This window comes from Streptomyces sp. NPDC058650, from assembly GCF_042717315.1.
Taxonomy (GTDB): Bacteria; Actinomycetota; Actinomycetes; order Streptomycetales; family Streptomycetaceae; genus Streptomyces.
Window position 1 is genome coordinate 55,500 of the sequence record NZ_JBHXRL010000018.1, and the last position, 114,304, is coordinate 169,803.

A 114,304-nucleotide genomic window follows, 5' to 3' on the forward strand; every position below is an offset into this window, starting at 1 on the left:
CGACGCGGAACAGCTCGAAGGGGTCCTCGGACAGGTCCGTGTAGAGCTGGCCGTCCAGGGCACGGAAGATGAGGTCCTCGATGCCGTCCCCGTCCAGGTCGGAGAGCAGCGGGGAGGTGGCCTCGGCAGCGGCGATGCCGGCGCGGGAACCGTCGTGCTTCGGAAGCGTCAGCTTCGGCGGCGTGAAGGACGGCGCCTTCTTCTCGACCGACGGGCGCGGCGCCGGAGTGTCGGCGGAGGCCGTGCTCGTGAGGAGCATGCCCGCGGAGAGGGCGAGAGCGGTGCAGGCGGTGACGCGGCCGGCACGCTTGGAGCGCAGGAAGAACAAAGAGATCCCCCCAGGGAATCAGAGGTTCGAAGGAACCAAACAGGGGGGCTCGTACAGGCATCGAACGGCGTCAGCGCAGGCCGGTGGCGCGCGGAGACGGCTTCGTTCGAAGGTCGGAACACCCCCCCGGATGTTGAACGCGATTCTACCCACGGGGGCGCCCTACGCCAGAGCTTTACTCAGGGAAACTGCCGGAATCGAACTGTCCGGTTCAGTTCTTGCGGTCGGTTGTTCCGGTCAGTTCTTGCGATGCCCTATCAACCGCGGCTTCTGCTCCAGACCGTCGAGCCCGTGCCACGCCAGGTTCACCAGGTGCGCCGCGACCTCCGCCTTGTCCGGCTTGCGTACGTCCAGCCACCACTGGCCCGTGAGCGCCACGCTGCCCACCAGCGCCTGCGCGTACAGCGGGGCCAGCTTCGGGTCGAAGCCGCGGTTCTTGAACTCCATCCCGAGGATGTCCTCGACCTGCGTGGCGATGTCGCTGATCAGCGAGGCGAACGTGCCCGTCGACTGCGCCACCGGCGAATCCCGCACCAGGATCCGGAAGCCGTCCGTGTAGTTCTCGATGTAGTCGAGCAGCGCGAACGCCGCCTGCTCCAGGAGCTCCCGCGGGTGGCCCGCGGTCAGCGCCCCCGTCACCCCTTCCAGGAGCTGCCGCATCTCCCGGTCGACGACGACCGCGTACAGCCCCTCCTTGCCGCCGAAGTGCTCGTACACCACCGGCTTGGAGACCCCGGCCTTCGCCGCGATCTCCTCCACCGACGTGCCCTCGAAGCCCTTCTCGGCGAACAGCGTGCGGCCGATGTCGAGGAGCTGTTCCCGGCGCTCCGCGCCCGTCATCCTCACCCGGCGGCCACGCGGGGGCTTCCGCTCGCCGCCGTCGCTGCCGGTACTGCCGGTACCACTGGAACTGCCGTCGATCGCCACGTCTTCCATCATGCCGCTTCTGTGGACGGGTTCTGCCGCCGGGCTTCGATGCGCTCCTTCGCCGGCCAGCGCACGTCCGACGCCCACCCCGCCAGCTCGAACCAGCGGATCAGCCGCGCGCTGGAGTCGACCTGGCCGCGCAGCACCCCGTGCCGGGCCGAGGTCGGGTCCGCGTGGTGCAGGTTGTGCCAGGACTCGCCGCAGGACAGCACCGCCAGCCACCACACGTTCCCCGAGCGGTCACGCGACTTGAAGGGACGCTTGCCCACCGCGTGGCAGATCGAGTTGATCGACCAGGTCACGTGGTGCAGCAGCGCCACCCGGACCAGCGAGCCCCAGAAGAACGCGGTGAACGCGCCCCACCACGACATCGTGACCAGACCGCCCACCAACGGCGGAATCGCCAGGGACAGGATCGTCCAGGAGAGGAAGTGGCGGGAGATCGCGCGGAGCGCCGGGTCCTTGATCAGATCGGGCGCGTACTTGTGCTGCGGAGTCCGCTCCTCGTCGAACATCCAGCCGATGTGCGCCCACCACAGGCCCTTCATCAGCGCCGGGACCGTCTCCCCGAAACGCCACGGCGAATGCGGGTCGCCCTCCGCGTCCGAGAACTTGTGGTGCTTGCGGTGGTCCGCCACCCAGCGCACCAGCGGACCCTCCACGGCCAGCGACCCCATGATCGCGAGCGCGATCCGCAGCGGCCGCTTCGCCTTGAAGGAACCGTGCGTGAAGTAACGGTGGAAACCGATCGTGATCCCGTGGCAGCCGATGTAGTACATCGCCACCATCAGACCGACATCCAGCCAGCTCACCCCCCAGCCCCAGGCCAGCGGCACGGCCGCGAGCAGGGCCACGAACGGCACCGTGATGAACAGCGCCAGGGTGATCTGCTCGACCGAACCCTTGGAATCACCGCCCAACGTGGCGGAGGGCAGGGCCGTGGTGCCTTCGGGCGTCTCGGACGCCGAGGTCACCTCGCGGCTTGTGGTCATGGGTGTCCCCTGGGGATGAGGGTGAGGGTGGAAGGTCAACGAGGAAGCGGAAACCTGCGCCGTGGCTACGCCTCCGTAACCTACGGCGTCGTAAGTATGGCAGCGCCGTGACGCGCGGCAAGAGGGCACGAGAGGGGCGTTGCCCACGCCGCCTCGGCGGACACCTATCCTGGGTGCGTCGGACAGCGCGGTCCGCAAGCCTCCAGTACCCCTCCAGACGTGCTCAAACACTGCAAGGAGCCGCACCTGTGAGCAGTGCCGACCAGACCCCCACCGCCAGCGCCGAGCTGCGCGCCGACATCCGCCGACTGGGCGATCTGCTGGGCGAGACCCTCGTCCGGCAGGAGGGCCACGAGCTCCTCGACCTCGTCGAGCGGGTCCGCAGCCTCACCCGCGAGAACGGCGAGGCAGCCGCCGAGCTGCTGCGTGGCGTCGAACTGGAGACCGCCGCCAAGCTGGTGCGCGCCTTCTCCACCTACTTCCACCTGGCGAACGTCACCGAGCAGGTCCACCGCGGTCGCGAGATGCGCGAGAAGCGCGCCGCCGAGGGCGGCCTCCTCGCCCGCACCGCCGACATGCTCAAGGACGGCGACCCCGAGCACGTCCGCGAGACGGTCAAGAACCTCAACGTGCGGCCGGTCTTCACCGCGCACCCCACCGAGGCCGCCCGCCGCTCCGTCCTCAACAAGCTGCGCCGGATCGCCGCCCTCCTGGAGACCCCGGTCATCGAGGCCGACCGGCGCCGCCACGACCTGCGCCTCGCCGAGAACATCGACCTCATCTGGCAGACCGACGAGCTCCGGGTCGTCCGGCCCGAGCCCGCCGACGAGGCCCGCAACGCCATCTACTACCTCGACGAGCTGCACGCCAACGCCGTCGGCGACGTCCTGGAGGACCTCGCCGCCGAGCTGGAGCGCGTCGGCGTCGAGCTGCCCGCCGGTACGCGCCCGCTGACCTTCGGCACCTGGATCGGCGGCGACCGCGACGGCAACCCCAACGTCACCCCGCAGGTGACCTGGGACGTCCTGATCCTCCAGCACGAGCACGGGATCACCGACGCCCTCGAACTCGTCGACTACCTGCGCGGACTCCTCTCCAACTCCATCCGCTACACCGGAGCCACCCAGGAACTCCTGGACTCCCTCCAGCGCGACCTGGAGCTCCTCCCGGAGATCAGCCCCCGCTACAAGCGCCTCAACGCCGAGGAGCCGTACCGGCTCAAGGCCACCTGCATCCGGCAGAAGCTCGTCAACACCCGCGAGCGCCTCGCCTCCGGCACCCCGCACCAGGACGGCCGCGACTACCTCGGCACCGCCGAGCTGATCCACGACCTCACCCTGGTGCAGACGTCGCTGCGCGAGCACCGCGGCGGCCTCTTCGCCGACGGCCGGATGGACCGCACCATCCGCACCCTCTCGGCCTTCGGCCTCCAGCTCGCCACCATGGACGTCCGCGAGCACGCCGACGCGCACCACCACGCCCTCGGCCAGCTCTTCGACCGCCTCGGCGAGGAGTCCTGGCGGTACACGGACATGCCGCGCGACTACCGGCAGAAGCTGCTCGCCAAGGAGCTGCGCTCGCGCCGCCCGCTCGCCCCGACCCCGGCCCCGCTGGACGCCGCCGGCGAGAAGACCCTCGGCGTCTTCCACACCATCAAGCAGGCCTTCGAGCGCTTCGGCCCCGAGGTCATCGAGTCGTACATCATCTCGATGTGCCAGGGCGCCGACGACGTCTTCGCCGCGGCCGTCCTCGCCCGCGAGGCCGGTCTGATCGACCTGCACGCCGGCTGGGCCAAGATCGGCATCGTGCCGCTCCTGGAGACCACCGACGAGCTCAAGGCCGCCGACGTCATCCTCAACGACATGCTGGCCGACCCCTCCTACCGGCGTCTCGTCTCGCTCCGCGGCGACGTCCAGGAGGTCATGCTCGGCTACTCGGACTCCTCCAAGTTCGGCGGCATCACCACCTCCCAGTGGGAGATCCACCGCGCCCAGCGCAGGCTCCGCGACGTCGCCCACCGCTACGGCGTACGGCTCCGCCTCTTCCACGGCCGCGGCGGCACCGTCGGCCGCGGCGGCGGCCCCTCGCACACCGCGATCCTCGCGCAGCCCTGGGGCACCCTGGAGGGCGAGATCAAGGTGACCGAGCAGGGCGAGGTCATCTCCGACAAGTACCTGATCCCGTCCCTCGCGAGGGAGAACCTGGAGCTGACGGTCGCCGCCACCCTCCAGGCCTCCGCCCTCCACACCTCCCCGCGCCAGTCCGACGAGGCCCTCGCCCGCTGGGACGCGGCCATGGACACCGTCTCGGAGGCCGCCCACACCGCGTACCGCAAGCTGGTCGAGGACCCGGACCTGCCCGCGTACTTCTTCGCGGCCACCCCGGTCGACCAGCTCGCTGACCTCCACCTGGGCTCCCGCCCGTCGCGCCGCCCCGACTCGGGTGCCGGTCTCGACGGACTGCGCGCCATCCCGTGGGTCTTCGGCTGGACGCAGTCCCGGCAGATCGTCCCCGGCTGGTTCGGCGTCGGCTCGGGCCTCAAGGCCCTCCGCGAGGCCGGTCTCGACGAGGTCCTCGGCGAGATGTACGGGAGCTGGCACTTCTTCCGCAACTTCCTCGCCAACGTCGAGATGACACTCGCGAAGACCGACCTGCGGATCGCCCGTCACTACGTCGACACCCTCGTCCCCGACGAGCTGAAGCACGTCTTCGAGGCCATCGAGGCCGAGCACGCGCTGACGGTCGCCGAGGTCCTCAAGATCACCGGCGGCGAGACGCTGCTCGACTCCAACCCGGTCCTCCAGCAGACCTTCGCCATCCGCGACGCCTACCTGGACCCGATCTCCTACCTCCAGGTCGCCCTCCTCGCCCGCCAGCGCGCGGCCGCCGAGCGCGGCGAGGACCCGGACCCGCTGCTCGCACGGGCCCTGCTCCTCACGGTGAACGGTGTCGCGGCGGGCCTGCGCAACACCGGCTGACGCCTGCCGTACGCACGACGGTGCCCCCGCCGGAATCCTCGGACTCCGACGGGGGCACCGTCATGACGGGGTACGTCAGTGCTGCTGCGCCTTGCGGCGGCGGCTCACCAGGAACGCGCCGGCACCCGCGAGGGCCACGGCCACGGCGGCGAGGACGCCGACGGGGGCGCTGGAGCCCGTCTCGGCGAGGTCGCCCTCGCCCTTGGTGTCGGTGCCGTCGGTGCCACCGGTACCGGCGGTCTCGCCGGCCGGGGCGGTGGCCGACGGGGACTCGGTGCCACCCGGGGTCTCGCTCGGCGCCGGGGTCTCACCGGGGGCGGTGGTCTCGGTGCCGGGCGTCGAGGTCTCGGTGCCCGGGGTCGTGGTCTCCGTGCCCGGGGTCGTGGTCTCGGTGCCGGGGGTGGTGGTCTCCGTGCCCGGGGTCGTGGTCTCCGTGCCGGGGGTGGTCTCCTCGGGGACCGGACGCGTGGTCTCGGTGACCGGGGTGGCCGGGCAGGTGTGGGAGAGGTTGAACCAGCCCTGCTTGACCGTGCCGTCGACCTCGGCCGAGGCGGCGACGAGCTTGGCGCCCGGCTCGGACACGGCGTAGGCGTGCTTGTCGCTCGGCGGGCCGAAGACCGTGATGGTCTGCTCGCCGCCGGGCTCGAACTCGACCGTCAGCTTGGTGAAGACGGCGGAGTCGCCCTTGCCGCTGCCCGGGAGCACGAAGTGCCAGCCGTCCTTGCCCGCCGGGACGGTCGGGCAGTCGCCCTTCTCGAACTCTCCGGCGGTCAGCGGGAGGTCCTCCACCTGGTGCAGCGGAAGCGGCTTGGGGCCCTCCGACGCGAACGCGGCCGGAGCCAGGACGAGGGAAGCGGTCGCGGCCGCGACGAGCGCGCCGGAGGAAATGAGGGTACGTCGCATGTGCAGTCGTCCGTCTCGAAGATGAGGATGCCGTGGGGGATGGCGGACGCAGACTATCCGTCGCTTTAAGTCGGCCTTAACCCAGAGGCCCATAACGATCGCGCCATGAAGCGGCGAATCCGGTCAGAGCGTCAGAAACGCCGCCACCAGCAGGGCTCCGCCCGCTCCCGCGAGCGACCACGCCGTCCGGGTCATCCGCAGCCCGCCGCCGACCACCGGCGCCGCGAGCAGCAGCGCGCCGCCCAGCGGCAGCCACGCGTGCAGACCGCCGCCCCAGCCCGTCCGTACGCCCTCGTCCGTGCCCGGCTTCACCACCACCGGGATCGTCACGCCCTTCTCCGCCGCGACCGAGGCCTCGATCGTCAGCGTCCGCCGCGTCGACGACGGGTCCTCGGCGGCGTACGTACCACTGCACGTCTCCTCCGTGCAGCCGGTCACCGTCAGCGTCCCGTGCTCTCGGCCCTTGGCGAGCAGGACGTGCTGGGCGGCATCCCACGACGCCCACGCACCCCCGACGACGAGGAGCAGGGCGACCAGGGCCATGGCGGCGTTACGGACGTGCGTCATGACCCGCGATCGTACAGTCGTACGTTCCCGGGGCCAGGAGTCCTACGAGTTGTACGCGGACTGCGCCCGCTCCAGGCCCTCCGCCACCAGGCACTCCACCGAGTCCGCCGCCCGGTCCACGAACCAGTCGAGGTCCTTGCGCTCCGTCGACGAGAAGTCCTTCAGGACGAAGTCCGCGACCTGCATCCGGCCCGGCGGACGCCCGATCCCGCACCGCACCCGGTGGTACTCGGGACCCATCGCCTTCGTCATCGACTTCAGGCCGTTGTGCCCGTTGTCACCGCCGCCGATCTTCAGCCGCAACACCCCGTAGTCGATGTCCAGCTCGTCGTGGATCGCCACGATGTGTGCCGTCGGCACCTTGTAGAAGTCGCGCAACGCCGTCACCGGACCGCCCGACAGGTTCATGTACGACATCGGCTTCGCGAGGATCACCCGCCGGCTCGAAGGCCCGGGGGGACCCATCCGGCCCTCGACGACCTGCGCCTGGGCCTTCTGCGCCCGCTTGAACGAACCGCGGATCCGCTCGGCCAACAGGTCCACGGCCATGAAACCGATGTTGTGGCGGTTGGCCGCGTACTCGGGCCCCGGGTTGCCGAGGCCGACGATCAGCCAGGGGGCGTTGGCGTCGTCCGTCATTGCGTCAGGTCTCCTCGTGAGCGTGGGCGTGGGCGTGGGCGTGAGCGTGCGGGAACAGAGAAACGGGGTGACAGGCCGTACGGCCCGTCACCCCGTCACGTCAGGCAGAGCCTACGGCTCAGGCCTCGGCGCCCGCGGTGGCCTCGCCCTCGGCCGACGGCTCCTCGGCCTGCGCGGACAGGACCTGGAGGACGACGGCGTCGGCGTCCGTCACCAGGACGGAACCCTTCGGGAGGGGGATGTCCTTCGCGAGGACGGAGGCACCGGCCTCCAGGCCCTCCACGGAGACCGTGACGGCCTCGGGAAGGTGGGTGGCCTCGGCCTCGATGGAGAGGGTGCCGAGCACGTGCTCGAGCAGGTTGCCACCGGCGGCGAGCTCGCCCTCGGTGTGGACCGGGATCTCGACGGTGACCTTCTCGCCGCTCCGCACGAGGATCAGGTCGACGTGGACCAGGAAGCCCTTGATGGCGTCACGCTGGACGGCCTTCGGGATCGCCAGCTGGGTCTTGCCGTCGACCTCGAGGGACAGCAGGACGTTCGGCGTACGCAGCGCGAGCGCCAGGTCGTGGGCCGGGAGCGTCACGTGCGCCGACTCCGAGCCGTGGCCGTAGACGACGGCGGGAACCCGGCCGTCGCGGCGGACCGCACGGGCGGCACCCTTGCCGAACTCGGTACGGACGGCAGCGGCGAGCTTGATCTCGGACATGGTGCGCTCCTCGTAGGAAGGTGACGAAAAGAGTGGTCACCCGGCCACGACTGGCGATGGCCTGCTACGAAGAGCGCGTCGATAACGGACCGCCGTGACCCTGTACATCCGTACGGGTACGGCCTCCCTCGCCGAGCAACTACGGCAGTCTACCCGCCGCCACCGGGCCGCCCAAATGGATCAGCCGAGACCCCGCCGACCTGCGCTTCCCCGGACCCCGTCGGCCCGCCGCGCCGCAGGGCACGATCTCAGGGCATGAGGAAGGGCCGCTCCCCCAATAGAGGGAAGCGGCCCTTCCTGGGTACTCCTGGTGACTCAGTGCTCCTCGAAGAGGCTCGTCACGGAGCCGTCCTCGAACACCTCGCGCACGGCGCGCGCGATGGTCGGCGCGATCGACAGGACCGTGATCTTGTCGAGCTCAAGGGCGCCCGGAACCGGCAGCGTGTCCGTGAAGACGAACTCGCTGACCTTGGAGTTCTTCAGACGGTCGGCGGCCGGGCCCGACAGGATGCCGTGCGTGGCCGTCACGATGACGTCCTCGGCCCCGTGCGCGAACAGGGCGTCCGCGGCGGCGCAGATCGTGCCACCGGTGTCGACCATGTCGTCCACCAGGACACAGACGCGGCCCTTCACGTCACCGACGACCTCGTGGACGGTGACCTGGTTGGCGACGTCCTTGTCGCGGCGCTTGTGCACGATCGCCAGCGGGGCGTCGAGGCGGTCGCACCAGCGGTCGGCGACACGCACGCGGCCGGCGTCCGGGGAGACGATCGTCAGCTTGGCGCGGTCGACCTTCGCACCGACGTAGTCCGCGAGGACCGGCAGCGCCGACAGGTGGTCCACCGGGCCGTCGAAGAAGCCCTGGATCTGGTCGGTGTGCAGGTCCACGGTCAGGATGCGGTCCGCACCGGCCGTCTCCAGCAGGTCCGCGACCAGACGGGCCGAGATCGGCTCACGGCCGCGGTGCTTCTTGTCCTGACGGGCGTAGCCGTACGACGGGATGATCACGGTGATGCTGCGGGCCGAGGCCCGCTTCAGCGCATCGACCATGATCAGCTGCTCCATGATCCACTTGTTGATCGGAGCCGTGTGGCTCTGGATCAGGAAGCAGTCCGCGCCGCGGGCCGACTCCTGGAAGCGGACGTAGATCTCACCGTTGGCGAAGTCGAACGCCTTGGTGGGAACGAGACCGACGCCCAGCTGGTGCGCGACCTCCTCGGCCAGCTCGGGGTGGGCGCGGCCGGAGAAGAGCATCAGCTTCTTCTCGCCGGTCGTCTTGATCCCGGTCACAGCACTGTCTCCTCAGACGTGTTCTCTGGCCGCGATCCGCGCCCTGCGAGCGCGTGTGCGAACCAGCCGAATTTGTGTGCACGTATCACGGTACGCCGAGTTCGACGCACCCGTTTCCGGTCAGCTTTCGCTTGTGGAGTCCTCCGACGCGACCTGAGCGGCCTGCGCGGCAGCGCTTCCGGGCCGCTTCCGGGCCACCCAACCCTCGATATTCCGCTGCTGGCCCCGGGCCACGGCCAGTGCACCGGCCGGGACGTCCTTCGTGATGACGGACCCGGCGGCGGTGTAGGCGCCGTCCCCGATGGTGACGGGAGCCACAAACATGTTGTCCGAGCCGGTCTTGCAGTGGGAGCCGACCGTGGTGTGGTGCTTGGCCTCGCCGTCGTAGTTCACGAAGACGCTCGCGGCGCCGATGTTCGTGTACTCGCCGATGGTCGCGTCGCCCACGTACGACAGGTGGGGGACCTTCGTGCCCTCGCCGATCGTCGCGTTCTTCATCTCGACGTACGTGCCGGCCTTGGCCTTCGCGCCGAGGTTCGTGCCCGGACGGAGGTACGCGTACGGCCCCACGGAGGCGCCCTCGCCGACGACGGCGGTGTCGGAGACGGTGTTGTCCACCCGGGCGCCCTTGCCGACCCGCGTGTCCTTGAGCCGGCTGTTCGGGCCGACCACGGCGTCCTCGGCGATGTGCGTGGCGCCGAGCAGCTGCGTACCGGGCAGGATGACGGCGTCGGCCTCGAAGGTCACGGTCACGTCGATGAACACGGAGGCGGGGTCGACGACGGTGACGCCGCCCATCATGGCCCGTTCGAGCAGCCGCTGGTTCAGCAGGGCGCGGGCCTCGGCGAGCTGCACGCGGTTGTTGATCCCGAGGATCTCGCGGTGGTCACCGGCGACCGAGGCGCCGACGCGGTGGCCGGCCTCGCGCAGGATCGACAGCACGTCGGTGAGGTACTCCTCGCCCTGGCTGTTGTCCGTCCTGACCTGACCGAGCGCCTCGGCCAGCAGCTTCCCGTCGAACGCGAAGACGCCGGAGTTGATCTCGCGGATGGCGAGCTGCTCGGCGGAGGAGTCCTTGTGCTCGACGATCGCGGTGACGGCGCCGGCGGCGTCCCGCACGATCCGCCCGTAGCCGGTGGAGTCCGGTACCTCGGCGGTCAGCACGGTCACGGCGTTGCCGTCGGCGGCGTGCGTGCCGGCCAGGGCCTTCAGGGTCTCGCCGGAGAGCAGCGGGGTGTCGCCGCAGACGACCACGACGGTCCCGTCGGGCGCCGTCCCCAGCTCCTCCAGGGCCATGCGCACGGCGTGCCCCGTGCCGTTCTGCTCCTCCTGCACGGCGGTCCGGGTCCCGGCGTAGTGCGCCTCCAGGTGCCCCTTCACCTGTTCACGGGCGTGCCCGACGACCACGACGAGGTGCTCGGGCTCCAGCTCGCGGGCGGCGGACACGACATGCCCGACGAGCGAACGTCCGGCGATCTCGTGCAGGACCTTGGGGGTCTTCGACTTCATGCGGGTGCCCTCACCCGCTGCGAGGACGACGACGGCTGCCAAGGGGGCCCCCCCTGTTCGAGCGAAGCCGAGAACTTGGGGGAGGTTGGCGCTCACGGGAATGCCCTTCGGCTTTGGGTGGTGGACGCACGAAGGATACCGGGGGGCCGGGGTCCGGACATGAGCGCGGGTCCTGACCTTGATGGTCAGGACCCGGGTGAAGAAGCTCCCCCGCCAGGACTCGAACCCGGACATAAGGCACCAAAAGCCTCAGTGCTGCCAATTACACCACAGGGGATAGTGTATGGGGCCAAAACGGACAGACCGTCAGTCGTGTGCCCCGGCGGCATCCACTATGCCGTACCAGGCGCCTTCCACGCGACGGTATAGCTCCGCGCTCCTCATGACGTGGATGACCAGGCATCCCCGCTCGGTGAGGTGCGGCGCGCCCGTAGGGTGGAGGGCATGACCGTGACGGGGGCAGATCGGGACGCTGTGGGCGTTCGTTCGGGGAGTTGGTGGTGGGGGAGACGGCGGAGCGTCGCTCTTGATGTGGGGCTCGCCCTCCTGTCCGCGCTGGAGTGCGGACTTCAGGGGATCGGGTTCGCCGAGAGGGCCGGGCTGCCCGTGCCCGTGGGGGTGCTGTTCGGGCTGATCGTCGGCGCGACGCTGCTCGTGCGGCGGCGGTGGCCCATCGCCGTCGTGCTGGTGTCGATGGCCGTCACGCCCGCCGAGATGGGCTATCTGATGGGGATCGTCGGGCTGTACACGCTCGCCGCCTCCGAGGTGCCGCGTCGGATCACCGCCGTACTGGCCTCGATGTCGACCGTCGCCGTGTTCGTGGTGACGTTCGTTCGGATGCGGCAGGACATCGCCCAGGCCGACGTGGGGCAGCCCGACATCGATCCGAGCGGCTGGTACGTGCCCGTCGTGTCGCTCTTCATGACCCTCGGGCTCAACGCGCCGCCGGTGCTCTTCGGCCTCTACATAGGGGCCCGCCGCCGGCTCATGGAGAGTCTGCGCGAGCGGGCCGACAGCCTGGAGCAGGAGCTGTCGCTCCTCGCGGACCGGGCCGAGCAGCGGGCGCAGTGGGCGCGGCAGGAGGAGCGGACGCGGATCGCCCGGGAGATGCACGACGTGGTCGCGCACCGGGTGTCGCTGATGGTGGTGCACGCGGCCGCGCTCCAGGCGGTGGCCCTGAAGGATCCGCAGAAGGCCGTGCGGAACGCCGCCCTGGTCGGTGACATGGGGCGGCAGGCGTTGACGGAGTTGCGGGAGATGTTGGGGGTTCTGCGGGAGGAGGCCGTGCCCGCCGTTCCGGCCGTGGTGCCGTTGGCCGCCGTGGGGCGTGCCGCTGCCGCCGCCGCGGAGGCCGCCGCGGGCGACGGTCCGCGCCTCGACGTCCTGGAGGCGCTGTGCGAGCAGTCGCGGCTCGCGGGGACGGTCGTGGAGCTCGTGGTGCTGGGGGAGGCGCGCGCGTATCCGCCGGAGGTGGAGCGTACGGCGTACCGGGTGGTGCAGGAGGCGCTGACCAACGTCCACAAGCACGCGGCGGGCGCCGAGGTCGTGGTGCGGCTCGCGCACCGGGAGGCCGAGGTCGCGATGCAGGTGGAGAACGGGCCCTGTCCGTCGGACACGGGGGTCGCCGACGCGCAGCTGCCGAGCGGGGGGAACGGGCTCGTCGGCATGCGGGAGCGGGTCTCGCGGCTCGGTGGCGTGTTCGTGGCGGGTGCGACGGACGCGGGCGGGTTCAAGGTGTCGGCGGTGCTGCCGACGGGGGAGTAGAGGGTCTACTGCCCCGTCGTCGGGACCTGTCGTCGGGATCCGCCGTCGGGACCCGCCGTCAGGACTCCCGTAGTCGGGACCTGTCGTCAGGACTTCCGTCGTCAGGACCCGCCGTCAGACTTCCGTCGTCGGGACCCGTCGTCAGGACTCCCGCCGTCGGGACCCGCCGTCAGGACCCCGTCGTCAGGCGGTTCGGCTGTACGCCGTTGATCAGCGTCGACAGGGCCGCGTCGATGTCCTTGCCGAGGTACCAGTCGCCCGCGTGGTCGAGGCTGTAGACCCGCCCCTCGACGTCCATCGCCAGGACGGCCTGGTGCTCGCCCTCCTCCCCGAGCGGGGCGAGCTCGCTCTCCAGGGCGCGCCCCAGGTCGGCGAGGGTGCGCGCGAGGTGGAGTCCGGCGAGCGGGTCGAAGCGGACGGTCGTGGGCGCTATCTGCCGCCCGTGGCCGGGTGAGGTGATCCGCAGGCCGCCGAATTCGGCCCAGGCCTCGACGGCGGCGGGGAAGACGCTGTGCCGGTGGCCGGCGGGGGAGACGTGGGCGCGCAGGGCGTCGGCCCACTCCTCGGCGAGCTTGATGTCCCAGCGGCCGGGCTGCCAGCCGGCCTCGCGGAGGGCGGCGTCGACGTTGACCGGGAAGCGTGTGGTGCTGAGGTGGTCGGGCATGGGTGTGCGGTCAGCCGTTCTCGACAGGTGTCGTGGGGTCGACGGTGCGGACACCGAAGTGGGCGAGCATTGCCGTACAGGAGCGGCAGGGTGCCGCGTAGCTGCCGTGGAGCGGGTCGCCGTCCTCCCGGATGCGCCGGGCGGTGAGCTTGGCGTGTTTGAGGGACCGGCGGGCCTCGCCGGGGGTGAGGGGCTTGCGCTGGGCGCGCTTGGAGCGGCCGTTCTCGGTGGCGGTGAGGTGCCGGGAGAGCAGGATCGCCTCGGGGCAGCGCCCGGTGAAGCGTTCCCGCTGGTTGCCGGTGAGGGTGTCCAGGAAGTCCTGGACGAGGGCGTGCAGGAGGGGCGGGCGGTCGCCGCGGCCCGCGGTGCACGTGAGGGTCTCGCCGCGTACGGAGAGGGCGGCCCCGACGGTGGGAAGGATGCCGTCGCGGCGGTGACGCAGTAAGGGCGCGCGTGTGGCTTCGGCGCTGCTGCTCCAGTTGAGGCGTGGGTCACCCTGTGTGGGCGTCGTTGCTGTGTGCATGGTGCTCGTCTTCCCCTCCTGCAATCCCCCGAGTTGCGTGCACAGCCTGCCAAATAGGGAGCCATATGGGGAAGCTGGTGGCGCGAACGGTGGGGCCGGTGTGTCGGAATCATGGTGCAACTGTCATGACGTCGTGACACTTGGTCACCGCCGGGCGGGGGCCGTTCGGGCTCTTGTGGCAGCGCATAGGCTGTGCCAGATCAGTCGGTAGCAGCAGTAGCAGCTAGCAGCAGTCAGCGACGCCAGTGCAGGGGGCAACCGCCATGACGACAGGTCGGCTCGGGCAGGACACCGCGCCACCGAACGCGGCCTATGCCGGGCAGGTCGTGCATTTTCCGGACCCGGTCCGCGCCGCCCGTCACCCCAGAGGGGTACGGATCGACGAGCACGGCCACCCGGACTTCTCGCCGTACGCGCGTGCGGCGGCGGAGATCGCCGATCCTCCGGAGGGCTTCGGCGTCGACGAGCTGCGTCTCACGGACTACGTGTCGGCGAACGCGGCGATGGCGGCGACCGGTCATGAGCTGTGGGACACGATCCCGTCGGTGGCGACCCCGCACGGCTGGACCTGGCACCACGTGGCGCGCAGTCGCCGGATGGAACTGGTGCCGGTCGAGGTGAAGGCGCTGCTGCGGCACCACGGTGGGGTGGCGACGGCCGCCGTCGATCACGCGAAGCGCGGCACGCGGCCGCTCCAGGAGACCCGGCCCGCGCACTTCGGCCTGCCGAAGGCGCTCGTGTCGGTGTCGGAGTCGCAGCTCCAGGGCGTCGAGGAGGACCTCGGTTACCGGCTGCCCGGCGCGTACCGCTCGTTCCTGAAGGCGGCGGGCGGGTGCGCGCCGGTGGGCGCGGCGCTCGACGCGGAGCTGGGGGTCCTGGTCGACCAGCCGTTCTTCACGGTGCGGGAGCAGGCGGGGGTCAACGACCTCGTCTACGTCAACAAGTGTCTGCGTGACCATCTGACCAAGGACTATCTGGGCGTCGCCTTCGTCCAGGGCGGTCTGGTCGCGGTGAAGGTGCGGGGCGAGGCGATCGGCTCGGTGTGGTTCTGCGCGTACGACGACGCACGGGACTCCGGGCCGGAGGCGGGCGGCTGGTCGGTGGCCGAGCGGGTGGAGCGGCTGCTGCTGCCCTGCGGCGAGGACTTCGACGTGTTCCTCCAGCGTCTCGCCGGCAATCCGCCGGAGCTGGAGACGGTGGCGAACCTGATGGTGGACGGTGGCTTCGCGCGCGCCGTGCCCGTGGTCCCGGTAGGGGAGTGAGCTGGCTGTGGTGACGTTCGCGCAGGCGCAGGAGCGCGCCGAGGAATGGATCAACGGCGACCTGCCGGCGTACCAGCACCGTGAGGTGCGGGTGCGGGAGTTCGAACTGGGCTTCGTGGTGTGGTCGGAGGACCGTCAGGGCGGCCCGGTCTCGGACGGCGGCCGGCAGCGGCTGGTGATCGCCCGGGACAGCGGCGAGGCCACGCTGTGGCCGGGGCTGCCGGTGGGCGAGGTGATCCGGCGGTACGAGGAGGAGTACGGGTCGCAGGAGGAGGCGGCCGCTCCGGCGGCGCCGCAGGCGGCCCGGATCGATCTGAACCAGACGTCGTTCCTGTTGAGCCCGCCGGAGTGGCTCCAGGACGCGGCGGACCGGATCGGGCTGCCGCAGAGGCCGAACGCGTCGCAGGAGGGCGGGAGCTCGTCCACGCCGGTGGACGACGCGTCGGACGCGAGGTCGGACGTTTCGGTGTCGGTGGCGTCGTCGGCTGGTGTGGGGGCGGATGAGCCGGTGGCTCCGGCCGCGGCTGCTCCGGTGGCTCCGGCTGCTCCTCCCGCGCCTGCTCCCGTACCCAGTCCCGCACCTGCACCCGCGCCCGTATCCACGCCAACACCCACCCCCACCCCCGCCCCGACTCCCGCTCCCGCGGCGAGTCCCTGGGCGGACGCGAACGCGAGTTCCGGTGGTGCGGACGGGGCGGTGCCGTTGCCCGCGACCGTGTTCGCGCCGCCGCTGTCGGGGACGGACGACGAGGACACGCCGCCCCCGTTGGTGGGTGCCGACGCGCCGACCGCCCTGATGAAGGGGGGCAGCGCGCTGCCCCCGACCGCGGTGGCCCCGCGCCTCGACCCGTCGGCGCCGCCGCCGTCGGCTCCGTTGGTGCCTCCTGTCCAGCCCGCGCCTCCCGGTCCTCCGGTACAGGCCGCCGGGCCCGGTATGACGCCGCCTCCGCCGCCGCCCGCGCCCCGGGCGCCGGGTGCCGGGGACATCGCGGACGCCGCGACGAGCAAGGCCGCGCTGCCGCCGAAGAGCGGGCGCGGTCCGGCGGCGCCGCCTCCGCCGCCGGGTGCGCCGGGTGTGCCCGGCGGGTCGAGCGGGGGCGCCCCCGCGTACGTACCGACGCAGCTGGTGTCGCAGCTCGGGCCCGAGGGGCTCCAGCCGCCGCAGCCCGCCCCGCCGGGTCCGCCCGGTGCGCCGGCCCCTCCCGGTCCTCCCGGTCCGCCGACCCCGCCGCAGCCCGTGCACCAGGCGGCGACGATGCTGGCGCACCCGGGTCAGAGTGGTCCGGGCGCGCCTCCGCCGCCCCCGCCGCCGCCGGGTGTGCCCGGTGGTACGCCCGCGGGTGGCGTGGCGCACGCCGCGACGATGCTGGCGCACCCCGGTCCTGGCGGCCCATCGGTGCCGCCGCCTCCGGGGCCGCCGGCTCCGCCGCCGCCGGTGCACGGCGGGCACGCGCCGCCGCCCGGCCCCGGGCCCGTACCGCCCGCGTACGGCTATCCGCAGGCCGCGGGTCAGCCGACGGTCGGCCCCGGCTACCAGGCGGTGCTGCGCTACCGGGCGCCCGACGGTTCCGAGGCGCAGATCATCCGGCGTTCGGCGCCGGGCACCCCGCACCCGGAGTGGCAGATCCTGCACGAGCTGCGGGCGATGAACGTGCCGCCGCAGCAGGTGCTCGAACTGCACACGGAGCTGGAGTCCTGTGAGCTGCCGGGTGGTTACTGCGCGCGGATGATCCGGGAGACGTGGCCGCAGGCGCGGATCACGAGCATCGCCCCGTACGGTCGCGACCACGCGGGCCGTCAGCAGGGCATGCGGCAACTCCTCACCCATCAGGGCGAGTTGCATCAGGTCGCGGACGGTCCGGCGCGTCCGGCGCCGGTGCGGGCGCCGCTGCCGCAGGTGCAGCCGGCGCCGCCGGTCCCGCCGGAGGCGATCGCGCAGGAGCTGGCCGGGGCGTTCGGTCCGGGCATCCTCCGCTTCGACCAGCACGCGGTGTCGCGTCAGGGTGTGCCGGAGATCGTGGCGCGGACGCTGATGTGGGCGGGGCTGCCGGCGGACTTCGGTCCGTTCTTCTGGGCGCAGCCCGCCGTGCCGGTGGTGCCGACGCTCGCGGAGCTGGCGGCGCAGCGGCAGGTGCAGCCGGCGCCGGACGCGAGCTCGTACCTGGTGCTGGGTTCGGACTTCGGGCGGGCGATCTGCGTCCAGTACGGGACCGCGCACATCGTGGCGGTCCCGGTGGAGGCCGGTCCGGGCGGGCAGTCGGTGCCGCCGCAGTTCGTGAACACCGGGCTGCCGGAGTTCACGCGCTCGATGGCGCTGCTCGGCCGCATGTGGCGGCTGCGTTTCGGGCTCAACCCGGAGCAGGCGGGCCGCTGGACGCTCGACTTCCAGGCGCAGTTGGCGATGCTGGATCCGGCGGCGCTGTCGTCGCCGGAGAACTGGTGGTCCGTGCTGCTTGAGCAGATGTGGGACGGCCTCCTTTAGGCCCTTCTGCAGGCTCTTCTGTAGGCACAGTTGGACAGAATGTGACGAAAGGCGCTCGACGTGTATCCACGTTGGGCGTCTTTTGTCCGTTCTGATGGCGCATCCTGGACGTTCGGGCCGTTGGGGTCACAGGGAAGGGGCGTCAGGGATGAATTTCGCTGTCGGACGGGGGCGCGGATACCGCCCCGAGCAGGTCGACCGCCACCTCGCGGCGCTCTCCGAGGAGCGCGACGGGGCGTGGGAGCGGGCGGCGCGGCTCACCGTCCTCGCGAAAGACATGGAGGCGGAGGCGGTACGGCTGCGCGAGGCCGTCGAGGCGCTCGCGCCGCAGCGGTACGAGGCGCTGAGCGACCGGGCCCGGAAGATCCTGGAGATGGCCGAGCAGGAGGACGAGACGCTCGTCCGTGCCGCGGAGGCCGAGGCGCAGTCGCTCGCGGAGGCGGCCGAGGCGGCGGGCCGGGAGGCGGAGGAGTCGGCCCGGGCGTACGCGGAGGGCGTCCGGACGGCGGCCGAGTCGGCGGCCCGCGCGACCCTGACGGCCGCGCGCGAGCGGGCCGAGGAGCTGGCGACGGACGCCGGCCGCGAGGCGGAGGAGAAGCGGTCCGCGGCGCGGGAGGTCTTCGAGGAGACCGAGCACCGGGCGGCGGAGCTCCTCGCGGAGCAGCGGGCCGAGCAGACGGCGCTACGGGACGAGGCCGAGCGTACGGCGGAGGGCAAGGCGGCCGACCTGCACGCGCGCCACGAGGAGCTGGTGGCCCGCGCGGAGGAGCGGCTCGCGGAGGCGCAGCGCGCCCTGGCGGAGACCGAGGAGCAGGCCCGGCACGGCCAGGAGGACGCGGAGGCGCGGGCGGAGGAGATCCTCGCGGAGGCCCGGATGAAGGGGGAGCGGGCCGAGCGCGAGACCGAGCGGGTGCTGCGGGAGCACGACGAGGCGCGGGACGAGATCCACGGGCACATGGAGCACATCCGCAACTCGCTGGCGGCGCTAACGGGGCGGGTGGCATCGCCGGCGGCGGAGACCCCGGAGTCCCCGAAGTCCCCTGAGAGCGAGCAGGGCGAGCAGGGCGCCCCCTAAGGGTCGTGGGCCCGGAGGCTTAGGCCGCGCGGAAGCCTCCGGCACCCGACCCTCAGTCCAGGCAGAACTCGTTGCCCTCCGGGTCGGCCATCGCGATCATTCCCTCGTCCACGCCATCGGCGTCGAGCCGGTACAGCCGCTTCGCGCCCAGTTTCTCCAGCCTGGTGCACTCCTCCTCCAGCACGGCCATCCGCGCGTCCCCGGTCAGGCCGGGTGCCGCGCGCACGTCCAGGTGCAGACGGTTCTTCACCGTCTTGCCCTCCGGGACCTTCTGGAAGTAGATCCGCGGTCCCTTGCCGTCCGGATCCGTGATGGCGGCCCGGAGGTTCGGCTCCTCGGGCGGCGGCGGGAGTCGGTAGCCCAGCGCCTGAGCCCAGAACGTCGCCTGTGCGCCCGGATCGGCACAGTCGTACGTCACCTGGAATTCCTTGGCCATGCTGCCTCCGACTGCTCGAATCCGCTCACGTCCCCGCCCCGGTCACCTCCCGGAACGCGCCGCCATCCTCGCACCGCCCCCGGGCGGGCCGCTCGTCTATTTCGGCTGGCAGGGGCGTCAGTTGACGGACCAGCCTCTTCGCCATGCAGATGAAGCTGAAGGCGGTCACGCTCGACTGCGCCGACCCCCTGGCCCTCGCCGAGTTCTACAGCCGAGCCACGGGGCTCCCGCTCCACGAGGGTTCGGACGGCGACTTCGCGGGTCTCCTCGGCGAGGGCGAGGGCGAGGGCGGTCTGTACGTCGGTTTCCAGCGGATCGACACGTACCGGGCTCCCACCTGGCCCGACGGGATCGTTCCCCAGCAGAGCCACCTCTGCGTCTCGGTTCCGAAGGCACGGCGGGCAGGGGACTCGTAGTCGCACGCGAACACGAGCGGAGTCCGAGCATCCGATAACCTCCCTCCACCCAGGGGAGGGAGAATCTTGAACTACTCACGTGTGCCCGGCCGTCGTCGCCGAGGCCACAGACTCACCGCCGCCGCCATTACCGTCGTCCTCGCCGCCACGGGCGGCACGCTCACCACGCTCCCGACGGCGGTCGCGGCGCCCGTCGCCACGCAGGAGGACCAGCAGACGACCGTGCGGTTCCCGCGTAACGCGGACGTCGTCGGCGCGGGACCGAGCGGCTTCCTGTCGAAGACGCGGGGGACCACGCCCGAGTACCGCTGGACCTGGTACGCGGATGGGTCGTCGGTCGTCATGCCCGGCGCCGCCGCCGTCGGCGGCGGCTCGGACCTCGTCGTCACCGGCGACCGGACCTACCTGACGGGGAGTCGCGTCCTCAAGCTCCACGACATGTCGACGCCCGCGTCGGCGGCGGGCGACCCGGTCGTGGTGGACCTCGACAAGCTCGGCACCGGATACAGCCTCGCCGGGGTCTTCGGTTCCACCCTCGCCGTCCTGGTGCCGACCGGGGAGGGCAGCGTCCAGACGCGCCTCTTCGCCTTCGAGGCCGGCAAGCTGACCGACCGGCCGATCGCCGGGCTGCCCGAGGACTGCGTCCCCAGCATGGAAGGCGGCTACACCGCCGGCGCCGCGGTCTTCGACTGCCGGGAGCGTGCCGACAGGGCGGAGACCAAGGTGGTCGTCGACCTGACCACGGCGACCGCGGGGTTCTCGGAGGCCCAGTACGCCGGGATCGCGTCCCCATGGCAGAACGCGATCTCCGACACGTACGCGGTGTGGCGGGAGTACGACGGGACCGACGAGTGGTTCGGTGTGCACCTGCGCGGCACGTCCGAGCGGCACCTGATCGCGGCGAGCGGTGACTCGTACGACGCGCTCCACCTCGTCGGCAGCTGGACGGTCCAAGGCCAGCGGGTCCACATCGACGGCACCTCCAACCCCAACGGCGCGTCCGAGCGCCAGGCGCGACCTTTTGACGCCGTGTCCGTCGAGACGGGTGAGAAGGTCCGGCTCCTCACCGCCCACTCGTCCGCCGTCCCCGGCCCCGGCGGCACCCTCCTGGTGCGCGGCGGCACCCCCGAGCACGGGGAGGGCCTCTACCGGATCTCGCCGCGCGCCGACGGCGGCAAGCCGGTCGTCGAGCTGGTCGCCTCGACCGGTCAGGCCACCGTCGTCGCCCTCGCCGGTTCCGTCACCCCGAAGACGCTCACCGGCGACCAGGTCGCGCGAGGGGTCGACTTCAGCTGGGACCTGTCCCGGTCGGACAGCCGGGTGGGGCTGACCCTGACCCACGTGCGCACCCGGGAGACGCTGTACTACGGGTGGAGCGTCCCGTACGGCGTCACCGCCGGGACGCCGCGCCGGTTCACCTGGCGCTGGGACGGCAAGGACCTGGAGAGCCCGAACGGGGGGCGTCCCGCCCGCAACGGCGAGTACGCGTGGGAACTCACCGCCCGCCCGGACGAGGGCATCGGCCCCGAGCTGGTCACCACCGGCCGGTTCACCGTGACCCGGCCCGCGGCCCCGCACGACTACGACGACGACGGCACGGCCGACGTCCTCGCCCGGGACACCGACGGTGCGCTGTGGCGCTTCGGCACGCGGCCCACCGCCCCGGGTGGTTCCCTGACGGACACCGGCGGTTCGCGGGTCGGCGGCGGCTGGCAGGCCTACGACCGGATCGAAACCGCCGGGAACATCGCGGGCACGACCGCGCCCGACGTCGTCGCCCGGGACCGCGCCGGTGTCCTCTGGCTCTACCGGGGCACGGGGGACCGGTACGCGCCCCTCTCCGGCCGGACGCGGGTCGGCGGCGGCTGGCAGACGTACGACCGGATCGCGGCCGGCAGCGACGTCACCGGCGACGGCAGGCCCGACCTCCTCGCCACCGACAAGGCCGGTGTGCTGTGGCTCCACCCCGGTACCGGGAACACCACCACCCCCTTCTCCGCCCGCAAGCGGATCGGCGGCGGCTGGGGCGTCTACAACGAGGTCGCCGCCGTCGGGAACCTCGCCGGAGGCCCCGCCGGTGACCTCCTCGCCCGCGACCGCTCCGGCGTCCTCTGGCTGTACCTCGGCAAGGGCGACGGCACCTTCGCCGCCCGCACCCGGATCGGCGGCGGCTGGGGCGGCTTCACCGACCTCGTCGGCGTCGGGGACGCCGACGGCGACGGGCACGCCGACCTCCTGGGCTCGGTCGGCGGAGCCACCTTCTACGCCGGTACGGGGAACTGGAAGGCGCCCCTCAAGCCCGGCGTGAGGACCGATGTCGCGAGCGGGGTGGCGGGCGACATCGTCTTCTAGCGCCGTATCGAGCGACGTTGGCTTGGTCCCGGTGTGACGGGTGGTGCGTGGAGGCGGGATCAGTCCCGTGGTGCGATCTCTTCGAGGTCGTCGATGGTGCCGGACATGATGGCCCGGATGTGTTCGGTGAGGTGTTCCGCGGGCCAGTCCCACCAGGCGAGGGCGAGCAGGCGGGCGATCTCGTCGTCGTTGTAGCGGGTGCGGATGAGTTTGGCCGGGTTGCCGCCGACGATGCCGTAGTCGGGGACGTCGTCCACGACTACGGCGCCGGAAGCGATGACCGCGCCGTGCCCGATGCGTACTCCGGGCATGACCATGGTGTTGTAGCCGAACCAGACGTCGCTGCCGACGACGGTGTCGCCCCTGCCCGGCAGGCCGGCGAGCAGGTCGAAGTGCTCGGCCCAGGATCCGCCCATGATGGGGAAGGGGAAGGTGGAGGGGCCGTCCATGCGGTGGTTGGCGCCGTTCATGATGAACCGCACCCCGGTGCCCAGTGCGCAGAACTTCCCGATGACGAGTATCTCCGGCCCGTAGTGGTAGAGCACGTTGCGGGTCTCGAACGCGGTCGGATCGTCCGGGTCGTCGTAGTAGGAGTACTCCCCGACCTCGATCAGCGGCGAGGTCACCAGCGGCTTCAGCAGGACCACGCGCGGCTGGTCGGGAAACGGGTGAAGGACCGTCGGGTCCGCGGGAAGGTGATTCATGGCAGTCGCTCTCGGTTCGGCATGGGGCGGCGGACGCCCCCCATTCTGCGCATGACGCACGGCTGTTCCGGCGAAGTGCCGTCCATCCGGTCCTTCAGGTGAGGGCGCACTCAGCCCAGACCGTCTTCCCCGGCGCCCGGAGCCTCGGGCACCAGCCCCAGCGGTCGGCGAGCGCGTCGACGAGCAGCAACCCCCGGCCTCCGTCAGCCAGTTCCGGACCGGGGTCGGGGAGCCTTCCGGGCCGGGGCGGTACGCGCTCGGCGCGGGTGTCGGTCACCTCGATCCGCGCGACGGTCGGGGGCCCGTCCGTGACCCGCAGGAGCAGGTGGAAGTCCCGTCCCGGCACATGCCCGTGCCGCACCGCGTTCGCCGCCAGCTCGGCGGCGACCAGCACGACGGTCTCGTGCACCCCGGTCCCGTACGGGACGCCCCACTCGTCCAGGCGGACGGCGACGAGGCGCCGGGCGAGGCGGGCGCCCCGGGCGGTGGACGTGAAGCGTAGGGCGAAGGTTTGGTTGCCCAAGTAAGGGGAGCATCCCGAGAGTTGGGTGGTGTTGGTGGGGCTGAGGTTGTTGCTCGTCATGCCTCCCACGCTCCTCTTGGTGGCGTAGCGTGACCAGTGGTGACGCACCGACGCGATGGCCTTGTACGTGGAGTGTCGGTGCACGTACGAGAGCTGGGGTGCGATGGCGGAAGAAGAGCAGGCGGGCGCGGCGCCGGAGTCAGGACCTGAGGCGGACGCCGGCCAGACGGCGGACAAGTCCGGGCAGGGTGTGGTGGCGGCGTTCGGGCAGAGCCTGAAGACGCTGCGGGTGCGGGCGGGGATGGAGCGGGAGGAGTTCGGCAAGCGACTGGGCTACTCGGCCTCCACCGTCGCCTCGTTCGAGCAGGGCCGGAGGATCCCGCCGCCGCGAGCGATCGACCGGTCGGACGAGGTGCTCGACGCGAGCGGGCTCCTGACGGTGTGGAAGGACCAGCTGGAGAAGGCGCAGTACCCGGCGTACTTCCAGGGCATGGCGCAGCTGGAGAAGCAGGCCATAGAGCTGCTGGTGTACGACACGATGATGGTCAACGGCCTGCTCCAGACCGAGGAGTACATGAGGGCTCTCCTGGCCATGCGGCGCCCGCCGTTGGACCAGGAGACGATCGAGCAGCGAGTGGCGGCCCGATTGGCGCGACAGGACATCTTCGACCGCCGCCCCGCTCCTCTGCTGAGCTTCGTCACGGACGAGTCGGTGCTACGGCACCGGTACGGCGGGAAGGGCGTTCTCCGCGGGCAGTTGGAGCACCTGCTCCTGATCGGCCAGCGGCGGAACGTCGAGCTTCAGGTCATGCCGACCGACTGCGACGACAACGCGGGCGTGAACGGCCCGTTCACGGTCGTCACGCGCAAGGACGGCAAGCAGTTCCTTTACGTCGAGGCGCAAGGCACCAGCTCGTTGGCAACCGACCCGGAGCGGACGGTTCTCGCCGCCGCGCGCTATGGGATCATCCGGTCACAGGCTCTCACCCCGCGAGAGTCGCTTGGGTTCATCGAGAAGTTGCTAGGAGAGCTATGAACAGCACCGAGTCCCTCGACTGGTTCAAGAGCAGCTATAGCGACACCGAGGGCGGCCAGTGCGTCGAGGTCGCGTCCGGCGCGGGAGCCGTGCACGTCCGTGACTCCAAGGACGTGTCCCGGCCGGCCCTCCGGGTCTCGCGCGACGCGTGGGCCGGGTTCGTCGGGCTCGCCTCGGCGGAGTAGTACAGCCGCTGGTTGTACGCGGTCAGCGGTCAGTCGTCGTCCCCCGCCGCCTCCTTCAGGACCGGGAAGCGGCGGGGCGCCAGCGTGAGCAGGGCCAGGAGGGCCAGGGCCGCCGCGCCCGCCGCGCCCAGGTAGACGTAGTCGACCGCCGCGTCGACCGCTCGGCGTAGGTGGTCCATGGTCTCGGCGGTGAGGGACGCGGGCTCGTCCAGCGCGCGGGCCAGGGTGTCCAGGTCGGTGCCGCCGCCCAGGCGGGCCGCCAGGACGCCGTTCGCGACCGCGCCGAAGAGGGCCGCGCCGACGGTCTGGCCGATCTGGCGGCAGAAGAGGACCGAGGCCGTCGTCGTGCCTCTTTCCTCGTACGGGACCGTCGACTGGACGCCGACGATCAGGGGGAGTTGGAAGAGGCCCAGCGTCCCTCCCAGGAGAAACATGAGGAGCGCGGGCTGCCACGGTTCGCCCGGGAACGGCAGGAACGGGAAGGCCAGCAGCAGGAGCAGCGCGCCGGAGATGCCGAGGACGGCCGTGGCGCGGAAGCCGATGCGGTTGTAGACGCGGTTGGAGAGCGCGGCCGTGACGGGCCAGCTCAACGTCCAGGAGGACAGGACGAAGCCGGCGGCTATCGGGCCGAGTCCGAGGACGGACTGCGCGTACGTCGGGAGGAAGACCGTCGGGGCGACCATCAGGAGGCCCAGGGCGCCCAGCGACAGGTTCACGGCGGCTATCGTGCGGCGGCGCCAGACCCAGCCGGGGATGATCGGTTCGGCCGCGCGCCGTTCGATGACGACGGTGAGGGCGCCGAGGGCGGCGGCCCCGCCGAGCAGGCCGAGGGACGGGGCGGAGAGCCAGGGCCAGGCGACGCCGCCCTGGACGAGCGCGGTGATGAGCAGGGCGCCGGTGGCGAAGACGGCGAGTGCGCCGGCCCAGTCGATCCGGGGGCGTTCGCGGGGTGTCGTGCGTTGCGGTTCGATCAGGTGGCGGGTGACCAGCCAGAGCGCGACCAGGCCTACCGGCAGGTTGATCAGGAAGATCCAGCGCCAGTCGGCGTATCCCGCGAGCAGTCCGCCCACCGCCGGACCGGCGACCGAGGACGCGGCCCAGACGGAGGAGAGCCGCGCCTGGATCTTGGGGCGTTCCTTGAGCGGGTACAGGTCGGCGGCGATCGTCTGGACCGTGCCCTGGAGTGCGCCGCCGCCGAGTCCCTGGACGACGCGGAAGGCGATGAGCGAGGCCATGCTCCAGGCGGCGGCGCAGAGCAGGGAGCCGATGAGGAAGAGGACGATCCCGGCGATGAGGACGGGCTTGCGGCCGAAGGTGTCGCTGAGCTTCCCGTACACCGGCAGGGTCACGGTCACGGCGAGCAGGTAGCCGGAGAACAGCCAGGAGAAGACGGCGAGTCCGCCGAGGTCGCCGACGATCTGGGGGACGGCGGTGGAGACGATGGTGCCGTCGATGGCGGCGAGCCCCATGCCGAGCATGAGCGCGGCCACGACGGGGCCTCGGCGTGCGGCCGTGCGGGGGGCGGGGGACGCGGTGGCGGGCGGTGTCCCGGGGCCGCCCGCTCCCGCCGGTGTCGTGGACGGCTCGGTCACCGCGAGATTCCTTTCTTCGTACACCTAAATGTTCGCCGTCAGGGTCTCACCAGGACCACGGGTGGAGGAACCCCTAGGGGGCTCTCCCCCATACGGGCCAGGGGTCGTTCGTTCCGGCGGAGGAGGAGAAAGGCGGTTTTCGGTTCTTAACTTGAACTTACAAACCCACCCACTGCTCCTAGGAGAAGACCGTGACTTCGGCTGTGACCATCCCCAGGCACGGGGGTACTGGAGGGCGTACTACGGCCGTCGCCGCGCGGGCGCGTCAGGTCGTCAAGGCGTACGGCACGGGGGAGACCCGGGTCGTCGCGCTGGACTCCGTCGACGTGGACATCGCCCGCGGTGCCTTCACCGCGATCATGGGGCCCTCCGGCTCCGGCAAGTCGACCCTGATGCACTGCCTCGCCGGGCTCGACACCGTCACCAGCGGCGAGATCTTCCTCGACGAGACCGAGATCACCGGGCTCAAGGACAAGAAGCTCACGCAGCTGCGCCGGGACCGGATCGGCTTCATCTTCCAGGCGTTCAACCTGCTGCCGACCCTGAGCGCCATCGAGAACATCACGCTCCCGATGGACATCGCCGGGCGCAAGCCGGACGCCGAGTGGCTGCGCCGGGTCATCGACACCGTCGGGCTCTCCGACCGCCTCAAGCACCGGCCGAACCAGCTCTCCGGCGGCCAGCAGCAGCGCGTCGCCGTGGCCCGCGCGCTCGCCGCCCGGCCCGAGATCATCTTCGGCGACGAGCCGACCGGAAACCTGGACTCCCGGGCGGGCGCCGAAGTCCTCGGCTTCCTGCGGCAGTCCGTCGACGAGCTGGGGCAGACGATCGTCATGGTCACCCACGACCCGGTCGCCGCCTCCTACGCCGACCGGGTCCTCTACCTCGCCGACGGGCGGATCGTGGACGAGATGGAGCGGCCCACCGCCGACGCCGTCCTCGACCGGATGAAGGACTTCGACGCGCGCGGGCGGACGTCATGACCGTCCTGAAGACCTCCCTGCGCAACTTCCTCGCGCACAAGGGGCGGATGGCGCTCTCCGCCGTCGCCGTGCTCCTCTCCGTCGCCTTCGTCTCGGGCACCCTCGTGTTCACCGACACCATGAACACGACGTTCGACAAGCTCTTCTCGTCGACCGCCTCCGACGTCACCGTCAGCCCGAAGGGCGCGGCGGCGAACGACGAGATCCCGCAGTCCGGCCGGCCCGAGTCCTTCCCCGCCTCGCTCGTCGAGCAGGTCAGGAAGGTGGAGGGCGTCCAGGCCGTCGAGGGCGACGTCATCTCCATGAGCGTCACCGTCGTCGACGCGCAGGACAAGAACGTCGGGCCCACCAGTGGCGCCCCGACCATCGCCACCAACTGGAGTCCCAGTGAGCTCCGTTCGGTGGAGCTCGTCTCCGGCCACGAGCCGCGCGGCCCCACCGACGTCGTCGTCGACGGCGCCACCGCCGAGAAGCACGGCCTGAAGCTCGGCGACGAGCTGCGGACGATCGCCGTCACCGGCGACTTCACCGCGAAGATCTCCGGCATCGTCGACTTCAAGGTCACCAATCCCGGCGCCACCGTCGTCTACTTCGACACCGCCACCTCGCAGCGCGAACTCCTCGGCAAGGAAGGCCTGTTCACCCAGATCCTGGCCGACGCGAAGCCCGGTGTCGGCGACGACGCGCTGAAGAGGAACATCGCCGCGTCGATCGGCGACGACTACAAGCTCCAGACGGCCGCCGAGGCCGCCGACGCGGGCCGCGAGGACGTCGCCGGATTCCTCGACGTCATGAAGTACGCGATGCTCGGCTTCGCCGGGATCGCCTTCCTCGTCGGCATCTTCCTCATCGTCAACACCTTCTCCATGCTGGTCGCCCAGCGCACCCGCGAGATCGGCCTCATGCGGGCCATCGGATCGAGCCGCAAGCAGGTCAACCGCTCCGTCCTCGTCGAGGCGCTGCTCCTCGGCATCGTCGGCTCGGTCGCCGGCGTCGCGGCGGGCGTCGGGCTCGCCGTCGGCCTCATGGAGCTCATGTCCTCCATGGGCATGGAGCTCTCCACCCGCGACCTCACCGTGGCGTGGACGACGCCCGCCGTCGGCCTCGCCCTCGGCATCGTCGTCACCGTCCTCGCCGCCTACGTCCCGGCCCGCCGGGCGGGCAAGGTCTCCCCGATGGCCGCCCTCCGCGACGCCGGCACCCCGGCCGACGGCAGGGCCGGACGGGTCCGGGGCGCCCTCGGCCTCGCCCTGACCGCCGCCGGTGCCGCCGCCCTGTGGGCCGCGACCCGCGCCGACGAAGCCGGTCCCGGCTCCCTCTGGCTCGGCCTCGGCGTCGTCCTCTCCCTCCTCGGCTTCATCGTCATCGGCCCGCTCCTCGCGGGCGGGGTGGTCCGCGCCCTCGGCGTCGTCGTCCTGCGGGTCTTCGGCCCGGTCGGCCGCATGGCCGAGCGCAACGCCCTGCGGAACCCGCGCCGCACCGGCGCCACCGGCGCCGCCCTGATGATCGGCCTCGCGCTCGTCGCCTGCCTCTCGGTGGTCGGCTCCTCGATGGTCGCCTCGGCCACCGACGAGCTGGACCGTTCCGTCGGCGCCGACTTCATCGTCCAGTCCGGCACCGGCCAGCCGATCGTGCCGCAGGCGCAGGCCGCCCTGGAGAAGGTCCCGGGCCTCGACCACGTCACCGAGTACAAGTGGGTCGACGCCAAGGTCACCGACCCGCGCGGCCGGACGGAGACGGCCGGCCTGGCCGCCACCGACCCGACGTACGTGCAGGACCTCCGCCGGGAGATCAGCTCCGGCACGCTCGCCGACGCCTACGGCACGGACGCGATGTCCGTCGGCAGCGACTACGCCACCGAGCACGGTGTGAAGGTCGGCGACGTCCTGACCGTCGCCTTCAAGGGCGGCGAGACGGCGAAGCTCAAGGTCGCGGCGATCACCGTGGACACCGGAACCGTCGACAACGGCGCGATGTACACCAACGTCACCACCGCCGCCCGCTACCTCCCGGCCGACAGGACGCCGCACAGCCTGCTCCTCCTCGCCAGCGCGAAGGACGGCCAGGAGACCCAGGCGTACGAGGCGGTCAAGGAGGCCCTCGCGCCCTACCCGCAGTACAAGGCCAGCAACCAGGCCGACTACAAGGAGGACCTCAAGAGCCAGGTCGGCCAGCTCCTCAACATCGTGTACGGGCTCCTCGCCCTCGCGATCATCGTGGCGATCCTCGGTGTCGTGAACACCCTGGCCCTCTCGGTCGTCGAGCGGACCCGCGAGATCGGCCTCATGCGGGCCATCGGCCTCTCCCGCCGCCAGCTGCGCCGCATGATCCGCCTGGAGTCCGTGGTCATCGCCCTCTTCGGCGCCCTCCTGGGCCTCGGCCTGGGCATGGGCTGGGGCACGGCCGCCCAGAAGCTGCTCGCCCTGGAGGGTCTCGGCGTCCTGGAGATCCCCTGGCCGACCATCCTCACGGTGTTCGTCGGCTCGGCCTTCGTGGGCCTCTTCGCGGCCCTCGTCCCGGCCTTCCGGGCCGGCCGGATGAACGTCCTGAACGCGATCGCGAGCGAGTAGCGGTACGTGCACCTGAGCGGCCCCGGCGGACCCCCGAAAGGGGTGTCCGCCGGGGCCGCCCCGCGTTGCCGCCCGGTGTTTCGGAAGCGACTGTCGTCACCCCGTCGTACGCTGGACACCCCGGCCCGTTCGACGTGTCGGGCTGTTCGCGTTGTCCGCCCCCGCGCCACCGCGCCCCGTACTCCGAACCCGGGATGGAAAGCTCCATGAGCCTGCACGGCCTGCTTGATGTAGTCGTCAAGGACGCGGCCCTCGCCGAGGCGGTGAAGGCCGCCGCCGACGGGAACCGCCCGCACGTCGACCTGGTCGGGCCCGCCGCCGCGCGGCCGTTCGCCGTCGCCGCGCTCGCCCGCGACTCGGGGCGCCCGGTCCTGGCCGTCACGGCGACCGGGCGGGAGGCCGAGGACCTGGCCGCCGCGCTCCGCTCGCTCCTCGACCCGGACACGGTCGCCGAGTACCCCTCCTGGGAGACCCTGCCGCACGAGCGGCTCTCGCCCCGCTCCGACACCGTCGGCCGCCGCCTCGCCGTGCTGCGCCGCCTCGCGCACCCGCGCGACGACGACCCGGCAGCCGGCCCCGTCAGCGTCGTCGTCGCGCCGATCCGCTCCGTGCTCCAGCCGCAGGTCAAGGGCCTCGGCGACCTGGAGCCGGTGGCACTGCGCAGCGGCCAGAGCGCGGACCTGAACGAGATCGTCGAGGGCCTGGCCGCCGCCGCGTACTCCCGGGTCGAGCTCGTCGAGAAGCGCGGCGAGTTCGCCGTGCGCGGCGGCATCCTGGACGTCTTCCCGCCCACCGAGGAGCACCCGCTCCGCATCGAGTTCTGGGGCGACGACGTCGAGGAGATCCGCTACTTCAAGGTGGCGGACCAGCGCTCCCTCGAAGTCGCCGAGCACGGTCTGTGGGCGCCGCCCTGCCGCGAGCTGCTCCTCACCGACTCCGTACGGGAACGGGCCAGGGCGCTCGCCGAGGCCCACCCCGAGCTGGGCGAGCTCCTCAACAAGATCGCGGAGGGCATCGCCGTCGAGGGCATGGAGTCCCTCGCCCCCGTCCTCGTCGACGACATGGAGCTGCTGCTCGACGTGCTGCCGAAGGGCGCCATGGCCGTGGTCTGCGACCCGGAGCGGGTCAGGACCCGGGCCTCGGACCTGGTGGCGACGTCGCAGGAGTTCCTCCAGGCGTCGTGGGCGGCGACCGCCGGCGGCGGCGAGGCCCCGATCGACGTCGGCGCGGCCTCCCTGTGGGGGCTCGCGGACGTCCGGGACCGGGCGCGCGAGCTGGGCATCGCCTGGTGGTCGGTGGCGCCGTTCGCGGCGGACGAGGTCCTTTCGGGGGACACCCTGGTCCTCGGCATGCGCGCCCCGGAGTCGTACCGCGGCGACACCGCCCGGGCGCTCGCCGACACCAAGGGGTGGCTGGCCGACGGCTGGCGGACGGTGTACGTGACGGAGGCCCACGGCCCCGCGACCCGTACGGTCGAGGTCCTCGGCGGCGAGGGCATCGCCGCCCGCCTCGACGCGGACCTCGCGGAGATCTCCCCGTCCGTCGTGCACGTGTCGACCGGCTCCATCGACTACGGCTTCGTCGACCCGGCGCTCAAGCTCGCCGTCCTCACCGAAACCGACCTGTCCGGCCAGAAGGCGGCCGGCAAGGACGGCCAGCGGATGCCGGCCAAGCGCCGCAAGACGATCGACCCGCTGACCCTGGAGGTCGGCGACTACATCGTGCACGAGCAGCACGGCGTCGGCCGGTACGTGGAGATGGTCCAGCGGACCGTGCAGGGCGCGACCCGCGAGTACCTCCTCGTCGAGTACGCCCCCGCCAAGCGCGGCCAGCCCGGCGACCGGCTGTACATCCCGACCGACCAGCTGGAGCAGGTCACCAAGTACGTCGGCGGCGAGGCGCCGACGCTGCACCGGCTCGGCGGCGCGGACTGGACGAAGACGAAGGCGCGCGCGAAGAAGGCCGTCAAGGAGATCGCCGCCGACCTGATCAAGCTGTACTCGGCGCGGATGGCGGCCCCCGGGCACGCCTTCGGCACGGACACCCCGTGGCAGCGCGAGCTGGAGGACGCCTTCCCGTACGCGGAGACACCCGACCAGCTCTCCACGATCGCCGAGGTCAAGGAGGACATGGAGAAGACGGTCCCCATGGACCGGCTGATCTGCGGCGACGTCGGCTACGGCAAGACGGAGATCGCGGTACGGGCCGCCTTCAAGGCGGTCCAGGACGGCAAGCAGGTCGCCGTCCTCGTCCCGACGACGCTGCTCGTGCAGCAGCACTTCGGCACGTTCAGCGAGCGGTACTCGCAGTTCCCGGTGAACGTGCGGGCGCTGTCCCGCTTCCAGACCGACACCGAGGCGAAGGCGACCCTGGAGGGGATGCGGGAGGGCTCGGTCGACGTCGTCATCGGCACCCACCGCCTCTTCGCCGCCGACACGAAGTTCAAGGACCTGGGCCTGGTCATCGTCGACGAGGAACAGCGCTTCGGCGTCGAGCACAAGGAGCAGCTGAAGAAGCTCCGCGCCAACGTCGACGTGCTGACCATGTCGGCCACCCCGATCCCGCGCACCCTGGAGATGGCGGTGACCGGCATCCGCGAGATGTCGACGATCACCACCCCGCCGGAGGAGCGGCACCCGGTCCTCACCTTCGTCGGCCCGTACGAGGAGAAGCAGATCGGCGCGGCCATCCGCCGTGAACTCCTGCGCGAGGGGCAGGTCTTCTACATCCACAACCGCGTCGACTCGATCGACCGGGCGGCGGCGCGGCTCCGCGAGATCGTGCCGGAGGCGCGGATCGCGACCGCCCACGGCCAGATGTCGGAATCGGCCCTGGAACAGGTCGTCGTCGACTTCTGGGAGAACAAGTTCGACGTGCTCGTCTCGACGACGATCGTCGAGTCCGGTATCGACATCTCCAACGCGAACACCCTCATCGTGGAGCGCGGCGACAACTTCGGCCTCTCGCAGCTCCACCAGCTGCGCGGGCGCGTCGGCCGTGGCCGCGAGCGCGGCTACGCCTACTTCCTGTACCCGCCGGAGAAGCCGCTGACGGAGACCGCGCACGAGCGGCTCGCGACGATCGCCCAGCACACCGAGATGGGCGCGGGCATGTACGTGGCGATGAAGGACCTGGAGATCCGCGGCGCGGGCAACCTCCTCGGCGGCGAGCAGTCCGGCCACATCGCGGGCGTCGGCTTCGACCTGTACGTCCGCATGGTCGGCGAGGCGGTCGCGGACTACCGGGCGCAGATGGAGGGCGGCGTGGAGGAGGAGGCGCCGCTGGAGGTCAAGATCGAGCTCCCGGTCGACGCCCACATGCCGCACGACTACGCGCCGGGGGAGCGGCTGCGCCTCCAGGCGTACCGCTCGATCGCCTCCGCGAACTCGGAGGAGGACATCAGGGCCGTACGCGAGGAACTCACCGACCGGTACGGCAAGCTCCCGGAGCCGGTGGAGAACCTGCTCCTGGTGGCGGGCCTGCGGATGCTGGCGCGCGCGTGCGGCGTCGGCGAGATCGTCCTCCAGGGCCCGAACATCCGCTTCGCGCCGGTGGAGTTGAGGGAGTCGCAGGAGCTGCGTTTGAAGCGCCTGTACCCGCGCACGGTCATCAAGCCGGCGGTCCACCAGATCCTGGTGCCGCGCCCGACGTCGGGCAAGATCGGCGGGAAGCCGGTGGTGGGGCGCGAACTGCTGGCGTGGACGGGCGAGTTCCTCACGACGATCCTCGGCTCGTAGGCCCGTGGACGTCCCCGGTCCGGCAGGATGGCCTTCTGCAGGACCGGGGGCGAGGGGGCTGGATGGTACGAGGGTGGCTGCTGGGCGCGGGGGTGCTCGCCCTGGTGGCGGCGGGTGTCCTGTGGGCCCTGGACGGCGAGGACGCGGCCGGCCCGATGGAGCTGTCGGAGCGGACGGACCTGATCGCGATGGTCTGCGCGGTGCTCGGCGGCGTCGCGATTCTCGCCACGTTGTGGCGGCGGCCGGAGGAGGACGGGGCGGCGGCGGTCGCGCGGCTCGCCCGGGCGGTCAGGGCGGTCGGCGAGCCCCAGTGGACCAGCTCCCTGGGTGGTGACCTCAAGGCCATCGACGTCACGTTCGCCTTCCGTCCGTACGGGACCGGGCGTGCGGCCGAGTTGCCGGCCTCGCCCGCCGGGCGGCTGGAGAAGGTGGTCGACGACTACCGGGCTCTGCGGCCGCGGCGCATGGTGATCACGGGGGAGCCGGGGGCGGGGAAGACGATCCTGGCGCGGAAGTTCGTGATGGAGCTGAGCCGGGTGCGTACCGAGGCCGAGCCGGTGCCGGTGCTGATCTCCCTCGCCGACTGGGGCGGCAGCGAGTCCTTCGTCGACTGGCTGACGCGCCATCTCCAGCGTGACTTCGGCCTGCGGGCCGCGTCCGCGCGGGGGCTCGTGGACGCGCGGATGGTGCTTCCCGTCCTGGACGGCCTCGACGAGATGGACGGCGAGGGCGAGGTCGGGCTCGACTCCCGTGCGGGCCGCGCTCTGGAGGCCCTCGCCCGCTACCAGGACGGCATCGAGCCCGGACCCCTCGTCCTGACCTGCCGCACCCGCGAGTACGACTCCCTGGAGGCCGAGGGCGGCCACATCCTGGACGCGGCCCGCCTGGAGATCGACCCGGTGACCGCCGATCAGGCCGTCCGGTACCTGGAGCAGCGTGGGGCGGCCCGCCGGCCGGCGGAGTGGGCGCCGGTCCTCGCGGAACTGCGGGCGCACCCGGGTGCCGTCCTGGCGCGAGCCCTGTCCACACCGTGGCGCCTGACGCTGGCGGCGGTCGCGTACGACAGGGAGGGCGACCCCGCGGAGCTGCTCACGGCGGTGCGGGAACGCGAGGTGGCGGACCGCCTCCTCGCGCGCTTCATCGGGGCCTTGACGTCCCACGCGCCGATCGGGGCGGGTCGCTGTCCGCCGGATCGGACCCATCGCCGACTGGCGGTTCTGGCGGCTGTGATGACGACGGCCCACGGCGCGGACTCGGATCTGGTGCTGGAGCAGTTGGCCGGCCGGCTGCGCCGCGGCCGGGCCAAGGCGCTCCACCTGGCGGTCTGCCTGGTGTGCGCGGTCGCGGCGGGCACCGCCATCGCTCTGACATGGGCAGGGGCCGGAATCGGCTTGGTGATCGTCGTGACGACGAGCACGTTCCTTGCCCTCGCCGCCATGCATGTCGTCGACGGTGCCTCGCGACTGCTGGTCTTCCGCAGGTTCGCCGTGCCCCCGTTCGGCAGCCCGCTGTGGAGGGTGGGGTGGGCGGCGTCCTTGCGTGCGGGCCGGACGTCGAGCCTGATACCCGGCGGAGCCTCGGCGCTGTTCGTGGTCTTCATGGGCGCTCCGGCGGGCTGGGGAGGTGGGGGGGCGCCGCTCATGGCGATCGCGATCTCGGGATTCCTCGGTGTGCTGGCCTCCAACTCCCTCATGGAGAAAATCGAGTTGGCGGCGCTCGGCCCGTCCGCGTGGGCGCGCATGGGCGCTGCCACGGCGGCTGCCACGGCGCTGATGGTGCTGCTCGTGCCGGGCCGGGCCTGGGTGCGACCGGACCTTCCCGGGATCCTCTTCCCGCTGGGCGCCTTCGGGTTGGTGTTCCTGGCGCTGGCGGGCCCTTGGTGCCTCTACGTCTTCGGGCTCGTCACGCACCGCCCCCGGCTCCCGTTCCGGCTCGCCCGCTTCCTCGACTGGTCCGTCTCCGCCGGGCTCATGCGCACCTCCGGTGTCGCCTACCAGTTCCGGCACCGGGAGTTCCAGGAGTGGCTGGTGCGGCACCCCGAGCCGTAGGGGCGGGGCGCCGCACCACGGGGACTACAGCTCGTTCAGGTCCACGGCCTGGGCCATCGCCTCGTAGCCCGCGTCGTTCGGGTGGAGGCCGTCGCCCGAGTCGTACGCCGGGAGGATGCGGTCCGGGTCCGTCGGGTCCGCGACCGCGCGGTCGAAGTCGACGACCGCGTCGTACGCGCCGGACGTGCGGATCCAGTCGTTGACGGCGTCCCGCTTGGCCTCGTTCGCCGGGGTGTCGTAGGAGGAGCCCTCGATCGGGGTGAGGGTCGCTCCGATGATCTTGAGCCCCTTCGCGTGGGCCTCGCGGATCAGGGTGCGGTGGCCCGCGATCAGCTGTGCGGCGGAGACGTCGGGCGTGGGCGCGGCGGGGAAGGTCGCCGTGCTGCCGCCGATGTCGTTGATGCCTTCGAGGACGATCACGGTCCGGACGCCGGGCTCCGCCAGCACGTCCTGCCGGAAGCGCTTGATGCCCTTCTCGCCCGCCCAGGTGGTGTCGTTGACGACCTGGTTGCCGGCTATCCCGTGGTTGACGACGGCGCGCGGACGCCCGGACTCGGCGAGGCGTTCCGCCAGCGCGTCGGGGTAGCGGCCGTCGGTGTCGAGGGTGGAGCCGACGCCGTCGGTGATGGAGTCGCCGAAGGTCACGACGCCGTTGCGGCGGGCGGCGTCACGGCCGCCGGTGACCTCGACGCCGGAGAGGAAGTACCAGGACGCGCTGGTCTCCTGGAAGGCCGCGCCGCTCAGGTCGCCGCGGTGGTCGCCGTCGGCGCGGTAGCTGGTGGCCGAGGAGAAGTGGTGGAAGGTCGCGGGGCCGGTCTTCTCCGCGAGGTAGAGCGTGACGGTAAGGGATTCGAAGGCCTCGACGGGGAGGTTCGCGGTGTCGCTGAGGAGCGTGCCGCCGGCCGGGATCGTCACGGACGCCCGCCCGTCGAAGCGGAGTTGGCGTACGGAGCCGGGGCGTACGGCGCTGCCCTCCGCCGTGCGGGCGACGGTCGCGCCCGTGATCCGCAGGGGTGTGGAGCCGTAACGGTTCGTCAGCTCGATCCGGGCCCGGTTGCCGCCGGTGGTGACCCGGACGACCTGGCGGACGGTGTGGTTGTCGAAGCCCTGCTGCGACCAGTTGGGGGTGAAGGGCGCGGTCGGCGACTGCGGGGACGCGGCCCAGGCGGCGCGCCAGGAGGGGCCGTGGTGGCCGGTGTCGGCGAGCGCGGCGGGGGCCATGCCGAGGGCGGCGGTGGTGAGGAGGGCAATGGCGGCGCGGCGGAGGGTGTTCGTCGTGTGCATGCTTGCGTCAATTAATGGCTGGCGCGGGGTATTCCCGGCCGGCGGGGACTAGTTCCGCTCCTCCGTGGGGAGTTGGCCGGTGAAGAGCAGGCCGGTCAGGGAGCGGAAGTACTCCTCGGGGTCGCGGTCGCCCAGTGCCGCGTCGACGTTCCGTGTCAGGAGCAGGGTCGCGAACCCGTGGGCGAGCGACCAGGCGGCGATGCCCGCCGCGCGGGCGTCGGGGACGTCCGGCAGGCCGGCGACGCCCGCGCGGAGTTCGGTGGAGGCGCGCTCCTTGGCGGCGAGGAGCTCCGGGTCGTCGGTGCGGAGCAGGTCCGGCTGGAACATGATCTGGAAGTGGGCGGGGTGGTCCGTCGCGAAGCGCACGTACCGCACGCCGCGTTCGCGCAGCTCGGGTGTCCCGGCGAGGGCCGCGGCCAGGAGGTCGTACCCCTCGGCGGCGATCGCCGTGAGGAGTCCGGTGCGGTCCTTGAAGTGGTGGGCGGGGGCGGCGTGGGAGACGCCGGCGCGGCGGGCGAGGTCGCGCAGGCTCAGTGCCCCGGGGCCGTCGGCGGCGATCACGTCGAGGGCGGCGGCGAGGACGGACTGCCTCAGGTCGCCGTGGTGGTAGGTCTTCCGGCTCGTCATGGCAGCAGCCTAGCCGGTATCTAGTCATTGACAAGTTCCCCGGACCGGATGCAATCTTGTCAGTGACAAGTCGATGGGTGAGTGAGAGTCGATCACGAGGGAGCACGCCGTGGAATCCGGACGCGTACGTCAGATGTGGCACCTGCTCGAACCCCTGCACGCCCTGCTCTACTACGCCCCCGAGGCCTTCGACGAGGCCGCCGCCCTCGGCTACGACACCGCCGAGCGCTGGCCCTCCTACTTCGCGTGGCGCTCCGCCCCGCTCGGTGCGCCCGGCCCGGCCCGGGTGACCTCGGCGTTCTACAGCTTCAGCCCCGAGATGGTCGCCCGGTACGTCCGGGAGGGCGACGGCCGGGAAGGCGCTGGCCGGGAAGGTGCCAGTCGGGAAGGCGACGGCCGGGAGGGCGACGGCACGGAGGGCGCCGGTCGGGAGGGCGCGAGCCGGGAGGCTCAGGCCCCCGCCGACGTCCTCGCCGCCCGCCTCCGGGCCGTCGACCGCACCTACCGTTCCGTCCTCGGCGAGGACACCGTCAAGAGCCCCGAGCTCGCCGAGGCCGCCGCCCTCGCCCGCCGCGCCGCCGAGGCGGCCGGGACCGAGGGCCGCCCCCTCGCCGCCGCCAACGCCGCCCTGCCCTGGCCCGAGGCCCCGCACCTCGTCCTCTGGCAGGCCGCGACGATCCTGCGCGAGCACCGCGGCGACGGACATCTCGCCGCGCTCCTCGTCGCCGGGCTCGACCCGGTCGAGGCGCTCGCCTCCTTCGCGGCGGTCGGCGCCGCCCCCGAGGCCGTCTTCGAGAGTCGCGGCTGGTCCGCCGCCGCGTGGTCCGCCGCCCGCGCCCGCCTCGCCGCCCGCGGGGTCCTGGGCGCGGACGGGGCCGTCACCGGGGAAGGCCGCGCGCTGCGCGCCCAGGTCGAGCTGCGTACGGACGAACTCGCCGCCGCCCCCTGGGTCGCCCTCGGCCCTGACGACACGAGCCGGCTCGCCGAACTGCTCGGCGGCCCCTGGCTGTCCGCGATCGGCTCCGGCCTGCTCCCCGCCGAGAACACGCTGGGCATCGGCAAGGTGTGAGACCGGAGCCGCGTCACGGGACGCGGATCTCAGAAGAGACCCGGATCTCAGAAGAGGCGCGGCTCTCAGAAGAGCAGCTCTCCCGAGGGGAAGCTCGAACCGGCCTTCACGCGCGGGGCGTAGCCGCCGGTGCCGTTGCCCTTGTAGGAGTAGAGGTCACCCCCGGCCTCGCGGCCGACGAGGTCCGGCTTCCCGTCGCCGTCCAGGTCGCCGGGTGCGACGAGGGCGTCGTAGACGTTCCAGCTGGTGCCGATGGCCTGGCGCGCCGAGAGCGTTCCGTCGCCGTTCCCCCGGTGGAGCCAGAGGCGGCCGGTGTCGTCGATGGCGACGAGGTCGGCGGCCTTCGGGCCGGTGAGGTCCTGGTCGAAGTCGACGGCGACCACGGACCGGTAGGTGGCCCAGGTGCTCCCGTCGCCGCCGGTGTCGGCGATCGGCGTGCGCGGGGCGTAGCCGTGTGCGCCGGTCCCCTTGTGGAGCCAGAGCCCGCCCGTGGTGTCGCGGGTGATCAGGTCGGCGACGGTGTCACCGTCGACGTCGCCGGGGGCGAGGAGCACGTTGTCGTTCCCGAACCCGGTCCCCGCCGCCGTACGGCCGGAGCCGCCGGAGTACGAGCCGTCGGCGGGGGAGGCCTGGTAGTGCCACAGGTCGCCGGCCGCGTCGACGGCGGCGAGGGTCGTTCCCTGGCGGGCGACCAGCTTCATCCCCTTCCAGCCCGTGCCGACCTTGCACGGCATGGCCAGGGCGGCGTCGGCGCCGTCGGCCCGGCCTGCGTAGCGGTACAGCCCGCCGACCGCGTCCCGCCGGAACACGGCGCCGGAGGTGGCGCCGTAGGCGCCGCAGTCCTCCCAGTAGGCCGCGCCGCGGATCGGCAGGTGGTCGGAGATCCACTTGCCGGCGGTCGGGGTCGTCGGCTCGGGAGGCACGTCGCCCACCTCGCCGCGGAAGTACCGGGAGCTGAAGAAGGTGTAGTCGAGCTTCTGCTTCCGCGCCGTGTGCGCCGCGTCGAGCTTGGTCAGCTGTCCGCTGCGGCACCGCGCGACCGGGGCGGCACAGAGGGCGCCGCGCATCCCGAAGCGGTCGGCGTCGGTCTCGTCGGCCTCGGCGAACGTGCCGTGGCCGCCTTCGCCGGCGCCGGCCTCGTAGAAGCGGTCGAGGACGTCTCCCCACGGGGAGGAGTTGAAGTCGCCGCCGAGGACGACGGGGATGCCCGCGTCCTCCCAGGCCTTGGCCTGCGCGGCCAGCTTGTCGGCCTCCCTGGCCATCACCGCGTGCATCGCCTGCTGCTGGGTGGTGGGGTCGGCGGGGAGGGTGGGGAGTCCCCACCACAGGTGCACGGAGCACGCCCAGGTCTGCCGGTACTGCACCCTGGCCTTGACGCAGGGGGCCTTGATGTCCTCCGCGTTCGATCCCGGGACGGTGTTCAGGATCGCGGCCCGCGTGTCCAGGGTGAGGTCGACGCCGTCGACGACGACGCCCCTGACGAACGTGGCCATCCCGTAGCTCGGGGTGGTGGACCCGACCGGGTCCTTGCACAGCGACCCGAGGTTGCCGGCCGGGACGGTCTCGACGTACCGGCCCGTGTATCCCCGGCTGCCGAGGCGGGCGTTCAGGTCGTCGAACTGGTACCTGCAGACCTCGACGAGGAAGAGGTAGTCGGCGTTCCAGACGCCCGCCGCCGTCTCGTCGACGATCGTGTCGTACCGCGCCTCGTTGCCCGCGGCGCTGACGTCACAGCCGCCGGTCCCGCCGCTGCCGCACATGTTGTACGTGTACGTCCTGACCGGCGGCGCGGTCGACGGGCCCACCGTGTCGGCCTGTGCCTGAGGTGCTGTCAGCACCAGCCCCGCGCACATGAGGGCCAGTACGGCCGTCAGTGCCCGGAGCGCTCCGGACCTTCGCATCGGTCCCCCCTGAGGATTCGAATGAGGATGCGTATCGGAAGGACGGAACGCTACCCTCCAGCCGCGGGGGACAAATGGCCCGTATCCGTCGAAGTCCGGGATTCCGAGGCGCCTAGGATTCCAGGGTGCTGACGTATCGAAAGACCCTGACCGCGACCGCGCTCGCCGTCGCCGCCCTGGTGACCACCGCCTGCACGCCGGGCTCCGACACCCCCGCGTCCGACGGCGGCGGCTCGGGCGGCAAGCCCGCCGCGCGCGGGTCCGCCCTCGCCGCCGTGGACGCCCTCACCGTCAAGGGCCGGGCCCCGAAGACCGGTTACGAGCGGGAGAAGTTCGGCCGGGCCTGGGCGGACGTCGACGGCAACGGCTGCGGCACCCGCGACGACATACTCCGGCGCGACCTGAGCGGCGTCCGCCTCGCGGACGGCCGCTGCAAGGTCGCTTCCGGCACCCTCACCGACGACCCGTACACCGGGACCACCGTCGAGTACGTCCGGGGCCGCAGCAAGGTCGACATCGACCACGTCGTGGCGCTCTCCGACGCCTGGCAGAAGGGCGCGGGGACGTGGGACAAGGACACCCGCCGCCGCTTCGCCAACGACCCCCTCAACCTCCTCGCCGTCGACTCGTCGACGAACCGGCGCAAGTCCGACGGCGACGCCGCGACCTGGCTCCCGCCGAACAGGGCGTACCGCTGCACGTACGTGGCCCGGCAGGTCGCCGTGAAGAAGAAGTACGGGGTGTGGGTGACCGGCGCCGAACGGGACGCGATGAAGCGGGTCCTCAAGGGCTGCCCGCAGCAGAAACTTCCGTAGCGGACCGACCCGTCGGGAAAATCGTTTTGGCTTCCCGAAGACGATCTTTATCCTGCCCGCATGGACCTGAACATATCGACCCTTGCCGCCCGTCCCGAGCTGGAAGGGCCGATGTGGAACATGCTCGACCTCTGGCCCGAGTTCATGATGTACGACCCGGTCGGCTGGGCGAACATCGGCCGGATCGTGCGCGAGCTGCCGGAGTACGTCCTCGTCGCCACGAACGACGAGGGCAAGGTCGTCGCCCGCGGCTTCAGCGTCCCCTTCCGGATGGACGTCGACGGCCGCCGCGAGCTGCCGCCCCGGGGCTGGGACGAGGTGCTGCTCTGGGCCTTCTCGGACCTGCGGGCCGGCCGTGAGGCGGACACCGTCAGCGCGATCGAGATCACGGTCGACACGAGCGCGCTGGGCAACGGCGTCTCGCACCGGATGCTCGCCGCCATGCGGGAGAACGTGCAGCGGCTCGGCTTCTCGGAGCTCGTCGCCCCGGTCCGCCCCAACGGCAAGCACCTGGAGCACGAGTCCTCCATCCACGAGTACGCCTTCCGCACCCGCGAGTCCGACGGCCTGCCCGTCGACCCGTGGCTGCGCGTCCACGTCCGCGCGGGCGGCGTCGTCGAGGCGGTGGCCCCGGCGTCGATGACGATCGGCGGCTCCGTCGAGCAGTGGCGCAAGTGGACGGGTCTGCCGTTCGACACGGACGGGCCGGTCGAGGTCGACAAGGCCCTCGTCCCGGTCCACTGCGAGGCCTCGCGCGGGTACGCGGTCTACGTCGAGCCCAACGTGTGGGTCCGCCACACCCTCTGATGACCAGTCGGTGACGACGACGTCGCGTCGTGGCGGTGTCTCCGAGGGGCATGAACGGGAGAAGGGGCCCCGTGGGGCCCCCGGTCCTGGTGGTGCGTGATGCGCCTGGTGCGTGGTGCGTGGTGCGTGGTGCGTGGTGCGTGGTGCGTGCTGACCGCCCGGGTCAGCCGAGCTTCAGCTCCCACTGCGACGGGTTGTAGTCGAAGCCGGGGTTGACCTCGACGGTCAGGGTCTTGGCGTCCTTCGGGGCGTCGAAGGCGACGGTGAGCGTGGCCTTCTTGCCGGGCAGGACGGAGCCCTGGAAGCCCGCGCCGACCTTCTCGTCGAAGATCTGCTCCGCCTCGACACCCTCCGTACCGGCCCGCGCGCTCAGCAGGACGCCGACCGCGTCGAACTTCTTCGTGCCGCCGTTCTCGACGACGACGGTGACCTGGTAGGCCTTGTTGCCCTTGGTGTGGCCGACCGCGTACTCGCTCGCCGTGTACGCCTTCGGGTCCGAGACCGTGATCTTCAGCTTGTCGTCGTAGACGGAGCTGTCGCCGTCCGCCAGGCCCTTCCCCTTGTCCGCCGTCCCCTTGTCCGACGTCCCGGCGTCGCCCGACGAACCCCCGGCCTTCGTCGGGTCCTGCGGCGCCGCGTCCTTGATGGTCTTGTCGATCTCCTCCACCGCGTCGCTGACCGCCGTGACCGTGATGATCAGGCCGACCGTCGCGAGGATCAGGGACACGAGGCCGAGGACCGCGCCGGTGAGCGTCACGCCCTTGTTGTTCGCCTCGCCGCGCTTCACGCGGCCCTTGCCGACGAGGCCCAGGATCAGGGCGATGAGGCCGAGCGTGCCGGCCAGCCAGAAGAGCAGCGGGATCAGGCCGGAGACCGCGCCGATGATGCCGAGGATCAGGGCCGCGGTGCCGAGGCCGTTGCGCATGGCCTGCTGCGGGGCGGCGGGCGGGACCTGGGTGTCGTACGACATGAGTGTGTCCTCCCGGACAGAGAAGCTGTCTGAAGCGATGGGTCAATCTCAGCAGAGCTTGTGAACCGAGTCAACACGGTTCACGGAAAAGAAGTCCGCTCACGCTGTGAAGTGGTGCCCCGCGCATGCAGCAGTAAGATCGATGTCACACGAGGACGTGGGCGTGGACGTGGACGCGGGCGAGTCAGGGAGATGAGTCAGGTGCCAGAGGAGAGCGCGGGAGACACGGGCGCGACAGACGCGGGCGCGGCAGAGGTGACCGCCGCCGGGATCGCCCGGCTCGCGGGGGTCGGCCGGGCCGCCGTCAGCAACTGGCGCCGCCGCCACCCCGACTTCCCCAAGCCCGTGGGCGGCACGGAGACCAGCCCGTCCTTCTCGCTCGCCGAGGTCGAGCGGTGGCTCCGCGACCAGGGCAAGCTGGCCGAGGTCCCGCTGCGCGAGCGCGTCTGGCAGCAGATCGCTGGCCACCCCGCCGGCGCCGTCACCGCCCTCGTCCACGCGGGCTGCGCCCTCCTTCTCGTACGGGACCGGTCGGCGGCCTGGCCGGCGCTCGCCGCGCTCCCGGACGAGCGGCTCACGGGCGTGCTCCCCGTAGCCCTGGAGGAGACGCTCACCGAGCGCCTCGGCCCCGAGCGCCCCGTCCTGACCCCCACCGGCGCCGCGCTGTCCGCCTCCGTCCCCCTCCTGCGCGGGGTCGCCGAGCTGGCGGCGGAGATGGAAGGGGTCCGTCCGGCCTTCGAGTTCCTGCTCGGCCGTCACCTCGACGCCAACCCGCGGCAGTACACGCTGACCCCGCCCGGCCCGGCCTCCCTGATGGCCGCCCTCGCGACCGGCCGCACGGCGCCCCCCGCCCCCGACGGCACCGGCACGCCGCTCACCGTCCTCGACCCCGCCTCCGGCACCGGCGGCCTGCTCAGCGCGGTCGAGTGGCCCGGCGCGGTCTGCGGCCAGGACGCCGACCACGACCTCGCCGCGCTCACCGCCCTCCGCCTGGCCCTCTCCACCGACGCCGACATCCGCGTCCGCTCCGGCGACAGCCTCCGCGCCGACGCCTTCCCGGCGCTCGCCGCCGACGCAGTCCTCTGCCACCCGCCGTTCAACGAACGCAACTGGGGCCACGACGAGCTGGCCTACGACCCGCGCTGGGAGTACGGCTTCCCGGCGCGCACGGAGTCCGAACTCGCCTGGGTGCAGCACGCCCTGGCCCGCCTCCGCCCCGGCGGCACCGCCGTCCTCCTCATGCCGCCGGCCGCCGCCTCCCGCCGCTCCGGCCGCCGGATCCGCGCCGACCTGCTCCGCCGGGGCGCCCTCCGCGCCGTCGTCGCCCTCCCGGCCGGCGCCGCGCCCCCGTACGGCATCCCGCTCCACCTCTGGGTCCTGCGCAAGCCCGTCCCCGGCGAGCGCCCCGCCGCCGAACTGCTCCTCGTCGACACGGCGTCCGAGCACACGGGCCAGGGCCGGGACGGCCAGGGAAGGGACGGCAGGGACGGCAGGGACCGGCTCGACTGGCCGGCCGTCCACGCGGCCGTACTGGACGCCTGGACGGCCTTCGACCGGGACGGGACCGTCGCCGCGACCCCCGGCGAGAGCCGCGCCGTCCCCGTCATCGAGCTCCTCGACGACGACGTCGACCTCGCCCCGGCCCGCCACCTCCCGCCCCCGGCCGCCGCCGAGGGGGTGACCCAACTGGCCCTCGTCCGCGAGCGTCTCACCGAGACCCTGCACCGGACCCGCGAGCTGACCCCGCCGCCCGTGACCGACCCGGCCACGGCGGGCGGCGGCACGGCGGGCCGGCTCACGGCCACGGCCGGCACGACCACCGTGGGTGAACTCGCGCGCGCCGGCGCCCTGGCGCTGTACGCGGGCGGCGCGGGCACGGCCCCCACCGGCGCCCCCGTCGCGGTCCTCACCGACCACGACGTCCTCGCCGCCCAGCCGCCCACCGGGACGCTCCCCGACGGCCCGCCCGAGGCACCGGTCCTCCTCGTCGTCGGCGACGTCGTCGTCCCGGTGCTCGGCGGCGGCGCGGCCGTCCGCGTCGTCGACGCCCCCGCCGAGGGCGCGGCCCTCGGCCGCAACCTCCAACTGCTCCGCCCCGACCCGGCGGCCCTCGACCCGTGGTTCCTGGCCGGATTCCTCCGGGCCACCGCCAACACCCGGCAGGCCAGCAGCTACGCCTCCACCGCGACGCGGCTCGACGTGCGCCGCCTCCAGCTGCCCCGCCTGCCCCTGACCGAACAGCGCCGGTTCGGCGAGCGGTTCCGCACCCTCGCGGAGTTCGAGGAGACCCTGCGGCAGGCCTCCCGGCTCGGCGAACAGCTCGTCCAGGGCCTGTACGACGGCCTGGCCGACGGCACGGTCGCACCCTGATCCGGACCGTCGCGGCCTGAACTGTTCGACAACGGTTCTGGACAACCCGGAACCGTTGTCGGTGACGGTGTATACGCTCGTCCTCGACCCGATCCGATCCGTTCGAGCAGGAGCAGCAGCCGATGTACGGCCCCCCGCAGGCCCCGCGGCCGTCGCCGCCGCCGTCGCCGCCCGGCCCCGCCTCCGGTGGCCTGATCGCGCTGCGCGTCCTCTTCGCCGCGCTCCCGCTGCTCAGTTGCGGCTTCCTGGCCTGGGCGCCGATGCTGCGTCTCGCGATCCTGACGCAGAAGGTGCGGGACTGGGTGTTCTTCGGTCTGACCTTCGTCGTGGCCACCGCGCTCTTCGTGTACATGGGCGTCACGGGCGAGAAGGAGGCCTCCGACCTGGAGGCGGTCATCGGGGTCGGCACCATCCTGGCCCTGGGCGCCGGGTCGGTGGCCTACTACCTGGTCGGGGAGATCCGGCACTACGACCGCCGCCGCGCGCCGGCCGTGCCGCCCCCGTTCCGACCGCTCGGGTACGTGTACGGGCCGGACGGCTCCGCCGTCACGACGACGCCGAGCGGAGCCCCCGCCCCGTACATCTGCGCCCCGCCGGCCCCGGCCCAGCCCCACCAGCCGGTGCAGCCCCACGCGCCGGCCCAGCCCCACCAGCCGGCGCAGCCCGTCCAGCCCCACCAGCCCCCCACCGCACCCCGCATCGAGCAGGTCCGTGCCGAGCTCGACGAGCTGAGCGATCTGCTGCGCAAGGACGGACGGGACGGACAGGACGGACGGGAAGGCGAAAGCCACAGGTGAACGGGCGTGTGATCGGCGGGCGTTACGAGCTCGCCACCGTCATCGGCCAGGGCGGCATGGGCCAGGTCTGGACGGCGTACGACGGGCGGCTCGACCGCCGGGTCGCGGTGAAGCTGCTGCACCCCGCCGGCATCGCCGGGCCCGCGACCGCCGCCGACGAGCTGCGCCGCCGTTTCGTGCGCGAGTGCCGGGTCACGGCGCAGGTCGACCACCCGGGCCTGGTCACCGTGCACGACGCCGGCAGCGACGGCGAGGACCTGTACCTCGTCATGCAGTACGTGGAGGGCGCGGACCTCGCCGACCACCTCGCCGAGAACGACCCGTACCCCTGGGAGTGGGCCGTCTGCGTCGCCGCGCAGCTGTGCGCGGTCCTCGCCGCCGTCCACGCGGTGCCGATCGTGCACCGCGACCTCAAGCCGCGGAACGTGATGGTCCGCCCGGACGGCACGGTCACCGTCCTCGACCTGGGCGTCGCCTCCGTCCTCGACACGGACACCACCCGTCTCACCCACACCGGTTCGCCCATCGGCAGCCCGGCGTACATGGCGCCCGAGCAGGCCATGGGCGGCGCCGTCGGCCCGTACACCGACGTGTACGCGCTCGGTGTGGTCCTCCACGAACTCCTCAGCGGGGACGTGCCGTTCTCCGGTTCGACCGCGCTCGGCGTGCTGCACCGGCACCTGTACGAGCCGCCGCGCCCCATCCGCCACGTGCGCCCCGAGGTCCCCGACGTGCTCGAAGCGCTCGTGCTGCGGCTCCTCGCGAAGGACCCGCGCGACCGGCCGTCGGGCGCGCAGGAGGTGTACGAGCACCTCCTCCCGCTGCTGCCCGCGCGCGGCGCCCCGGCGGGCCCGATGGACCCGACCCGCCCGTTCCTGCGCCCGCACGCGCCGTGGCCGGACCGGAGCGCGACGCCGGTCACGGCCCCGCCGCCCGTACCCGTACATCCGCCGTCCCCGCCGCCCATCGACCCCCGTACGTACGGGACGCCGCCGCCGGCCCCCAAGCCGGACGTCGCCGCGGCCGTCGACGAGGTCAAGCGGCTGCTCGGGGAGGGCTCGCTGACGCAGGCCGTGGACATCCTCGGCGGCATCCTGCCCGCCGCCACGGCCGAGCACGGCGAGCGTTCGCCGGTCGTCCGCATCCTGCGCAAGCAGTACGCGTCGACGCTGATGGACGACGGCCAGTACCGCCGCGCGCTGCCGGAGCTGCGCCGCCTCGCGGAGGACCGCGCGGCGGAGGCGGGCCCGGCGGACCCGCAGACGCTCCAGTTCCGGTACGACGCGGCGGTGTGCCTGGAGCAGGTGGGCGAGACGGCCGCCGCGCTCGCGGAGCTCCGCGCGGTCCTCCCGTTCTTCGAGCAGAGCGCCGACCCGGCGCGGGCCTTCGACATCCGGCACCGCCTGGGTCTGCTCCACCTGGCGACAGGCGAGCACGCGGCCGGCCAGGCGGAGCTCCAGCGACTGCTGTTCGACGCGGAGCGCGCGTACGGCCCCTATCACCCGCTTCCGGTCGACTTGCGAAGGGCACTGGACCGCCAGCGGCAGCTGGGCCCCGGCTCCTGACGGACAGTCGACGAGTATGTGAGGGGCCGGAACCCCACGGGGTCCCGGCCCTTCTCGCGTCGAGCGTGGCCGGAAAGCGCGTGTCCCCGGGCCTCTTCCCTTGGTCCGTTCGCGGGCCTGGCCTACCGTCGGTCGGATGGAACATCCTTCTGATGCGATCCAGCTGAACCACACCGTCGTCTACGCCTCCGACCGCTCCCTCTCCGCCCGTTTCCTCGCGGACATCCTCGGTCTGGAGGTGGGCGCCCCCTTCGGCCCGTTCCTCCCCGTCGACCTCTCCAACGGCGTGACCCTCGACTACTACGAGTGGAGGGGCAAGCCGATCCAGCCGCAGCACTACGCCTTCCTCGTCCCCGAGGAGCGCTTCGACACGATGATCGACCGCCTGGAGGCGGCCGGCGTGACGTACTACGCCGACCCCGGACACACCCAACCGGGCAAGGTGAACGACCACTTCGGCGGCCGGGGCGCGTACTTCGACGACCCGGACGGCCACAACATGGAGATCATGACCACGCCGTACACGCGGTAGCGGGCGGGTCGACGGGTACGCGAAAGGGCCGGGGCGCGGGATTCCGCGATCCGGCCCTGTGGGGTCGTCGGGGAAGTGCCGCGCCGACCGGGGCGTGAGGGGTCGCGACTCGGCCGCTCACGACATCCCATAAGTACCTGGGAAAGTACCAACCCCACCCTTCCCATCCCCCGGCGGTCACCCTGAGGGGGCCGTCACCCACACGAGCGAACTCTGCCAACTGAGCTGGATTTCAGGGTGGTTGCCTGGCATATGCTCGCGGCGACCCCAACTGAAAACAGTTCGGCCCCCGGCCGGGACTCGCAATCCCGATCGAGGGCCTGACCAACGAGGAAGAGATCGCTTCCCGATGGATACCCAGCACCCTAGCGCGCCCGCATCTCGCGGGGGCGTCATCCACGTCAACGTGCCGCACGCGACCGGCTACGTGGTCGTCGGCAACCACCTCGCCCAGCACGTGGGCCTCTCGCTGACCGCGATCGGCCTGGCCGTACACATCCAGTCGCTGCCCGCCGGAACTCCCATCGGCGTGAAGGCGCTGGCCAGGCGCCTCCCGGAGGGCGAGATCCGCATCGCCGGGGCCCTCCGCGACCTGGAGGCGGCCGGCTACCTGAAGCGGATCCGCGTACGGCGACCCGGCGGCCGGATCACGACGGAGACGTATTCGTACAACCACCCGGGGGCGTCAAGGGGCTTGGACCCTGATCCGGACCCTGATCCGGACCCGGACCCTGATCCGGACCCGGACCCTCATCCGGACCCTGATCCGGACGGCCTCCCGAAGCCCGAGGCGGAGATGGCCCCCGCGCCCGCCCCGGCCCAGGCCCCCGCCCCCGTACGCGAATGCCCCGCGCGGCTCCCGCACGGCCCGGCCGCCGAACTGCTCGCCGGGCTGCGCGCCACGGACCCCCGACTGCTGCTGTCGGTACGGGACATCGAGAGGCTGGCCCCCGCCGTGGACACCTGGTTCGCCCGGGGAGCCACCCCGGAGGCGGTCATCCGTACGTTGACGGCCACCCTCCCGGCGCCCCTCCAGCGGCCGGCGGGCCTGCTCGCCCACCGCCTGACCACGCTCCTGCCGCCACCCGTACCCGCACGGCCCCGCGCGGCGGCCCCGCATCCGATCCAGTTCTGCGTGACCTGCGACGAAACGGCCTTCCGCGCCCCGCAACCGGGCCAGTGCCCCGACTGCGCCGCCCAGTCGACAGAGCGCGCGGCGTGACTCACGTAGCGTCTTCGTGGTCGAGGAGCGGCAGGGGGAGTCGTCGCCCGTTCGGCCCGGGCCGAACGTCACACGGTGTGGTGACGGCCCCAGAAGTGGTGCACGAGAGGCGCCGCGATCCCGACCGCCCACATGATCGCGGCGGCGACCCAGTGCCTCGGCTCCTGCCCCAGCGTCAACACGCCGACGACACCCACCCCGGCGCCGAGGCTCAGGCTCATCCGCCGGATGCTACAGCCGTCCAGGTGTTCCGGAGCGGGGAGCCGGGCGTGTCAGCGCGTACGCGGGGGAGGGGCGGCAGGACCGTCTCCCTATGACGAAGCCGTCCCAGCCGACGAAGTCCCTCGGGCTCACCGCCTGCGCCGCCGCCTGTGCCGTGGCCTCGCTCGCCCTCCCGGCGGGGGCGGTGGAGCCCCGGGCGGCGGCCGTGGCCGTGGCTGTGGGCAACCCCGTCGCCGGGAACAACGGCTTCGGCGTCGTCACCGAGAAGAACGCCCTCCTCGGCAGTACGGAGTCCGAGGGCCCCGTCGCCGTCGGCGGCGACCTGGCCTACGGCGCCGGGTACGACGTCTCCCTCCACACCGCAGGGACGTTCACCGTCCCCGGCGACGCCCGCCCCACCGCGCTCCTCGTCGGAGGCCGGATCGACTACGCGGACAGCAGCCCGGCAGGCGTGCTCAAGGTCCTCGCGGACGGATACGTGAAGATCGGCGACGCGACCGGAAGCGAGGTCGTGACGAAGGACCGCAACGGGGCCACGGTCAAGACACGGGTCACGGCAACCGGCGCGGGCCACGACGCGACGCCCCGCATCGAGCTCACCAACGAACAGCCCGCGTCCTCCGTGGCACCCGCGCCGGGCCTGATGGACTTCACGTCGCTCTTCGCGACGTACCGGAACCGCGCCGACGCGCTCGCGACGTGCGCGAACACGGTCGAGATCGTCGACCCCGGCCGCATCACCCTCGACACCGCCCGCACCAACGTCCTCCACCTGACGGGCGCCGAACTGAACGGCCTCTCCGAGCTGACGTTCCTCAACCGCCCCACAGCGGCCGGCCCGCTCGTCATCGACGTCGACACGACGGCCACGGGCTCCGTGTTCACCTGGCACGTCCCCCACCTCGCCGGGGTGAGCGGGGTGGACGCGCCGTACATCCTGTGGAATTTCGCCGACGCGACGGCGATCACGATCGCCACCGGCGACTCGATCGAGGGAACGATCTACGCACCCCGCGCCCACCTGACGGACCTCGACCCCGCCGACATCGAGGGCGACGTCATCGTCCGTTCCCTGACGGCGGGCCCGCTGGACGCCAACACCCGGGCGAAGTCCCCGCGCAGGGGAGTCCAGCGGGAGCTACGGGCGGCCCCGGTGAACGCGGGCGAGATCCACTCCTCCCCGTTCGCGGCGGACCTGAGCTGCGGCGCCGAGCCGACCCCCACCCCCTCGCCCACGGAGCCGACCCCGACCCCGACCCCCACGGAGCCGACCCCCACCCCGACGCCGACCGAGCCGGAACCGGAGCCCTCGACCACGAGCCCGAGTGCGCCGAGCACCCCCAGCGCCTCACCCGGCTACCCGGGCCCCGACGGCGACCTCGCCGACAGCGGCACGAGCGCCCGCACCTACGCGGCGGCCGCCCTCGCCGTCCTGAGCACGGTGGGCGGCCTCCTCCTGGTCCGACGCTTCAGGCGCTGAGCCGCGGGTGCACCGTTCGGGCCGCCTGGTGGCGGGAAGGAACCGGACCTCGCCGCTGTTCTCTGCACGGAGCGAACTCATGCCGGTCTACAGAAAGGTGAGGCTGTGTCAGTCATATTCAACGAGGAGACGCGCAAGCTGCTCGACGGAAAGAACTTCGCCACCGTCGCGACGCTGAACCGGGACGGCGGGCCGCAGACCTCGGTGGTCTGGATCGCGCGGGACGGGGACGCGGTGCTGTTCTCGACCACGGCGGGGCGCCAGAAGGCGCGCAACCTCGCCCGGGACCCGCGGATCAGCCTCACGGTCTTCGACACCGGCAACCCGTACCAGTCCGTGGACATCCGAGGCACCGCCGAACTGGTCGAGGACCCGGAGAAGTCGCTGCCGCGCGAACTCTCCCGGAAGTACCTCGGCGAGGACCCGCCGGCCGAGCCGGCGGAGGTGCTCCGGCTCATCGTCCGCGTGACGCCGCAGAAGGTCACCGGCTTCTCCGTCTGAGCCACTCCGCGGGCGAAACGACACCGCGCGTGAGCGCTGTGTCCCGGCCCCGCGCCCGCGTGCGAGCATGCTCCGGTGCGTGAACTGAGTGAGCTGATCGAGGTCGAGGACCCGGCGTGGCCGGTCCTCGGCGAGGAGTTGCGGGGCGCGGCCGTGCCCGTCGACGTGCTGGACGCCGACGCGGGGCGCGCCGCCGCCACGCTGGTGCAGACGCAGGTCACCGCGCGGTCGTCCCTGGGCGCGTTCGTGCTGCACAGCGGCGGGGCGTTCGTCGACGACGGCTGGCTGCGGGTGTACGGCAGCCCGGCCGCCGACGACTCCCGGCGGCTGCCGGCTCTCGCGAAGGTCAACAACTACCCGCCCGTGACCGTCCCCGACTGGCGGCCCCAGGCCGGGCTCGTCGTGGCCCATGACGTCCTGGGCGGCGTGTTCGTCGTCCAGGGCGGGCCCGCCGACCAGGTCGGGCTGCCGGGTCAGCCCGGGGAAATGGTCTACTTCGCGCCGGACTCGCTCCGGTGGGACGCGCTGGGCGCCGGCTACGGGGCCTGGCTGTCGTGGATGCTCGCCGGTGGCACGGAGGAGTTCTACGAGGGGCTGCGCTGGCCCGGCTGGCGCGACGAGGTCCGTGACCTGGACGGGGACCGGGGGCTCACCCTCTACCCGCCGCTGTGGTCCGCCGAGGCGCACCACGACCTGGCGGCGACGAGCCGCAGCATCGTGTCGATGGCGGAGGTGTTGGCCTTCGAGCGGGACACGAGCGTGCAGTTCGACGAGGCCGACCCCGGATTCCTGGGGGCGCTGTGACGGACACGGTCACGCGGACCGAGCGGCTCGACCTCGTGCCGCTCGCCGTCGCGCACGCGGAGGAGATGGCCGGCGTCCTGGCGGACCCGGCCCTGCACGCGTTCATCGGGGGCGCCCCGCTGACCGCGCCCGAGCTGCGCGCCCGCTACGAACGGCTGGCCGCCGGATCGCCGGACCCCGCGGTGGTCTGGTGCAACTGGGTCGTGCGGCTGCGCGAAGAGGACCGGCTCGCCGGGACCGTACAGGCGACGGTCACCGACTGCGGGCGGGTCGCGGAGATCGCGTGGGTCGTCGGCACGGACTGGCAGGGGCGGGGGATCGCCCGCGAGGCGGCCCGGGGGCTCGTGGAACTGCTCGCGGGCCGGGGCGTACGGACGGTGCTCGCACACGTCCACCCCGAGCACGCGGCCTCCGCCGCCGTCGCCCACGCGGCCGGTCTCGCCCCGACGGAGCAGTGGGAGGACGGGGAGATCCGCTGGCGCCTCGACCTCCACGGGTGAACAGCGGCGCCCTTTCATGATCCGCTTCATGTGATGATCCACCGGATGTGGATCCGCGGGGGATCCGCGGGGGAGTGAAGAACATGGCGGCGACGCATCCGAACGGCATCGATCCGACGGGCCCGACCGGCCGGACGACGGCATCAACGCGATCCGCGTCGAGGTGAGCACCGCCGGTGTCCTCAAGGCCTTCGGCACGGCGACGGCGACGGGCGAGCCGCCGTCGACGAACGTCGTCCGCTGGATCCAGCTGGACTCCTTCTCGGCCGTCATCCGCTGACCGGGGCCGGGGCCGGGGCCGAAGACAACCCCTAGGGTGCGCCGCCGCCCCACACCGTGGCGATCACGGCGTCCGCCGTGCCGGGGTCGTCCGCGAGGCGGCCCGCCTCGCGGACCTGGTCGGCGTCCAGGGCGCCGGACTTCGCCAGGTCGATGGCCTCGTGGACGCCGTCGCCGTCGCCGTGCGCGAGCATCGTGAAGAACCAGCGGACCGCCCGCACCGGGTCCGGGTCGGTGCCGAAGCCGTCGCGGTACCAGCAGGCGGCGGCGTGCATCGCGCCCGTGTGGCCGCGCTCGGCCGCCCAGAGGTACCAGGTCAGCGCCTCCTCGTCGCGGTCCAGCTCCGAGAGCCGGTCGGCGAGCAGGGCGCCGGCGATGTCGATGCCCTCCCGGGCGGCCCGCTCCAGGAGGCGCCGGGACTCGTCGGGGTCGTCGACGAGCTGGGCGAGGTTCAGGCAGGCGTAGGCGTCCCCGGCCTCGGCCGCCGACCTGAACAGGCCGGCGGCACGGTCGTGGTCCTCGTCTACGCCGATCCCTTCGAGCAGCATGTACCCGTAGGTGCGCTGTCCGGCCGGGTGCCCGGCCCCGGCCGCCGCGCGGGCGTACCGCACGGCGTCGGGCAGGGCCGACTCGTCGAAGTACTCCAGGTAGATCCCGGCGAGCAGCGCGGCGGCCTCCGCCGACCCCGCGTCCGCCAGCGGTACGAGGCCGACGGTCACCTGCGTCGCCAGCTCGGCGCCCTCCGCGCTGCCGTCCATGGCGGCCCGCACGAACGCGTGCCCGGCCGCCACCCACTCCCCGGCCTCGGCGGCCTTCCGTCCCTCGTCCAGATGCATGCCCCGACCTTAAGGCCGGGGCCGGGAACGCCTGATGGCGGTCAGGCGCCAGAGCAGCAGCGCCGTCAGCGCCGCCGCTCCCGTCACCAGGCCGGCCCGCAGACCTGGTGGGCGGAACGTGCAGTCGATGATTCCGGACGGTGTCGCCGGGAGGGCGAGGAGGCCGCCGTACGAGGTCGTGGAGGTTCCCCCGGAGCCTTCGGCCGGGGAGGTACCCCCAGCGCACTGCCAGCCAGCGATGTAGGGGGCCGCTATGACCACCGTGCCCGGGCCTGGGGGGACGGTCGCCCTCATGCCGTCCGGGGTGGGGCGGATCACCGTGGCCGACGTGGTGCGGAGGGACGTCACCGCCGCCCGTAGCCGTGCGTGGTCCAGGCAGCCGATCTCGGCCCTGCCGCCGCCGGGGACCTCCACCTTCGTGCCCGCCGTCCGCTGCACTCCCAGCGAGGTCATGGCCGCGCTGCGCTTCGGCCGGCCGCCCAGGAGGCCGGCCGTGCTCGCGCCCAGGCGGGCCCGGCCCGTGGCGTCGGGCGCCCACAGGAAGACCTCGGTGCCGACCGGGCAGGCGCCCGCGCGCGGAGCCTCGTACACCCGGGCGCCCAGCAGGAGTTCCTGGTTGCGGAAGGGGGACGGACCGTAGGCCGGGGGCGGGCCCGGCGGGCGTACCGTCACGAGCGGGAGGTACGTCTCCGTGCGGTCCACGGAGCCGTCCCGCCACCGCGCGCCCACCCCGAACACCGCGTCCGTCACCGGGTTGTCCAGGCTCAGCAGGTTCCGGCCCCGCGAGGTCCAGCCGCCGCCGAGCGCCGTCAGCGTCTCCGTGAGGACCGCCGGGGTGTGGCTGCTGTAGTACGCGGCGCCCTGACCGCCCAGGAGCAGCGGATCGTTCCCGGCGAACCGGGGCAGGCCCGTGTCCGTGCGGTACGCGGGCCAGCCGTCGGCCGCCGCCAGGGCCGCCGCCCGCCGCTCCTGCTCCGGACCCAGGGGTGGGTAGTCGTCCAGGCGGGTCAGGCGCTCCCGGTCCGCGTACGCCGTCGTCGCCGCCGCCTGTCCGAGCAGCGTGCCCGTGACCAGGAGCGCGGCGAGGACCCCGTACCGGCCGCGGCGGGGGAGGAGGAGCGCGGCCGCCACCGCCGCGAGGCCCGCGCCCGCGAGCAGCAGCGCCCAGCGGGTGACGACCTCGCTCGGCAGCGCGCCCGCCGCGAGGGCCACGACCACGCCCGCGCCGCCGAGCAGCGCCCGGCGGTCCGGGAGGCCGTGGGAGACGGCCGTCCAGGCGGCGAGGACGAGGACGCCGGAGAGGACGAAGGTCTGGCGGTACGGGCTGCCGTTCGGGGTGGCGAAGACATGCCAGAGGAGGTGGGTCGGGCCCCACTGCATCGACAGCGCGACGGTCGCGCACAGGGCCGGCCACAGCCATCGTTCGCGCGCCGGGACGTCCCGGCGGAAGAGCAGCGCCCCCGCGAGCAGCGGCACCGCCGTGCAGACGAAGGCCGCCGGGGTGGCGAAGCTGTACGTCGCGGGGAGCAGCCGGGCGAGGACGTCCGTACCGGCCGCCGGGTCGAACTCCCTGACCACACCGGGGTGGGCGTGGCGGGAGCCGAGGAAGACGGGGGCGAGGACCGGGGCCGCGAGGCCGATGCCGAGCGCCGTCGTCGACGCGGCCCGGAGCAGCGTCCGGAGCGGCGTCCGGAGCGGTGTCCTGGCGCGGAAGGCGTCCGTCGTCGCCAGCCGGACCAGGAGCACGAGGGCGGCGCCGAGCGTCGCCATGTACGCCGTGTAGAAGTTCGCCAGCCAGCAGACCGCCACCACCAGCGGCCCCAGGAGCGGCCTGCGGCCCTCCCGTACCCACTCGCCGACCAGGCAGAGCAGCGGGAAGGCGATCAGGCCGTCCAGCCACATCGGGTTGTACGTGCCCTCCGCGAGCGACCAGCCGCACAGCGCGTACGCGGCGCCCAGGACCGCCGCCCACCACCACGCGCCGGTGCCGGGGCCCGGGCCGAGGCGGCGCAGCAGGAACGTCATGGCGGCCGCCGCGACCGCCGTCTTCAGGACGGTGATCCCGTACACCGCGTACTCGATGTCCGCGCGGGGGAGGAGGGCGACCAGCGGGGCGAAGGGGCTCGACAGGTAGGTGCCGTAGTCGGGGAGGAAGCTCGTGCCCCAGCCCGCCCGCCAGTCGAGCAGCAGCCCGCCGTCCGCGCGGCCCCGCAGCAGGTCCCAGAGGTGCGCGTGGAACGGCACGAACTGGTTCGCGAGGTCGTTGACGGCCCGGTGGCGCGGCCCGAAGGGGAAGACGCGGGCGACGGCGTCCCCGGCGCAGACGGCGACCGTGGCGAGGAGGGCGGCCAGCAGGGACGAGCGCCTGGTGTTCGACGAGGCGGGGGCGGTGTTCGGCATGACGGGTCGAATATGCCAGCGCCTTTAGGGGAAAGGCCCGGCCCGGCAGGCCAGTTCACGCGATGGTCGTCTGCCCGTCATCCACGCGGACCGGCCGGGTCACCGGGCTCCGTTGTCGTGGTCCGCGTGCTGCTCTCGATCGTGGTCCCGTGCTTCAACGAGGACGACGTCCTCACCCGCTTCCATGCCCGCGTGACCGAGGAATTCTCCCGTCTCGACGGGGAGTTCGAGCTGGTCTACGTGGACGACGGGAGCCGTGACCGGACTCTCCCGCTCCTCCAGGAGCTCGCCGCCGCCGACCCCGGCCGCGTCCGCTACGTCTCCTTCAGCCGCAACTTCGGCAAGGAGGCCGCGATGCTCGCCGGGCTCCGGCACGCCGTCGGGGACGCCGTCGTCATCATGGACGCCGACCTCCAGCACCCGCCCGAGCTCGTGCACCGCATGGTCGCCCTGCACGCCGAGGGGTACGACCAGGTCGTCGCCCGCCGCACCCGCGAGGGCGACCGGGTGACCCGCACCCTGACCGCCCGCCTCTACTACCGGGCGATCAACCGGCTCGTGGACGTCGAGCTCGTCGACGGCGTCGGCGACTTCCGGCTGCTGTCCCGCCGTACCGTCGACGCCCTCCTCGGCCTCGGCGAGTACAACCGCTTCTCCAAGGGCCTCTTCGCCTGGGTCGGCTTCCGCACCACGACGTTCTCCTACGAGAACGCCGTGCGCGAGGAGGGCCGCTCCAAGTGGACCTTCGGCAAGCTCCTCAACTACGGGCTCGACGGACTCCTCTCCTTCAACAACAAGCCGCTGCGGGCCGCCGTCTACCTCGGCCTGCTCCTCGTCTCCCTCGCCTGCGCCTACGCCGCCTGGATCGTCGTCGACGCCCTGGCCAACGGCGTCGACACACCCGGCTACGTCACGCTCCTCGTCGCCGTCACCGCGCTCGCCGGCGTCCAGATGGTGATGGTGGGACTCATCGGCGAGTACGTCGGCCGCATCTACTACGAGGTGAAACGGCGCCCTCATTACCTGGTGCAGGAGACGGAGACGGGGCACGAGGAGAAGGAGATGCGGGCCGACACCCGGCGTGCCGGTGACTCGTTGTGGGAAACAGTCGCTCCGAAGTAGTGGCTACGGCCCCGGCGACTCCCTACCATCGATCACCGCAAGGTCGTTCAACTGACGCACGACCAGCCCGGGAGGCTCCTGTGCACCGCCGCGATCGCCGCATTGCTCTCTCCGTCTCCGCCGCGCTCCTCGCGGCGCCGTTGCTCACCGCCTGCGGGAGCGACGCCCACCCAGGAGCGGCGGCCGTCGTCGGCGGCGAGCGGATCGAGGTGTCCACCCTCCAGGCGCAGGTCAAGGACGTGCGGGCCGCGCAGGCCGCCTCGCCGCAGGCCGCCCAGCTGCTCGGGGCCAGTGGTGACCTCAACCGCCGCAAGCTCAACGCCCTGATCTTCGACCGGGTCGTGAACAAGGTCGCCGACGACAACGGCGTCACCGCGACCCGCGCCGAGCTCCAGCAGACGCGCGCCGCCTTCGTCCGCCAGAGCGGCGGCGCGGACCGGCTCGCGGACGCGCTGCTCCAGGAGCAGGGCGTGGCGCCCGACCAGATCGACGACGTCGTCCGCCGCAACGTCCTCATGAACAAGATCGCCGCCAAGCTGGGGATCACCGAGACCCCCGAGGGCCAGAAGAAGCTGACGGACGTCTTCACCGCCGCCTCGAAGTCCCTCGACATCGACGTGAACCCGCGCTTCGGCGCGTGGGACGACGCCCAGGTCCAGCTCGACGGCGGCTACAACGGGGCGCCGTGGCTGCGGCAGGTCAGCCAGGACCCGGGCGCGGCCCAGACCGGGGCCTGAGGCCTGGAGCCTGAGGCCGGGGCCCGGGTCCGCTCCCGGGCCTGAGTCCGGGGCGGGCTTGAGTCCGGGCCTGAGTGCTGCCCCGGGCCTGTGTCCGGGTCCGGCCTGCGTCCGGGCCTGAGTCCTGCTCCGGGTCTGAGTCCGGGCCGGGCCCGAGTCGTGCCCAGGCCTGCGTCTGGGCCCGGGCGGCCTGCGTCCGGGCCGGGCCTGCGTCCGGGCCTGAGTCCTGCCCCGGGCCTGAGTCCGGCCCGGGCCTGAGTCCGGCCCGGGCCTGAGTCCGGCCCGGGCCTGAGTCCGGCCCGGGCCTGAGTCCTGCCGAGGCCTGCGTCCGGGCCCGGCCTGAGCCCGGGCCTGATTCCTGCCCCGGGCCTGCGTCCGGGCCCGGCCTGATTCCTGCCCCGGGCCTGCGTCCGGTTCCCCGACCCGCGCCGGGTAGGTTCGAGGTGTGACATCTGAGAGCCCCGGCCGCATCGTCCTGCTGACCGCCAGCCACCGTGTGGCGCCCGGACTGCTGTCCTGGCCCGCGTGGCAGGCCCTGCACGGCGCGGACCGGGTGCTCTGTCCCGACGAGCGCCACCCCCAGCTGCCGTACCTGAAGGAGGCCGGGGTCGCCGTCGAGCACGTCCTGCCCACCGCGCAGGAGCTCGTCGAGGACTGCGCCGGAGGCCGGACGATCGTGCTGCTGCCCTCCGGCGAGGGCGACCGCGCCCTGACCGACGGGCTCGCCCGGCTCGCCGGCTCCGGCCGGGTCTCCATGCCCGACCTGGAGCTGCTCCCCGGCTCGTACGACCTGCCCGGCTCCCGCCTCCTCGACCTGGTGCAGGTCATGGACCGGATCCGGCGCGAGTGCCCCTGGTCCTCGCAGCAGACGCACAAGGGACTCGCCAAGTACGGCATCGAGGAGGCGTACGAGCTCGTCGAGGCGATCGAGGAGGGCGACCGCGAGGAGCTCCGCGAGGAGCTCGGGGACGTCCTGCTCCAGGTCGTCTTCCACTCCCGGATCGCCGAGGAGGACCCGGAGGAGCCGTTCTCCGTGGACGACGTCGCCGGGACGATCATCGAGAAGCTGATCCACCGGCACCCGCACGTCTTCGGGGACGCGACCGCCGAGACCCCGGAAGAGGTCAAGGCCCACTGGCTGCGGACCAAGGCCGTCGAGAAGCGGCGGGAGTCCGTGACCGACGGCGTGCCGCTCGGACAGCCGGGGCTCGCGCTCGCCGCCAAGCTGGCGGGCCGCGTGCGGACGGCGGGCCTTGACGTGCCCCTGCCGGAGGGCGAGGGCATCGGGTACGAGCTCCTCGGCCTCGTCGCGCGGGCGGAGGCGGCCGGCGTGGACCCGGAGGCGGCCCTGCGCGCGGCGGCCCGGACGTACCGCGACGCGATCCGCGCGGCGGAGGGGCTGTGACGGAGCCGAAGGAGCTCCGGCGGCCGGCCGGCGCCAAGCAGTGGGTCCAGATGATCCCGATCGCCCTGTTCGCCACGGCGAAGGCGCTGGACGACGCGTCGGCGTGGTGGGTGCGGGGCGTCTGCGCCCTGTTCGCGCTGTGGGCCGTCACCGGTCTGGTGCGGGTCGCCGCGTGGCGCCTGCGCCGGCGCGTCCGCCTGCGCCAGGCCTGAGACCCCGGTTCAGGACTCGCGCGGCGCCCTGGCCTCCGGGTCGTGCCAGTGGAGTGGGGGCGGGCCGAGGAGGCGTTCGGCGGCGGTGCTCGGGCGGACCGTGAACCGGCCGACGGCCGGCAGCGTGTCCTGGTGGATCCGGTCCGGGTCGGTGCCGAGCTCCGTCAGGACCTCGGTGACCTCCGTCAGGAAGCCGGGCGGCCCGGCGAGGTAGACCTCGTGCGCGGGCCACTGCTCGCAGGCCTGGAGCGCGTGGACGAGGCGTTCGGTCGCCTGGTCGCGCCGGCGCCCGGGGGCCGCGGTGATGTAGGTGACGTTCAGGCCGGGGAGACGTTCCTTCAGGGACTCGGCGTCGGGGCGCCCGTACAGATGCTCCTTCGCACGGGCCACGACGAACAGCCGGCCCTCAAGGTCCGGCTCGGTCTCGGTGGCCTCCTCCAGGAGGGCCCGCACCGGCGCCCAGCCCGTGCCCGCGCATATATACGTGCGGAGTCCGCCCCCGGGCGGCCGTGACGTGAGGCCGCCGCCGGGGGCGCTGAGCCGCAGGACCTCGCCGGGACCGGTCTCGCCGACGAGCACCGTGCTCATCGCGCCGCCGGGGATCCGGCTCACATGGAGGTCGAGCGTGCCGTCCTCGCGGGGCGCGTTCGCGACGGAGTAGGTGCGCCAGACGCGCGGGACGCGCAGCGAACTGACGCTGACGTACTGGCCGGGGACATAGGGGAAGGGCCGGCGCGGCCGCAGGGTCAGGACGGCCAGGCTGTCGCCGTACCGCTCGTGGCGGACGACGTGCGCGTCCCACCAGGCGGGCTCGCCGGACCCGGCGGACGCGTCGGCGCCCGCCTGCATCAGCTCGACGACGAGCCCGTACGCCTCGGTCCAGGCCTTCTCCGCCTCGATGGTCCACGCGGAGCCGGCGGCGTGGGCGAAGGCGCCGATCAGGCTCTCGCCGACGGCGGCGTACAGCGCGGGCGAGGCGAGGAACTTGCGGTGGTCGCGGCCCAGGTGCCCCAGATAGGCGGCGAGGGCGGGGTCCTCCAGGTGGGTCACCACGTGCGTCAGCGCGGCGAAGAGCCGGTCCCGCTGCGGGACCATGTCCTCGGGGAAGAGCTCGCGCACTCCCGGGTTGTTCCAGAAGAGGTGCGAGTAGAAGAAGGTGACGGCGTGCTCGGCCCGTCTCTCGACGATCGCGAACGTGCTTCTGATCAGCTGGGGATCCACTGACATGAATCTAGGGCACGTCCGGCAGCTCTTGATCACAAGTTCTCCATACACGTGGCCCGCCGCCGTCGCCCCGCCGTCGCCCCGCCCGCGCCGCCTCGTTCGTGCCCCGCCCGTGCCCCGTCCGTGCCGTCGGCACCTCCCTGTACGGTCGGGGAGTGAGTACCAGCCCCGCCCCCGAGCTCTTCACCTGGGAGTTCGCCAGCGATCCCTACCCCGCCTATGCCTGGCTGCGGGAGCACGCGCCCGTGCACCGCACCAAGCTGCCCAGCGGCGTCGAGGCCTGGCTCGTGACCCGGTACGCGGACGCCCGGCAGGCCCTCGCCGACCAGCGTCTCTCCAAGAACCCGGCGCACCACGACGAGTCCCCGCACGCGAAGGGGAAGACGGGCATCCCGGGCGAGCGCAAGGCCGAGCTGATGACGCATCTGCTCAACATCGACCCGCCGGACCACACCCGGCTGCGGCGGCTCGTCTCGAAGGCCTTCACGCCGCGCCGGGTCGCGGAGTTCGCGCCGCGCGTGCAGGAGCTGACCGACCGGCTCATGGACGACTTCGTGGAGAAGGGGAGCGCCGACCTCATCCACGAGTTCGCGTTCCCGCTCCCCATCTACGCGATCTGCGACCTGCTCGGCGTGCCCCCGGAGGACCAGGACGACTTCCGGGACTGGGCCGGGATGATGATCCGGCACGGCGGCGGGCCGCGCGGCGGGGTCGCCCGGTCGGTGAAGAAGATGCGCGGCTACCTCGCGGAGCTGATCCACCGCAAGCGCGAGGAGCCCGGCGAGGACCTCATCTCGGGGCTCATCAGGGCCTCCGACCACGGCGAGCACCTCACCGAGAACGAGGCCGCCGCCATGGCGTTCATCATTCTCTTCGCCGGTTTCGAGACGACCGTGAACCTCATCGGCAACGGCGTCTACCAGTTGCTCCGCCATCCCGAGCAGCGGGAGCGGCTCCAGGCCTCGGTCGCGGCGGGGGAGACCGGGCTCCTGGAGACGGGCGTCGAGGAGCTGCTGCGGTACGACGGGCCGGTGGAGATGGCGACCTGGCGGTACGCGACGCAGGCGCTGACCGTCGGCGGGCAGGAGATCCCGGCGGGCGACCCGGTGCTCGTGGTCCTCGCCGCCGCCAACCGGGACCCGGAGCGGTTCGCGGAGCCGGACACGCTGGACCTGACCCGGCGCGACAACCAGCACCTCGGGTACGGGCACGGCATCCACTACTGCCTGGGGGCGCCGCTCGCCCGCCTGGAGGGGCAGGCCGCGCTGGCCACCCTCCTGACGCGCCTGCCCGATCTGCGACTTGCGGCCGATCCGGCCGAACTGCGGTGGCGCGGAGGGCTCATCATGCGGGGATTGCGCACGCTTCCGGTGGATTTCACCCCTTCCGTACGCCTCCTGTGAAGTGACGGACCATCAGAAATGTGATCTTCACGTGATCGGGGGGCCATCGACTTGTGACGAGCGTTCGAATGCCGCTACGTTTCCCGGCAGTCTCAGCCGTCACGCGAAAGGCCTCCCTATGCGCTCCGGGAACGGACGACACCGTCGCCCCCGTCAGGCCCCCGCCATCGTCGTCGCCGCGGGAGTGACCGGATCCGCCCTGGCACTGCCGCTGCTCGCCAGTGGCTCCGCCTCCGCCGCCGACGCGGCGACCTGGGACCGGGTCGCCGAGTGCGAGTCCGGCGGCCAGTGGAGTGCCAACTTCGGCAACGGCATGTACGGCGGCCTCCAGTTCACCCAGGACAGCTGGGAGCGGAACGGCGGCCTCGCGTACGCCCCCAGCCCCGACCTGGCCAGCCGCGCCCAGCAGATCGCGATCGCCGACAAGGCGCTCGCCGCCGGCGGCACCGACTGGGCCACCTGCGCGCCCATCGCCGGTCTGACGAACGACGGCAAGGTCACCGGGGTCAACCCCGGGCCCACCGCCGCCACGAAGACGCCCACGGGACCCGTCGCGGAGTCGAACCGGACCGCGGGCGTCCCGGTCACGCCCTCGGAGACCGCCGCTGCCGAGAAGTCCGCGGAGGAGTCCGGCCCCGCCACCGAGGGCGCCGAGCCGCCCCGTACCGCGTCGAAGGCCCCCGCCGCGCCCACCACGCCCGTCAGCCCCACCGCCCCCGTCAGCCCCACCGCGCCGGTCAGTCCGACCGCGCCGGCGACGGCGGCCACCACTCCGGCCGCGCCGGGTACGGCGACCACGCCGGGCACCTCGACCGCGCCGGGCACCTCGACCGCGCCGGGCACCTCGACCACCCCCGCGGCGCCCGACGCGTCCCTGACGCCCGTATCGCCCGTATCGCCCGAGGTGCCGAAGGGTGACGCCTCGTCGGCCACTCCCGGCACCGGCAAGCACCGGGGCGGGGCAGCCCCGGAGGAAACCGGCAAGACGGACACCTCCGTCGAATCCGGCAGACATGCTTCATCGACGGACAACCTGGCGGAAAGTCCTACCGTCCTGCCGGTCACTGACGAGGCGAAGAATTCGGACGCAACGGACAGTCAGGACACTTCGGATGCCTACACCGTGCGGCCCGGCGACAATCTGTCCGAGATTGCACAGGAGAACGAACTCCCCGGAGGGTGGAACGCCCTCTATGACGCCAACCGCGGGACCGTGGGCATCGATCCGGACCTCATCGTCCCTGGTCAGAGCCTCGACCTGACGATCGGTTCGGAAGAGAAGGCGGAGTAGTTCCGGGTCATATGTCCGGTTCTGGGCAAGTGAGACATGGGTCTCTTCGCCTCAACTGGCGTGTCACGTCCGCGAACTTTGCCCCCGTCACCTCCCACCTGCGCAAACGCCCTCCATCGAAGGGCAAGTAGGGGCGATATTTCCGCAATACGCCTCTTTGAACTTCCGGTGGGTCTGTGTCTACGGTCGTAACCGCTCGCCACCGCGGGCCCCGTCGACCGAAACGCCGAATCCTGCCGTCGGCCGATGGGAACGTCGCGTAAGCGCCGTAGGCAGGAGCGGGGGACCCAAGGTAAGTGCCGACCCCGGCCGTTGAGACAGACGGCCGACGATCGGCTAGGGGTTAAGTCGCGTGCTAGGACACGCGGCCGGACAACTCATTGGTCCGAACCCGACAGCTCACCTCGTAGGCGTCGGTGAGGAGAATCTCCATGCTGTTTTCCGGCAAGGGCAAACACCGTCGTCCCTCCAAGGCCACCCAGGTCGTCACGCTCGTCGGTGTCACCGGTGTCGCCGTCGCCGCCCCGCTGATGACCGCGGGCACCGCCTCGGCCGCCACGTCCTCCGAGTGGGACCGCGTCGCCCAGTGCGAGTCCGGCGGCAACTGGTCCATCAACACCGGCAACGGGTACTACGGCGGCCTGCAGTTCTCCGCCTCCACCTGGGCCGCGTACGGCGGCACCGCCTACGCCTCGACCGCCAACCAGGCGTCGAAGTCCCAGCAGATCGCCATCGCCGAGAAGGTCCTCGCGGGCCAGGGCAAGGGCGCCTGGCCGTCCTGTGGCGTGGGCCTCTCCGGCGCCTCGTACGACGGTGGCTCCGCAGAGAGCGCGCCGCAGCAGCAGGCCGCGCCGAAGCAGGAGACCCAGCAGCCGCAGCGCAGCACCCAGCCCTCGCAGCAGCGCTCGACCGAGCAGCCGACCACCCGCAGCGAGCAGCGCCAGGCCCCGAAGCAGGCCACGCAGCAGCAGGCCGCGCCGAAGGCCGCCGCCAAGAAGACGGTCACCACCCCGACCGGCAAGGTGGTCAAGAAGGGTGACGGCGAGTACAAGGTCGTCGCCGGCGACACCCTCAGCAAGATCGCCGAGGCGCACGGCGTCAAGGGCGGCTGGGCCGAGCTCTTCGAGCTGAACGAGGACGTCGTCGACAACGCCGACCTCATCTACGTGGGCCAGCAGCTCCACCTCAAGTGAGCCCGGCGGCTCGGGTGAGTCCGGCGGCTCGCCCGACCCCGACGACCCTCCCGCGGTGACCACCCCGGTCCGGCGCACTCTCCCCCGTGCGCGCCGGACCGGGGTTCCGTGTGTCCGGGGTTCCGAAGCGCCCCTTCGGGGCGACCCGACGGTTACCGCTCAGTAGATCTGGGGCCCTTCGTCCCGAGATGCATGCCCTTGGGTCCTTTTTCGTCCCAGGGGGCGGGCGCACGGCCGACCGGAGCCCCGGAGCCGGTTAGGCTCTTGGCGCAAGGCCAAGCGACCCTGCACCGGCCATGCGTCACATCCAGCGTCACATCCCAAAAAGGAGATGCTCGTGCCGTCCATCGACGTCGTCGTAGCCCGGGAAATCCTGGACTCCCGAGGTAACCCCACGGTCGAGGTCGAGGTCGGCCTCGACGACGGCAGCACCGGTCGTGCTGCTGTTCCGTCCGGTGCGTCCACCGGCGCGTTCGAGGCCATCGAGCTTCGCGACGGTGACCCGAACCGCTACATGGGCAAGGGTGTCGAGAAGGCCGTCCTCGCCGTCATCGAGCAGATCGGCCCGGAGCTCGTCGGCTACGACGCCACCGAGCAGCGCCTGATCGACCAGGCCATGTTCGACCTCGACGCCACCGAGAACAAGGGCTCGCTCGGCGCCAACGCCATCCTCGGCGTCTCCCTCGCCGTCGCGCACGCCGCGTCCGAGGCCTCGGACCTCCCGCTCTTCCGCTACCTCGGCGGCCCGAACGCGCACCTGCTGCCCGTTCCGATGATGAACATCCTCAACGGTGGGTCGCACGCCGACTCCAACGTGGACATCCAGGAGTTCATGATCGCCCCGATCGGCGCGGAGTCCTTCTCCGAGGCCCTTCGCTGGGGTGCGGAGATCTACCACACCCTCAAGGGCGTGCTGAAGCGCAAGGGCCTCTCCACCGGCCTCGGCGACGAGGGCGGCTTCGCCCCGAACCTGGAGTCGAACCGCGCCGCCCTGGACCTCATCATCGAGGCCATCAAGGAGGCCGGCTACACCCCGGGCACCGACGTCGCGCTCGCGCTCGACGTCGCCGCGTCCGAGTTCTACAAGGACGGCACGTACGAGTTCGAGGGCAAGTCCCGCTCGGCCGCCGAGATGACCGAGTACTACGAGGAGCTCGTCTCCGCGTACCCGATGGTCTCCATCGAGGACCCGCTGTACGAGGACGACTGGGCGGGCTGGAAGGTCCTCACCGACAAGCTGGGCGCCAAGGTCCAGATCGTCGGCGACGACCTCTTCGTCACCAACCCGGAGCGCCTCGCCCGCGGCATCGAGGAGGGCACCGCGAACGCCCTCCTGGTCAAGGTCAACCAGATCGGCTCGCTGACCGAGACCCTCGACGCCGTCGAGATGGCCCAGCGCAACGGCTTCAAGTGCATGATGTCCCACCGCTCCGGCGAGACCGAGGACGTCACCATCGCCGACCTCGCGGTCGCGGTGAACTGTGGTCAGATCAAGACCGGCGCCCCGGCCCGCTCGGACCGCGTCGCCAAGTACAACCAGCTCCTGCGCATCGAGGAGATCCTCGACGACGCCGCGGTCTACGCCGGCCGCAGCGCCTTCCCGCGCTTCAAGGGCTGAACCTCTCCGTAGTGCAGCTTCCGTTCGTCCCCGTACTCGGTCCCGTACCGTGTGCGGGGACGTACGCATGAACAGGGGAGGCGACACGACATGGCCGCGAAGGACCGGGACCGGTTCTCGACCGCGACCCGGATCAGGCTGCTCGGCGAGCAGACCGCCGCCCGTGTCTACCGCTCCCAGACCCGCCGCCAGGCCCGCCGCTCCCGGCTCACCGGCCGCGCGGCCTTCCTCGCCCTCGTCGTCTGCTCCCTCGTCGTGGCCCTCGCCTACCCGATGCGGAGCTACGTCTCCCAGCAGGGCGAGATCGCCGACCAGGAGCGCCGCGCGGCCGAGGCGGCCCGGCGGGTCGAGGAGCTGCGGGACGAGAAGGCCCGCCTCCAGGACCCGGCCTACGTCCGCCGCCTCGCCCGCGAGCACCTGCACTACATGCTGCCCGGCGAGACCGGCTTCACCGTGAACGACCCCGACGCGGAGCAGCGGCCCCGCGCCGACCAGGGAACGGCGGACCGCCCCTGGTACGACAACCTCTGGGACGGCGTCGACCACGCCGACCGCCCGTAACGACCTGACGATCAAGGCAGACATGGAAACGCCCCCTCCGCAGACCGAACGCACCGAGCCCACCGAGGCGGACATCGCCGCCTTCGAGCTCCAGCTCGGCCGGCCGCCCCGCGGCCTGCGCGCCATCGCGCACCGCTGCCCGTGCGGGCAGCCGGACGTCGTCGAGACCGCGCCCCGGCTCCCCGACGGCACGCCGTTCCCGACGACGTACTACCTGACCTGCCCCCGGGCGGCCTCGGCCATCGGCACCCTCGAGGCCAACGGGGTCATGAAGGAGATGCAGGCCCGGCTCGCCACGGACCCGGAGCTCGCCGCCGCCTACCGCGCCGCGCACGAGGACTACCTCGCCCGCCGTGACGCGATCGAGGTCCTGGAGGGCTTCCCGAGCGCCGGCGGCATGCCGGACCGCGTCAAGTGCCTGCACGTCCTCGTCGGCCACTCGCTGGTCGCGGGCCCGGGTGTCAACCCGTTCGGCGACGAGGCCCTCGCGATGCTGCCGGAGTGGTGGGCGAAGGGCCCCTGCGTCACCCCGTGCGCGGACAAGGACGCCGACAAGGAAGAGGGGAAGGGCGAGTGACCCGGGTCGCCGGAATCGACTGCGGGACGAACTCGATCCGCCTCCTCGTCGCCGACGTCCACCCGGGAACGGGTGACCTCGTCGAGCTGGACCGGCGGATGACGATCGTCCGGCTCGGGCAGGGCGTCGACAAGACGGGCCGGCTCGCGCCCGAGGCGCTGGAGCGGACCTTCGCGGCCTGCCGCGAGTACGCGGCGGTCATCGAGGAGCTGGGCGCCGAGAAGCTCCGCTTCGTCGCCACCTCCGCCTCGCGGGACGCCGAGAACCGCGAGGAGTTCGTGAACGGGGTCGTGGAGATCCTGGGCGTCGAGCCCGAGGTGATCACCGGCGACCAGGAGGCGGCGTTCTCCTTCACCGGCGCCACCGGCGAGCTGCACGGCACGGAGACGTACCTCGTCGTGGACATCGGCGGCGGCTCGACCGAGTTCGTCACCGGTAACCGGCACGTCGAGGCCGCCCGCTCCGTCGACATCGGCTGCGTCCGGCTGACCGAGCGGCACGTCCGCCACGACCCGCCGACCGCGGAGGAGGTCGCCGCGATCCGCGCCGACGTCCGCGCCGCGCTCGACCTGGCCGCGGAGACCGTGCCGATCGGCACGGCGGAGACCCTCGTCGGACTCGCCGGCTCGGTCACCACCGTCGCCGCGATCGCCCTCGGGCTCTCGGAGTACGACTCCGAGAAGATCCACCACTCCCGGATCTCCGCCGCGCAGGTCGCCGAGGTGACCGACCGGCTCCTCGCCTCCACGCACGACGAGCGGGCCGCGATCCCCGTCATCCACCCGGGACGGGTCGACGTGATCATCGCCGGGGCGCTCGTCCTGAGGGAGATCGTGGAGCGCGTCGGAGCGAGCGAGGTCGTCGTCAGCGAGCACGACATCCTCGATGGGATCGCCCTATCCGTGGCATAGCGGGCATCTATCGAGCCCCCTGACGACACACCGTCGGGAAAGTTCGTGAAGTTCTTCACAAGGAAAAGGGCCCTGATGGCGCCCGAAGAGGGTCCGAAGGGGGTCTTTGGGCCCTCCGAGGGGCGTCTCAGGGCCCTTTCGCAGGCGCGGAGGCCACTTCGCTCGTTGTTTCCATCGCGTGAACGCACCCGGTGGTTCAGCGTTAACGAGGCCTCTCCGGGCCTGTTCACGAGGGGTGAACAACGTTCACCCCCGCACCCCGGTTCCTTTGCACCGTCATGACATGGATCACGTGGGCGGCGGAGTGTAGCAGAGGTACGCCAGGACCTTGTGAAGGGGCGCACGAGCAACCCCCCAGGGCTGGGTGGATACTCGATCTCATGAGCACCACGGAGCGTCCCAGGATCCTCGTAGTAGGCGGCGGGTACGTAGGCCTGTACGCAGCTCGGCGCATCCTCAAGAAGATGCGCTACGCGGAAGCGACCGTCACGGTCGTCGACCCGCGGTCGTACATGACCTACCAGCCCTTCCTGCCCGAAGCCGCCGCCGGCAGCATCTCGCCGAGGCACGTCGTCGTCCCGCTGCGACGCGTCCTCCCCAAGGCCGAGGTGCTCACCGGTCGGGTCACCACCATCGATCAGGACCGCAAGGTCGCCACCGTCGCGCCGCTCGTCGGCGAGGCGTACGAGCTGCCTTTCGACTACCTCGTCATCGCGATGGGCGCGGTCTCCCGCACCTTCCCGATCCCCGGCCTCGCCGAGCAGGGCATCGGCATGAAGGGCATCGAGGAGGCCATCGGCCTGCGCAACCACGTCCTCGAGCAGCTCGACAAGGCCGACTCGACCACCGACGAGGAGGTCCGCCGCAAGGCGCTGACCTTCGTCTTCGTGGGCGGCGGCTTCGCCGGCGCGGAGACCATCGGCGAGGTCGAGGACCTGGCCCGTGACGCGTCGAAGTACTACCAGAACGTCAAGCGCGAGGACATGCGCTTCGTCCTGGTCGACGCGGCCGACAAGATCCTCCCCGAGGTGGGCCCCAAGCTCGGCCAGTACGGCAAGGAGCACCTCGAGGGCCGCGGTATCGAGATCTACCTCGAGACCTCGATGGACTCCTGCGTCGACGGTCACGTCGTGCTGAAGAACGGCCTCGAGGTCGACTCCAACACGATCGTGTGGACCGCCGGCGTGAAGCCGAACCCGGCGCTCTCCCGCTTCGGTCTGCCGCTCGGCCCCCGCGGCCACGTGGACTGCAACGAGAAGCTCCAGATCAACGGCCTCGACTACGCGTGGGCCGCGGGCGACAACGCCCAGGTGCCGGACATGGTCGGCCGCAAGGCCGGCAACCCGAACGCCTGGTGCCCGCCGAACGCCCAGCACGCGCTGCGTCAGGCGAAGGTCCTCGGCGACAACGTGGTGGCCGGCATGCGCGGCTTCCCGCAGGCCGACTACAGCCACGCCAACAAGGGCGCCGTGGCCGGCCTCGGCCTCCACAAGGGCGTCGCGATGATCGTCATGGGCAAGGTGAAGATCAAGCTCAAGGGCCGTCTCGCCTGGTACATGCACCGCGGCTACCACGGCATGGCCATGCCGACCTGGAACCGCAAGATCCGCGTCTTCGCGGACTGGACCCTCGCGATGTTCCTCAAGCGCGAGGTCGTCTCGCTCGGCGCCATCGAGACGCCGCGCGAGGAGTTCTACGAGGCCGCCAAGCCCGCCCCCGCCCCGGCCGCGCCGGCGCAGGAGAAGGCCAAGGCCTCCTAGGGCACCGCAGTACACGCAACACCCCGAAAGGGCCGTCCGCCATCCGTGGTGCGGACGGCCCTTCGCGTGTCTTGCCGAGTCGTTTCGCTGCGCCGGGATGGGAAACACCTACGCAGGGTGTTCCCTTGGTGACGAGCATTTCTGGGGCACGAGATCACGGAGGTGTGCAGAATGGCCGACGCCGCGTCACGGCTGACGACTCTCGCCGAGGAACTCCTCGGAGGACCGCTCCCGGTCCGTCTGCGAGCCTGGGACGGCAGCGAAGCCGCGCCCCCCGGCGTGGGAGCGGCAGCCCCCGTCCTGATCGTCCGTGACCGCCGCGCCCTGCGGAGAATGATCTGGAAGCCCGGCGAACTGGGCCTGGCCCGCGCCTGGGTGGCCGGGGAGCTCGACGTCGAGGGAGACCTGTACGAGGTCCTGGACCGGATCTCGGGCCTCCTCTGGGAGCGCCCCGAGGACACCAGGAGCCGCCTCACGGCCCTGCGCGACTCCGTACGCGACCCGAAGCTCCGCGCCGCCGCCCGCGCCCTGCTGCGGCTCGCCGGGCCGTTCCCGCCCCCGCCGCCGCCCGCCGAGGAGATGCACGGCCGCAGCGGCCGCAGCCACAGCAGGCGCCGCGACAAGCAGGCGATCAGTCACCACTACGACGTGGGCAACGACTTCTACGAGATCGTCCTCGGCCCGTCCATGGTCTACTCCTGCGCCTACTGGACGGAGGACGGCACCCTGGAGGACGCCCAGCGCGACAAGCTGGACCTCATCGCCCGCAAGCTGAACCTCACGGAGGGCGACCGGCTCCTCGACGTGGGGTGCGGCTGGGGCTCCATGGCCCTGCACGCCGCCCGCGAGTACGGCGCCCGGGTCGTCGGCATCACCCTCTCGCGCGAGCAGGCCGCCTACGCCCGCAAGCGCGTCGCGGACGAGGGCCTCACCGACCTCGTGGAGATCCGCGTCCAGGACTACCGGGACGTCGCGGACGGCCCGTACGACGCGATCTCCTCGATCGGCATGGCCGAGCACGTCGGGGCCGTGAAGTACCGGGAGTACGCCGACACGCTGTACCACCTCCTCAAGCCCGGCGGACGGCTCCTCAACCACCAGATCTCCCGCCGCCCCGAGCCCGACGAGGAGGCCTACGAGATCGACCCGTTCATCGACGCGTACGTCTTCCCGGACGGCGAGCTCGCCCCCATGGGCCGGACGCTGTCCACTCTGGAGGACGCCGGCTTCGAGGTCCGCGACGTCGAGGCGATCCGCGAGCACTACGCGCTCACCCTGCGCCGGTGGGTGGCCAACCTGGAGCGGGACTGGGACCGGGCGGTCCGGCTCACCTCGCCCGGCCGGGCCAGGATCTGGCGGCTCTACATGGCGGCCTCCGCCGTCTCCTTCGAACGCAACCGGATCGGCGTGAACCAGTTCCTCGCCGTGAAGACCCCGCTGTCGGGGAAGAGCGGGACGGCGCTGCGGCCGCGCGTCTGGAACGAGAAGACGGACTGAACACGCTGAAGGGCCGGTCTCCCCGTGGCGGGGAGACCGGCCCTTCGTACGCACTGCTTCCGCTACTCGACTACTCGGCTACTCGGCCTTGATGGCCGAGAGCATGTTCAGCCGCGCGGCGCTCCGGGCCGGCCACAGGGAGGCGAGGACGCCGACCAGGGCGGCCAGGACCAGGAAGATCCCGATCCGGTCCCAGGGCAGGACCAGGGAGTAGCCCGGCAGGCTGTCGGCGAAGGTCTCGCCGATGGCCCAGCCGAGGAACGCGCCCAGGCCGATGCCGACGACCGCGCCGAACACCGAGATGACCACGGCCTCCAGACGGACCATCCGCTTCACGCGGCGCCGGTCGAGACCGATCGCCCGCAGCATGCCGATCTCCTGCTGACGCTCGAAGACGGACATCGCGAGGGTGTTGACGACGCCGAGGATGGCGATGAGCAGGGCCATCGCGAGCAGGCCGTAGACGATGTTCAGGAGCAGGTTGATCTGCCCGCCGAAGGTGTCGCGGATGTCCTTCTCGTCCATGATGCTGATGGCCGGGTTGTCGCCGAGCGCCTTCGCCAGCGCCTTCTCGTTGGCGGCGGACGGGCCGCCGTCCGTCTTCACGAAGATCTGCGGCGTGTAGGCCCGCTGCTCGTGCGCGTCGATGGTCTTGTGGTCGATCAGGACCGGCGAGACGAACTCGCTGTCCTTGTAGACCGCGCCGATCGTGAGCTTGGCCTTGGCCTTGTCGAGGTACTCGACCGGGACGGTGTCGCCGACCTTCAGGCCGCGCTTCGTCGCGGTCTTCTCCGCGACGGCGATCTTGCCGTCCTTGAGGGAGCCGAGCGAGCCGGTCACGACGTCGAGCTTGAGGACCTTCTCGACGTCGCCGGGGGTGACGCCGGAGGCCGAGGCGTAGTCGCCCTTGATCTTCAGAGCGCCGGCCTGCTGGGGGGAGACCGCCGTGACGCCCGCGGCCTTCTCCAGGGCGGTCAGCGCCTCCTGGCTCAGGCTGTCGCCGCTCGCCATGGTGATCATGTAGTCGGCCTTGATCTGGTCGACCGTCATCTTGTCGAGCGCCGTGCCGACGGTCGCGCCGAGCACCGAGAGGCCGGTGACCAGGGTCAGGCCGATGGCGAGCGCGGAGGCGGTGGCGCCGGTACGGCGCGGGTTGCGGACCGCGTTGAGGCCGGCGAGCTTGCCGGAGACCCCGAAGACGCTCACGAAGAGCGGGCGGATCAGCGCGATCACGGGCCGGGACAGGAACGGGATCAGCACGATGACACCGATGAGGGTGACGAACGCGCCGCCCGCGATGAGCATGCGGCCCTCGTCGCCGCCCTGGCCGGCGCCGAGCACGATCAGGACGACACCGAGCGCGGTGAGCGCGGCGCCGATGGAGTTCCGCACGACGAGCGACTTGCCGCTGGGGGTGGAGTGGACGCTGCTCATGGCGGCGACCGGCGGGATCTTCGCGGCGCGGCGGCCCGGCAGCCAGGCGGCGAGCATCGTGATGAGGACGCCGACGCCGAAGGCGGCGAGGACGGGGGTGGCTTCGAGGACGAGCGGGCCGCCCGGCACCTTCAGGTCGAAGGCGCTCATGGCCGAGCGGAGACCGGCGGCGAGACCGACGCCCAGGGCGTAGCCGACGGCCGAGGCGACGAGACCGACGAGACCGGCCTCGGCGAGGACGGAGCGGGTGATCTGCTTGCGCGAGGCGCCGACCGCGCGCATCAGCGCCAGTTCCTTGGTGCGCTGCGCGACGAGCATGGTGAAGGTGTTGGAGATCAGGAAGACGCCGACGAAGAGGGCGATGCCCGCGAAGCCGAGCAGGACCTGGTTGAGGTTGCCGAGGCCGGCCTCGATGTCCTTGGCCTGCTGGTCGGCGAGGGCCGCGCCGGTCTGGGCCGTGGCGGACTTCGGGACGACCTTCAGGACCTCGGTGAGGACCTTGTCCGCGTCGGTGCCGGGGGCGGCGGTGACGGTCAGGTCCCGGAAGAACCCGGGCTTCAGGTAGAGCTTCTGGGCGACGGGGGTGTCGAAGAGGATGAGGCTGCCGCCCGCGTTGACGGCGCCGTCCTCGGTCGTGAAGACACCGGAGAGGGTGTACTCCTTGACCGGGCCGTTGGTGGCGACGCGGACGCTGTCGCCGACCTTGTAGCCGCCCTTGTCGGCGGTGTCCTTGTCCAGGGCGATCTGACCGGCCTCGACCGGCCCGTCGCCCGCGGTGAAGGCGTACGCGCGGTCCTTGCCGTCCTTGCCGGGCGCGAAGTTGGTGCCCTTGTTGGACCAGCCGACGCCGATCAGCTTGCCGTCCTTGTCGGGGACACCGGCGAAGCCGTCGACGCGGGCGGAGACGGAGGCGACGCCGTCGAGCTTCCCGACGCGGTCGACGACCGCCTGCGACAGGCCGGGGGTCTTCTGGGCCTCCTCGTCGCTCGGGTACATCTCGACGGCGACGGCGACGTCGTCGTAGCTCTTCGAGGACTGGCTGCGGAAGGCGCTGGAGAGGGTGTCGGTGAAGACGAGGGTGCCGGAGACGAAGGCCACGCCGAGCATCACGGCGAGGACGGTCATCAGCAGTCTCGCCTTGTGCGCGAGGACGTTGCGCAGGGCGGTACGGAACATGGGTGTGTCCTGAAGGAGGGTGGGGCGGATGGAGGGTCGGAGGTCGCGCGAGGGGGTGTCTTGCCGGTCACGCCGCGAGCCCGGCCCGATCGGCGAGACACCCCCTACGGCGTCAGCTCGTACGGCCCTTGGCGTCGAAGGCCTTCATGCGGTCGAGCACCCCGTCCGCCGTCGGGTGCAGCATCTCGTCGACGATCCGGCCGTCGGCGAGGAAGATCACGCGGTCCGCGTAGGAGGCGGCCACCGGGTCGTGGGTGACCATGACGACGGTCTGGCCCAGCTCGCGGACCGAGTTGCGCAGGAAGCCCAGGACCTCGGCGCCGGAGCGCGAGTCCAGGTTTCCGGTCGGCTCGTCGCCGAAGATGATCTCGGGGCGGGAGGCCAGGGCGCGGGCCACGGCCACGCGCTGCTGCTGGCCGCCGGAGAGCTCGGTGGGGCGGTGGCTGAGCCGGGCGGAGAGGCCGAGCATGTCGATGACCTGCTGGACCCACTGCTTGTCGGCCTTGCGGCCCGCGATGTCCATCGGCAGCGTGATGTTCTCCAGGGCCGTCAGCGTCGGCAGCAGGTTGAAGGCCTGGAAGATGAAGCCGATCTTGTCCCGGCGGAGCTGCGTGAGCTGCTTGTCCTTGAGGGTGGAGAGCTCCGTCTCGCCGATCCGCACCGAGCCGGAGGAGAAGGAGTCCAGGCCGGCGACGCAGTGCATCAGGGTCGACTTGCCGGAGCCGGAGGGGCCCATGATCGCGGTGAACTCGCCCTGCCGGAAGTCGACGGTGACGTGGTCGAGCGCGACCACCTGGGTCTCGCCCTGTCCGTAGACCTTCGAGAGATCCGTGGCGCGGGCGGCCACCGCGGTGGCGCGGGACACGGTGGGGGTGGTGGTCACGAGGGGGGACTCCTGTCACTGCGGGGCTGCTGCGGGAACCCCTCCATCGTGTCGAGCGTTCCGGCCCGGAGCGTCCGTCCACGTGCCCGTTCTCGGGGCAGTCTCGAGTCGGACCGGAGCCTCCGATCCTCCTCCTGAGGTATGACGGCGTCCCTGAGAGGCGGCTTCGAGCCGACGTGACAGACGTGCGACGACTTTTCGTCATTCCGGTGGGCGCGGCTTTGCGCCTGCGACCCCCGTCACAGTTCGGGGAAAAGCCTCTCACCTGCACTGACGCACCCTCAGGCGTCAATAAAATAAGACAACATCGGGCCCATGTTCCGCTGAACGAGGGAAAAGGCCCGGATAGGCTCCTGTGCCAACGCGGAGCTTCGCGCAACGCCCGGATGGTGGAATACGCAGACACGGCGAGCTTAAACCTCGCTGGCCCTCGGGCCGTACCGGTTCAAGTCCGGTTCCGGGCACCACCCCGGGCCGCAGGCGAGTGCCTGGGGCCCGGCGCAGTCCCTCTGTCAGTGCTTGGGCGGCCGGTCGAGCAGCCAGGAGCCGAGCTCCTCGGAGAGCAGGTCTCCCCTCCCGCCGCGGGCGCGATGCCGTCGCGGGAGAAGCGGACCCGAGGTCCGGTGGTCGACCCGCCGCGTCTCCGGCTTCGCCAGGGCGTGCCGGGCGATCAGCGCCGAAAAGATCCTCCCCGAGCACTAGGGAGTTTCTTTTGCCTACGCATTACTCTTGACGCAAGGCCGCGCCGTGCGGTCTGCCATGGAGGAGTGAGATGAGGAGCAGCAACCCGGTCTTCTCGCGACGGGGGTTCAGCCGCGACAACGGCTACGCGGTGAACGCGCAGCAGCCGCAGGCCGGGGGCCCCGCCGTCGGAACCAACCCGTACGCCACCGGCACCCCGTACGCCGAGGGTGCGACGAACCCGTACGCCACCAACCCGTACGCCCCGCAGGACGCCGCGCTCGGCGCCCCGCAGCAGGCCCGCGGCAACGTGATGACGATCGACGACGTCGTGAGCCGTACGGCCATGACGCTCGGCACGGTCGTGCTCACCGCCGTCCTGTCCTGGTTCCTGCTGCCGGTCGACTCGGCCAACCTGGGCAAGTCCTACGGCATCGCCATCGGCGCCGCGCTGATCGCGTTCGTCCTGGCGATGGTGCAGTCCTTCAAGCGCAAGGCGTCGCCCGCGCTGATCCTGGCCTACGCGGCCTTCGAGGGCGTCTTCCTCGGTGTGATCTCGGCCGCCGTCTCGACGTACATCGCCGACGGCGTGGTCATGCAGGCGGTCCTGGGCACGATGGCGGTCTTCGCCGGCGTCCTGATCGCCTACAAGATGGGCTGGATCCGGGTCAACCGACGCTTCTACGGCTTCGTGATGGCCGCCGCCATGGGCTTCATGCTGCTCATGGTGGTCAACCTCCTCTTCGCCGTCTTCGCCGGCGGTGACGGCCTCGGCTTCCGCAGCGGTGGCCTCGGCATCCTCTTCGGTGTCATCGGCGTCATCCTGGGCGCCTGCTTCCTCGCCCTCGACTTCAAGCAGGTCGAGGACGGCGTGAACTACGGCGCGCCGCGCGAGGAGGCCTGGCTGGCCGCCTTCGGTCTCACCATGACCCTGGTGTGGATCTACCTGGAGATGCTGCGTCTGCTGTCGATCCTGCAGGGCGACGACTGACGCCTCCGAGCTCGGGGGAAGGGCCCGTCCGGCTTCGTGCCGGGCGGGCCCTTTCCGCATTCCCGGCTGCTTCTCGGCGGGGTACGCCCGCAGGGCCTTCTTGTGGTCGCGTGAGGGCGGGTGACGTGCGGGGCGACGCCGCCGAGCTCCCCGAAGGCGCTGAGCGGCCCGCACCCCCGGAACCCGGGCTCGGCGACCCCGTGCGCCGGGCGTCGCGCACACGGCGCCGTCGCGGCGCCGCGGGGGCGCTCCCGGGCGGCACGTAGGGTTGCGGGGTGCTTGATACGAGTGAACTGAACGCCGCCGTCGAGCGCTTCGCCGACCGGCTGCGGGCCGCCCCGCAGAGCCGCCTCCAGCGCGGGGCCGCGGCCGAGGGGCTCGCGCTCGCCCGGGAGCTCGCGGTACGCGCCCAGCGCGCCGAGAGCCCGGAGCGGGAGCCGCTGACGATGCCGGACGCGGGGGTCTTCACCGTCGCCGACCAGCTCGTCGTCGCCGGGCACGACCTGGCGGAGATCCTGCGAACGGCCCCGGCCGATTCCTGCGAGGGGGAACTGGGCGAGGCCGTGAGGCTGGTACGGGAGGCGGCGGAGCGCTCGGGGCTCTGAGACGCCGGAACCGGGGGCGACAGCGCCGGGGAGGCCTCTGGGGCGCCGGAGCGGCGGGGAGCCAGGCCTTGCGGCTCGGCTCTCAGGCTCGGGCCTTGCGGTGCGGCGCGTGCCGGCGCTTCGGCGATCGGCGGCCGGAGGCCGCCGCGCGGGAAGAGGAGGGGCTACAGCGAGGCGATGACGCGGTCCGCCAGGATGTAGACGTTCTCGTCGTCGTTGTCGCCGTACGAGAAGGTGAGGGCGAAGGCGCCCGAGACGCCCGATCCGCCGAGCAGCACCGGGGCGCGGCCCGAGCGCAGGGCCTCGGCGAGGCGCTCCGCGGTCTCGCGGTGTCCGGGGGTCATACAGAGCGTCGTGCCGTCCGCGAAGACGTACACGTCCAGGGTGCCGAGCGGGCCGGGGCGCACGTCGGTCAGCGCCGTGCGGGTGTCCGCGAGCTCCTCAAGGCGCGCCACCGTCCGCTCGTGGTCGGTGACGACCGGGGTCTGCACCGGCACGAAGTCCGGGTGCGAGGGGTGGCGGCGGCGGGCCGCGGCCAGCTCCGCGGAGTCCTCGGGGAACTCGTCGAGCGGGTCGGCGAGGTCGGCGAGGCCGTCCAGTCCGCCCAGGCCGTCCGGTCCGCCCACGGCGTCCAGTCCTGCGACGCCGTCCAGCGCGGCGGCCTCCGCCTCCATGGCCTCCAGGGCCATCGCCTCCAGGCCCGCGAAGTCGGCCTGGCGCGGGACGAAGAAGGGGCCGTCCTCGGCCGGGCCGCCGAGCCCGCCGAGCAGGGACGGGGCGTCGGCCGCGTCACGGGCCTCCTGCGCGGCCCAGAAGGCACGGGCCTCCGCGAGCTCGCGCTCGCGCTCCTCGGCCAGCGCTTCGGCGACCGCGGCCCGTATCTCCGCGGCGGGCGTGGCCCTGGCCGCGGGGACCGTGACGCCGCGAGCGGCCGCCAGCTCATTGCGGAGGCCGGTGACCTCCTTGCGGAGACCGTGGACGGCGTGCAGGGCAGCAGCGCCCACGGCCGTGGCAGCGGCCGTGGTCAGCAGCAGGGCAAGAGACATGGCGCTCACTGACGTACTCCCGATTCCGAGTCGATCCCCCGACTTCCTACATCAGCTTGTCCTGAGGTGGTGCCTGCTGTCAGTGCATTACGTCACGAATTGGACAGGTATTTCGGCCGGGTGTTTAGTCCCAAGACGGCTCTGACCTGCGAAAACGAACTCCCCCGGGACGTAGGTCACATCCTGGGGGAGATTCGGTCACGGCTCGGACGCGGAGCGGTTGAGCGCTCCCCGCCCGGGTGATGGCGAGAGCTCGCTTCTCTGGTCGCGCTGGGCCTCGCCACCGCTGCGGGCAGGTGCCGCCTTCGTTCCTCAGGCGACCCCCTACCCTCCGCTACGGCTCAGCTCAGCGGACCCCTACCCTCCGCTACGGCTCAGCTCAGCCGCTCGATGACCATGGCCATGCCCTGGCCGCCGCCGACGCACATGGTCTCCAGGCCGAACTGCTTGTCGTGGAACTGGAGGCTGTTGATGAGGGTGCCGGTGATGCGGGCGCCCGTCATGCCGAAGGGGTGGCCGACGGCGATCGCGCCGCCGTTGACGTTCACCTTGTCCAGGTCCAGGCCCAGGTCCTGGTAGGACGGGATGACCTGGGCGGCGAAGGCCTCGTTGATCTCGGCCAGGTCGATGTCGCCGATGGTCAGGCCGGCGCGCTTGAGGGCCTGCTTCGACGCCTCGACCGGGCCGAGGCCCATGATCTCGGGGGAGAGGCCGGAGACGCCGGTGGAGACGATGCGGGCGAGCGGGGTCAGACCGAGCTCGCGGGCCTTCGTGTCCGACATGATCACGAGCGCGGCGGCGCCGTCGTTCAGCGGGCAGCAGTTGGCGGCGGTGACCAGGCCGTCGGGGCGGAAGACCGGCTTGAGGCCCTGCACGCCCTCCAGGGTGACGCCGGCGCGCGGGCCGTCGTCGCCGGAGACGACGGTGCCGTCCGGCAGCGTCACGGGGGTGATCTCGCGCTCCCAGAAGCCGTTCTTGATGGCCTGCTCGGCGAGGTTCTGCGACCGTACGCCGAACTCGTCCATCTCCTGGCGGCTGATGCCCTTCCAGCGGGCCAGGTTCTCGGCGGTCTGGCCCATCGTGATGTACGCGTCCGGGACGATGCCGTCCTCGCGCGGGTCGTGCCACGCGGAGCCCTCGGAGGCGGCGACCTCGGCGGTGCGGGCCTCGGCCTCGGCGAAGAACGGGTTGTGCGTGTCGGGCAGCGAGTCCGAGTTCCCCTTCACGAAGCGGGACACCATCTCGACACCGGCCGAGATGAAGACGTCGCCCTCGCCGGCCTTGATGGCGTGCAGCGCCATGCGGGAGGTCTGGAGCGAGGAGGAGCAGTAGCGGGTGACCGTGCAGCCCGGCAGGTGGTCCATGCCCATCTGCACGGCGACGATCCGGCCCAGGTTGTTGCCCTGCTCGCCGCCGGGCAGACCGCAGCCCAGCATCAGGTCGTCGATGTCGCGGGGGTCGAGCTCGGGCACCTTGGCCAGGGCGGCCTGGATGATGGTCGCGGTGAGGTCGTCCGGCCGCAGATCCTTGAGGGAGCCCTTGAAGGCCCGTCCGATGGGCGAGCGGGCGGTCGAGACGATCACGGCTTCGGGCATCACGGCTCCATGAGGGTGCGGAGTGAGCGGACTGAAAGGGAAGTTACCCGTACGTACCGCATGCGGTCACCGGCCCGGACGTGTGACGCGGACCTCTTTTCTAAGCGTACGCTCAGTCGGCAACCCCCCGCCGCGTGGGCAATCGTCCCGCTGGGCTGGGCTGGGCTGGGCTGGGCTGGGCTGGCTGGGCTGGACCGGGGTGGGTCACGTCTGGGCGTCCTCCGGGGCCGGGGTCTCCGTATCGACCGGGAGCCGTCGCCGGCGGCGGTGCTTCAGCAGTGCCCACGGCGCCCGCGCGCCCGTGACCTCCGTGCCGGCCTCCTTCGCCGCCTCGGCCGCCGCCTTCGCCACCGGCAGGATGTTCTCCCGCCGCGCCGGCTCCAGCCGGTCGGTTTCCGGCCACACGCCGAGCGACGCGCACAGCGTCGGCAGTACCGCCATCGCCGCCGTCGCGTACCCCTCCGCCGACGGGTGGAAGTTGTCCACCCCGAACATCTCGCGCGGATTCGCCGCGAACTCGGGGCCGAGCAGATCGCCCAGCGACACCGTCCGCGCCCCCTGCTCCACCACCACGATCGTCTGCGCCGCCGCCAGCTGCCGCGAGGCCCGCCGGGCCAGCCAGCGCAGCGGCTGGTAGACCGGCTCGATCGTCCCCAGGTCGGGGCAGGTCCCGACCACCACCTCGGCGCCCGCCGTCCGCAGCCGCCGCACCGCCGCCGCGAGGTGCCGCACCGACTCCGTGGGCGGCATCCGGTGCGTCACGTCGTTCGCGCCGATCATGATCACGCAGACGTCGGGCGCCCCCACCGGCTGGGCGAGGAGAAGCGACACCTGGCGCTCCAGGTCGTCCGAGCGCGCTCCCGACAGCGCCGCGTTCCGCAGGACCACCGGCCGCTCCGCCACCGCCGCGAGCCCCGAGGCGAGCAGCGCGCCCGGCGTCTGCCCCGCGCGGCGCACCCCCTGACCCGCCGCCGTGGAATCACCCAGAAGGGCCAGTCGCAGGGGTCTCTCCGTACCGAAGGAACGGCCGTAGAGGCCGTCCGACACCGGCGGCAGGGGCGCCGTCCCGTTCCCCACCGATCTCTTCGCCAGCTGCATCTCGGTCAGCAGGAGCCCGACCGCGGCCACGCCGAGGAGGCCGATGCTCCCGCCGCCGTAGGCCGCACCCGCCGCGATCCGCCGTGCCACCCTCGCCCTCGACATCGGGGCCGTCACCTCCTTCGAACCGTTCGGGGTCTTCAAGCCGTTCAGGGTCTAACTGCCCCGTAAGCCGCTCCGACTACGCATACGCTGGCCACACCATTACGGAGACCCCGGAGATTACGGTGCAATTCCACGACTCGATGATCAGCCTCGTCGGCAACACCCCGCTGGTGAAGCTCAACAACGTCACGGCGGGTATCCAGGCAACCGTCCTGGCCAAGGTCGAGTACTTCAACCCGGGCGGCTCGGTCAAGGACCGCATCGCCCTCCGCATGATCGAGGCGGCCGAGCAGAGCGGCGAGCTCAAGCCCGGCGGCACCATCGTCGAGCCCACGTCCGGGAACACCGGCGTCGGCCTCGCGATCGTGGCCCAGACGAAGGGCTACAAGTGCATCTTCGTCTGCCCCGACAAGGTGTCCCTCGACAAGATCAACGTCCTGCGGGCGTACGGCGCCGAGGTCGTCGTCTGCCCCACCGCCGTGGATCCCGAGCACCCGGACTCGTACTACAACGTCTCGGACCGGCTCGTCCGTGAGACGCCCGGTGCCTGGAAGCCCGACCAGTACTCCAACCCGAACAACCCCCGCTCCCACTACGAGACCACCGGTCCCGAGCTCTGGGAGCAGACGGACGGGAAGATCACCCACTTCGTGGCGGGCGTCGGTACCGGCGGCACCATCTCCGGCACCGGCAACTACCTCAAGGAGGCCAGCGGCGGCTCCGTCAAGGTCATCGGCGCCGACCCCGAGGGCTCCGTCTACTCCGGCGGCTCCGGCCGTCCGTACCTGGTCGAGGGCGTCGGTGAGGACTTCTGGCCGACCGCGTACGACCGGAACGTCACGGACCGGATCGTCGCCGTGTCCGACAAGGACTCGTTCCAGATGACCCGCCGCCTCGCCAAGGAGGAGGGCCTGCTCGTCGGCGGCTCCTGCGGCATGGCCGTCGTCGCGGCCCTGGAGGTCGCCAAGGAGCTCGGGCCCGACGACGTCGTCGTCGTGCTGCTGCCGGACTCCGGCCGCGGCTACATGTCCAAGATCTTCAGCGACGAGTGGATGGCCGACTACGGCTTCCTGGAGGACACCTCCACCGCCACCGTCGCCGACGTCCTGCGCCACAAGGAGGGCGTCATGCCCTCGCTCGTCCACATGCACCCGGACGAGACCGTCGGCCAGGCCATCGAGGTGCTGCGCGAGTACGGCGTCTCCCAGATGCCCATCGTCAAGCCCGGCGCCGGCCACCCCGACGTGATGGCCGCCGAGGTCGTCGGCTCGGTCGTCGAGCGCGAGCTCCTCGACGCGCTCTTCACGAAGCGCGCCTCCCTGGAGGACTCGCTGGAGAGCCACATGAGCCCGCCGCTGCCGCAGGTCGGCTCCGGCGAGCCCGTCGCCGACCTGATGTCCGTCCTCGGCGAGGCCGCCGACGCGGCGATCGTCCTGGTCGAGGGCAAGCCGACCGGTGTCGTCAGCCGCCAGGACCTGCTGGCCTTCCTGGCCAACGGCGGCGCGAAGTAGTCCGAGCGACGGGCGGTGCGGGGTGCGTGGAGTCGTTCGTACAACTGGTACGAGGGCGACACGTACCCGCAGCACCCGCTTAACACGCGTCCGGCACATTGGTGGTCGTCGGCGTCACGGACTTCCGGAGCGGCTCCCGGGCCTCCACAGACGCCGCGGACGCGGAGACCGGCCCTGACCCGGGCCCGTGTCCCACGCGGGGACCGCCGTCGTCCCGCCCCCCTTCACCGGGGGTGCGGCGGTCCCCGCGTCACTCTTCCCTTCCCTCACCCGTTCCCCTCCCGTCACCCCGCTGCATATCCTTATGCAGAGTTGTTCGTGGATGAATAGGCGGAAGGGGGACGGCATGAGCGACAGCCCGGCCGGACGGCTGCAGGCGCTCTTCGAGGGGCACCGGCTGACGCCGACGCAGCGGCGCATCGCGCACTGCATGGTGCGGCGCGCCGCCGACGTGCCGTTCCTGTCCAGCGTCGAGCTCGCCGAGCTCGCCGGGGTCAGCCAGCCCTCCGTCACCCGCTTCGCCGTCGCCCTCGGCTTCGACGGGTACCCGGCGCTCCGCCGCCATCTGCGGGAGGTCGCGCCCCCGGAGCCCGGCGCCGCCGCGGAGAAGGCCGGCGAGGGCCACAACGAGTACCAGCAGGCCGTGCTCGCCGAGATCGAGAACCTCCGGCACCTGGCCGGGCTGCTCGCCGACCCGAAGCCCGTCGAGCGGGCCGGCCGGCTCCTCGCCTCCTCCCGCCCGCTGCTCGTCCTCGGCCTGCGGGCCGCCTCCTCGCAGGCGCGCGGCTTCGCCTACTTCGCCGCCAAGGTGCACCCCGACGTCCGGCTCCTCGACGAGGGCGGCTCGATGCTCACGGACCGCGTCGACGCGGCCGTACGGGCCGGGGCGACGGCGCTGCTCTGCTTCGCCCTGCCCCGGCACCCCCGGGAGGTCGTCGAGGCCCTGGAGTACGCGCGGGCGGCCGGGCTCACGGTCGTGGCCGTCGCCGACTCGGCGTTCGCGCCCGTCGCCGCCCACAGCGACCTGCTGATCCCGGCCGCCGTCGGCACCGGGCTCGCCTTCGACACGGCCTGCGCGCCGATGATGCTCGGCCGGGTCCTGCTGGAGGCCATGGCGGACGAACTCCCGGACGCGCAGGCGCGCCTGGAGGAGTTCGACACGAAGGCGGCCGCGCGGGGTCTGTTCGTCGAGTGAGGGGTCCGGGTCCGGTCAGACCTGGAGCTCGGTCGCGATCTTCTTGAGGTGGTGGCGGGCCATCGCGAGGTTCGCGCGCTCCTTGTCCAGGGCCAGGTACAGGAACAGGCCGTTCGCGCCCTGGCTCCTGAGCAGCCGGATCAGGTGGTACTGCCGGCCGAGGGTGATCAGGATGTCCTCGATCTCGTCGCCGAGGCCGAGCATCTCCATCGCCCGGACCTTGGCCCGGACCACGTCGGTGTTGCCCGCCGCGGCCACGTTCAGGTCGAGCTCCTTGCCGCCGCCGATGGTGCCGAGCGCCATGCCGCTCGTGTAGTCGACGAGCGCCGCGCCGATGGCGCCGTCGATCGCGGCGGCTTCCTTGAGGGAGGTCTCGGTGTTCGCCATGGTGTCGCACTTCCTTTTCGTGTTCTTCTGCGTGCTCTTCTTGGGCTTCTTCGGACTTCGGGTCAGGCCGGGTCCTTGCGCTCCAGCGCCCCGTCGACGAGTTCGCCTATCCGGGCGCTGGACCTGCGGGCCTCCAGATGGAGCCGTCCCACGTTGATCCGGGGCTCCGCGAGCAGGGTCAGGACGGCCGCGCCGCCGGCCGCGTACGTCGCCACGTAACCGCTCTCGCCGCGGACGAGGAGCTCGCGGAAGCGGCCCTGGCCCGTGCAGTCGGTCAGCCGCCGGCCGACGCCGAGCGCCGCCGCCGTCAGCGCGGCCACGCTCTCCGCCTCGCCGTCGACGGTGTCGTGGGCGAGGACGAGGCCGTCGGCGCTGGCCGCGAGGGCTCCGGTCAGCTGGGGCAGCCGGGCCCGCAGCCGTCTGAGTTCGCCGAGGACCTCTGTTTCCGCAGTCATGAGCTGTCTCCTCTCGGCGCGCAGGCGCAGGGCACGTCTCATCACAGATGTGCCTCCAGGGCGTCACGGAGCCGGCGCAGCAGGGCGATGTCGGGGTCGGCCACCTGCGGGGCCGCCAGGAGCGGTTGCGGGGGCGGTACGGGGTCGGGGCCGGGGTCCGGCGGGGTCTCGACGAGTCCGGCCGCGGCGAGCCGCCGGACGTCGAGGAGCGTGTGGAAGGCGGGGCGGCCGAGCAGCCGGGCGAGCTCCGCCGGGGTCCGCTCCCCGTCGGCGAGGGTGAGCAGGGCGCGCTGCCGGGCCCCGACGGTCTGGCCGGGGGCGGCGGGACGCGGCACGACCGGGGCGCTGTCGACGGAGGCGTACGGCCAGACGGCGTCGAGGAGTTCACGGCGGCGTACGGTCTCGCGCTCGACGGCCTCGGCGGAGACCGGCCGCACCGTCCCGAACCAGTGCCCGACCCCGTACCGGAAGCGGGTCGGTCCGCTGGTGGGGGAGAGGGCGAAGAAGGCCGCGTCGAAGACGGCGCCGAGGTGGCAGATCTCCAGCTCGCCGTCGCGCAGCCGGCCGCTGTCGACGAGGAAGCGGCCGACGGCGCGGTGGGCGCCGGCCCGGTCGACGGCCTCGTCCCAGCCCTCGCGGGGCAGGCGCCCGCCGGTGGTCAGGAGGACGTCGACGCCGGGGGCGGCGGGGCTCTCGGCGTGCACGACGCGGCCGTCGACGAGGTAGAGCGTGCCGTGGTCGCGCAGCAGCGCGCCGGTGGCCTTCTCGGCGGCGAGCCGGACCAGCATCGGGGAGACGGGGGGTGCGGGCGGCGTGGCGGCCGGGGCGGTGACGCCGGGACTCATCCGAGGACCAGCCTCTCGGCGAGGTCGCGGAGGCGTATGCGGGCGAGGGCGAGGTTGCCGGTGTCGCGGTCGAGCCAGAGGTGGAGGAAGACGCTGCTGTCGAAGGAGGTCTCGACGAAGCGGAGGACGTGGTAGCCGACGCGGGTGGTGACGATCAGGTCCTCGACGGGCGGGCCGGGCGGGGGTGCCGCTTCTCCCGGCGGCTCCCCCGTCGCCGCGAAGGAGTCGAACTCGGCTGCCGCACGAGCGAGTTCGGCGGTCTCGGCGGCCGTGGTCTCGTGGTCTCCGGTGGGGGACTCGCCCGCCGTCCCGAGCGCGAGCCCGCTGGTCCAGTCGACCAGGGAGGCTCCGCGAGCGCCTGGCAGGGCCATGGCCTCCAGCAGGCACTCGTCGATTCCGGGCACGCGGATTCCCCTCCCGATACGGCGCGCGAACGAACGTCGGTGACGGTGACGTTACTGAACGTTCCGGCCTGCGGGGGGTGTTCTGGCATTTTCCATCGGAACATGCCGGACGGTGGCGGGAATTGACCGATCCGTTTGCGTCAGGCGCGGGACTCCACGGCGTTCGCGATGTCGGACAGGTCCTTCGCGAGCGCCTTGGCGACGGCCTTCGCGCCGAAGCGGGCGAGCAGCCGGGTGACGAATCCCGGCGTGCGGTCGCTCGCCGGCCGGGCCGAGAAGGTCATCCGCAGGGTCGTGCCGTCGCCGTCGGCCTTGAGGGTGAGCTCGGAGACGTAGTGCATGCCGTGGGAGTCGGCGACCGTGACGTACCGGTCGGGCGGCACGCACTCGGTCACGGTCATCTCCTCCGTGGCCTCCTTGCCCAGCATCCGTCGCGTCTCGCGCCAGCGCGTGCCCACGCCGAAGCCGCCTTCGGTGAGCACCTCGACCTTCTCGACGCCCGAGAGGACGCGGGGCATGTCCCGCAGGTCGGTGATCGCCTCCCAGACGCGCCCGGGGGAGGCGGCGACCCGGCGCTCGACGACGACGGAGGTGGTGTCCGAACCCGTTCCAGTCATGCCCTCATCGAAGCCGGGGCGCCGCGTCCGCGCTACCCGACGGGCCCGGCCGCGCTACCCGACGGGCCGCCCGCGCTACCCGACGAGGGCGTTCGCGTGTGCCCCGCCCGCCTCCGCGACGATCTCGTCCAGCGTCTGGGGCTTCCGTACCGTCGAGAAGGTCACCGCCCCGTCCTCGGCCACCGTGAAGCCGTGGATCCCGGGCCGGGGCAGGCTGTTGTACGCGTAGTGGTGGGCGAAGTAGTACGCGCCGGTGTCCGGGACGGCCACGACGTCGCCGGGGCGCAGCAGCGGCAGCGCGCGGCCGGTGGCGAGCAGGTCCCCGGCGAAGCAGGCGGGACCCGCCACGTCCTGGACGGTGTCGTCCCCGGCGCGGGGGCGGCCCTCGGCGTCGTACGCGAGGATCCGCAGCGGCCAGGAGTCGGGGGCGTAGACCGTACGGGTGGCGAGCTGGACGCCCGCGTGGGTGACGGCGATCGGGCGGCCCCCGGAGGTCTTGGTGTACTCCACCCGGGCGAGGACCGTGCCGTGCTTGGCGAGCAGGGAGCGGCCGAACTCGGTGACGAGCCGGTAGCGGCCGTCGAGGAGGCCGGGGGCGGTGTCGGCGAGCAGCCGGGCGTACTCGGCGTACGTCGGCGTCTCCTCGTCGGAGGTGAAGTCGACCGGCAGGCCGCCGCCGATGTCGAGGGTGTCGATCTGCTGCCGGCCCGCCTTGTGGTTGATCTCCTCGGCGAGGGCGTAGGCCTCTCCGACGCCTTCGGCCATCAAGGCGAGCGGGATGCCCTGGGAGCCGGTGTGGGTGTGCAGCCGGGTCAGCCACGGCCGGTCCAGAAAGGCCTGGACGACGGTCTCGCGGGCGCCCTCGTCGCGGAGGGCCACGCCGAACTTGGAGGTGGCGGTCGCGGTCGAGAGCGCCCCGATGGAACCGGCTCCGATCTGCGGGTTCACCCGGAGTCCCAGGGGCGAGGCGGTGGGCGCGGAGGCGACGAGCGCGTCGAGGCGGTCCAGTTCCTGGAGGTTGTCGGCGTTGACGGCGATCCCGAGCGCGAGGGCCTGGCGCAGCTCGGCCGGGGTCTTGGCGGGGGAGTCGAGGACGGTGTGGCTGGGCGGGATCCCGGCGGCGCGGGCGAGGGCGAGCTCGCCGGGGCTGGCGACCTCGACGCCGAGCCCCGCGTCGTGGAGGAGGCGCAGGACGGGGACGAGCGGGGCGGCCTTGACGGCGAAGGCGTGGAGGACGTGGGCGTCGGTGACGGCGGCGAATGCGCTGGTCAGAGCTGCGGCGGAGGCGCGGATGCCGGTGGTGTCGAGGAGCGCGACGACAGGCTCGGCGGGGGAGAGGAGTCCTTGGTCGACGGAGGCTCGGACGGCGAGATCACGACGGTAGGAGGCCATGTGGCCCATCCCATCATTCCGGCTCGCTCGGACGGGTGACGCCCACCCTGTTGACTACAACTATTCAGCGCGCCAAGATGTGAATATCTGATCGACATTCGAGGAGGCACCCCCATGTCAGGACCCCGCCCCGTCCGAGCAGCACGCGGTACGGAACTGAGCGCCCTGGGATGGCAGCAGGAAGCCGCCCTCCGGATGCTCCAGAACAACCTCGACCCCGAGGTCGCCGAGCACCCCGACAAGCTCGTCGTCTACGGCGGCACCGGCAAGGCCGCCCGCGACTGGCGCTCGTACGACGCCATGGTCCGCACCCTGCGCACCCTGAAGCAGGACGAGACGATGCTCGTCCAGTCCGGCCGCCCCGTCGGCGTCATGCAGACCCACGAGTGGGCCCCGCGCGTCCTCATCGCCAACTCCAACCTGGTCGGCGACTGGGCGAACTGGGAGGAGTTCCGCCGCCTGGAGCAGCTCGGCCTCACCATGTACGGCCAGATGACCGCCGGCTCCTGGATCTACATCGGCACCCAGGGCATCCTCCAGGGCACGTACGAGACCTTCGCCGCCGTCGCCGCGAAGAAGTTCGGCGGCACCCTGGCCGGCACGATCACCCTCACCGCCGGCCTCGGCGGCATGGGCGGCGCCCAGCCGCTCGCCGTGACGATGAACGACGGCGTCGCGATCTGCGTCGACGTCGACCCGCGCGCCATCGAGCGCCGCATCGAGCACCGCTACCTGGACGTCAAGGCCGACAACCTCGCCCACGCGCTCCAGCTGGCCACCGAGGCGCGCGACGCCCGCCGCCCGCTCTCCATCGGCCTCCTCGGCAACGCCGCCGAACTGCTCCCGCAGATGCTCGCCGAGGGCGCACCGATCGACATCGTGACGGACCAGACCTCCGCCCACGACCCGCTCGCCTACCTCCCCGTCGGCGTCGCCTTCGACGACATGGCCGACGCCGCCGCCAAGGACCCGGCCGGGTTCACGGTGCGGGCCCGCGAGTCGATGGCCAAGCACGTCGAGGCCATGGTCGGCTTCATGGACGCCGGCGCCGAGGTCTTCGACTACGGCAACTCGATCCGCGGCGAGGCACAGCTCGCCGGCTACGACCGGGCCTTCGCCTTCCCCGGCTTCGTCCCCGCCTACATCCGCCCGCTGTTCTGCGAGGGCAAGGGCCCGTTCCGCTGGGCCGCGCTCTCGGGCGAGGCGAGCGACATCCACAAGACGGACAAGGCGCTCCTGGAGCTCTTCCCGGAGGCTGAGTCCTCTCACAACGCGTCCCTGCACCGCTGGATCAAGATGGCCGGCGAGCGCGTCCACTTCCAGGGCCTCCCGGCGCGCATCTGCTGGCTCGGCCAGGGCGAGCGCGACAAGGCCGGCGACATGTTCAACGACATGGTCGGCAACGGCACCCTCGCCGCGCCCCTCGCGATCGGCCGCGACCACCTGGACTGCGGCTCGGTGGCCTCCCCGTACCGCGAGACCGAGGCCATGCTCGACGGCTCCGACGCCATCGCCGACTGGCCGCTCCTCAACGCCATGGTCAACGTCGCCTCCGGCGCCTCCTGGGTCTCCATCCACCACGGCGGCGGCGTCGGCATGGGCCGCTCCATCCACGCCGGCCAGGTCACGGTCGCCGACGGCACCCCGCTCGCCGGCGAGAAGATCCGCCGCGTGCTCACCAACGACCCGGGCATGGGCGTCATCCGCCACGTCGACGCGGGCTACGACATCGCGGAGCGCGTCGCCGACGAGAAGGGCGTCCGCGTCCCGATGCGCGAGGGCTCCGACGACGAGGCCTCGGCGTGAGCGCCACCTTCCACGCCATGTGGCAGTCGCTGCGGCCCATCGGCCGCAGCGACGCCTCGGGCGGCTACCGCCGCTACGCCTGGACCGGCGCCGACGCCGACTGCCGGCTCTGGTTCCGGATGCAGGCCGAGGCCCGCCGCCTGGACGTCGAGACCGACCGCAACGGCAACCAGTGGGCCTGGCTCGGCGACCCCACCGCCGGTGACGCCGTCGTCACCGGCTCCCACCTGGACTCCGTCCCCGACGGCGGCGCCTTCGACGGCCCCCTCGGCGTCGTGTCCGCCTTCGCCGCGCTCGACGAACTCCGCTCCCGCGGCGCGGTGTTCAAGAAGCCCCTCGCCATCGTCAACTTCGGCGACGAGGAAGGCGCCCGCTTCGGCCTCGCCTGCGTCGGCTCCCGCCTCACCGCGGGCCGGCTGACGAAGGAGCAGGCGTACGAGCTCCGCGACGCCGACGGGATCAGCCTCCCGCAGGCGATGGAGGCGGCCGGCTACGACCCGGCCGCCATCGGCCCCGACCCGGAGCGCCTCGCGCGGATCGGCGCCTTCGTCGAGCTGCACGTCGAGCAGGGCCGGGCCCTGGACCTGTCCGGGGACGCCGTCGGCCTCGCCTCCGCGATCTGGCCGCACGGCCGCTGGCGCTACGACTTCGCCGGCGAGGCCAACCACGCCGGCACCACCCGGCTCGTCGACCGCCGCGACCCGATGCTCACCTACGCGGAGACGGTCCTCGCCGCCCGCCGCGAGGCCGAACTCGCGGGAGCGGTCGCCACCTTCGGCAAGATCGCGGTCGAGCCGAACGGCGTCAACGCGATCCCGTCCCTCGTCCGCGGCTGGCTCGACGCCCGCGCCGCCGACCAGGGCGCCCTGGACAAGGTCGTCACGGGCATCGAGGCGGAAGCCCGCGCCTACGCCGACCGCCACGGCATCGACCTCACGGTCGTCCGGGAGTCCTTCACCCCGATCGTGGACTTCTCGCACGCCCTGCGCGACGAGCTGTCCCGCCTCCTGGTGGAGTCCTCGCACGGCGCGGGGAAGGTCCCCGTCCTCGGCACGGGCGCGGGACACGACGCGGGAATCCTCTCCGAATCGATCCCGACCGCCATGCTGTTCGTACGGAACCCCACCGGCGTCTCGCACTCCCCGGCCGAATTCGCGGCCGAGGACGACTGCGCGGCCGGGGTCCTCGCACTCGCCGACGTACTGGAGGGCCTGGCGTGTCGCTGACGACGTACTGGCTGGAGCACGCCTGGCTCGACACGAACGTCGAGCCGGGCGTGGCCCTTGAGGTGTCGGACGGCCGCATCACCGCCGTCCGCACCGGGGTCGACACCCCGCCCCCGGGCGCGGTCGTCCTGCGCGGCCTGACGATCCCCGGCCTGTCCAACGCCCACTCGCACGCCTTCCACCGCGCCCTGCGCGGCACCGTCCAGGTCGGCTCCGGCACCTTCTGGACCTGGCGTGAGGTGATGTACGCCGTCGCCCAGCGCCTCACCCCCGACAGCTACTTCGCCCTCGCCCGCGCGGTGTACGCGGAGATGGCGCTCGCCGGCATCACCTCCGTCGGCGAGTTCCACTACCTGCACCACGCGCCCGGCGGCAGCCCGTACGCCGACCCCAACGCGATGGGCGAGGCCCTGATCGCCGCGGCGGCCGAGGCGGGCATCCGCATCACCCTCCTCGACACCGCCTACCTCTCCTCCGGCTTCGGCGCCGCGCCCGAGAAGCACCAGCTCCGCTTCACCGACGGCACCGCCGAGCGGTGGGCCGAGCGCGTGTCGGCCCTGAAGGAGCGGGACGGCGTACGCGTCGGAGCGGCGATCCACTCCGTACGAGCGGTCCCGGCGGACCAGCTCGCCACGGTCGCCCGGTGGGCACAGGACAGGGAGGCCCCTCTCCACGTCCATCTGTCGGAGCAGACCGCCGAGAACGACGCCTGCCTCGCGGCGCACGGCCTCACGCCCACCCAGCTCCTCGCCGAGCACGGTGTCCTGGGCCCCCGCACCACAGGCGTCCACAACACGCACCTGACGGACACGGACATCGCCCTCCTCGGCACGTCGACCACCGGCACCTGCATGTGCCCGACGACCGAACGCGACCTCGCGGACGGCATCGGCCCGGCGGTCGCCCTCCAGCGCGCCGGCTCACCGCTCTCCCTGGGCAGCGACAGCCACGCGGTCATCGACCTGCTGGAGGAGGCGCGGGCCATGGAGCTGAACGAGCGCCTGCGCACCCGCACCCGCGGCCACTGGACGGCCGCCGCCCTCCTCAGGGCCGCCACCGCCGACGGCCACGCGGCCCTCGGCTGGCCGGACGCGGGCACCCTGGAGGCCGGCGCGCTCGCCGACTTCACGACGATCGCCCTGGACACGGTCAGGACAGCGGGACCGGTACCGCGTCTGGCAGCAGAGACGGCGGTATTCGCCGCGTCGGCAGCGGACGTCCGGCACACGGTCGTGGCCGGTCGTCACGTCGTACGGGACGGGGCGCACCACTCCGTACCGGACGTGGCCGGCGCCCTCGCGGACTCGATCGCCGCCCTGCGCGGCTGAAACGGCCGAAACGGCTGAAGGAGACACCTCTCACCATGAACAACGGCCCCGCGGCGACGAACAACCCGGCGGCGATCTCCGCCCCCACGAGCGCGAACAGCGCCGTGGCGACGACCGCCACCGCCATCGTCAACATCGCCAGTCTCGTCACCAACGACCCCTCTCTCGGTGATGGAACCCCTCTCGGCCTGATCCAGGACGCGGCCGTCGTCGTGGACGGCGACCGCATCGTCTGGGTCGGTGAAACCAGCAAAACACCCGCCACTGACAACAGGGTCGACGCGGCCGGCCGGGCCGTGATCCCCGGCTTCGTCGACTCCCACTCGCACCTCGTCTTCGCGGGCGACCGCACCGCCGAGTTCAACGCCCGCATGTCGGGCCAGGCGTACGCGGCGGGCGGCATCCGCACGACGGTCGCGGCCACCCGCGCCGCCTCCGACGAGGCACTGTCCGCGAACGTGGCCCGCTACCTGCGCGAAGCCCTCCGCCAGGGCACGACCACCTTCGAGACGAAGTCCGGCTACGGCCTGACGGTCGAGGACGAGGCCCGCGCCCTGCGGATCGCGGCCGAGCACACCGACGAGGTGACGTACCTCGGCGCGCACATCGTCTCCCCGGACTACGCGGACGACCCGGCGGCGTACGTGGAGCTGGTGACGGGCGAGATGCTCGACGCCTGCGCCCCGTACGCCCGTTGGGTCGACGTCTTCTGCGAGAAGGGCGCCTTCGACGGCGACCAGGCCCGCGCGATCCTCACCGCGGGCAAGGCGAAGGGCCTGCACCCCCGGGTGCACGCCAACCAGCTGACGTACGGCCCCGGCGTGCAGCTCGCGGTGGAACTGGACGCGGCGAGCGCGGACCACTGCACCCACCTGACGGACACGGACGTCGACGCCCTGGCCTCCGGCAACACGGTAGCCACGCTCCTCCCGGGCGCGGAGTTCTCCACCCGCGCGCAGTGGCCGAACGCCCGCCGTCTCCTGGACGCGGGCGTGACCGTGGCCCTTTCCACGGACTGCAACCCGGGCTCGTCCTTCACGTCCTCGGTCCCCTTCTGCATCGCCCTCGCGGTACGGGACATGGGCATGACCCCGGACGAGGCGATCTGGTCGGCCACGGCCGGCGGCGCCGCGGCCCTCCGCCGCACGGACATCGGCCGCCTCACGGTCGGCGCCCGCGCGGACCTGACCTTCCTGGACGCCCCGTCCCCCGTCCACCTGGCGTACCGCCCGGGCGTCCCGCTGGTGACGGAGGTCTGGCGCAAGGGCGTGCGCGTGGCCTGAGTGACCGGCGCGGCGTCAAAAGCGGCGGACGACAGTCCGATTGACCACAGGGGCGGTTGAGTAGGGGTACTCATGTGGGCGACCCCCGGTCGCTCGCATGATTCCCGCATGAGAACTCCGAACCGCCTCGCGAAGATCGTCCTGGCAGCCGCGCTCGGCAGCATGGCCCTGACCGCCTGCGGCACGGCGGACGCCACCGGCAGGCCCCCGGTCAAGGCGTCCGCCGTGGGAGTCGAGGCCAGGCCGACGTCGAAGCCGACGCCCTCGCCGACGTCGACGCGGCCGCTCCCGTCGGACGACCTGGCGAAGCACTCCGACCCGGAGATGCGCTTCCTGGCCCTGTTCTCCCGCGTCCTGGACGGCTGCGTGCCGGGCGGTCTGCCCACGCCGCCCGCCGACCCGGCCGCGGACGACGCGACCCCGCCCCAGAACCTGCCGGACGGGGCGAAGCCGGAGGAGCCCGGCGACCTCCCGGTCCCCTTGGACGCCCCCGAGCCGCCGTCCTCCCCGGAGTCGGCCCCGACGAGGTCGGGACCCGTCGAGGAGGTGCCGCTGACCGCCATCGACAAGTGCGCCGGTGACGCGCACGCCCAGCGCATCCGCGAGGCGTTCGAGGGCGCGGGTCCGGCCGACCAGCCGGCTCTGCGGGAGAAGCTGACCGCCCTGGACTACCCGCCGACGCGCATCCACCGCATGCCGGACCACGGGGGCTCGCCCCGGGCCCGGATCGACCTCCGGTTCATGGGCAACAACCTGATCCTGGAGGTCACCGGCACCGACCGCGGGGTTCTCGTCGAATCGTTCGGGGCACAGGAGACGGAGGACGTGGACGTGACCAAGGTGAAGCGGAAGCCCGGCGCGGACGACGCCACCGCGTCCTGACCCTCAGCCGGTCGCCAGAGACCTCACGAGGGCCTCCGCCGCCCCCAGAGCCGCCACCTCCCCTTCCGTCAGGTTCGGGTCGGACGCCCGGCGCGTGCGGGCCGCCGTGAGGTGGGGAAGGAGCGGGGTGCGGACGGCCGCGAGGAGGGCGGCGAGGCCCGCGCGGGCGCCGGGGGCGTACGGGGCGGGGGAGACCGCCACCTCCGCGAGGATCAGCGCCGACATTGCGCAGTCCAGACCCGGCGGGCCCTCCTCGGCGGTCTGCCAGTCGATGACGACGGGGCCCGCCGAGGCCGTGAGCACCACGTTCCCCGGGTGCAGGTCCAGGTGCAGGAGGCGGGAGCCCGGCAGGCCGTGCAGGCGGGCGAGGAGCTCCGCGATCAGTGCGCCCGCCGGTTCCGGGTCGTACGCACCGTCCAGGAGCGCGTCCAGGAGCGACGGTCCGGCGAGGCGCTCCATCACCAGGTCGGGCCCCTCCGCGCGCACCACCGCCGGAACCGGGTAGCCGTGGCCCGCCAGCCGCGTCATCACCCCCGCCTCCCGCGTCGCGTCGTCGCCGTCCCGGTACCGCCGCAACACCCGCGTCTCGTCGAGTGCGTAGACGTCCGCGGTCCTGCCCTGCCCGATGATCTTCAACTTCCCTGTCCCATCCGCGTCTTGTCCACCTTCCCCGGCTTCCCCGCCACGTGACCACCGCTTCTCGGCGAGGCCACGGAATGGCCGAGTATGCCTGCCGGGGAGGGGTTCGGACCGGTACCGTCCTGTCCTGGCAGTACTCAGGGGACCGGGGGGTCGGCAAGGTGAGTGCTTTTCGGGTGCGGATCGTGAGGCCGGGGGAGCTGAGCGGGCGCGAGATCGAGGCGTGGCGGAAACTGCGTGCAGCGTCCGGCGCTCCCGCGAACCCCTTCATGGAACCGGAGTTCACCCGGGCGGTCGCCGAGGTGCGGCCCCGGTCGCGGGTCGCCGTGTGGTGGGAGGGGGACGAGCCGGTCGGCTTCCTCCCGTACGAGAAAGGGGCGTTGGGGCAGGGGCGGGCCATCGGCTTCGGCGTCTCCGACAGCCAGGGCGCCGTTCTGCGGCCCGGACTGCGACCCGGCGCTCGCGCGGTACTGCGCGCCTGCGGGGCCGCGGTGTGGGAGTTCGACAACCTGGAGGCCGGCCAGCCCGTCTTCGAGGGCGCCGCCACCGAGTCGTTCGCCTCGCCCGTGATCGACGTCGGCGAGGGGTACGCGGCCTACGAGGCGCTGCTGCGCGTCCAGTCGCCCAAGTTCCTCAAGACCACCCTCGCCAAGGAGCGCAAGCTCGGCCGCCAGGCGGACGGCGAGGTGCGCTTCGTCTTCGACGAGCGCGACCCGGCCGCCCTGCGCACCCTCATGGAGTGGAAGTCCGCCCAGTACCGCAGGACCGGGCGCGGCGACCGCTTCGCCAAGGAATGGATCACCACCCTCGTCCGGCGCCTCCACGAGCAGCGCACGCCCGGCTGCTCCGGCGTCCTGTCCGTGCTGTACGTGGGGGAGCGGCCCATCGCCGCCCACTTCGGACTGCGGTCCGGGACCGTGCTGTCCTGCTGGTTCCCGGCGTACGACCCTGAGTTCGCGAAGTACTCGCCCGGGCTCGTCCTCCATCTGCGGATGGCCGAGGGCGCGGCCGCCGCCGGGATCGGGATGCTCGACCTGGGGCGCGGCGACGCGGAGTACAAGGACGCCCTGAAGACAGGGGAGTTGACGGTGTACGAGGGGGTCGTCTTCGTCCCGGGCGCACGCGCCGCCCTGCACTGGCTCGGGCGCGAGCCCGCCCGGCGCGCCCACCGCTTCGTCCGCGACCGCCCGGCCCTCGCGGCCCGAGCCCGCGCCACCCTCAACGGGCTCGCCCGGCTGCGGGGGAACCGATAGTCCCGGCCGGGCGGCGAGGCCGGAGGGCCGGCCCGCACGCCACGGCGGACCGGGCCGGGCCTGCGGTGGTGGTGGCGACGGCGACACACGACAAGTCCCCGCCCACAGACCCTGTGCCCGCAGACTCCGTTCCCGCAGCCCCTGTGCCCGCCGACTCCGCGCACGCCGATTCCGTTCCCGCAGCCCCTGTGCCCGCAGACCCCGTTCCCGCCGCCTCCGCGCACGCCGATTCCGCCCCGCCGCCTCCCTGGCCGCCGAGCCCGCCGCCGTATCTCCCTGGGGGATCCCCGTGAGCACCCGCCCCGACCGACCCGCCCCGCCTCCGCGCCCCGTCTCCGTCGCCGAGCTCGACCTCGACGCGCCCGACGGGCCCGTCACGTCCCTGCGCCCCGCCCCCGGCGGACCGCCCCTCGTACCCGGCGACGTGTACGCGCTCGTACGGCTCCGGGGCCGGCCCGCGGCCACCGTCATCGGGACCGTGCGGGACGGCGAGGACCCCGCCGAGGTGCTCGGCGCCCTCGCCCGCGAGCGCGTCGAGACCGCCGCCCGGCCGCGTACCGACGCCGAACACCATGCCTCGGCAGGCGGGTCGTCGCGGTCCGAGACCGCCACCACCCGGCCCCGCACCTCCGTGATCGTCGCCACCCGCGAGCGCCCCGAGCAGCTCGCCCGCGCCCTCGACTCGCTCCTCGCCCAGGACCACCCCGACCACGAGCTGATCGTCGTCGACAACGCGCCCCGCACCACCGACACCCACGACCTGGTCACCCACAAGTACGCCGGGCGCGTCCGGTACGTCCGCGAGGACACCCCCGGGCTCGCCGTCGCCCACAACTCCGGCGCCGCCGCCGCCGACGGGGAGGTCCTCGCCTTCACCGACGACGACGTGATCGCCGACCCGCGCTGGCTGACCGCCCTCACCGAGCCGTTCGCCGCCGACCCCGGCCTCGGCTGCGTCACCGGCCTGATCCTGCCCGCCCGCCTGAGCACCCCCGCCCAGGTCCTCCTCGAATCGCACGGCGGCTTCGCCAAGGGCTTCGCGCCCCGCCTGTACGACCCGGCCGAACCGCCCGCCGACGAACCGCTCTTCCCCTTCACCGCGGGCAGCTTCGGCTCCGGCGCCAACATGGCCTTCCGGGCCACCGCCCTCCGCCAGGCCGGCGGCTTCGACCCGGCGACCGGCACCGGGACCCCGGCCAAGGGCGGCGACGACCTGTACGCCTTCGTCGCCGTCCTCTCCGCCGGCTTCCGCCTCCGCTACACGCCCGAGGCGCTCGTCTGGCACCACCACCGGGAGACCTGGCAGGACCTGCGGAACCAGGCGTACGGCTACGGCGCGGGCCTCACCGCCTACCTCACCGCGACCCTGGTCCGCCGCCCCCGCATGCTGCCCGCGCTGCTCACCCGGCTGCCGCGCGGCCTCGCCCACGCCCGGTCCATGACCGCCCAGCGCGGCGAGGGCGACGGCGGAGTCCCCGGCGAACACGGCACCCAGCACCATCCCTGGCCCAGGAGCCTCTCCCGACTGGAGCGACGCGGCATGCTCTACGGCCCGATCGGCTACGCGAAGGCCCGCGTCGCGCAGGCCGGTCTGCGGAAGGCGGCGGTCCGATGACGAACGTCCCCCTCCACACCCGGATCCCCGTCCTCCTCTATCACGCCGTGATGGACGACCCTCCGGACTGGATCGCCGAATTCACCGTCTCCCCCGAGGAGTTCGCCTCCCAGCTCGACGCGATCGTCGCCAGCGGCCGCACCGCGATCACCGTCGGCACCCTCGCCGCCCACTTCGCCACCGGCGCCCCGCTGCCGCCCCGCCCCGTCGTCCTCACCTTCGACGACGGCTTCGCCGACCTCGTCGGGCCGACGGCCGAGGCGCTCGCCTCCCGCGCCCTGCCGTCCACCGCGTACCTCACCACGGGGGCCATCACCCCCGGCCGGCCCTGTCTGCTGCCGCCCGCGCCGATGATGACCCTCTCCCAGGCCCCGCGCCTGGAGCAGTACGGGATGGAGGTCGGCGCCCACACCGTCACCCACCCGCAGCTCGACACCCTCGCGCCCAAATTCCTGCGGCGCGAACTGCGCGAGGCGAAGGCGGTCCTGGAGGACGTCCTCGGGCACGAGGTCCGGCACCTCGCCTACCCCCACGGTTACAACAGCCCGGCGGTACGACGGGCCGCCGAGGCCGCCGGGTACACCTCGGCGGTCGCCGTCCGGCACGCGCTCAGCTCCGAGTCGGACGAGATCTACCGCATCGCCCGGCTCATCCTGCGCCGTGGTCACACCGTCGCCGACATCGAGCAGTGGATGGAGGGGCGCGGCGCGAAGGCCGCGCCGTACCGGGATTCGCTGCCCACGGTCGGGTGGCGGATGTACCGCAGGGCCCGCGCCCTGCTCAACGGGCCCGAGTTCGCGGGCTGAGCCACGCCGTCGGAAAGATCATCAACTCCCGTGCAAGGGACGGGGATTGAATGTCTGTACAAAACCGAAGTACGTTCCTTTGTTTCACCAAGGGGACAGTGGGGGGAGAGCCGTCGTGCAGCACCATGTGCCATCAACACCGGTCACCGGGAGCGACGGCGTACCGTCACAGTCCTCCCCGAAGGACCGGGAAGCCGCGGAGCGAGAAGCCGCGCGACGGGCAGCCGGGACGGCTCCGGCCCCCCGGCCCCGGTCCGCCCCCCTCGCCGCACTCCGGTCCCCGGCCGCCCTCAGCCTCGCCCCGCTCCTCCTCGCCGCCGTGCTCTGGCTCTGGGCGCTGCCCAACATCGACTTCCGGACCATCGAGGAGTTCGGCCTCCTCGACCGCTTCCCCCTCGGCTTCTACGCCGCCCTGGCCGTCCTGACCGGCGGCTTCGTCATCACCCTCCGCCGCGCCGGCACCGCGCCCCTCTGGCCCGCCACCTACTGCGCGGCGATGCTCGTCGCCCTCAAGGCACCGCCCGCGATCCTCTACGACACCGTCCGCTACGCGTGGGCGTCCAAGCACGACGCGATCATCAGCAGGCTGCTCACCGAGGGCACCGTCCACCCCGGGCGCGAGCTCTCCGGCGGCATGTCCGCCTACGACCAGTGGCCCGGCTTCTTCTCCCTCGACGCGGCCCTCGTCCGCGCCTTCGGCGTCGACGCCGCCGCCTCCTTCATCAACTGGGCCCCGGTCGCGCTCGGTCTGCTCACCGTGCCCGTCCTCATCCTCGTCTACCGCACGTTCAGCGACGACTGGCGGCTCGTGTGGACCGGCGTGTGGATCTTCCAGTTGGCGAACTGGGTCGGCCAGGACTACCTCTCCCCGCAGGGCTTCTCGTACCTGCTCTACCTCACCGTCTTCGCCGTCGTCGTCCGGCACTTCGTGCTGCCCGGCTCGGCGGGCGCGCTCCGCGACCGCTCCGCGCTCGACCCGGCCGCCGCGGCCGTCCCGCCGCCCACGACGACCCGGCAGCGCGCGGTCGCCGTCCTCTTCCTCGTCCCGATCATCGCCACCATCAACGCCTCGCACCAACTCACCCCCGTGATGCTCTGCGCGAGCCTCCTCGCCCTCTGCCTCACCCGCCGCTACCGCAACCTCGGGCTCCTCGCCACCACCGGCGTGATCATGCTGGTCTGGAACCTCACCATGGGCAGGGAGCTCTTCCTCGACACCCTCGGCACCCTGCGCGAGAAGGCCGGCGACCTCCTCGGCAACTCCCGTCCCGGCTTCGCCGGCGACCCCACGGGCCCCGGCCCGGAGCTCGTCGGCAACGCCAACGTCCTGATGGTCCTCGCCCTCGGCGGGCTCGCCGCCGCCGCCGTCCTGCTCCGCCGCAAGCTGGCCCGCAGCGCCCTGCCGCTGGTCCTGGCCGCCGCGGCACCCCTCCCGATGTTCGCCGTCAATGACTACGGCGGCGAGATGATCTTCCGCGTCTACCTCTTCGGACTGCCCGGCTCGGCCTTCTTCGCCGCCGCCGCGCTCGTCCCCGCCGTCGGGGCCGCGAGCCGGGCCGCCGCGCTCGCCCGCCGCACGGCCGCCGTCGCCCTGCCCGTCACCCTCGTCGCCCTGCTCGCCGGCTTCCTGCCCTCGTACTACGGCAAGGAGGGCATGCACTACGCGCCGCCCGGCGAGACCGCGCTCACGCGCCGCGCCTTCGACCGGGCGCCCGAGGGAGCCCTGATCCTCGCCGCGACCGGCGCCTTCGCCGACTCGTACTACCGCTACGACCACTACGAACGCTGGTTCTTCACCGAACAGGAGGTCGACGAGAACCTCCGCATGCTGAAGGACCCCGCGCGCTATCTCGCCGGCGGCATCCCCGCGGGCCGCCCGGCCTACGTGATTCTCACGCCCACCCAGGGCGAGGCCGTCATCGGCGAGGGCTACCTCCCGGAGGGCGGCTTCGACACCCTCCGCGACGCGCTCAAGGGATCGCCGCTCTTCGAGGTCGTGGAGGAGAACCGGTACGGACTCGTCCTCCGCTACCGGCCCACGACCACCGGCTGACCCGCCGCCCCGCACACGTCCCGGACCCACGCCCGCACATACGCACGCACGCACGAGGAGTAGGTACGCCATGACCGGCCCACGTCTGACCCCGCGAGTCCAGCGCAGAGCCGCCCTCGCGGCCTCCGGATGGGTCGCCCTCGCCGCGACCGCGTTCCCCGGCGGCTCCCCGCTGCGCTGGATCCCCGTCCTCGCCTTCGTCCTCCTCGCGCCGGGCCTCGCGCTGCTGCTCCCCCAACCCCTCGGGCTGCGGCCCGGCGCCCGCCTGGAGGCGCTGGCGCTCGCCGCGCCCGTCAGCCTCTCCGTGGCCACGCTCACCGCGACCACCCTGTTCCTGACGAAAGCCTTCTCGCTCACCGTCTTCCTCGTCGTCCTCGCCCTCTTCGTGAGCGTCGCGGCCACCCTGCCCGGAGTGCCGCTGCCGGCCGCCACGCGCGGCGCCGTCGAGCGTGACGGCACCCGCACGTCCGGGCGCACCTCCCTGCTCACGGCCCGGTTCCGCAAACGAAGGACCGGGGGGCGCGCATGACCGGGCGCCACGGCAGGCACGACCCCTGGACCCGGCTCGCGATCGCGCTCGCCGCCGTCGGCGCGCTGACCGCCGGCCTGGGCGTCTGGTCGACCCTCTCCGACGACGACGGCTGCGCGCCCGACACCTTGCTCGTCGCGCCGTGTGGTGCCTGGTGGGGCGCGTACATCCCGTACGACAGCGACAGTTCGCTCACTCGGCCGGTGTACGACTTCGAGAGGAAGATCGGCCGCAAGCTCGACCTCGTCTACACGTACCACGACATGTCAGGGAGCAAGGCCGACGGCGAGCTGCTCACTCCCGACGAGCGGGAGCTCGGCCGGGACCGACTCCTCATGCTGGCCTGGGAGTCCACGGTGTGGACCGAGAAGCACCACGCCAACTGGACCGAGAAGCAGCTGGGGTGGAAGAACATCGCCGCGGGCACGTACGACACCTCGGTCATCGACCCGCAGGCCCTCCGGGTCAAGGAGTACGGCAAGCGGGTCTTCTTCGCCTTCGACCAGGAGGCCGACTTCCGCATCGAGCAGGGCGCCGGGACCCCGGAGGAGTACGTCGCCGCCTACCGCCACGTCCGCGACCGCTTCGAGAAGCTGGGCGTCACGAACGTGGTCTGGGTCTGGACCGTCTCCGGCTGGCTCGGCAACGCCGCTCTGATGAAGCGGCTCTACCCCGGCGACGACTACGTCGACTGGATCGGCATGGACCAGTACAACTACTACCTCTGCCACAAGTCGCCGAACTGGCTCGACTTCGACAAGAGCCAGCGCCCCAGCTACGACTGGCTCCGCAAGAACGTCTCCGCCGAGAAGCCGATCATGCTCTCCGAGTTCGCCACCGCCCCCGACCCGAAGCGGCCCGAGCGGCAGCGCGACTGGTACACCGCGATCCCAGGGGTGGCGCCGACGCTGCCGGAGGCGAAGGCGTACGTGCACTGGAACCGCGCTGTGCCCGGGCCCGGGTGTGACCTGACGGTCGACTCCGGGGCGGGCCTGGAGGGGTACCGGATCGCCGGCCAGGACCCGTATTTCAAGCAGCCCCTACCGCGCCGCTGACGACTCCTAACGGCGGCCCGCCGCCAGGCCGCGGAAGGCGCAGACCGCCATCGTGGCGCCGGCCAGGCCCAGGAAGAGCGGGAGCGGGGCGGCGGCGAAGGCCTGCTGCCCCGCCCACCCGGCCCAGACGAGGACCCACACGACGCCCGCCGTGACCCGGTCGCCCACGCCGAGGACCCGCAGCAGCAGGGCCGCGAGCAGCAGGCACAGCGCCTGGAGCACGATCGGGGTCACCACCGCCGCCGGGCCGACGGCCTCGCCGAGGAGTTCCGCGCCCGGGCCGCCGGCCGCGGCGGGCCGCAGGCCCAGCAGGGGCGGCGCGGTGTGCAGGGCGAGGAAGGTGGCGAGCAGGACCGCCCCGGCGAACGCCGGCCGGAAGGCGCGCAGGCCGACGGCGGCGCCCTGGAGGGCGACGAGCAGCAGCCCCGCGAGGAGCGTGACGGGCGGGAGCGCGGTCAGCAGGCCGGTCCCGGAGAGCCGCTCCACGTCGAGGACGCCGGCCCCGGCGAGCGGGAGCCAGAACAGCACGGCGGCCAGGCCGAGGGACAGCCAGAGCCACCGCCGGAGCCGGGCCGTCGGCCGGTCGGGCGCGTCCGGCCGGTCCGCGCCCCCCGCCTCCCGCCGCGCGGGGGTGAGCGCCGGCTCGTCCGTCCGCTGCCGGGGTACGTACACGGGGATGCCGAACGCGGGCGTCACCGAGTCGTGCGTCCCGCGCAGATAGGCGCTCTCCCGCGCCCAGTTCGTGCCGTACCCGTCCTCCGCGCGTTCCTTCACCCGCGCGGCCGCCCGGGCCCCCTCGACCGGCGCCCGGCCCTTGAGCGTGGCCCGCAGGCCCGGCACGGACGCCACCGCCATCAGCGTCATCGAGCCGAGGACGGCGTACCCCGCACCGGCGATGCCGAAGGGCCCGAGGAGGAAGACCGCGCTGCCCAGGACCATGACGCACATCGCGCCCTGGAGCGCGGCGAGCATGCCCGTACGCCCCTGGACGCGCAGCACCCCGATGTACAGCTCGACGGCGACCCGGGGGAGCGCCGCGGCGGCGAGCAGCCGCAGCACGGTCGTGCCGTTCCGGGCGTACTCCTCGCCGAAGGGCGCGAGGATCAGCGGCGCGAAGACGACGAGGACGAGCACGACCGGGACGAGCAGCAGCGCCATGCGGCGCAGCGCTCCCCTGACCCCCTCGGCGAGGGACTCGGGGCTGTGCGAGGCGTGCGCGGTGAGCGAGGAGGCCATGTTGATGGCCATGAACTCCATCGTGCCGCCGACGGTGTAGGCGGTGTAGAAGAAGGCGTTGTGCGCGGCGCCGAAGCGGACGGCGACCATCATCGGCAGCAGGCTGATCATCAGCAGGCTGAAGATCGAGCCGACGGAGTCCCCGGCGAGGAAGCGGCCGATCTCGCGCAGGGTGGGCGGCTCGCGGTCCCGGTCGGCGTGCGCCTGCCGGGGGATCAGGTGCCGGAAGACGAGCCAGCCGACCGGCACGACGGAGAGCACGATGGCCGCCGCCCAGGAGACGAAGACGCCGAGGACCGGTACGCCGACGGCGAGGACGACGAGCAGCACGAGTTTGCCGAGCGAGAAGACGGCGTTGCCGACGGGTACCCAGATGGCCCGTCTGAGTCCGGTGAGGACCGCGTCCTGGAGGGTGAGCAGGGCCCAGCCGATGCTGGCCGCCGTGAAGAAGATCCCGGCGGACACGGTGCCGAGCGGGGCGTACGAGGGGCCCCACCAGTCCAGGGTGAGCAGGAAGACGCCGCAGGCCACGGCCACGACCGCCGTGCTGACCAGGTAGAGGCGGACCACGAGCGGCCCGGTGGCGCGCCCGGCCCGGGGCACGTACCGGACGACCGCGCCGGTGAGCGTCGTCGCGGTCAGGGAGGCGAGCATCCGCTGCGCGGCGATGGCGGCGGAGCCCTGTCCGACGGCCTCCTCCGTGTAGTAGCGGGCCGCGACCAGCCAGAAGCCGAGCCCGAGGGCCGCGGAGACGCCGGTGGAGAGCATCAGCGCGTAGGCGTTGCGGAACATGGAGTTCTCGCCGGAGTCGCCCTCGGCGTCCTTCTCGCCGGCGGGAAGCGGCACGGCGGCCGAGGGCTCCTCCGCCTCCGGCCGGTCCGATTCCCGCAGCCGTACGGTGTCGGTCACCGGGCGCCGCCGGGGGCCTCCGACAGGCGCGCGGGGCGGGTCCCGGCCGCGCGCAGCACGCCGAGGACCTCGTCCGCGCGGCGCGGGTCCACCGGCAGGGCGTGCCGGGCGAACCGGGCGGCGGCCTCCGGCGCGGGGGACAGGTCGGTGAACGCCTCGCCCGCGTAGCTGTCGAGCGGCGGGTCGTAGACGTAGCCGGTGGTGATCCGGTGCCGGGCGAGGGCGGCGATCGCCGCGTCCCGGTCCTCGACGAGCAGCGGCACCCGGAACAGCGGCTGGGCCGGTTCGTCCGCGGCCCCGGGCGTGCCGTACTCGCTCGCCAGGAGCAGGGCCGTGCCCGCGCGGTGGGCGGCGAGGACGCCGTCGAGCCGGGCCAGTTTGCGGGTGGTGCGGCGCAGCCGCCCGGGGCCCGGCCGGAGCCGGTAGTCGTGCATGTCGACCCGTACCCAGGAGTGGAAGGGGGCGAGCGCGGGCGCGGCCGGCAGGGCCCGCCGCAGCTCGTCGGCGCGGAGCGGCATCCGAATCTCCTCCCGCTCCTCGAGGCCGAGCAGCCGCACCGCGGCGCGCGCGGTCCTGACGAGGCGCATGCCGCGGACGGCGGCCTCCGCGTACGGCCGTACCAGGTAGGCGAGTTCGCCGGCCGTACGGGCCGGGTGCAGCAACGCGTCCCGTGCGGCGGTGAGTTCCTCGCGCAGCGCCGGGTCGGCGAGGGCGACGAAGCCGCCGGTCTTGGCGGCGGTGTGCTTCGAGAGGCTGAAGACGGAGGCCTCGCCGTACGTGCCGACCGGGCGCCCGCCGACGGTGGAGCCGATCGCGTGGGCCGCGTCCTCGATCAGCGGGATGCCGAGCCGGTCGCATTGGGCCCGCAGCTCCGGTGCCGGGTCGGGGTTCCCGTACAGATTGGTGGTGAGGACCGCGGAGAGGCCGCGCCAGACGGACTCCGGGACGGCCGCCGTGTCGATCGACCCGTCCCGGGGGTCGAGCGGCGCCTGCACCGGGCGGAGCCCGGCGGCGAGCACGACGAAGAAGATCACGTCGTCGTTGACCGGTGACATCAGCACCCGGCCGCCGGGCTCGCACCAGTGGCGCAGCGCGAGGTAGAGACCGAAGCGGCACGACGGCACGTAGAGGCACTCCCTGCCCCCGAGCCGGTCGCGCATCCGCCCTTCCAGTTCCGCGTACGCAGAAACCATGTGATTCCCCCCTGAATCCCCGGGCTCAATGTGGCCCAATCCGGACGGCGCGTCAACAAGGCCTTCCGGTCACGCGATCGGCCTGGTGCGGGGCCGCGCGCGCGGTCGTACGGAAGGGCCCGTTCCGGGTCGGCGGATCGAGAACGCGACCGTGAACGGGCCCTTTCCGGAGCCATCTTGACGGCTCGGGGGAGCCGCCGGAGGTCATTCCTCCAGAGTGAGGCCGCGGCGCAGCCGGGCGAGGGTGCGGGAGAGGAGCCGGGACACGTGCATCTGCGAGATCCCGAGCTCCGTGCCGATCTCCGACTGCGTCATGCCGGAGACGAAGCGGAGGGAGAGGATGTGCCGTTCGCGGGCGGGCAGCGAGGCGATCATCGGCTTGAGGGAGGCGATGTACTCGATGCCGGTGAGTCCGTCGTCCTCGTAGCCGATCCGGTCGGCGAGGGTGCTCTCCCCGCTGCCGGCCTCGTCCTCCTCGGTCTTGGCGTCGAGCGAGCTCGCGGTGTACGCGTTGCTGGCGGTCATGCCCTCGACGACCTCCTCCGTGGAGATCCCGAGCTCCTCCGCGAGTTCGGCGACGGTGGGGGCGCGGTCGAGGCGCTGGGCGAGCGCGTCACCGGCCCGCGCGAGGTCGAGCCGGAGCTCCTGGAGCCTGCGGGGGACGTGCACGGACCACGAGGTGTCGCGGAAGAACCGCTTGATCTCGCCGATGATCGTCGGCATCGCGAAGGTGGGGAACTCGACGCCCCTGGTCAGTTCGAAACGGTCGATCGCCTTGATGAGGCCGATCGTGCCGACCTGGACGATGTCCTCCATCGGCTCGCTGCGGCTGCCGAACCGGGAGGCGGCGAACTTCACGAGGGCCAGGTTGAGTTCGACGAGCGTGTTCCGGACGTACGCGTGGTCGTGGGTGCCCTCTTCGAGGACGGCGAGCCGGGCGAAGAGCTGCTTCGACAGGGCGCGCGCGTCGACCGCTCCGATGCGGTCGAGGGGCCGGTCGGGCAGGTCCGGCATGTCCTGGCGCTGGGTGGGCAGGTGGTCGAGGGGCTGGGTGGGCAGGTGGTCGAGGGGGACTGCTGCCGACGGCGCGTCGGGGGTACGCGGGGCGTCGAGCCGGGGTGACATGGGTCTCCTCCATTGTTCTTCTGCTGCGGTTTGCGGCGCCTCCGAGGCCGGTCATGTCGGGTGTCCTGTCGGGTGTTCTCTACTAGGCCTACCTGGTGGACCGCGATGGTTGCAAGTGTCAATAATCCGCTTTGGGGGTATTTGCGCGGTCCGTGTGTGCGCCGAAGGGTGCCCCGCTTGTAGGGTTCGACGCACGTCAGTCGGCAGCCGCGAGAGCGAGAAGAGGCACGGCCATGGACCGCCAGCACATCGGCAGCGCGCAGCCCGCGCGCCTGCGGGTCGAGGTCCGGACCGTGGGCGTGGGAGTCGAACTCCTCACGCCCGTGGGTGAGCTGGATCACCACACCGCCGAATTGTTGCGCACGCCACTCGACGCGGCGCTCGACGCGGGCCGGTCGAGGCTCGTCGTCGACTGTTCGGGCCTCGAATTCTGCGACTCGACCGGGCTCAACGTGCTGCTCGGCGCCCGGCTGAGGGCGGACGCCGCGGGTGGCGGGGTCCATCTGGTGGCGATGCGGCCCACGGTCGCCCGGGTGTTCCGCATCACCGGCGCGGATGCCGTCTTCACCCTGCACGACACGCTCGCCACGGCCCTCCCCGGCTGAGGCGTGGCGTTCGCTCCGTACGTCCCGCCCCTCTGTCTCGTCAATCGGTGAGGTGAAGCGCTGATGGACCAAGCTTCCGACGTCCGTACGCTCGCCCTCGGCGAGACCAGCGGCACCGTCCCGCTCGCCCGCGACTTCACGCGGTCGGCGCTCCAGGAGTGGGGGTGGCTCCCGGCCGCCACCGCCGACCGCAGGGCCGCCGCCGAGGACGTCCTGCTCGTCGTCTCCGAGCTCGTCACCAACGCCTGCCTGCACGCCGAGGGCCCCGAGCGCCTGCGCGTCCTGCGCGTCGACCAGGTCGTACGCCTCGAAGTCACCGACCGCGGCGCCGGACAGCCGGCCCCCCGCACCCCGCACCGCTCCGGCCGGCCCGGCGGTCACGGCATGTTCATCGTCCAGCGACTCTGCCTGGACTGGGGCATCGACCGCACGCCCGGCGCCCCGGGCAAGACGGTCTGGGCCGAACTCGCCGCACCCGCCTGAGGTGCCCTCCTCGGACACCCCCGAGGACTTTCACAAGTTCACCCGCTCCTCTGCCTTCCCTCTGTGAGGCCCCCGGCGTACCTTGACGGCCAATCTGAAAGACCGTCAGTTATGTTGCGGTGAGGGGTGCTCGGGTGTCCAAGGTGCCGAACCGAAGGAGAACGGCCGCCGGTCTCACGGTGGCGGTCGCGGTGGCGGGCGCCACCGTGCTGACCGCCGCGCCGGCCGCCCAGGCGACCGTCGTCGATGTGAACTACGCGTGCGTGACGAAGATCGGCCCGAAGGACGCCGTCTCGCCCGTCGACATCAAGGCCGTCAAGAGCGGCATCGGCTACACGATCACGATGTCCTTCGAGAAGGGCGTCTCCGACAGTCCGATCGAGCTGGGCAAGGGCGTCATGACCCCGCGCGCCGAGCTCGTCCTCGGCGGGGCCGCCGAGGGCACGGTGAAGGTCAAGGGCACGCCGAACACGGCCGCCATCCCGCCGGACACCCCGATCAAAATCGGCACGCTGACCGGGACGTTCACGCCGACGAAGAACGGCAAGGTCACCTTCACGGCCGGCACGCTCATCGTGCACGCCCTCGGCATGGACGCGGCCGAATGCAAGCCGAAGAACAACCCCGCGCCCTCGCTGGAACTCGACGTGACCGGGGTCGCGGGCGGGGACGACACCCCGCCGGCCGGCGACGACGGTGACGACAACGGCTCCGGGACCGAACTGCCCAAGACCGGCCCGCTCGACTCCGCCCTGGCCCTCGGGACCCTCGGCGGAACCGTCCTGCTGACCGGCGCCGCCGGAGTCCTCTGGCTCACGCGGCGCACGGCACGCTGATGCGGGCGGCGGTGCGCTCCGGGCTCGTGGCCGCCGCGACCGCCCTCGTCGGCGCGGTCGCGGCGGCTCCCCCCGGAGACCGGGCCTGGACGGCGGCACCCGCCGCCGGACGGCCGTACGCCTATCTGGAGGGCCCCGCGGGGAGCGTCCTCCAGGACACCCTCTCGGTGACCAACCCGGGCGCGCGCCCGCTCACCGTACGACTCGCGGGGGAGGGCGCGCCGGTGGCCTTCGCCGCCCGGACCGTCACCGTGCCGGCCAGGACCCGGGCGGACGTGCCGTTCGCCGTGACCGTGACCGCGGACACCCCGCCCGGCGACCACCGGGGCACCGTGCGCGCCACGGCCGCCGGACGCGAGCTGAGCGTGGAGCTGCTCCTGCGGGTGAGCGGCCCGCGCCTCGCCGCGCTCACCGTCGAGGACGTCCGCGTCGACGAGGCCGCCGGCGGCCTCCGCTACACCCTGGTCAACCGCGGCACGACGGTCCTCGCCCCGACCCTCGCGGTCCGCGCCGAGGGCCTCCTCGGCACGGTCCTCGACCGGCCGGAGCGCGCCCTCCCGCTCACCCTGCGCCCCGGCGAGCGGGTCACCCGCACCGAACCCTGGCCCGATCCGCCCGCCCTCGACTCCGTCACCGTCCGGCTGACCGCCGGCGCCCCCGGCGCGGCCCCCGCCGGCGCCCGTACCGAGGCCGCGTTCGCCGAGGGCCCCGCCCTCGCGGGGACGGCCGGACTGCTCCTCGCGGTGGCGGGCGGCGGGGCGTACGGCATCCGGTACGGGAAGCGGTACGGAAAGCGGAACGGCGAGCGGCGGCGCGGCCGGCCCCGTACCCAGCGAGCCTCGACGGGAGCGACGACATGAGGTCGACGAGGAGGTCGCGTACGGCCGCGGCCCTGCTCACGGCGGTGCTCACGGCCCTCGCCCTCGCGCTGCCGCCCGCGGTCACCGCGACGGCCGCGCCCGGACCCGTGGTCGAACTCTCCCAGGCCGAGGGCGGCAAGGGCGGCACGATCACCGTCAGCGGCAGCGGCTGGAAACCGGGCGCGCTGCTCATGCTCCTGATCTGCGGCCGGTCCGCGCCCGGCAAGGGCGTCATCGGCGGCACCAACTCCTGCTCCAACAGCGAGGGCCGGGCCGCCACCGTCGACGCCAGGGGAGCGTTCAGCGCGAAACTCCCGGTCGCCGAACCGCCCGAGCCCTGCCCCTGCGTGGTGCACGTGGCCGGCGTCACGGGCCAACAGGACGCGGTCGACAAGGCGTTCGCGGTCGCCGGACACCCCACGGCCCCGCTCCCCGAGGCCTCGGGCAACGGGCGGCTCGCCGTCCTCGCGGCCGTCCGCCTCGACGGGGCCGGCGGCCTCCTCGTCTGGTTCGGCGCGCCACCGCGCCGGGAGGTGGTCTTCACCGTCGGCAACCTCGGCTCGGCCGCCGTCAAGGACCCGGTCTTCGAAGTCGGCACGAGCCACGGCGTCTTCGCGCCGCAGTACGAGGAACGCCAGTGGCGCGGCACGATCGAACCCGGCAAGAAGGCCCTGGTCCGGCTCCCGGCCGAACTCACGGCGGGCGCGCACGGCGACTACCAGGTCTCCGTCCGGTACGCGGGCAAGGTCCTCGTCGAGCAGCCGTGGGGGGTGGACCGCCCCTGGGGCGTGACGCTCTTCTGGGTGCTGCTCGCCGTCGTCGTACCGGCGGCGCTGTTCCGGATCGGGATGGCCGTGGTGGACCGTCTCCGGCCCGCCGCCGGACGCCCCGCCGCGGGCCGCCCGTCCACCGGACGCGTTCCCCGCACTCGTACGGCCGCACTGCGCCGCCGTACCCGCACGTCCGTCCCCGCCCCCGCGAACGGGGACGCGAGGGACGACGAACCGACCACGGTCCTGCCGTGGTTCAGCCCTGACTCCGCACCGTCAGCGCCAGAGAGCAGTCCGACGACGAAGGGACATGCGTGAGTACGCAACGGAGGATGAGCGCGGCCGGGGTCGCGCTGATGCTCGGCGGCGCGGGGATCCTGATTTCCGCCGGCCCCGCACAGGCCGCCGAGGTCTCGTACAAGACGGAGTGCATCCCACCGTCCATCTCCGGTCTCCCGCCGGTGCAGGGCACCACGAAGGTGCTCGTCACCGCACCGGCGGAGGCCAAGGTCGGCGACGAGGTCGAGATCGTCTGGAAGACGGTCCAGGCCGCCTCGAAGAACCCCGACGTGCTCGACCTCGGGGCGGACACGGTGAAGCCGAGCGGCGTCCTGAAGGTGGGCGGCGCGGGGAGCGGCACCGTCGCGATGGAGGGTCCGCGGAGCAACCCGCCGATCCCCAAGAACAGCGCGATGGTGCTGCCCGAGATGAAGGGGAAGCTGAAGCTGACCACGGCGGGCGACATCACGCTGACGCCCGACAAGTACACGATCAACGTGTCCAAGCCGCTGTCGACGGACACGAAGTGCACCCCGAAGGAAGCCGTCCCGGTCGCCGCGACGATCAAGGTGACGGCGGGCGGGGGCGGCACCACCTCCGGCACCAGTTCCGGTGGCAGCAGTACGACGACCTCGGGCGGCTCCAGTACGACCACGTCGGGCGGCTCCAGTACGACCACGTCGGGTGGCTCCAGCTCGACCACGTCGGGTGGCTCCAGCTCGACCACGTCGGGCGGCAGCAGCACGACCACGTCCGGCGGTACGACCACGACCGGCGGCAGCACCACGACGTCCGGGGGCTCCACCACCACCGGGGGGCACACGGGCAGCGCCGGCACGGGCGGCTCGACGTCCACCTCGGGCGGCAGCTCCACCTCGGGCTCCACCTCTGGAGGAAGCTCCAGCTCCGCCGGCGGCTCCTCCGGCGGCAGCGGCGGGCAGACCGACTTCCCGGGCAAGGAGGTCACCGTCGCCTTCACCTGCACGTCCCCCGGCCCGCCGAACATCAACTCCAAGGTGACGATCAGCGCGAAGAAGAACGGCGCCGTCTACGACCTCACCGTCAAGACGGCCAAGGGCGTCATGGACAGCCCGGCTCCCCTCCCCAAGGGGGCTCTCGTCCCCACCATGGCGGTCAGGATCGGCGGAGCCGACAGCGGCACGGTGTTGGTCACCGGAGCCCCCAACCCCACCGCGGTCGCGGCGGGCGCCCCGGTGAGCCTGGAGGACATGAAGGGCACGTACAAGCCCGGCGCGACCGGGAAGTCCACGCTCAGCCCGGGCGCGCTGACCATCAAGGTCACGCTCGGCTCGGCGAAGATGGACATCCCGTGCCAGGTCAAGGGCGCGGTGAACGCCTCCCTCGAGCTGGACACGAGCAAGCAGTCCGGCGGGGCGAGCGGCGGCTCCGACGGCGGTTCGAGCGCCTCGGGCTCCGGCTCCGGCTCGGGCTCCGGCTCGGGTTCCGGCGGCAGCGCGGCCTCCGGCGGCTCCTCCGGTGAGAACCTCGCCGAGACCGGCGCCGAGAGCGACGGCGCCCTGCGCGCCCTCGCCCTGGTCGCGGGCACGGTCATCCTCATCGGCGGCGCGGTGTTCACCTTCACACCGTGGGCGCGCCTGAGGCGCTGAGAGCGCCGGTAGACGGCGAAGGCCGCCGCACCGAAACCGGTGCGGCGGCCCTCAGGCGCGTACGGAGCGGGGCGTCAGTGGACGCCGCCCATCATCGCCTGGACCTTCTTGCGGTACATGAAGACCGCGAAGCCGGCGCCGACGGCGAGGGCCGCCTGCAGGGCGATGATGCCTGTTCCGTTGAGGTCCACACCGGCCAGTGAGAGCAGACCGGTGGTGCAGTCACCTGCGGTGACGGCGAGGAACCAGACACCCATCATCTGGGAGGCGTACTTCTTCGGCGCCATCTTCGTGGTGACGGAGAGGCCGACGGGGGAGAGGCAGAGCTCACCGATGGTCTGGATCATGTAGATCGAGACGAGCCACATCGGGGAGACCAGGGTGCCGTCGCCCGCCATGCCCATCGGGACGATGAAGACGAAGAAGGACGCGCCGACCAGGACCAGACCCATCGCGAACTTCACGATGGTGTTCGGCTCCTGGTTCTTACGAGCCAGCCACAGCCACAGCCAGGCGAAGACCGGGGCCAGCGCCATGACGAACATGGGGTTGAGCGACTGGTACCAGGTGGCGGACGGGTCGAAGCCGAAGAGGGAACCGGTCTTGTCGTCGGCGAACAGCGACAGGGTGGAGCCACCCTGGTCGTAGATCATCCAGAAGATGGCGGCGGCGACGAAGAACCAGATGTAGCCGTTCATCTTCGACTGCTCGGTCTTGTCGAGGTCCTTGTCGCGCTTGATGCGGACGAGGACGGCGACGGGGATGAGCAGACCGGCGAGGGTGAGCGGGACCAGGGCCCAGTTCAGGGTGAACAGGTCGAGGCCGACGACGACACCGTAGAAGACGGCGGCCAGCGCGACCACGAGCGAGGCCTTGACCAGGATCCGCTTCTTCTCCTCGGCGGAGAGCGGGTTCGGGACGAGGCTGCTCGTCGGGCTCAGGCTCTTGCTGAAGGACAGGAAGCAGGCGAGGCCGAGGGCCATGCCGGCGGCGGCGAGGGCGAAGCCCAGGTGCCAGTTGACCTTCTCGCCGACGGTGCCGACGACGAAGGGCGCGACGAAGGCACCCAGGTTGATGCCGATGTAGAAGAGCGTGAAGCCACCGTCACGGCGCGGGTCGTCCGGGCCGTCGTAGAGGTGGCCGACCATCGTCGAGATGTTGGCCTTGAGGAGACCGGAGCCGGCCGCGACGAGCGCGAGGCCGAGGAAGAACATCGCCTGGCCGGGGAGGGCCAGCGAGACGTGACCGGCGATGATCACGAAGCCGGCGATGGTGACGGTCTTGCGGGCGCCCCAGACACGGTCGCCGAACCATCCGCCGGGCATGGCCATCAGGTAGACCATCGACACGTACACGGAGTAGATCGCCGTGGCCGTGGCCGCCGTCATCGCGAGGCCGCCGCCCTGGCTGCCGGTGGCCGCGTCCGTGCCGCCGGAGACCAGGTACAGAACGAGAAGGGCCCTCATGCCGTAGTAGGAGAAGCGCTCCCACATCTCGGTGAAGAAGAGGGTGGCCAGGCCGCGGGGGTGGCCGAGGAACGTCTTCCCGGAACCAGGGGTTCCGGTCGAAGCCGTCGTCAGGCTGGACGCCATGTCGATCCTTGCTCTGTCGGGACGCTCGCCTTGTGAGCGGGGTGCGCCCGGTGGGGGAGGCCGGCACCGGCGGAGCCGTTGGACTCCACCGGGATCCACGCCCCGGGAGGCGCGTCATCGCGTCCCGGAACCCGGCCCACAGGTCGTTCACTGTCTTCGAGGATCGGCGGAGCCGACCTCACGCAGAAAGAGGACCTTGGCGCATGAAGC

General features: G+C 72.4%; 98 protein-coding genes, 2 tRNA genes and 1 riboswitch (1 of these 101 running past the window's edge). Of the genes, 60 read left to right on the forward strand and 40 right to left on the reverse strand.

Features of this window, described 5'->3' with window-relative positions:
- The 3 genes from ACFWWU_RS27365 to ACFWWU_RS27375 form a co-directional block, all read right to left on the reverse strand.
- Nucleotides 1-328, reverse strand: the 5' portion of a protein-coding gene (locus ACFWWU_RS27365; RefSeq protein WP_384148758.1) for an FG-GAP repeat domain-containing protein. Its footprint begins 1,358 nt before the window's first position; only the first 328 of its 1,686 coding nucleotides appear in the window; it begins with the start codon at nucleotides 326-328; the stop codon falls past the left edge of the window.
- Nucleotides 329-565: 237 nt separating this feature from the next.
- Complete coding sequence (locus tag ACFWWU_RS27370) at nucleotides 566-1,264, reverse strand: TetR/AcrR family transcriptional regulator (RefSeq protein WP_384148956.1); 699 nt, start codon at nucleotides 1,262-1,264, stop codon at nucleotides 566-568.
- Nucleotides 1,264-2,247, reverse strand: a complete 984-nt coding sequence (locus ACFWWU_RS27375; RefSeq protein WP_384148760.1) for an acyl-CoA desaturase — start codon at nucleotides 2,245-2,247, stop codon at nucleotides 1,264-1,266. The genes ACFWWU_RS27370 and ACFWWU_RS27375 overlap by 1 nt, the downstream gene beginning before the upstream one ends.
- Nucleotides 2,248-2,495: 248 nt before the next feature.
- On the opposite strand from ACFWWU_RS27375, the gene ppc reads away from it, so the two are divergent.
- Entirely contained in the window at nucleotides 2,496-5,225 is a 2,730-nt protein-coding gene (ppc, locus tag ACFWWU_RS27380) for a phosphoenolpyruvate carboxylase (RefSeq protein WP_384148762.1), read from the forward strand.
- A 75-nt stretch (nucleotides 5,226-5,300) separates the two neighbouring features.
- On the opposite strand, the gene ACFWWU_RS27385 is transcribed toward ppc, so the two are convergent.
- From ACFWWU_RS27385 to ACFWWU_RS27415, 7 genes are all read right to left on the reverse strand, one after another.
- On the reverse strand, nucleotides 5,301-6,128 hold the full coding sequence (locus ACFWWU_RS27385) for an LPXTG cell wall anchor domain-containing protein (protein WP_384148764.1): 828 nt from the start codon (nucleotides 6,126-6,128) through the stop codon (nucleotides 5,301-5,303).
- A gap of 123 nt (nucleotides 6,129-6,251) precedes the next feature.
- Complete coding sequence (locus ACFWWU_RS27390; protein WP_384148766.1) at nucleotides 6,252-6,695, reverse strand: hypothetical protein; 444 nt, start codon at nucleotides 6,693-6,695, stop codon at nucleotides 6,252-6,254.
- A 42-nt stretch (nucleotides 6,696-6,737) separates the two neighbouring features.
- On the reverse strand, nucleotides 6,738-7,334 hold the full coding sequence (gene pth, locus ACFWWU_RS27395) for an aminoacyl-tRNA hydrolase (protein WP_384148768.1): 597 nt from the start codon (nucleotides 7,332-7,334) through the stop codon (nucleotides 6,738-6,740).
- A gap of 118 nt (nucleotides 7,335-7,452) precedes the next feature.
- Complete coding sequence (locus tag ACFWWU_RS27400) at nucleotides 7,453-8,040, reverse strand: 50S ribosomal protein L25/general stress protein Ctc (RefSeq protein ID WP_384148770.1); 588 nt, start codon at nucleotides 8,038-8,040, stop codon at nucleotides 7,453-7,455.
- 315 nt (nucleotides 8,041-8,355) lie between these two features.
- Nucleotides 8,356-9,330, reverse strand: coding sequence for a ribose-phosphate diphosphokinase (locus tag ACFWWU_RS27405; RefSeq protein ID WP_056649212.1), 975 nt, complete (start codon nucleotides 9,328-9,330; stop codon nucleotides 8,356-8,358).
- A gap of 120 nt (nucleotides 9,331-9,450) precedes the next feature.
- Nucleotides 9,451-10,881: a bifunctional UDP-N-acetylglucosamine diphosphorylase/glucosamine-1-phosphate N-acetyltransferase GlmU gene (glmU, locus tag ACFWWU_RS27410; RefSeq protein WP_384148772.1), complete on the reverse strand. Its 1,431-nt coding sequence runs from the start codon at nucleotides 10,879-10,881 to the stop codon at nucleotides 9,451-9,453.
- Nucleotides 10,882-11,044: 163 nt separating this feature from the next.
- Nucleotides 11,045-11,116, reverse strand: a tRNA-Gln gene (locus ACFWWU_RS27415).
- A 167-nt stretch (nucleotides 11,117-11,283) separates the two neighbouring features.
- On the opposite strand from ACFWWU_RS27415, the gene ACFWWU_RS27420 reads away from it, so the two are divergent.
- On the forward strand, nucleotides 11,284-12,603 hold the full coding sequence (locus ACFWWU_RS27420) for a sensor histidine kinase (protein ID WP_384148774.1): 1,320 nt from the start codon (nucleotides 11,284-11,286) through the stop codon (nucleotides 12,601-12,603).
- Between the two features lie 169 nt (nucleotides 12,604-12,772).
- On the opposite strand, the gene ACFWWU_RS27425 is transcribed toward ACFWWU_RS27420, so the two are convergent.
- A complete protein-coding gene (locus ACFWWU_RS27425) occupies nucleotides 12,773-13,267 on the reverse strand; it encodes an SUKH-3 domain-containing protein (RefSeq protein WP_384148776.1) in 495 nt (164 codons plus the stop codon).
- A 10-nt stretch (nucleotides 13,268-13,277) separates the two neighbouring features.
- The gene (locus ACFWWU_RS27430; protein WP_384148778.1) at nucleotides 13,278-13,790 is read right to left on the reverse strand and encodes a YwqJ-related putative deaminase; all 513 of its coding nucleotides are present in this window, start codon (nucleotides 13,788-13,790) and stop codon (nucleotides 13,278-13,280) included.
- Nucleotides 13,791-14,053: 263 nt separating this feature from the next.
- Here ACFWWU_RS27430 and ACFWWU_RS27435 point away from each other — a divergent pair, with 263 nt between their 5' ends.
- The 3 genes from ACFWWU_RS27435 to ACFWWU_RS27445 all read left to right on the forward strand — a co-directional run bounded on the left by ACFWWU_RS27435 (nucleotide 14,054) and on the right by ACFWWU_RS27445 (nucleotide 18,609).
- Nucleotides 14,054-15,052: an SMI1/KNR4 family protein gene (locus ACFWWU_RS27435; RefSeq protein ID WP_384148780.1), complete on the forward strand. Its 999-nt coding sequence runs from the start codon at nucleotides 14,054-14,056 to the stop codon at nucleotides 15,050-15,052.
- A 7-nt stretch (nucleotides 15,053-15,059) separates the two neighbouring features.
- Nucleotides 15,060-17,534 (forward strand): SUKH-4 family immunity protein, encoded by a 2,475-nt coding sequence (locus ACFWWU_RS27440; RefSeq protein WP_384148782.1) that lies wholly within the window; start codon nucleotides 15,060-15,062, stop codon nucleotides 17,532-17,534.
- A 148-nt stretch (nucleotides 17,535-17,682) separates the two neighbouring features.
- Nucleotides 17,683-18,609 carry a cellulose-binding protein gene (locus tag ACFWWU_RS27445; protein WP_384148784.1) on the forward strand — a complete coding sequence of 309 codons (927 nt, stop codon included), beginning with the start codon at nucleotides 17,683-17,685 and terminating at the stop codon, nucleotides 18,607-18,609.
- A gap of 52 nt (nucleotides 18,610-18,661) precedes the next feature.
- Here the strand turns inward: ACFWWU_RS27445 and ACFWWU_RS27450 are convergent, their stop codons facing one another.
- On the reverse strand, nucleotides 18,662-19,045 hold the full coding sequence (locus ACFWWU_RS27450) for a VOC family protein (protein WP_384148786.1): 384 nt from the start codon (nucleotides 19,043-19,045) through the stop codon (nucleotides 18,662-18,664).
- Between the two features lie 143 nt (nucleotides 19,046-19,188).
- On the opposite strand from ACFWWU_RS27450, the gene ACFWWU_RS27455 reads away from it, so the two are divergent.
- Together ACFWWU_RS27455 and ACFWWU_RS27460 are read left to right on the forward strand one after the other, a co-directional pair.
- Nucleotides 19,189-19,461 (forward strand): VOC family protein, encoded by a 273-nt coding sequence (locus tag ACFWWU_RS27455; RefSeq protein WP_384148788.1) that lies wholly within the window; start codon nucleotides 19,189-19,191, stop codon nucleotides 19,459-19,461.
- Between the two features lie 66 nt (nucleotides 19,462-19,527).
- Nucleotides 19,528-21,813, forward strand: a complete 2,286-nt coding sequence (locus ACFWWU_RS27460) for an FG-GAP-like repeat-containing protein (protein WP_384148790.1) — start codon at nucleotides 19,528-19,530, stop codon at nucleotides 21,811-21,813.
- Between the two features lie 59 nt (nucleotides 21,814-21,872).
- On the opposite strand, the gene ACFWWU_RS27465 is transcribed toward ACFWWU_RS27460, so the two are convergent.
- Nucleotides 21,873-22,517 (reverse strand): CatB-related O-acetyltransferase, encoded by a 645-nt coding sequence (locus ACFWWU_RS27465; protein WP_384148792.1) that lies wholly within the window; start codon nucleotides 22,515-22,517, stop codon nucleotides 21,873-21,875.
- A 94-nt stretch (nucleotides 22,518-22,611) separates the two neighbouring features.
- Nucleotides 22,612-23,100, reverse strand: coding sequence for an ATP-binding protein (locus ACFWWU_RS27470; protein ID WP_384148794.1), 489 nt, complete (start codon nucleotides 23,098-23,100; stop codon nucleotides 22,612-22,614).
- Nucleotides 23,101-23,203: 103 nt separating this feature from the next.
- On the opposite strand from ACFWWU_RS27470, the gene ACFWWU_RS27475 reads away from it, so the two are divergent.
- Complete coding sequence (locus ACFWWU_RS27475) at nucleotides 23,204-24,076, forward strand: helix-turn-helix domain-containing protein (protein ID WP_384148796.1); 873 nt, start codon at nucleotides 23,204-23,206, stop codon at nucleotides 24,074-24,076.
- Complete coding sequence (locus ACFWWU_RS27480) at nucleotides 24,073-24,261, forward strand: DUF397 domain-containing protein (protein ID WP_384148798.1); 189 nt, start codon at nucleotides 24,073-24,075, stop codon at nucleotides 24,259-24,261. Before ACFWWU_RS27475 ends, ACFWWU_RS27480 begins: the two co-directional genes overlap by 4 nt.
- 29 nt (nucleotides 24,262-24,290) lie before the next feature.
- Here ACFWWU_RS27480 and ACFWWU_RS27485 read toward each other — a convergent pair whose 3' ends face one another.
- Nucleotides 24,291-25,853: an MFS transporter gene (locus ACFWWU_RS27485; RefSeq protein ID WP_384148799.1), complete on the reverse strand. Its 1,563-nt coding sequence runs from the start codon at nucleotides 25,851-25,853 to the stop codon at nucleotides 24,291-24,293.
- Nucleotides 25,854-26,044: 191 nt separating this feature from the next.
- On the opposite strand from ACFWWU_RS27485, the gene ACFWWU_RS27490 reads away from it, so the two are divergent.
- The 4 genes from ACFWWU_RS27490 (at nucleotide 26,045) to ACFWWU_RS27505 (ending at nucleotide 35,191) form a co-directional block, all read left to right on the forward strand.
- Nucleotides 26,045-26,836, forward strand: a complete 792-nt coding sequence (locus ACFWWU_RS27490) for an ABC transporter ATP-binding protein (RefSeq protein ID WP_384148801.1) — start codon at nucleotides 26,045-26,047, stop codon at nucleotides 26,834-26,836.
- On the forward strand, nucleotides 26,833-29,406 hold the full coding sequence (locus ACFWWU_RS27495; RefSeq protein ID WP_384148803.1) for an ABC transporter permease: 2,574 nt from the start codon (nucleotides 26,833-26,835) through the stop codon (nucleotides 29,404-29,406). Before ACFWWU_RS27490 ends, ACFWWU_RS27495 begins: the two co-directional genes overlap by 4 nt.
- Nucleotides 29,407-29,612: 206 nt before the next feature.
- Nucleotides 29,613-33,143 (forward strand): transcription-repair coupling factor, encoded by a 3,531-nt coding sequence (mfd, locus tag ACFWWU_RS27500; protein WP_384148805.1) that lies wholly within the window; start codon nucleotides 29,613-29,615, stop codon nucleotides 33,141-33,143.
- A gap of 62 nt (nucleotides 33,144-33,205) precedes the next feature.
- On the forward strand, nucleotides 33,206-35,191 hold the full coding sequence (locus ACFWWU_RS27505; protein WP_384148807.1) for an NACHT domain-containing protein: 1,986 nt from the start codon (nucleotides 33,206-33,208) through the stop codon (nucleotides 35,189-35,191).
- Between the two features lie 24 nt (nucleotides 35,192-35,215).
- On the opposite strand, the gene ACFWWU_RS27510 is transcribed toward ACFWWU_RS27505, so the two are convergent.
- Complete coding sequence (locus ACFWWU_RS27510; RefSeq protein ID WP_384148809.1) at nucleotides 35,216-36,475, reverse strand: SGNH/GDSL hydrolase family protein; 1,260 nt, start codon at nucleotides 36,473-36,475, stop codon at nucleotides 35,216-35,218.
- Nucleotides 36,476-36,523: 48 nt separating this feature from the next.
- Nucleotides 36,524-37,102, reverse strand: coding sequence for a TetR/AcrR family transcriptional regulator (locus ACFWWU_RS27515; RefSeq protein WP_384148811.1), 579 nt, complete (start codon nucleotides 37,100-37,102; stop codon nucleotides 36,524-36,526).
- Nucleotides 37,103-37,235: 133 nt separating this feature from the next.
- Here ACFWWU_RS27515 and ACFWWU_RS27520 point away from each other — a divergent pair, with 133 nt between their 5' ends.
- The gene (locus ACFWWU_RS27520) at nucleotides 37,236-38,171 is read left to right on the forward strand and encodes a hypothetical protein (protein ID WP_384148958.1); all 936 of its coding nucleotides are present in this window, start codon (nucleotides 37,236-37,238) and stop codon (nucleotides 38,169-38,171) included.
- A 65-nt stretch (nucleotides 38,172-38,236) separates the two neighbouring features.
- On the opposite strand, the gene ACFWWU_RS27525 is transcribed toward ACFWWU_RS27520, so the two are convergent.
- The gene (locus ACFWWU_RS27525) at nucleotides 38,237-40,072 is read right to left on the reverse strand and encodes an endonuclease/exonuclease/phosphatase family protein (RefSeq protein ID WP_384148813.1); all 1,836 of its coding nucleotides are present in this window, start codon (nucleotides 40,070-40,072) and stop codon (nucleotides 38,237-38,239) included.
- Between the two features lie 125 nt (nucleotides 40,073-40,197).
- Here ACFWWU_RS27525 and ACFWWU_RS27530 point away from each other — a divergent pair, with 125 nt between their 5' ends.
- Nucleotides 40,198-40,887, forward strand: a complete 690-nt coding sequence (locus ACFWWU_RS27530) for an HNH endonuclease family protein (RefSeq protein WP_384148815.1) — start codon at nucleotides 40,198-40,200, stop codon at nucleotides 40,885-40,887.
- Between the two features lie 60 nt (nucleotides 40,888-40,947).
- Entirely contained in the window at nucleotides 40,948-41,694 is a 747-nt protein-coding gene (locus ACFWWU_RS27535; protein ID WP_384148817.1) for an N-acetyltransferase, read from the forward strand.
- A 163-nt stretch (nucleotides 41,695-41,857) separates the two neighbouring features.
- On the opposite strand, the gene ACFWWU_RS27540 is transcribed toward ACFWWU_RS27535, so the two are convergent.
- Complete coding sequence (locus ACFWWU_RS27540) at nucleotides 41,858-42,664, reverse strand: DUF4352 domain-containing protein (RefSeq protein WP_384148819.1); 807 nt, start codon at nucleotides 42,662-42,664, stop codon at nucleotides 41,858-41,860.
- Between the two features lie 192 nt (nucleotides 42,665-42,856).
- On the opposite strand from ACFWWU_RS27540, the gene ACFWWU_RS27545 reads away from it, so the two are divergent.
- The 5 genes from ACFWWU_RS27545 to ACFWWU_RS27565 all read left to right on the forward strand — a co-directional run bounded on the left by ACFWWU_RS27545 (nucleotide 42,857) and on the right by ACFWWU_RS27565 (nucleotide 49,150).
- Entirely contained in the window at nucleotides 42,857-45,034 is a 2,178-nt protein-coding gene (locus tag ACFWWU_RS27545; protein WP_384148821.1) for an N-6 DNA methylase, read from the forward strand.
- A gap of 122 nt (nucleotides 45,035-45,156) precedes the next feature.
- Nucleotides 45,157-45,831, forward strand: a complete 675-nt coding sequence (locus tag ACFWWU_RS27550) for a hypothetical protein (protein ID WP_384148823.1) — start codon at nucleotides 45,157-45,159, stop codon at nucleotides 45,829-45,831.
- Nucleotides 45,828-47,396, forward strand: a complete 1,569-nt coding sequence (locus ACFWWU_RS27555; RefSeq protein WP_384148825.1) for a protein kinase — start codon at nucleotides 45,828-45,830, stop codon at nucleotides 47,394-47,396. The genes ACFWWU_RS27550 and ACFWWU_RS27555 overlap by 4 nt, the downstream gene beginning before the upstream one ends.
- A gap of 136 nt (nucleotides 47,397-47,532) precedes the next feature.
- Nucleotides 47,533-47,928: a VOC family protein gene (locus ACFWWU_RS27560; RefSeq protein WP_384148827.1), complete on the forward strand. Its 396-nt coding sequence runs from the start codon at nucleotides 47,533-47,535 to the stop codon at nucleotides 47,926-47,928.
- Nucleotides 47,929-48,334: 406 nt separating this feature from the next.
- On the forward strand, nucleotides 48,335-49,150 hold the full coding sequence (locus ACFWWU_RS27565; protein WP_384148829.1) for a helix-turn-helix domain-containing protein: 816 nt from the start codon (nucleotides 48,335-48,337) through the stop codon (nucleotides 49,148-49,150).
- Between the two features lie 68 nt (nucleotides 49,151-49,218).
- Here the strand turns inward: ACFWWU_RS27565 and ACFWWU_RS27570 are convergent, their stop codons facing one another.
- Nucleotides 49,219-49,371: a hypothetical protein gene (locus ACFWWU_RS27570; RefSeq protein WP_384148831.1), complete on the reverse strand. Its 153-nt coding sequence runs from the start codon at nucleotides 49,369-49,371 to the stop codon at nucleotides 49,219-49,221.
- 92 nt (nucleotides 49,372-49,463) lie between these two features.
- On the opposite strand from ACFWWU_RS27570, the gene ACFWWU_RS27575 reads away from it, so the two are divergent.
- The 4 genes from ACFWWU_RS27575 to ACFWWU_RS27590 all read left to right on the forward strand — a co-directional run bounded on the left by ACFWWU_RS27575 (nucleotide 49,464) and on the right by ACFWWU_RS27590 (nucleotide 52,657).
- Nucleotides 49,464-50,852, forward strand: a complete 1,389-nt coding sequence (locus ACFWWU_RS27575; protein WP_384148833.1) for a collagen-binding domain-containing protein — start codon at nucleotides 49,464-49,466, stop codon at nucleotides 50,850-50,852.
- A 105-nt stretch (nucleotides 50,853-50,957) separates the two neighbouring features.
- Nucleotides 50,958-51,353 carry a PPOX class F420-dependent oxidoreductase gene (locus ACFWWU_RS27580; RefSeq protein ID WP_384148835.1) on the forward strand — a complete coding sequence of 132 codons (396 nt, stop codon included), beginning with the start codon at nucleotides 50,958-50,960 and terminating at the stop codon, nucleotides 51,351-51,353.
- Nucleotides 51,354-51,428: 75 nt separating this feature from the next.
- Nucleotides 51,429-52,157, forward strand: a complete 729-nt coding sequence (locus ACFWWU_RS27585; protein WP_384148837.1) for a DUF2625 domain-containing protein — start codon at nucleotides 51,429-51,431, stop codon at nucleotides 52,155-52,157.
- Nucleotides 52,154-52,657: a GNAT family N-acetyltransferase gene (locus ACFWWU_RS27590; protein ID WP_384148839.1), complete on the forward strand. Its 504-nt coding sequence runs from the start codon at nucleotides 52,154-52,156 to the stop codon at nucleotides 52,655-52,657. The genes ACFWWU_RS27585 and ACFWWU_RS27590 overlap by 4 nt, the downstream gene beginning before the upstream one ends.
- Nucleotides 52,658-52,968: 311 nt before the next feature.
- Here ACFWWU_RS27590 and ACFWWU_RS27595 read toward each other — a convergent pair whose 3' ends face one another.
- Complete coding sequence (locus tag ACFWWU_RS27595; RefSeq protein WP_384148841.1) at nucleotides 52,969-53,772, reverse strand: tetratricopeptide repeat protein; 804 nt, start codon at nucleotides 53,770-53,772, stop codon at nucleotides 52,969-52,971.
- A 9-nt stretch (nucleotides 53,773-53,781) separates the two neighbouring features.
- Complete coding sequence (locus tag ACFWWU_RS27600) at nucleotides 53,782-56,172, reverse strand: YfhO family protein (RefSeq protein WP_384148843.1); 2,391 nt, start codon at nucleotides 56,170-56,172, stop codon at nucleotides 53,782-53,784.
- Nucleotides 56,173-56,298: 126 nt separating this feature from the next.
- Between ACFWWU_RS27600 and ACFWWU_RS27605 the strand changes: the two genes are divergently transcribed.
- The 4 genes from ACFWWU_RS27605 to ACFWWU_RS27620 all read left to right on the forward strand — a co-directional run bounded on the left by ACFWWU_RS27605 (nucleotide 56,299) and on the right by ACFWWU_RS27620 (nucleotide 59,648).
- Nucleotides 56,299-57,294 carry a glycosyltransferase family 2 protein gene (locus ACFWWU_RS27605; protein ID WP_384148845.1) on the forward strand — a complete coding sequence of 332 codons (996 nt, stop codon included), beginning with the start codon at nucleotides 56,299-56,301 and terminating at the stop codon, nucleotides 57,292-57,294.
- An 80-nt stretch (nucleotides 57,295-57,374) separates the two neighbouring features.
- On the forward strand, nucleotides 57,375-58,031 hold the full coding sequence (locus ACFWWU_RS27610) for a SurA N-terminal domain-containing protein (protein ID WP_384148847.1): 657 nt from the start codon (nucleotides 57,375-57,377) through the stop codon (nucleotides 58,029-58,031).
- A gap of 445 nt (nucleotides 58,032-58,476) precedes the next feature.
- Complete coding sequence (locus tag ACFWWU_RS27615; protein ID WP_384148849.1) at nucleotides 58,477-59,436, forward strand: nucleoside triphosphate pyrophosphohydrolase; 960 nt, start codon at nucleotides 58,477-58,479, stop codon at nucleotides 59,434-59,436.
- Complete coding sequence (locus ACFWWU_RS27620; RefSeq protein ID WP_384148851.1) at nucleotides 59,433-59,648, forward strand: hypothetical protein; 216 nt, start codon at nucleotides 59,433-59,435, stop codon at nucleotides 59,646-59,648. The genes ACFWWU_RS27615 and ACFWWU_RS27620 overlap by 4 nt, the downstream gene beginning before the upstream one ends.
- A gap of 9 nt (nucleotides 59,649-59,657) precedes the next feature.
- Here the strand turns inward: ACFWWU_RS27620 and ACFWWU_RS27625 are convergent, their stop codons facing one another.
- Nucleotides 59,658-60,869: a globin domain-containing protein gene (locus ACFWWU_RS27625; RefSeq protein ID WP_384148853.1), complete on the reverse strand. Its 1,212-nt coding sequence runs from the start codon at nucleotides 60,867-60,869 to the stop codon at nucleotides 59,658-59,660.
- 158 nt (nucleotides 60,870-61,027) lie between these two features.
- Here ACFWWU_RS27625 and ACFWWU_RS27630 point away from each other — a divergent pair, with 158 nt between their 5' ends.
- From ACFWWU_RS27630 to ACFWWU_RS27670, 9 genes are all read left to right on the forward strand, one after another.
- Nucleotides 61,028-62,275, forward strand: coding sequence for a cytochrome P450 (locus ACFWWU_RS27630; RefSeq protein WP_384148855.1), 1,248 nt, complete (start codon nucleotides 61,028-61,030; stop codon nucleotides 62,273-62,275).
- A 184-nt stretch (nucleotides 62,276-62,459) separates the two neighbouring features.
- Nucleotides 62,460-63,566 (forward strand): transglycosylase family protein, encoded by a 1,107-nt coding sequence (locus tag ACFWWU_RS27635; protein ID WP_384148857.1) that lies wholly within the window; start codon nucleotides 62,460-62,462, stop codon nucleotides 63,564-63,566.
- 214 nt (nucleotides 63,567-63,780) lie between these two features.
- Nucleotides 63,781-63,994: riboswitch (cyclic di-AMP (ydaO/yuaA leader) on the forward strand.
- A 3-nt stretch (nucleotides 63,995-63,997) separates the two neighbouring features.
- On the forward strand, nucleotides 63,998-64,759 hold the full coding sequence (locus ACFWWU_RS27640; RefSeq protein WP_384148859.1) for a transglycosylase family protein: 762 nt from the start codon (nucleotides 63,998-64,000) through the stop codon (nucleotides 64,757-64,759).
- Nucleotides 64,760-65,090: 331 nt separating this feature from the next.
- Entirely contained in the window at nucleotides 65,091-66,377 is a 1,287-nt protein-coding gene (gene eno, locus ACFWWU_RS27645) for a phosphopyruvate hydratase (protein WP_384148861.1), read from the forward strand.
- Nucleotides 66,378-66,467: 90 nt separating this feature from the next.
- Complete coding sequence (locus ACFWWU_RS27650) at nucleotides 66,468-66,938, forward strand: septum formation initiator family protein (RefSeq protein ID WP_384148863.1); 471 nt, start codon at nucleotides 66,468-66,470, stop codon at nucleotides 66,936-66,938.
- 22 nt (nucleotides 66,939-66,960) lie between these two features.
- Nucleotides 66,961-67,515: a DUF501 domain-containing protein gene (locus tag ACFWWU_RS27655; RefSeq protein ID WP_384148865.1), complete on the forward strand. Its 555-nt coding sequence runs from the start codon at nucleotides 66,961-66,963 to the stop codon at nucleotides 67,513-67,515.
- Complete coding sequence (locus ACFWWU_RS27660) at nucleotides 67,512-68,426, forward strand: exopolyphosphatase (protein ID WP_384148867.1); 915 nt, start codon at nucleotides 67,512-67,514, stop codon at nucleotides 68,424-68,426. Before ACFWWU_RS27655 ends, ACFWWU_RS27660 begins: the two co-directional genes overlap by 4 nt.
- Nucleotides 68,427-68,806: 380 nt before the next feature.
- Nucleotides 68,807-70,186, forward strand: coding sequence for an NAD(P)/FAD-dependent oxidoreductase (locus tag ACFWWU_RS27665; protein WP_317596010.1), 1,380 nt, complete (start codon nucleotides 68,807-68,809; stop codon nucleotides 70,184-70,186).
- A gap of 171 nt (nucleotides 70,187-70,357) precedes the next feature.
- A complete protein-coding gene (locus ACFWWU_RS27670) occupies nucleotides 70,358-71,683 on the forward strand; it encodes a class I SAM-dependent methyltransferase (RefSeq protein WP_384148869.1) in 1,326 nt (441 codons plus the stop codon).
- Nucleotides 71,684-71,761: 78 nt separating this feature from the next.
- Here the strand turns inward: ACFWWU_RS27670 and ACFWWU_RS27675 are convergent, their stop codons facing one another.
- Entirely contained in the window at nucleotides 71,762-74,293 is a 2,532-nt protein-coding gene (locus ACFWWU_RS27675; RefSeq protein WP_384148871.1) for an ABC transporter permease, read from the reverse strand.
- Nucleotides 74,294-74,405: 112 nt separating this feature from the next.
- On the reverse strand, nucleotides 74,406-75,176 hold the full coding sequence (locus ACFWWU_RS27680) for an ABC transporter ATP-binding protein (RefSeq protein WP_317596006.1): 771 nt from the start codon (nucleotides 75,174-75,176) through the stop codon (nucleotides 74,406-74,408).
- A gap of 380 nt (nucleotides 75,177-75,556) precedes the next feature.
- Here ACFWWU_RS27680 and ACFWWU_RS27685 point away from each other — a divergent pair.
- The 3 genes from ACFWWU_RS27685 (at nucleotide 75,557) to ACFWWU_RS27695 (ending at nucleotide 77,453) form a co-directional block, all read left to right on the forward strand.
- Nucleotides 75,557-75,643: transfer RNA gene (locus tag ACFWWU_RS27685), tRNA-Leu, on the forward strand.
- A gap of 305 nt (nucleotides 75,644-75,948) precedes the next feature.
- The gene (locus tag ACFWWU_RS27690; RefSeq protein WP_384148873.1) at nucleotides 75,949-76,848 is read left to right on the forward strand and encodes a Bax inhibitor-1/YccA family protein; all 900 of its coding nucleotides are present in this window, start codon (nucleotides 75,949-75,951) and stop codon (nucleotides 76,846-76,848) included.
- A gap of 275 nt (nucleotides 76,849-77,123) precedes the next feature.
- Nucleotides 77,124-77,453, forward strand: a complete 330-nt coding sequence (locus ACFWWU_RS27695) for a hypothetical protein (RefSeq protein ID WP_384148875.1) — start codon at nucleotides 77,124-77,126, stop codon at nucleotides 77,451-77,453.
- Between the two features lie 164 nt (nucleotides 77,454-77,617).
- On the opposite strand, the gene ACFWWU_RS27700 is transcribed toward ACFWWU_RS27695, so the two are convergent.
- The 3 genes from ACFWWU_RS27700 to ACFWWU_RS27710 form a co-directional block, all read right to left on the reverse strand.
- Nucleotides 77,618-78,508: a hypothetical protein gene (locus ACFWWU_RS27700; protein ID WP_384148877.1), complete on the reverse strand. Its 891-nt coding sequence runs from the start codon at nucleotides 78,506-78,508 to the stop codon at nucleotides 77,618-77,620.
- 365 nt (nucleotides 78,509-78,873) lie between these two features.
- Nucleotides 78,874-80,094 carry an acetyl-CoA C-acetyltransferase gene (locus tag ACFWWU_RS27705; RefSeq protein WP_384148879.1) on the reverse strand — a complete coding sequence of 407 codons (1,221 nt, stop codon included), beginning with the start codon at nucleotides 80,092-80,094 and terminating at the stop codon, nucleotides 78,874-78,876.
- A gap of 204 nt (nucleotides 80,095-80,298) precedes the next feature.
- The gene (locus ACFWWU_RS27710) at nucleotides 80,299-81,282 is read right to left on the reverse strand and encodes an SGNH/GDSL hydrolase family protein (protein WP_384148960.1); all 984 of its coding nucleotides are present in this window, start codon (nucleotides 81,280-81,282) and stop codon (nucleotides 80,299-80,301) included.
- Between the two features lie 137 nt (nucleotides 81,283-81,419).
- On the opposite strand from ACFWWU_RS27710, the gene ACFWWU_RS27715 reads away from it, so the two are divergent.
- Together ACFWWU_RS27715 and ACFWWU_RS27720 are read left to right on the forward strand one after the other, a co-directional pair.
- A complete protein-coding gene (locus tag ACFWWU_RS27715) occupies nucleotides 81,420-82,808 on the forward strand; it encodes a cystathionine beta-synthase (protein WP_384148881.1) in 1,389 nt (462 codons plus the stop codon).
- Nucleotides 82,809-83,154: 346 nt separating this feature from the next.
- Nucleotides 83,155-84,003, forward strand: a complete 849-nt coding sequence (locus ACFWWU_RS27720) for a MurR/RpiR family transcriptional regulator (RefSeq protein ID WP_384148882.1) — start codon at nucleotides 83,155-83,157, stop codon at nucleotides 84,001-84,003.
- 15 nt (nucleotides 84,004-84,018) lie between these two features.
- Here the strand turns inward: ACFWWU_RS27720 and ACFWWU_RS27725 are convergent, their stop codons facing one another.
- The 6 genes from ACFWWU_RS27725 to ACFWWU_RS27750 form a co-directional block, all read right to left on the reverse strand.
- A complete protein-coding gene (locus tag ACFWWU_RS27725; protein ID WP_384148884.1) occupies nucleotides 84,019-84,390 on the reverse strand; it encodes a hypothetical protein in 372 nt (123 codons plus the stop codon).
- Nucleotides 84,391-84,452: 62 nt separating this feature from the next.
- Complete coding sequence (locus tag ACFWWU_RS27730) at nucleotides 84,453-84,845, reverse strand: roadblock/LC7 domain-containing protein (protein ID WP_384148886.1); 393 nt, start codon at nucleotides 84,843-84,845, stop codon at nucleotides 84,453-84,455.
- A gap of 41 nt (nucleotides 84,846-84,886) precedes the next feature.
- Entirely contained in the window at nucleotides 84,887-85,690 is an 804-nt protein-coding gene (locus tag ACFWWU_RS27735) for a transcriptional regulator (RefSeq protein ID WP_384148888.1), read from the reverse strand.
- Nucleotides 85,687-86,094, reverse strand: a complete 408-nt coding sequence (locus ACFWWU_RS27740; protein ID WP_384148890.1) for a hypothetical protein — start codon at nucleotides 86,092-86,094, stop codon at nucleotides 85,687-85,689. Before ACFWWU_RS27740 ends, ACFWWU_RS27735 begins: the two co-directional genes overlap by 4 nt.
- 140 nt (nucleotides 86,095-86,234) lie before the next feature.
- A complete protein-coding gene (locus tag ACFWWU_RS27745; protein ID WP_384148892.1) occupies nucleotides 86,235-86,711 on the reverse strand; it encodes an SRPBCC domain-containing protein in 477 nt (158 codons plus the stop codon).
- 75 nt (nucleotides 86,712-86,786) lie between these two features.
- Nucleotides 86,787-88,112, reverse strand: coding sequence for a diaminopimelate decarboxylase (locus ACFWWU_RS27750; RefSeq protein WP_384148894.1), 1,326 nt, complete (start codon nucleotides 88,110-88,112; stop codon nucleotides 86,787-86,789).
- A 105-nt stretch (nucleotides 88,113-88,217) separates the two neighbouring features.
- On the opposite strand from ACFWWU_RS27750, the gene hutU reads away from it, so the two are divergent.
- The 5 genes from hutU (at nucleotide 88,218) to ACFWWU_RS27775 (ending at nucleotide 94,628) form a co-directional block, all read left to right on the forward strand.
- On the forward strand, nucleotides 88,218-89,909 hold the full coding sequence (hutU, locus tag ACFWWU_RS27755; RefSeq protein ID WP_384148896.1) for a urocanate hydratase: 1,692 nt from the start codon (nucleotides 88,218-88,220) through the stop codon (nucleotides 89,907-89,909).
- Nucleotides 89,906-91,135 (forward strand): allantoate amidohydrolase, encoded by a 1,230-nt coding sequence (locus ACFWWU_RS27760; RefSeq protein ID WP_384148898.1) that lies wholly within the window; start codon nucleotides 89,906-89,908, stop codon nucleotides 91,133-91,135. The genes hutU and ACFWWU_RS27760 overlap by 4 nt, the downstream gene beginning before the upstream one ends.
- Nucleotides 91,126-92,463, forward strand: coding sequence for a formimidoylglutamate deiminase (locus tag ACFWWU_RS27765; RefSeq protein ID WP_384148900.1), 1,338 nt, complete (start codon nucleotides 91,126-91,128; stop codon nucleotides 92,461-92,463). Before ACFWWU_RS27760 ends, ACFWWU_RS27765 begins: the two co-directional genes overlap by 10 nt.
- A gap of 35 nt (nucleotides 92,464-92,498) precedes the next feature.
- On the forward strand, nucleotides 92,499-93,746 hold the full coding sequence (hutI, locus tag ACFWWU_RS27770) for an imidazolonepropionase (protein WP_384148902.1): 1,248 nt from the start codon (nucleotides 92,499-92,501) through the stop codon (nucleotides 93,744-93,746).
- Nucleotides 93,747-93,854: 108 nt separating this feature from the next.
- Nucleotides 93,855-94,628 (forward strand): hypothetical protein, encoded by a 774-nt coding sequence (locus ACFWWU_RS27775; protein ID WP_384148904.1) that lies wholly within the window; start codon nucleotides 93,855-93,857, stop codon nucleotides 94,626-94,628.
- Nucleotides 94,629-94,631: 3 nt separating this feature from the next.
- Here ACFWWU_RS27775 and ACFWWU_RS27780 read toward each other — a convergent pair whose 3' ends face one another.
- A complete protein-coding gene (locus ACFWWU_RS27780; protein ID WP_384148906.1) occupies nucleotides 94,632-95,264 on the reverse strand; it encodes a phosphotransferase in 633 nt (210 codons plus the stop codon).
- A gap of 179 nt (nucleotides 95,265-95,443) precedes the next feature.
- Between ACFWWU_RS27780 and ACFWWU_RS27785 the strand changes: the two genes are divergently transcribed.
- From ACFWWU_RS27785 to ACFWWU_RS27810, 6 genes are all read left to right on the forward strand, one after another.
- On the forward strand, nucleotides 95,444-96,520 hold the full coding sequence (locus ACFWWU_RS27785; RefSeq protein WP_384148908.1) for a GNAT family N-acetyltransferase: 1,077 nt from the start codon (nucleotides 95,444-95,446) through the stop codon (nucleotides 96,518-96,520).
- A gap of 289 nt (nucleotides 96,521-96,809) precedes the next feature.
- Entirely contained in the window at nucleotides 96,810-98,135 is a 1,326-nt protein-coding gene (locus tag ACFWWU_RS27790; protein WP_384148910.1) for a glycosyltransferase, read from the forward strand.
- Nucleotides 98,132-98,941, forward strand: coding sequence for a polysaccharide deacetylase family protein (locus ACFWWU_RS27795; protein ID WP_384148912.1), 810 nt, complete (start codon nucleotides 98,132-98,134; stop codon nucleotides 98,939-98,941). Before ACFWWU_RS27790 ends, ACFWWU_RS27795 begins: the two co-directional genes overlap by 4 nt.
- A gap of 115 nt (nucleotides 98,942-99,056) precedes the next feature.
- Nucleotides 99,057-100,994: a hypothetical protein gene (locus ACFWWU_RS27800; RefSeq protein WP_384148914.1), complete on the forward strand. Its 1,938-nt coding sequence runs from the start codon at nucleotides 99,057-99,059 to the stop codon at nucleotides 100,992-100,994.
- A gap of 70 nt (nucleotides 100,995-101,064) precedes the next feature.
- A complete protein-coding gene (locus ACFWWU_RS27805; protein ID WP_384148916.1) occupies nucleotides 101,065-101,523 on the forward strand; it encodes a hypothetical protein in 459 nt (152 codons plus the stop codon).
- Complete coding sequence (locus ACFWWU_RS27810) at nucleotides 101,520-102,578, forward strand: glycosyl hydrolase (protein ID WP_384148918.1); 1,059 nt, start codon at nucleotides 101,520-101,522, stop codon at nucleotides 102,576-102,578. Before ACFWWU_RS27805 ends, ACFWWU_RS27810 begins: the two co-directional genes overlap by 4 nt.
- Nucleotides 102,579-102,584: 6 nt before the next feature.
- Here the strand turns inward: ACFWWU_RS27810 and ACFWWU_RS27815 are convergent, their stop codons facing one another.
- The 3 genes from ACFWWU_RS27815 to ACFWWU_RS27825 form a co-directional block, all read right to left on the reverse strand.
- Nucleotides 102,585-104,723 (reverse strand): lipopolysaccharide biosynthesis protein, encoded by a 2,139-nt coding sequence (locus tag ACFWWU_RS27815; RefSeq protein WP_384148920.1) that lies wholly within the window; start codon nucleotides 104,721-104,723, stop codon nucleotides 102,585-102,587.
- A complete protein-coding gene (locus ACFWWU_RS27820; RefSeq protein ID WP_384148922.1) occupies nucleotides 104,720-105,916 on the reverse strand; it encodes a DegT/DnrJ/EryC1/StrS family aminotransferase in 1,197 nt (398 codons plus the stop codon). The genes ACFWWU_RS27815 and ACFWWU_RS27820 overlap by 4 nt, the downstream gene beginning before the upstream one ends.
- A gap of 204 nt (nucleotides 105,917-106,120) precedes the next feature.
- The gene (locus tag ACFWWU_RS27825) at nucleotides 106,121-107,041 is read right to left on the reverse strand and encodes an RNA polymerase sigma factor SigF (protein WP_384148924.1); all 921 of its coding nucleotides are present in this window, start codon (nucleotides 107,039-107,041) and stop codon (nucleotides 106,121-106,123) included.
- 233 nt (nucleotides 107,042-107,274) lie between these two features.
- On the opposite strand from ACFWWU_RS27825, the gene ACFWWU_RS27830 reads away from it, so the two are divergent.
- The 6 genes from ACFWWU_RS27830 to ACFWWU_RS27855 all read left to right on the forward strand — a co-directional run bounded on the left by ACFWWU_RS27830 (nucleotide 107,275) and on the right by ACFWWU_RS27855 (nucleotide 112,502).
- Entirely contained in the window at nucleotides 107,275-107,646 is a 372-nt protein-coding gene (locus ACFWWU_RS27830; protein ID WP_384148926.1) for an STAS domain-containing protein, read from the forward strand.
- A 63-nt stretch (nucleotides 107,647-107,709) separates the two neighbouring features.
- A complete protein-coding gene (locus ACFWWU_RS27835) occupies nucleotides 107,710-108,129 on the forward strand; it encodes an ATP-binding protein (protein WP_384148928.1) in 420 nt (139 codons plus the stop codon).
- Nucleotides 108,130-108,272: 143 nt separating this feature from the next.
- Complete coding sequence (locus ACFWWU_RS27840; protein ID WP_384148962.1) at nucleotides 108,273-108,965, forward strand: peptidase; 693 nt, start codon at nucleotides 108,273-108,275, stop codon at nucleotides 108,963-108,965.
- Entirely contained in the window at nucleotides 108,965-109,825 is an 861-nt protein-coding gene (locus ACFWWU_RS27845; protein ID WP_384148930.1) for a hypothetical protein, read from the forward strand. Before ACFWWU_RS27840 ends, ACFWWU_RS27845 begins: the two co-directional genes overlap by 1 nt.
- Nucleotides 109,822-110,913, forward strand: coding sequence for a hypothetical protein (locus tag ACFWWU_RS27850; protein ID WP_384148932.1), 1,092 nt, complete (start codon nucleotides 109,822-109,824; stop codon nucleotides 110,911-110,913). The genes ACFWWU_RS27845 and ACFWWU_RS27850 overlap by 4 nt, the downstream gene beginning before the upstream one ends.
- A gap of 14 nt (nucleotides 110,914-110,927) precedes the next feature.
- Nucleotides 110,928-112,502 (forward strand): hypothetical protein, encoded by a 1,575-nt coding sequence (locus ACFWWU_RS27855; RefSeq protein ID WP_384148934.1) that lies wholly within the window; start codon nucleotides 110,928-110,930, stop codon nucleotides 112,500-112,502.
- A 74-nt stretch (nucleotides 112,503-112,576) separates the two neighbouring features.
- Here ACFWWU_RS27855 and ACFWWU_RS27860 read toward each other — a convergent pair whose 3' ends face one another.
- On the reverse strand, nucleotides 112,577-114,094 hold the full coding sequence (locus ACFWWU_RS27860; protein ID WP_384148936.1) for a peptide MFS transporter: 1,518 nt from the start codon (nucleotides 114,092-114,094) through the stop codon (nucleotides 112,577-112,579).
- Between the last annotated feature and the right edge of the window lie 210 nt (nucleotides 114,095-114,304).

Coding starts and splice junctions, on each gene's coding strand:
- ACFWWU_RS27690 (WP_384148873.1), top strand. CDS start 75,949: ATGAGGAGCAGCAACCCGGTCTTCTCGCGACGGGGGTTCAGCCGCGAC.
- ACFWWU_RS27640 (WP_384148859.1), top strand. CDS start 63,998: ATGCTGTTTTCCGGCAAGGGCAAACACCGTCGTCCCTCCAAGGCCACC.
- ACFWWU_RS27400 (WP_384148770.1), bottom strand. CDS start 8,040: ATGTCCGAGATCAAGCTCGCCGCTGCCGTCCGTACCGAGTTCGGCAAG.
- ACFWWU_RS27515 (WP_384148811.1), bottom strand. CDS start 37,102: ATGACGAGCCGGAAGACCTACCACCACGGCGACCTGAGGCAGTCCGTC.
- ACFWWU_RS27375 (WP_384148760.1), bottom strand. CDS start 2,247: ATGACCACAAGCCGCGAGGTGACCTCGGCGTCCGAGACGCCCGAAGGC.
- ACFWWU_RS27540 (WP_384148819.1), bottom strand. CDS start 42,664: ATGTCGTACGACACCCAGGTCCCGCCCGCCGCCCCGCAGCAGGCCATG.
- ACFWWU_RS27850 (WP_384148932.1), top strand. CDS start 109,822: ATGAGGTCGACGAGGAGGTCGCGTACGGCCGCGGCCCTGCTCACGGCG.
- ACFWWU_RS27525 (WP_384148813.1), bottom strand. CDS start 40,072: ATGCGAAGGTCCGGAGCGCTCCGGGCACTGACGGCCGTACTGGCCCTC.
- ACFWWU_RS27495 (WP_384148803.1), top strand. CDS start 26,833: ATGACCGTCCTGAAGACCTCCCTGCGCAACTTCCTCGCGCACAAGGGG.
- mfd (WP_384148805.1), top strand. CDS start 29,613: ATGAGCCTGCACGGCCTGCTTGATGTAGTCGTCAAGGACGCGGCCCTC.
- ACFWWU_RS27820 (WP_384148922.1), bottom strand. CDS start 105,916: ATGGTTTCTGCGTACGCGGAACTGGAAGGGCGGATGCGCGACCGGCTC.
- ACFWWU_RS27430 (WP_384148778.1), bottom strand. CDS start 13,790: ATGCACACAGCAACGACGCCCACACAGGGTGACCCACGCCTCAACTGG.
- ACFWWU_RS27560 (WP_384148827.1), top strand. CDS start 47,533: ATGGAACATCCTTCTGATGCGATCCAGCTGAACCACACCGTCGTCTAC.
- hutI (WP_384148902.1), top strand. CDS start 92,499: ATGAACAACGGCCCCGCGGCGACGAACAACCCGGCGGCGATCTCCGCC.
- pth (WP_384148768.1), bottom strand. CDS start 7,334: ATGACGGACGACGCCAACGCCCCCTGGCTGATCGTCGGCCTCGGCAAC.
- ACFWWU_RS27795 (WP_384148912.1), top strand. CDS start 98,132: ATGACGAACGTCCCCCTCCACACCCGGATCCCCGTCCTCCTCTATCAC.
- ACFWWU_RS27670 (WP_384148869.1), top strand. CDS start 70,358: ATGGCCGACGCCGCGTCACGGCTGACGACTCTCGCCGAGGAACTCCTC.
- ACFWWU_RS27575 (WP_384148833.1), top strand. CDS start 49,464: ATGACGAAGCCGTCCCAGCCGACGAAGTCCCTCGGGCTCACCGCCTGC.
- ACFWWU_RS27600 (WP_384148843.1), bottom strand. CDS start 56,172: ATGCCGAACACCGCCCCCGCCTCGTCGAACACCAGGCGCTCGTCCCTG.
- ACFWWU_RS27750 (WP_384148894.1), bottom strand. CDS start 88,112: ATGGGCCACATGGCCTCCTACCGTCGTGATCTCGCCGTCCGAGCCTCC.
- ACFWWU_RS27650 (WP_384148863.1), top strand. CDS start 66,468: ATGGCCGCGAAGGACCGGGACCGGTTCTCGACCGCGACCCGGATCAGG.
- ACFWWU_RS27835 (WP_384148928.1), top strand. CDS start 107,710: ATGGACCAAGCTTCCGACGTCCGTACGCTCGCCCTCGGCGAGACCAGC.
- ACFWWU_RS27745 (WP_384148892.1), bottom strand. CDS start 86,711: ATGACTGGAACGGGTTCGGACACCACCTCCGTCGTCGTCGAGCGCCGG.
- ACFWWU_RS27520 (WP_384148958.1), top strand. CDS start 37,236: ATGTGGCACCTGCTCGAACCCCTGCACGCCCTGCTCTACTACGCCCCC.
- ACFWWU_RS27845 (WP_384148930.1), top strand. CDS start 108,965: ATGCGGGCGGCGGTGCGCTCCGGGCTCGTGGCCGCCGCGACCGCCCTC.
- ACFWWU_RS27735 (WP_384148888.1), bottom strand. CDS start 85,690: ATGAGTCCCGGCGTCACCGCCCCGGCCGCCACGCCGCCCGCACCCCCC.
- ACFWWU_RS27725 (WP_384148884.1), bottom strand. CDS start 84,390: ATGGCGAACACCGAGACCTCCCTCAAGGAAGCCGCCGCGATCGACGGC.
- ACFWWU_RS27505 (WP_384148807.1), top strand. CDS start 33,206: ATGGTACGAGGGTGGCTGCTGGGCGCGGGGGTGCTCGCCCTGGTGGCG.
- ACFWWU_RS27475 (WP_384148796.1), top strand. CDS start 23,204: ATGGCGGAAGAAGAGCAGGCGGGCGCGGCGCCGGAGTCAGGACCTGAG.
- eno (WP_384148861.1), top strand. CDS start 65,091: ATGCTCGTGCCGTCCATCGACGTCGTCGTAGCCCGGGAAATCCTGGAC.
- ACFWWU_RS27455 (WP_384148788.1), top strand. CDS start 19,189: ATGCAGATGAAGCTGAAGGCGGTCACGCTCGACTGCGCCGACCCCCTG.
- ACFWWU_RS27860 (WP_384148936.1), bottom strand. CDS start 114,094: ATGGCGTCCAGCCTGACGACGGCTTCGACCGGAACCCCTGGTTCCGGG.
- ACFWWU_RS27390 (WP_384148766.1), bottom strand. CDS start 6,695: ATGACGCACGTCCGTAACGCCGCCATGGCCCTGGTCGCCCTGCTCCTC.
- ACFWWU_RS27465 (WP_384148792.1), bottom strand. CDS start 22,517: ATGAATCACCTTCCCGCGGACCCGACGGTCCTTCACCCGTTTCCCGAC.
- ACFWWU_RS27385 (WP_384148764.1), bottom strand. CDS start 6,128: ATGCGACGTACCCTCATTTCCTCCGGCGCGCTCGTCGCGGCCGCGACC.
- ACFWWU_RS27595 (WP_384148841.1), bottom strand. CDS start 53,772: ATGCATCTGGACGAGGGACGGAAGGCCGCCGAGGCCGGGGAGTGGGTG.
- ACFWWU_RS27425 (WP_384148776.1), bottom strand. CDS start 13,267: ATGCCCGACCACCTCAGCACCACACGCTTCCCGGTCAACGTCGACGCC.
- ACFWWU_RS27655 (WP_384148865.1), top strand. CDS start 66,961: ATGGAAACGCCCCCTCCGCAGACCGAACGCACCGAGCCCACCGAGGCG.
- ACFWWU_RS27420 (WP_384148774.1), top strand. CDS start 11,284: ATGACCGTGACGGGGGCAGATCGGGACGCTGTGGGCGTTCGTTCGGGG.
- ACFWWU_RS27535 (WP_384148817.1), top strand. CDS start 40,948: ATGGACCTGAACATATCGACCCTTGCCGCCCGTCCCGAGCTGGAAGGG.
- ACFWWU_RS27720 (WP_384148882.1), top strand. CDS start 83,155: ATGAGCGACAGCCCGGCCGGACGGCTGCAGGCGCTCTTCGAGGGGCAC.
- ACFWWU_RS27810 (WP_384148918.1), top strand. CDS start 101,520: ATGACCGGGCGCCACGGCAGGCACGACCCCTGGACCCGGCTCGCGATC.
- ACFWWU_RS27570 (WP_384148831.1), bottom strand. CDS start 49,371: ATGAGCCTGAGCCTCGGCGCCGGGGTGGGTGTCGTCGGCGTGTTGACG.
- ACFWWU_RS27550 (WP_384148823.1), top strand. CDS start 45,157: ATGTACGGCCCCCCGCAGGCCCCGCGGCCGTCGCCGCCGCCGTCGCCG.
- hutU (WP_384148896.1), top strand. CDS start 88,218: ATGTCAGGACCCCGCCCCGTCCGAGCAGCACGCGGTACGGAACTGAGC.
- ACFWWU_RS27435 (WP_384148780.1), top strand. CDS start 14,054: ATGACGACAGGTCGGCTCGGGCAGGACACCGCGCCACCGAACGCGGCC.
- ACFWWU_RS27470 (WP_384148794.1), bottom strand. CDS start 23,100: ATGACGAGCAACAACCTCAGCCCCACCAACACCACCCAACTCTCGGGA.
- ACFWWU_RS27805 (WP_384148916.1), top strand. CDS start 101,065: ATGACCGGCCCACGTCTGACCCCGCGAGTCCAGCGCAGAGCCGCCCTC.
- ACFWWU_RS27445 (WP_384148784.1), top strand. CDS start 17,683: ATGAATTTCGCTGTCGGACGGGGGCGCGGATACCGCCCCGAGCAGGTC.
- ACFWWU_RS27510 (WP_384148809.1), bottom strand. CDS start 36,475: ATGCACACGACGAACACCCTCCGCCGCGCCGCCATTGCCCTCCTCACC.
- ACFWWU_RS27775 (WP_384148904.1), top strand. CDS start 93,855: ATGAGAACTCCGAACCGCCTCGCGAAGATCGTCCTGGCAGCCGCGCTC.
- ACFWWU_RS27370 (WP_384148956.1), bottom strand. CDS start 1,264: ATGGAAGACGTGGCGATCGACGGCAGTTCCAGTGGTACCGGCAGTACC.
- ACFWWU_RS27480 (WP_384148798.1), top strand. CDS start 24,073: ATGAACAGCACCGAGTCCCTCGACTGGTTCAAGAGCAGCTATAGCGAC.
- ACFWWU_RS27730 (WP_384148886.1), bottom strand. CDS start 84,845: ATGACTGCGGAAACAGAGGTCCTCGGCGAACTCAGACGGCTGCGGGCC.
- ACFWWU_RS27855 (WP_384148934.1), top strand. CDS start 110,928: ATGAGCGCGGCCGGGGTCGCGCTGATGCTCGGCGGCGCGGGGATCCTG.
- ACFWWU_RS27705 (WP_384148879.1), bottom strand. CDS start 80,094: ATGCCCGAAGCCGTGATCGTCTCGACCGCCCGCTCGCCCATCGGACGG.
- ACFWWU_RS27675 (WP_384148871.1), bottom strand. CDS start 74,293: ATGTTCCGTACCGCCCTGCGCAACGTCCTCGCGCACAAGGCGAGACTG.
- ACFWWU_RS27830 (WP_384148926.1), top strand. CDS start 107,275: ATGGACCGCCAGCACATCGGCAGCGCGCAGCCCGCGCGCCTGCGGGTC.
- ACFWWU_RS27545 (WP_384148821.1), top strand. CDS start 42,857: ATGAGTCAGGTGCCAGAGGAGAGCGCGGGAGACACGGGCGCGACAGAC.
- ACFWWU_RS27450 (WP_384148786.1), bottom strand. CDS start 19,045: ATGGCCAAGGAATTCCAGGTGACGTACGACTGTGCCGATCCGGGCGCA.
- ACFWWU_RS27665 (WP_317596010.1), top strand. CDS start 68,807: ATGAGCACCACGGAGCGTCCCAGGATCCTCGTAGTAGGCGGCGGGTAC.
- ACFWWU_RS27825 (WP_384148924.1), bottom strand. CDS start 107,041: ATGTCACCCCGGCTCGACGCCCCGCGTACCCCCGACGCGCCGTCGGCA.